General features: G+C 43.2%; 86 protein-coding genes and 4 tRNA genes (1 of these 90 only partly in view). 31 read left to right on the forward strand and 59 right to left on the reverse strand.

Annotated features, from left to right (window positions below):
• On the reverse strand, positions 1–296 hold the 5' end (the start) of the coding sequence (cysB, locus tag ACTD55_RS04620; protein WP_438863139.1) for an HTH-type transcriptional regulator CysB. The gene continues 679 nt to the left of window position 1, outside the view; only the first 296 of its 975 coding nucleotides appear in the window; its start codon is at positions 294–296; its stop codon lies off the left edge, out of view.
• Positions 297–513: 217 nt separating this feature from the next.
• Between cysB and ACTD55_RS04625 the strand changes: the two genes are divergently transcribed.
• Together ACTD55_RS04625 and ACTD55_RS04630 are read left to right on the forward strand one after the other, a co-directional pair.
• Positions 514–1,188 carry a sensor histidine kinase gene (locus ACTD55_RS04625; protein WP_438863140.1) on the forward strand — a complete coding sequence of 225 codons (675 nt, stop codon included), beginning with the start codon at positions 514–516 and terminating at the stop codon, positions 1,186–1,188.
• A gap of 71 nt (positions 1,189–1,259) precedes the next feature.
• Entirely contained in the window at positions 1,260–2,024 is a 765-nt protein-coding gene (locus tag ACTD55_RS04630; RefSeq protein WP_438863141.1) for a hypothetical protein, read from the forward strand.
• Positions 2,025–2,388: 364 nt separating this feature from the next.
• Here ACTD55_RS04630 and ACTD55_RS04635 read toward each other — a convergent pair whose 3' ends face one another.
• From ACTD55_RS04635 to ACTD55_RS04680, 10 genes are all read right to left on the reverse strand, one after another.
• Positions 2,389–3,102 carry a nucleotidyl transferase AbiEii/AbiGii toxin family protein gene (locus ACTD55_RS04635; RefSeq protein ID WP_438863142.1) on the reverse strand — a complete coding sequence of 238 codons (714 nt, stop codon included), beginning with the start codon at positions 3,100–3,102 and terminating at the stop codon, positions 2,389–2,391.
• Position 3,103: 1 nt separating this feature from the next.
• On the reverse strand, positions 3,104–3,310 hold the full coding sequence (locus ACTD55_RS04640; RefSeq protein WP_438863143.1) for a hypothetical protein: 207 nt from the start codon (positions 3,308–3,310) through the stop codon (positions 3,104–3,106).
• Positions 3,311–3,853: 543 nt separating this feature from the next.
• Positions 3,854–3,940, reverse strand: a tRNA-Leu gene (locus tag ACTD55_RS04645).
• A gap of 204 nt (positions 3,941–4,144) precedes the next feature.
• Positions 4,145–4,218: transfer RNA gene (locus tag ACTD55_RS04650), tRNA-Cys, on the reverse strand.
• 10 nt (positions 4,219–4,228) lie between these two features.
• Positions 4,229–4,303: transfer RNA gene (locus tag ACTD55_RS04655), tRNA-Gly, on the reverse strand.
• A gap of 157 nt (positions 4,304–4,460) precedes the next feature.
• Positions 4,461–5,039: a CDP-diacylglycerol--glycerol-3-phosphate 3-phosphatidyltransferase gene (pgsA, locus tag ACTD55_RS04660; RefSeq protein ID WP_438863144.1), complete on the reverse strand. Its 579-nt coding sequence runs from the start codon at positions 5,037–5,039 to the stop codon at positions 4,461–4,463.
• Between the two features lie 16 nt (positions 5,040–5,055).
• Positions 5,056–6,882, reverse strand: coding sequence for an excinuclease ABC subunit UvrC (uvrC, locus tag ACTD55_RS04665; protein ID WP_438863145.1), 1,827 nt, complete (start codon positions 6,880–6,882; stop codon positions 5,056–5,058).
• Positions 6,883–6,889: 7 nt separating this feature from the next.
• Positions 6,890–7,534, reverse strand: coding sequence for a UvrY/SirA/GacA family response regulator transcription factor (uvrY, locus tag ACTD55_RS04670; protein WP_438863225.1), 645 nt, complete (start codon positions 7,532–7,534; stop codon positions 6,890–6,892).
• A gap of 81 nt (positions 7,535–7,615) precedes the next feature.
• Positions 7,616–7,828: a hypothetical protein gene (locus tag ACTD55_RS04675; protein ID WP_438863146.1), complete on the reverse strand. Its 213-nt coding sequence runs from the start codon at positions 7,826–7,828 to the stop codon at positions 7,616–7,618.
• Positions 7,829–8,138: 310 nt separating this feature from the next.
• Positions 8,139–8,230, reverse strand: a tRNA-Ser gene (locus ACTD55_RS04680).
• A 220-nt stretch (positions 8,231–8,450) separates the two neighbouring features.
• On the opposite strand from ACTD55_RS04680, the gene ACTD55_RS04685 reads away from it, so the two are divergent.
• From ACTD55_RS04685 to ACTD55_RS04705, 5 genes are read left to right on the forward strand one after another with little or no spacing between them, the layout of a single operon-like run.
• A complete protein-coding gene (locus tag ACTD55_RS04685) occupies positions 8,451–9,119 on the forward strand; it encodes a Bax inhibitor-1/YccA family protein (RefSeq protein ID WP_438863147.1) in 669 nt (222 codons plus the stop codon).
• 44 nt (positions 9,120–9,163) lie between these two features.
• A complete protein-coding gene (tusD, locus tag ACTD55_RS04690; protein WP_438863148.1) occupies positions 9,164–9,553 on the forward strand; it encodes a sulfurtransferase complex subunit TusD in 390 nt (129 codons plus the stop codon).
• On the forward strand, positions 9,553–9,909 hold the full coding sequence (gene tusC / locus ACTD55_RS04695; protein ID WP_438863149.1) for a sulfurtransferase complex subunit TusC: 357 nt from the start codon (positions 9,553–9,555) through the stop codon (positions 9,907–9,909). The genes tusD and tusC overlap by 1 nt, the downstream gene beginning before the upstream one ends.
• Positions 9,909–10,193, forward strand: coding sequence for a sulfurtransferase complex subunit TusB (gene tusB / locus ACTD55_RS04700; RefSeq protein WP_438863150.1), 285 nt, complete (start codon positions 9,909–9,911; stop codon positions 10,191–10,193). The genes tusC and tusB overlap by 1 nt, the downstream gene beginning before the upstream one ends.
• Positions 10,194–10,197: 4 nt before the next feature.
• The gene (locus ACTD55_RS04705; RefSeq protein WP_438863151.1) at positions 10,198–10,536 is read left to right on the forward strand and encodes a TusE/DsrC/DsvC family sulfur relay protein; all 339 of its coding nucleotides are present in this window, start codon (positions 10,198–10,200) and stop codon (positions 10,534–10,536) included.
• 64 nt (positions 10,537–10,600) lie between these two features.
• Here ACTD55_RS04705 and serS read toward each other — a convergent pair whose 3' ends face one another.
• The 6 genes from serS to lrp all read right to left on the reverse strand — a co-directional run bounded on the left by serS (position 10,601) and on the right by lrp (position 17,277).
• Positions 10,601–11,890, reverse strand: coding sequence for a serine--tRNA ligase (gene serS / locus ACTD55_RS04710; protein ID WP_438863152.1), 1,290 nt, complete (start codon positions 11,888–11,890; stop codon positions 10,601–10,603).
• Positions 11,891–11,957: 67 nt separating this feature from the next.
• Complete coding sequence (gene crcB, locus ACTD55_RS04715; protein WP_438863153.1) at positions 11,958–12,341, reverse strand: fluoride efflux transporter CrcB; 384 nt, start codon at positions 12,339–12,341, stop codon at positions 11,958–11,960.
• On the reverse strand, positions 12,334–13,662 hold the full coding sequence (locus tag ACTD55_RS04720) for a replication-associated recombination protein A (RefSeq protein ID WP_438863154.1): 1,329 nt from the start codon (positions 13,660–13,662) through the stop codon (positions 12,334–12,336). The genes crcB and ACTD55_RS04720 overlap by 8 nt, the downstream gene beginning before the upstream one ends.
• Complete coding sequence (gene lolA / locus ACTD55_RS04725; RefSeq protein WP_438863155.1) at positions 13,643–14,275, reverse strand: outer membrane lipoprotein chaperone LolA; 633 nt, start codon at positions 14,273–14,275, stop codon at positions 13,643–13,645. Before lolA ends, ACTD55_RS04720 begins: the two co-directional genes overlap by 20 nt.
• A gap of 2 nt (positions 14,276–14,277) precedes the next feature.
• Positions 14,278–16,623 (reverse strand): DNA translocase FtsK 4TM domain-containing protein, encoded by a 2,346-nt coding sequence (locus ACTD55_RS04730; protein WP_438863156.1) that lies wholly within the window; start codon positions 16,621–16,623, stop codon positions 14,278–14,280.
• A gap of 171 nt (positions 16,624–16,794) precedes the next feature.
• A complete protein-coding gene (lrp, locus tag ACTD55_RS04735) occupies positions 16,795–17,277 on the reverse strand; it encodes a leucine-responsive transcriptional regulator Lrp (protein ID WP_438863157.1) in 483 nt (160 codons plus the stop codon).
• A 137-nt stretch (positions 17,278–17,414) separates the two neighbouring features.
• On the opposite strand from lrp, the gene ald reads away from it, so the two are divergent.
• Positions 17,415–18,545 carry an alanine dehydrogenase gene (gene ald, locus ACTD55_RS04740; RefSeq protein WP_438863158.1) on the forward strand — a complete coding sequence of 377 codons (1,131 nt, stop codon included), beginning with the start codon at positions 17,415–17,417 and terminating at the stop codon, positions 18,543–18,545.
• A 356-nt stretch (positions 18,546–18,901) separates the two neighbouring features.
• Here the strand turns inward: ald and ACTD55_RS04745 are convergent, their stop codons facing one another.
• On the reverse strand, positions 18,902–19,147 hold the full coding sequence (locus ACTD55_RS04745) for a hypothetical protein (protein ID WP_438863159.1): 246 nt from the start codon (positions 19,145–19,147) through the stop codon (positions 18,902–18,904).
• Between the two features lie 124 nt (positions 19,148–19,271).
• Between ACTD55_RS04745 and ACTD55_RS04750 the strand changes: the two genes are divergently transcribed.
• Positions 19,272–19,478, forward strand: a complete 207-nt coding sequence (locus ACTD55_RS04750; protein WP_438863160.1) for a helix-turn-helix domain-containing protein — start codon at positions 19,272–19,274, stop codon at positions 19,476–19,478.
• Positions 19,479–19,529: 51 nt separating this feature from the next.
• Here ACTD55_RS04750 and trhO read toward each other — a convergent pair whose 3' ends face one another.
• The 15 genes from trhO to yceD all read right to left on the reverse strand — a co-directional run bounded on the left by trhO (position 19,530) and on the right by yceD (position 31,860).
• A complete protein-coding gene (trhO, locus tag ACTD55_RS04755) occupies positions 19,530–20,525 on the reverse strand; it encodes an oxygen-dependent tRNA uridine(34) hydroxylase TrhO (protein ID WP_438863161.1) in 996 nt (331 codons plus the stop codon).
• Between the two features lie 136 nt (positions 20,526–20,661).
• Positions 20,662–21,210: a YbhB/YbcL family Raf kinase inhibitor-like protein gene (locus tag ACTD55_RS04760; RefSeq protein ID WP_438863162.1), complete on the reverse strand. Its 549-nt coding sequence runs from the start codon at positions 21,208–21,210 to the stop codon at positions 20,662–20,664.
• Positions 21,211–21,245: 35 nt separating this feature from the next.
• Positions 21,246–22,025: a TatD family hydrolase gene (locus tag ACTD55_RS04765; protein WP_438863163.1), complete on the reverse strand. Its 780-nt coding sequence runs from the start codon at positions 22,023–22,025 to the stop codon at positions 21,246–21,248.
• Between the two features lie 13 nt (positions 22,026–22,038).
• Positions 22,039–22,935, reverse strand: coding sequence for a DNA polymerase III subunit delta' (gene holB, locus ACTD55_RS04770; protein ID WP_438863164.1), 897 nt, complete (start codon positions 22,933–22,935; stop codon positions 22,039–22,041).
• The gene (gene tmk, locus ACTD55_RS04775) at positions 22,935–23,561 is read right to left on the reverse strand and encodes a dTMP kinase (RefSeq protein WP_438863165.1); all 627 of its coding nucleotides are present in this window, start codon (positions 23,559–23,561) and stop codon (positions 22,935–22,937) included. Before tmk ends, holB begins: the two co-directional genes overlap by 1 nt.
• A gap of 44 nt (positions 23,562–23,605) precedes the next feature.
• Entirely contained in the window at positions 23,606–24,598 is a 993-nt protein-coding gene (mltG, locus tag ACTD55_RS04780; RefSeq protein WP_438863166.1) for an endolytic transglycosylase MltG, read from the reverse strand.
• Positions 24,595–25,389, reverse strand: a complete 795-nt coding sequence (gene pabC, locus ACTD55_RS04785; protein ID WP_438863167.1) for an aminodeoxychorismate lyase — start codon at positions 25,387–25,389, stop codon at positions 24,595–24,597. The genes mltG and pabC overlap by 4 nt, the downstream gene beginning before the upstream one ends.
• 42 nt (positions 25,390–25,431) lie before the next feature.
• Positions 25,432–26,670 carry a beta-ketoacyl-ACP synthase II gene (fabF, locus tag ACTD55_RS04790; protein WP_438863168.1) on the reverse strand — a complete coding sequence of 413 codons (1,239 nt, stop codon included), beginning with the start codon at positions 26,668–26,670 and terminating at the stop codon, positions 25,432–25,434.
• Between the two features lie 203 nt (positions 26,671–26,873).
• A complete protein-coding gene (gene acpP / locus ACTD55_RS04795) occupies positions 26,874–27,113 on the reverse strand; it encodes an acyl carrier protein (protein WP_062479413.1) in 240 nt (79 codons plus the stop codon).
• A gap of 163 nt (positions 27,114–27,276) precedes the next feature.
• Entirely contained in the window at positions 27,277–28,011 is a 735-nt protein-coding gene (fabG, locus tag ACTD55_RS04800; RefSeq protein ID WP_438863169.1) for a 3-oxoacyl-ACP reductase FabG, read from the reverse strand.
• Between the two features lie 5 nt (positions 28,012–28,016).
• Positions 28,017–28,946: an ACP S-malonyltransferase gene (gene fabD, locus ACTD55_RS04805; RefSeq protein ID WP_438863170.1), complete on the reverse strand. Its 930-nt coding sequence runs from the start codon at positions 28,944–28,946 to the stop codon at positions 28,017–28,019.
• Positions 28,947–29,111: 165 nt separating this feature from the next.
• Complete coding sequence (locus tag ACTD55_RS04810; RefSeq protein ID WP_438863171.1) at positions 29,112–30,071, reverse strand: beta-ketoacyl-ACP synthase III; 960 nt, start codon at positions 30,069–30,071, stop codon at positions 29,112–29,114.
• A gap of 56 nt (positions 30,072–30,127) precedes the next feature.
• Positions 30,128–31,144, reverse strand: a complete 1,017-nt coding sequence (gene plsX / locus ACTD55_RS04815; RefSeq protein WP_438863226.1) for a phosphate acyltransferase PlsX — start codon at positions 31,142–31,144, stop codon at positions 30,128–30,130.
• Positions 31,145–31,156: 12 nt separating this feature from the next.
• Complete coding sequence (gene rpmF / locus ACTD55_RS04820) at positions 31,157–31,327, reverse strand: 50S ribosomal protein L32 (RefSeq protein ID WP_438863172.1); 171 nt, start codon at positions 31,325–31,327, stop codon at positions 31,157–31,159.
• Positions 31,328–31,338: 11 nt separating this feature from the next.
• The gene (gene yceD, locus ACTD55_RS04825; protein WP_438863173.1) at positions 31,339–31,860 is read right to left on the reverse strand and encodes a 23S rRNA accumulation protein YceD; all 522 of its coding nucleotides are present in this window, start codon (positions 31,858–31,860) and stop codon (positions 31,339–31,341) included.
• Between the two features lie 131 nt (positions 31,861–31,991).
• On the opposite strand from yceD, the gene ACTD55_RS04830 reads away from it, so the two are divergent.
• Entirely contained in the window at positions 31,992–32,579 is a 588-nt protein-coding gene (locus ACTD55_RS04830) for a Maf family protein (protein WP_438863174.1), read from the forward strand.
• A 24-nt stretch (positions 32,580–32,603) separates the two neighbouring features.
• On the opposite strand, the gene ACTD55_RS04835 is transcribed toward ACTD55_RS04830, so the two are convergent.
• Together ACTD55_RS04835 and rluC are read right to left on the reverse strand one after the other, a co-directional pair.
• Positions 32,604–33,263, reverse strand: coding sequence for an HAD family hydrolase (locus tag ACTD55_RS04835; RefSeq protein WP_438863175.1), 660 nt, complete (start codon positions 33,261–33,263; stop codon positions 32,604–32,606).
• 27 nt (positions 33,264–33,290) lie between these two features.
• The gene (gene rluC / locus ACTD55_RS04840) at positions 33,291–34,241 is read right to left on the reverse strand and encodes a 23S rRNA pseudouridine(955/2504/2580) synthase RluC (protein ID WP_438863176.1); all 951 of its coding nucleotides are present in this window, start codon (positions 34,239–34,241) and stop codon (positions 33,291–33,293) included.
• Positions 34,242–34,791: 550 nt separating this feature from the next.
• On the opposite strand from rluC, the gene rne reads away from it, so the two are divergent.
• Positions 34,792–37,713 carry a ribonuclease E gene (gene rne / locus ACTD55_RS04845; RefSeq protein ID WP_438863177.1) on the forward strand — a complete coding sequence of 974 codons (2,922 nt, stop codon included), beginning with the start codon at positions 34,792–34,794 and terminating at the stop codon, positions 37,711–37,713.
• 70 nt (positions 37,714–37,783) lie between these two features.
• On the opposite strand, the gene ACTD55_RS04850 is transcribed toward rne, so the two are convergent.
• On the reverse strand, positions 37,784–39,811 hold the full coding sequence (locus ACTD55_RS04850) for an FAD-dependent oxidoreductase (protein WP_438863178.1): 2,028 nt from the start codon (positions 39,809–39,811) through the stop codon (positions 37,784–37,786).
• Between the two features lie 186 nt (positions 39,812–39,997).
• Here ACTD55_RS04850 and sppA point away from each other — a divergent pair, with 186 nt between their 5' ends.
• The 3 genes from sppA to ACTD55_RS04865 all read left to right on the forward strand — a co-directional run bounded on the left by sppA (position 39,998) and on the right by ACTD55_RS04865 (position 44,287).
• On the forward strand, positions 39,998–41,857 hold the full coding sequence (gene sppA, locus ACTD55_RS04855; protein ID WP_438863179.1) for a signal peptide peptidase SppA: 1,860 nt from the start codon (positions 39,998–40,000) through the stop codon (positions 41,855–41,857).
• An 80-nt stretch (positions 41,858–41,937) separates the two neighbouring features.
• Positions 41,938–42,945: an asparaginase gene (ansA, locus tag ACTD55_RS04860; RefSeq protein WP_438863180.1), complete on the forward strand. Its 1,008-nt coding sequence runs from the start codon at positions 41,938–41,940 to the stop codon at positions 42,943–42,945.
• A gap of 115 nt (positions 42,946–43,060) precedes the next feature.
• On the forward strand, positions 43,061–44,287 hold the full coding sequence (locus tag ACTD55_RS04865; RefSeq protein WP_438863181.1) for a multidrug effflux MFS transporter: 1,227 nt from the start codon (positions 43,061–43,063) through the stop codon (positions 44,285–44,287).
• Positions 44,288–44,394: 107 nt separating this feature from the next.
• On the opposite strand, the gene ACTD55_RS04870 is transcribed toward ACTD55_RS04865, so the two are convergent.
• From ACTD55_RS04870 to ACTD55_RS04895, 6 genes are all read right to left on the reverse strand, one after another.
• Complete coding sequence (locus ACTD55_RS04870) at positions 44,395–44,826, reverse strand: DUF192 domain-containing protein (RefSeq protein WP_438863182.1); 432 nt, start codon at positions 44,824–44,826, stop codon at positions 44,395–44,397.
• Positions 44,827–44,865: 39 nt separating this feature from the next.
• Entirely contained in the window at positions 44,866–45,294 is a 429-nt protein-coding gene (locus tag ACTD55_RS04875; protein WP_438863183.1) for a group I truncated hemoglobin, read from the reverse strand.
• Positions 45,291–46,124 (reverse strand): DUF3034 family protein, encoded by an 834-nt coding sequence (locus ACTD55_RS04880; RefSeq protein ID WP_438863227.1) that lies wholly within the window; start codon positions 46,122–46,124, stop codon positions 45,291–45,293. The genes ACTD55_RS04875 and ACTD55_RS04880 overlap by 4 nt, the downstream gene beginning before the upstream one ends.
• A complete protein-coding gene (locus ACTD55_RS04885; RefSeq protein WP_438863184.1) occupies positions 46,102–48,426 on the reverse strand; it encodes a putative bifunctional diguanylate cyclase/phosphodiesterase in 2,325 nt (774 codons plus the stop codon). Before ACTD55_RS04885 ends, ACTD55_RS04880 begins: the two co-directional genes overlap by 23 nt.
• Positions 48,427–48,428: 2 nt before the next feature.
• Positions 48,429–49,088 carry a methylamine utilization protein gene (locus tag ACTD55_RS04890; RefSeq protein ID WP_438863185.1) on the reverse strand — a complete coding sequence of 220 codons (660 nt, stop codon included), beginning with the start codon at positions 49,086–49,088 and terminating at the stop codon, positions 48,429–48,431.
• A gap of 247 nt (positions 49,089–49,335) precedes the next feature.
• Positions 49,336–50,412 carry a patatin-like phospholipase family protein gene (locus ACTD55_RS04895; RefSeq protein ID WP_438863186.1) on the reverse strand — a complete coding sequence of 359 codons (1,077 nt, stop codon included), beginning with the start codon at positions 50,410–50,412 and terminating at the stop codon, positions 49,336–49,338.
• A gap of 309 nt (positions 50,413–50,721) precedes the next feature.
• On the opposite strand from ACTD55_RS04895, the gene ACTD55_RS04900 reads away from it, so the two are divergent.
• From ACTD55_RS04900 to ACTD55_RS04920, 5 genes are all read left to right on the forward strand, one after another.
• Complete coding sequence (locus tag ACTD55_RS04900) at positions 50,722–51,222, forward strand: PTS sugar transporter subunit IIA (RefSeq protein ID WP_438863187.1); 501 nt, start codon at positions 50,722–50,724, stop codon at positions 51,220–51,222.
• Positions 51,223–51,281: 59 nt separating this feature from the next.
• Positions 51,282–51,626 (forward strand): ArsC family reductase, encoded by a 345-nt coding sequence (locus ACTD55_RS04905; protein ID WP_438863188.1) that lies wholly within the window; start codon positions 51,282–51,284, stop codon positions 51,624–51,626.
• Positions 51,623–52,753: a succinyl-diaminopimelate desuccinylase gene (gene dapE / locus ACTD55_RS04910; protein ID WP_438863189.1), complete on the forward strand. Its 1,131-nt coding sequence runs from the start codon at positions 51,623–51,625 to the stop codon at positions 52,751–52,753. Before ACTD55_RS04905 ends, dapE begins: the two co-directional genes overlap by 4 nt.
• A 119-nt stretch (positions 52,754–52,872) precedes the next feature.
• Positions 52,873–53,040, forward strand: coding sequence for a DUF2897 family protein (locus ACTD55_RS04915; protein ID WP_438863190.1), 168 nt, complete (start codon positions 52,873–52,875; stop codon positions 53,038–53,040).
• Complete coding sequence (locus ACTD55_RS04920; RefSeq protein WP_438863191.1) at positions 53,027–53,611, forward strand: GNAT family N-acetyltransferase; 585 nt, start codon at positions 53,027–53,029, stop codon at positions 53,609–53,611. The genes ACTD55_RS04915 and ACTD55_RS04920 overlap by 14 nt, the downstream gene beginning before the upstream one ends.
• Here ACTD55_RS04920 and ACTD55_RS04925 read toward each other — a convergent pair.
• The 6 genes from ACTD55_RS04925 to pgm form a co-directional block, all read right to left on the reverse strand.
• On the reverse strand, positions 53,608–53,886 hold the full coding sequence (locus ACTD55_RS04925) for a hypothetical protein (protein WP_438863192.1): 279 nt from the start codon (positions 53,884–53,886) through the stop codon (positions 53,608–53,610). The two genes, ACTD55_RS04920 and ACTD55_RS04925, sit on opposite strands and share 4 nt — an antisense overlap.
• 87 nt (positions 53,887–53,973) lie before the next feature.
• Entirely contained in the window at positions 53,974–54,870 is an 897-nt protein-coding gene (locus tag ACTD55_RS04930; protein WP_438863193.1) for a LysR substrate-binding domain-containing protein, read from the reverse strand.
• 34 nt (positions 54,871–54,904) lie between these two features.
• Positions 54,905–55,228 carry a heavy metal-binding domain-containing protein gene (locus tag ACTD55_RS04935; RefSeq protein WP_438863194.1) on the reverse strand — a complete coding sequence of 108 codons (324 nt, stop codon included), beginning with the start codon at positions 55,226–55,228 and terminating at the stop codon, positions 54,905–54,907.
• A 33-nt stretch (positions 55,229–55,261) separates the two neighbouring features.
• Positions 55,262–56,296: a succinylglutamate desuccinylase gene (gene astE, locus ACTD55_RS04940; RefSeq protein ID WP_438863195.1), complete on the reverse strand. Its 1,035-nt coding sequence runs from the start codon at positions 56,294–56,296 to the stop codon at positions 55,262–55,264.
• A 79-nt stretch (positions 56,297–56,375) separates the two neighbouring features.
• On the reverse strand, positions 56,376–57,689 hold the full coding sequence (locus tag ACTD55_RS04945; RefSeq protein WP_438863196.1) for a putative bifunctional diguanylate cyclase/phosphodiesterase: 1,314 nt from the start codon (positions 57,687–57,689) through the stop codon (positions 56,376–56,378).
• A gap of 127 nt (positions 57,690–57,816) precedes the next feature.
• Positions 57,817–59,460 carry a phosphoglucomutase (alpha-D-glucose-1,6-bisphosphate-dependent) gene (gene pgm / locus ACTD55_RS04950; RefSeq protein WP_438863197.1) on the reverse strand — a complete coding sequence of 548 codons (1,644 nt, stop codon included), beginning with the start codon at positions 59,458–59,460 and terminating at the stop codon, positions 57,817–57,819.
• Between the two features lie 145 nt (positions 59,461–59,605).
• Here pgm and ACTD55_RS04955 point away from each other — a divergent pair, with 145 nt between their 5' ends.
• From ACTD55_RS04955 to ACTD55_RS04975, 5 genes are all read left to right on the forward strand, one after another.
• On the forward strand, positions 59,606–60,373 hold the full coding sequence (locus ACTD55_RS04955) for an alpha/beta fold hydrolase (RefSeq protein ID WP_438863198.1): 768 nt from the start codon (positions 59,606–59,608) through the stop codon (positions 60,371–60,373).
• A 120-nt stretch (positions 60,374–60,493) separates the two neighbouring features.
• Positions 60,494–60,703 (forward strand): DUF2788 domain-containing protein, encoded by a 210-nt coding sequence (locus ACTD55_RS04960; protein ID WP_438863199.1) that lies wholly within the window; start codon positions 60,494–60,496, stop codon positions 60,701–60,703.
• Positions 60,704–60,753: 50 nt separating this feature from the next.
• Positions 60,754–61,278, forward strand: coding sequence for a flavodoxin FldA (gene fldA, locus ACTD55_RS04965; RefSeq protein WP_438863200.1), 525 nt, complete (start codon positions 60,754–60,756; stop codon positions 61,276–61,278).
• Between the two features lie 126 nt (positions 61,279–61,404).
• Positions 61,405–62,736 (forward strand): DEAD/DEAH box helicase, encoded by a 1,332-nt coding sequence (locus ACTD55_RS04970; RefSeq protein ID WP_438863201.1) that lies wholly within the window; start codon positions 61,405–61,407, stop codon positions 62,734–62,736.
• A gap of 68 nt (positions 62,737–62,804) precedes the next feature.
• A complete protein-coding gene (locus tag ACTD55_RS04975; RefSeq protein ID WP_438863202.1) occupies positions 62,805–65,501 on the forward strand; it encodes a trypsin-like peptidase domain-containing protein in 2,697 nt (898 codons plus the stop codon).
• Between the two features lie 108 nt (positions 65,502–65,609).
• On the opposite strand, the gene ACTD55_RS04980 is transcribed toward ACTD55_RS04975, so the two are convergent.
• Both ACTD55_RS04980 and ACTD55_RS04985 read right to left on the reverse strand, forming a co-directional pair.
• Entirely contained in the window at positions 65,610–66,542 is a 933-nt protein-coding gene (locus tag ACTD55_RS04980) for an electron transfer flavoprotein subunit alpha/FixB family protein (protein ID WP_438863203.1), read from the reverse strand.
• Complete coding sequence (locus ACTD55_RS04985) at positions 66,542–67,291, reverse strand: electron transfer flavoprotein subunit beta/FixA family protein (protein ID WP_438863204.1); 750 nt, start codon at positions 67,289–67,291, stop codon at positions 66,542–66,544. Before ACTD55_RS04985 ends, ACTD55_RS04980 begins: the two co-directional genes overlap by 1 nt.
• Positions 67,292–67,486: 195 nt before the next feature.
• Between ACTD55_RS04985 and ACTD55_RS04990 the strand changes: the two genes are divergently transcribed.
• From ACTD55_RS04990 to ACTD55_RS05020, 7 genes are all read left to right on the forward strand, one after another.
• Positions 67,487–69,136: an electron transfer flavoprotein-ubiquinone oxidoreductase gene (locus ACTD55_RS04990; protein WP_438863205.1), complete on the forward strand. Its 1,650-nt coding sequence runs from the start codon at positions 67,487–67,489 to the stop codon at positions 69,134–69,136.
• A gap of 132 nt (positions 69,137–69,268) precedes the next feature.
• A complete protein-coding gene (locus ACTD55_RS04995) occupies positions 69,269–69,667 on the forward strand; it encodes an H-NS histone family protein (RefSeq protein WP_438863206.1) in 399 nt (132 codons plus the stop codon).
• A gap of 149 nt (positions 69,668–69,816) precedes the next feature.
• A complete protein-coding gene (locus tag ACTD55_RS05000) occupies positions 69,817–72,369 on the forward strand; it encodes a PAS domain S-box protein (protein ID WP_438863207.1) in 2,553 nt (850 codons plus the stop codon).
• 83 nt (positions 72,370–72,452) lie between these two features.
• Entirely contained in the window at positions 72,453–74,909 is a 2,457-nt protein-coding gene (locus ACTD55_RS05005; protein WP_438863208.1) for an EAL domain-containing protein, read from the forward strand.
• A 130-nt stretch (positions 74,910–75,039) separates the two neighbouring features.
• Entirely contained in the window at positions 75,040–75,954 is a 915-nt protein-coding gene (locus ACTD55_RS05010; RefSeq protein ID WP_438863228.1) for an AAA family ATPase, read from the forward strand.
• 2 nt (positions 75,955–75,956) lie between these two features.
• Positions 75,957–76,907, forward strand: a complete 951-nt coding sequence (locus ACTD55_RS05015) for a DUF58 domain-containing protein (protein WP_438863209.1) — start codon at positions 75,957–75,959, stop codon at positions 76,905–76,907.
• 9 nt (positions 76,908–76,916) lie between these two features.
• Entirely contained in the window at positions 76,917–78,920 is a 2,004-nt protein-coding gene (locus ACTD55_RS05020; RefSeq protein ID WP_438863210.1) for a transglutaminaseTgpA domain-containing protein, read from the forward strand.
• Here ACTD55_RS05020 and rlmM read toward each other — a convergent pair.
• The 9 genes from rlmM to ACTD55_RS05065 all read right to left on the reverse strand — a co-directional run.
• Positions 78,900–79,958 (reverse strand): 23S rRNA (cytidine(2498)-2'-O)-methyltransferase RlmM, encoded by a 1,059-nt coding sequence (gene rlmM / locus ACTD55_RS05025; RefSeq protein ID WP_438863211.1) that lies wholly within the window; start codon positions 79,956–79,958, stop codon positions 78,900–78,902. The two genes, ACTD55_RS05020 and rlmM, sit on opposite strands and share 21 nt — an antisense overlap.
• Positions 79,958–80,329, reverse strand: a complete 372-nt coding sequence (locus tag ACTD55_RS05030; protein ID WP_438863212.1) for a DUF423 domain-containing protein — start codon at positions 80,327–80,329, stop codon at positions 79,958–79,960. Before ACTD55_RS05030 ends, rlmM begins: the two co-directional genes overlap by 1 nt.
• On the reverse strand, positions 80,314–80,931 hold the full coding sequence (locus ACTD55_RS05035; protein ID WP_438863213.1) for an alpha/beta family hydrolase: 618 nt from the start codon (positions 80,929–80,931) through the stop codon (positions 80,314–80,316). Before ACTD55_RS05035 ends, ACTD55_RS05030 begins: the two co-directional genes overlap by 16 nt.
• Positions 80,918–81,826: a transcriptional regulator GcvA gene (locus tag ACTD55_RS05040; protein WP_438863214.1), complete on the reverse strand. Its 909-nt coding sequence runs from the start codon at positions 81,824–81,826 to the stop codon at positions 80,918–80,920. The genes ACTD55_RS05035 and ACTD55_RS05040 overlap by 14 nt, the downstream gene beginning before the upstream one ends.
• Positions 81,827–82,678 carry a 3-deoxy-8-phosphooctulonate synthase gene (kdsA, locus tag ACTD55_RS05045; RefSeq protein WP_438863215.1) on the reverse strand — a complete coding sequence of 284 codons (852 nt, stop codon included), beginning with the start codon at positions 82,676–82,678 and terminating at the stop codon, positions 81,827–81,829.
• 107 nt (positions 82,679–82,785) lie between these two features.
• Positions 82,786–83,586 (reverse strand): SirB1 family protein, encoded by an 801-nt coding sequence (locus ACTD55_RS05050; protein ID WP_438863216.1) that lies wholly within the window; start codon positions 83,584–83,586, stop codon positions 82,786–82,788.
• Between the two features lie 12 nt (positions 83,587–83,598).
• Entirely contained in the window at positions 83,599–83,973 is a 375-nt protein-coding gene (locus ACTD55_RS05055) for a SirB2 family protein (RefSeq protein ID WP_438863217.1), read from the reverse strand.
• 184 nt (positions 83,974–84,157) lie between these two features.
• Positions 84,158–85,717 (reverse strand): DUF3369 domain-containing protein, encoded by a 1,560-nt coding sequence (locus tag ACTD55_RS05060; RefSeq protein ID WP_438863218.1) that lies wholly within the window; start codon positions 85,715–85,717, stop codon positions 84,158–84,160.
• A 59-nt stretch (positions 85,718–85,776) separates the two neighbouring features.
• The coding region (locus tag ACTD55_RS05065) for a HemK family protein methyltransferase (RefSeq protein WP_438863219.1) at positions 85,777–86,199 on the reverse strand (423 nt) is incomplete at its 5' end.

Genomic DNA, 86,199 nt, shown 5'->3' on the forward strand with positions numbered 1-86,199 from the left:
GTGGCAATATTCAATTTACCTTGATCAGGCAAAGTATGCTCGCGGGAGACCGCTTTGATACTTTCAACCTTGGCCAGAATTTCTTGGGCAATATTAATCACGTCCTGACCGGCACCGGTCACATGAGTTAAGTGTTTGCCGCTTCTGCCAAAGATCTGTACGCCTAATTCATCTTCCAGCATACGAACCTGCTTACTGATCCCCGGTTGGGATGTATACAGACTTTCGGCCGTAGCGGAAACATTGAGATTATTATTAAGGACTTCGACTATATAGCGCAGTTGTTGTAATTTCATTGGTTGGGATGACCTGCCTGTTCCAGATTTAAATACGTAACTGTTCAGCTACTTAAACATGACTTCATGTATTCGTTTGTTCTTATTCTAAATATATATACCTATGCGAAAATTAATTCCATATAATTTTAGCTAAACCTGCATTTTTTATTCTTTCAGATGTTATTAATAGGTTTAAATTCGCCTAAACATATTTAGTTCAAATGAGAGTCCAGCAATGACCGACTTTTCTACCGTACTGGCTTGTGCCGTACATGATATGAAAAATTCCCTCTGCCTACTATTGCAGTCCATCGAAACACTAGGCAATGAAATTGGTGACTCAGACCACAGTGTATCCGATCAACTTGCCAGTATCCATTACGAAGCATCAAGGTTGAACACCAGTTTAATGCATATTTTGTCATTGTACCGCGCGGACCGTGAACAATTACCGATAAATATTGATCAACATTACCTTGAAGATATCATCGATGAAGTCGTTGCAACAAATCAACGCTATCTGGATAACAAAGCCATCAGCCTCAATGTGAATCAGCAACAAGAATTGTTTTGGTATTTTGACAATGAACTTATTTGCTTACTACTCAACGATATTTTGATTAACGCCATTCGCTACAGCAAGGAACGGGTTCAATTAAGCACCTATATACAAGACGGTTACTTATGTATTCGTCTGGAAGATGATGGAGATGGATACCCACAAAATATGCTCAATACCCAACATGAACAGATGCAAGACTTTGATATAAGTACCGGCAGGACTGGCTTAGGGCTATACTTTGCCCGTATGATTGCTACCGCTCATGAACGGAATGGTAAACACGGCGAGATCCTAATGGAAAACGGTGGCATATACGGAGGGAGTGTATTTACATTAAAATTACCCTAGTATACGTCGATAATAGATAAACCCACTGAGTTCGTAGCTTACGGATTTGTCACTCAGGAAAATAAAAACATATGTTTGCAACCGTTATTATTCTTATCGCTGTGCTGATTGTGACTGCCATTATTATTAATGCCATCCAACAACATAAAGAAAAAGCAGAAGCCGAAAAACGTGCCGATTTAACCAAATTAAAAACCATTATTGATGAGGCTGAAGACACCTTACTTGCCGCTGAGTATTTGCCGGTATCTAGTCAAATGAGGTTAATTTTACTTGATCGTATGATTACTGCGTTACAGCAATCATTACAATTAAACCCCAAGATGATGGACTATAAAAAGCGTATTGCAGAGCTGCAGGAAGCGAAAGAGCAACTCAACGTTGTGGAAACCAACTCGGCGAACTTTAATATCTCGTTACCGGATAATGAAAAACAAATTATTCTGCTGATCCAGGGTATTAAACGTTTACGTATTATTTTGCGCTCAGAAAATCATAAAGGCACGATTAGCTCGGATGTGTTTACTAATGAAGATAAATATCTTGACCGTTATCAACTGAAGGTCAACATGGAAACCTTATCCCGCCGGATTCAAAGCTCGTTGCAAAACAAAATGCTGGGTTCGGCACGGCAATACCTTGAAAAAGCCATCGCTGCGCTAAAAAATCAGGCCAATCAAGATGACTATGTAGTCGCCAAAAAAGCCGAATTCGAGAATCAGCTCAATAATATTCACAGCATGATGCGTAATGCCAATGCTGAAGATACCGCACGAAGAGTAGAAGAAGGCAAAGATGAACTAGACGAGTTATTTGCCCCTAAGAAGAAATGGTAAAAGGGGCTCTGCCCCTACTCTATTGGCACTCCCCCGTCATTGGTCGGAAAATAACGCAAACACTTCTTTCCCCGGTTATATTGTTGGTCTGATTGGACAAGTGATAATGCTTGGGCTTTTAAGCGGTAAAACAATTGAGTACCGCATTTGACACAAAATCCCCGTTCAGCCCAGTCCGACGACTCATAGACAGATATATATTCGTGACCGCCAAGTTGCACATCGCCTTTACGTTCGAGCTGGCAAAGGGTCTTGTAAGCCCCTAATAACGAGCATTCCAAAAGTAACGTTTACTGCTCACAGGCACCTCTCTTTTAGTCATTTTATCTAACTAAGAGGTGTCTAGGAAATTAGTAGCGATTCATTAACTGTTTGCAGTACTTATTAAGGCTTTATTCCAAATGTCAGCACCGCTACTAAACAATAAACTGCTTTGTGCTTTGTTCATCCCTACCCTTTGTGCCGCATCTAAAAAAAGGTTTGGAGAAGATTGAAAGGTTGCTAATGCATTGAGCAAATCTTGTTTAGGCCTATCACCATAATGTCGCTCTACTTCAGTCCAAACGTGTTCACCAGCTGCGCCCCAGTGATGCCCCATTACCATCAAATCAATGAAGTCTTTCTTGTCCGCACTTTGACCACGATCAGATTGGGCTAATAATTTAGTAATAAAGCAGCTGTCATGATCCAAACATGGCACCGGAAACAATGAGTTATCCATTTTTGAAAGTTTATAATCATCAAAACTCACAAACTCCAACTTAATGTTGATGCCTTGTTCTTGTACGACTGTGCGCACACCGTAGCGGTCAGAGCGAATTTCTCTGGCCAGAGTTAATGGAGCGGTTGTAGCGTCACCTAAGCTAGCAGTGGTAACTTGCGAGCGGATAGCACGATAGCTAGCGGTATTAGGACAAATAAAGTCAATATCTATCGATTCACGGTATTCGTTAAGCTCTAGTGCTATACGAGTACCGCCACCAAACATAATGTTGTTGTCTTCAAAAAATGCTGGATTTAGCTTTTCAAGAACGGCTTGTATTGCGTTGTGGTGATCAGACAGAAACTTGTTAGTCATGTCAGGCACTCATAAATATACCGTGGCCATACTTTTCTGTTAAACGGGCAATTAGCTGCTTTTCTTTCTTGGTGATATTAGTGTCGTCAACATAACGCCAGCGAGTTTCGTAATACTCGAACACCATTGCCTCATCCAACACTTCCACATGAACATCCCAAAGGATGCTCTTTAGTTGTGGATATTGCTCAATGTGTATCTGATTCACGCCGAATTCGCCTTATGTTGATAGGTACCAATGTATGTTAAATACCCAAGAGAAACAATAGTTAAGCTACCTAACTCAACAATGCAAATCTTAAATAGGTGATGAATCACACTATGAATCAACTAGTCAACTATCTAGCATTTATATTTTAACATTTTCTACAAATTAAGCTGGAAAGTCCACATAGGTGACTATGCACAAACTAATGGGCTTACTTAGTTTTAGAACCAAGCAACGAAAATGCTCAAAAGATAAAGGTTATTAGATAACTATCATAAATGGCTAACCTGACAGTTTAAGAAGACTTTATGTATACATAAATGGATGAATTGTTAACTTGGAATTTTAAGGGTGGCGTTGACCCTGATAGTATTATACTAGCTTTTAAAGATTGCCTACCCAAACCGTAAAATAAGATTCAAAAAAACAGCTCACTTTCGAATGCAAATCAAGTAAATAAATTAGCATACTGACAAGTCTAAAATACAACTACATTAATTTTTTTAGGTTCTAAATGATAGTGGATACTATTGCTTTGAATATTGGTGCCCGGGGCCGGACTTGAACCGGCACGACCTTACGATCGAGGGATTTTAAATCCCTTGTGTCTACCAATTTCACCACCCGGGCATCGGATGTAAGCCATTGAGACTTATAAAGTGAGGTTGTTCTGTTTACGCTTCGCGTAAATCCTTGTGGTCGCCCTTTCGACATCCTGTCTCGGTCGACACTGGCGCTGTCCTGCGCTGCGTCTACCAATTTCACCACCCGGGCATCGGATGTGAGCTGTGAAGCTCAAAATGTGAAGTCTTTTCCATTTAGCACCCGCTAAAATGGAGGCGGGTCCCGGAGTCGAACCGAGGTCCACGGATTTGCAATCCGCTGCATAGCCACTCTGCCAACCCGCCGTAGAAAGTTTGGAGCGGGAAACGAGACTTGAACTCGCGACCCCAACCTTGGCAAGGTTGTGCTCTACCACTGAGCTATTCCCGCATCTTTCTTTCTAATACATTCGGCCTCCGCTAAATGTGGGGTGCATTCTACATTTAACCATTTTAGTGTCAACCACAAAAAACAACATTTTTGTTTGTTTGCTGCTTTTTTGATTCAAACGCTCATTTTCCCTGCAAGTTGAATAAAATTTGACGGCTCACTCGTTGTCTTGTGGTGCTTTGATTAAATGTGGCCATGCGGCTTTTAAATAAATAACCATAGACCAAACGGATAAGACTGTGGCAATAAACAATAAAATATACCCTAGTGTGACCCAGTAAATGGGAAATCCCATAAATACTTCCAGTTCAGACAATAAACCAATTAACGCTAACATCTGCGCCATGGTTTTGGCTTTACCAATAAATGAGACTTGTACGCTGTCTTCAAATCCTGAACCGGCCATCCACTCTCTTAATGCAGAAACAAACACTTCTCTGGCAGTTAATAAAATGGCAGGAATCGTGATCCAGGGATCCTGATAAGAATGTGCAATCATCAATAATGCGGCGGCAACAATGAGTTTATCCGCAACCGGATCTAAAAATGCGCCAAAAGGTGTTGATTGCTGCAGCCGGCGCGCTAAATAGCCATCTAGCCAATCGGTAATGGCTGCAAACCAGAAAACAAATGCTGACGCCTGGTGCGCCCATTTCCAATCCAGAAAATAAACAACAACAAAGACCGGGATCAACAACACCCGAATCATGGTTAAAATATTAGGTATGGTCCACATGATTATTCTTTTAGTTTTATTGGTTAAGGTGTTGATGAATCTGTTCTGCTAATTCTGGGCTAATCCCTGGAACGTTAGCTAATTCATCAATACTGGCTTTGAGAACTTCTTGTAGTCCTCCCATATATTTCAGCAAGTTTTGTCGGCGTTTAGCACCAATTCCGGGAATCGATTCCAGCTTGGAGGTTTTCTTAACCTTTTGGCGTCGATTTCGATGCCCGGCAATAGCGAATCGGTGTGATTCATCTCGAATATGCTGAATCAAATGCAGTGCAACTGAATCTGAGCTCATGGGGATGGTAGCATGATTTCCGGCTAAAATAAGCGTTTCCAACCCGGCCTTCCGACTTGTTCCCTTTGCCACCCCGATAAGCATTGGTTTTTTATCGGCTTGCCAGTCTTCAAAAAAACTTTCAGCCTGGGCTAATTGGCCTTTACCACCGTCGATAAACAAGATATCCGGTACTTTTTCTGCATCAGTACAATTTTTATAACGACGACGTAATGCTTGTGCCATCGCGGCATAATCATCACCGGGTGTTATCCCTTCGATATTATATAATCGGTAGTCATTTTTGTATGGGCCTTCACGATTAAAAACCACACATGAGGCAACCGTTTGTTGTCCTGACGTATGGCTAATATCAAAACATTCCATGCGCTGTATGGGTTGCTCAAACTCCAATATTTTTTCTAGCGCCTGATAACGGGCAATAATCGACTTTTGATGTGTCTGACGTGATTCCAACGCATTTTCCGCATTGGTATTAGCCAGTCGCAGGTAGCGGCTTTTTTCGTTTCTAGCCCCTTTATACAGACGAATTTTACGATGCGCGTTTTCCGACAACAACGCTTCAATACTATCTTTATCTTCAATATCAACCGGGATCACGATTTGAGCCGGTATCGATTTATCGCCAGTTAAATAAAACTGCAATAAAAACGACTGAAATATTTCTTTTTCGTCAGATAGTTTGGGGACTTTTGGGAAAAAGCTTTTGCTGCCCAGCAACTTGTTATCGCGAATAAACATGCCTTGTACACTGGCAATACCATTACGATAGGCAAAACCAAACACATCCATTTCCTGCTCGTTACCACTAACATGCTGCTGCTCTTGTACCTTTTTTAATGACGAGATTTGATCACGGTACCGGGCGGCAGCTTCAAAATTAAGTTGCTCACTCGCCACTTCCATTTTATTCACCAAAGTACCGATAACCTGGGCGTTCTTGCCGCGTAAAAACAAACGGGCCAGCTCAACTTGTTGTTGATATTCCTCATCACTCACCAAGCCTTCTACACAAGGCCCCGCGCAGCGCTGTAATTGATATTGTAAACAAGGTCGACTGCGGGATTTATAATAATTATCTTCACACTGGCGTATTGGAAACAGCTTTTGCATCACGCTTAGGCTTTCTCGCACTGCCCACGCGCTGGGATATGGCCCAAAATATTCGCCTTTCTTTTTACGCGGGCCACGATGGTTAGTTAAACGAGGATGTTGATGATCCGACAAAAAAATAAACGGATAGGATTTGTCATCACGCAGCAACACATTATACCGGGGGCGATATTGCTTGATATAGTTGTTTTCAAGAATGAACGCTTCGGTTTCGGAATGGGTGACTGTCACATCCATACTGGCAATATGACTCACCAATGACTGGGTTTTTACGCTATCCAAATTTTTACGAAAATAGCTACTTACCCGCTTTTTAAGGTTTTTTGCTTTACCGACATAAATGACCTCAGCCGCAGCATTATACATCCGATAGACGCCGGGCTGGGGTGTTAAATTTTTTATAAAATGCTGTGGATCAAACTGTTTTGAATCACTCATCTACAAACTACATATTTTCTGAACTAATTAATTTATGTCGTAAAGCCAAATGAGTCAGCTCAACATCCCCACCCACATTAAGCTTTTCAAACATGCGATATTTATAGGTATTAACCGTTTTAGCACTTAAATTGAGTTGGCTGGCGATTTCCGGAACGCGTATGCCGCGAGTGATCATGAGTAATATCTGCATTTCTCGCTCAGACAATTGTTTAAAGGGATCATCATCACTCAAACTTAACTGCCCTAGCGCGATCTGCTGTGCCATGTCTTGCGAGATATACTTTTGGCCGCTGTTCACCTGGTGAATAGCTTTAATCATTTCTTCCGGTAAGGCATTTTTTGTTAAATAGCCATGAGCGCCCATTTGCATGACTTTAGCTGGATAAGGATTGTCATGCACCACTGATAGCACAATGACTTTAATATCCAGATCCATCCGAATAATTTTACGAGATGCTTCTAGTCCCCCCATCCCCGGCATATTCATATCCATCAACACAATATCGGGGTTTTCATTCCGACAAAACTTAACAGCGTCTTCACCGTTGGAGGCTTCACCGACGACTTTAAAGCCTCTAACATCACTCAGTATTTTACGTACGCCGGTTCTAACCAAATCATGATCATCAACCAATAAAATTGTTATCAAGGACATTTACTCCGAACTGCCGTCTCAATGACGACCAACACTATGTGAAATATTATAAAATAAAGACTATCAACAGCGTAATCAACGATAAAACGAACTACTTAATCTATTCCAGCCTTCAATGACCGCGGCTCGGCTCTGGCCAATATTTTTGGCATAGCAACGCTCAACCTGACACTGGATTATCCACCGGTCTTTACAATTAGGGACTTTTTGGGGTTCGGTTGGCATTCCCCCACAACGACATTGAATAGGTCCAAGTGACTCAGTTTGGCTCATAAATTCATCACTCATTCTCTTATTGCAACGGAGTATTGTAGGTCATCATACTGACGTCATTGCATTTTTTACAGTCGAGCGTAAATAAAAACACGGCGGTAGAATATATATGCTTCCGCCATTTTACGCTATGAGTTCTGTGAGAGACTGGCCGCTTGCGATTAGCGCAAGAAAAAAGCGAAATGATTTTGGGCTGGATTATTCCAGGCATCCAGCCCCCTTCTGGCGTTAAAACTTGTTCCAGACGGTTTGGTCGACCCCTCGCGGGTCCTTGTTCGTGAAACACAAAAAAGCCCGCTAAACTGTAGCGGGCTTTTTATGTATTTGGCGGAGAGGGAGGGATTCGAACCCCCGGTAGGTTTAACCCTACGTCTGATTTCAAGTCAGGTGCATTAAGCCAAGCTCTGCCACCTCTCCAAATTGTGGGGCGAATATTAATGAGCTTTATCAGGCTTGTAAAGTATAAATTGGTTTAAATAGTGCGTTTGCTTTAAGAATGAGCAATTCGTTTAAATAATCAGCCACTCATCATTTGTTACAACCATAAAGTACGGTATTGCTTGAATTTTTGAACTAAAACCCATACAACTAGCCTTAGATATAGTTATATTAAAATTGTTTTATCCTGGAGGAAACAATGAACGAAAGAACAATATATTCCGCGTCATCTGGTACGTCGGTATTACAAACTAATAAAGTATTGCGCAGTACCTATATGCTGTTAGCCATGACCTTGGCTTTCAGTGCAATTGTGGCCGGTGTGGCCATGACGTTAAACTTACCTCACCCAGGATTAATTATTACCTTGGTAGGATTTTACGGATTACTCTTTTTAGTGCACAAAACCGCTAATAGTGGTGCCGGTGTGTTAAGTGTATTCGCTTTTACCGGTTTCCTTGGTTACACCTTGGGCCCCATCTTGAATATGGTCATCGGTGCCGGTGGTGGTGAGTTAGTTACCACAGCACTGGGTGGTACTGCGCTGATTTTCTTTGCATTATCCGCTTATGTATTGATGACCAAGAAAGATATGTCCTTTTTGAATGGTATGTTGTTTGCTGGTTTCTGGGTAATTTTGGTGGGTATGATCGCCAATATTTTCCTCAATATTCCAGCATTAAGTTTAGGCATGAGTGCGTTATTTATTCTGTTCTCCTCTGGCGTAATTCTGGTTCAAACCAGTGATATTATTAAAGGTGGTGAACGTAATTATATTTTAGCCACTGTGACCTTATATGTGTCTTTATATAATATTTTCCTGAGCTTGCTGAACTTGCTAATGGCGTTTGGCGGTAGCGACGATTAAACTGATCAACCCCGGCTTTGCCGGGGTTACTTTTTTGGCTATTCATGTATTCATTCTGTCTGCTAGTTAATTCATCCCCTATTGATTCAAGTTCTGCATATAGTGCCTATCGGTTTGCCGAGTCCGTGCTACAGCTTAACCACACACTAAATGGCATTTTCTTTTATCAGGCCGGTATTCATAACACCAATAAATTAGCCAATATGGCTTCTGATGAATTAAATTTGTACCAGAAGTGGCTTGGGCTCAGTCAACAACATCAAATTCCCATGCAAGTGTGTATTACCGCAGCAAATCGTCGCGGTATTATTTCCGAACAGGACGCTGAGGATATTGATAGTGTGCATTTCAATTTATCTGCCCCATTTGAATCCGCAGGCTTGGGTGAACTGATTCAAATGATGGCGAAATCTGATCGGGTGGTGCAATTTTAATGGCTTCTATCGCGATTATTAATACCTCAACGCCCTACTCCTCTACCAGTGCGCAGGAATCCTTAGATTTAGCGATGGTGGCTGGCACTTTTGGACAAACGGTTAGCCTGTTTTTTATTGATGACGGAGTCTTTCAGCTGGTTAATCGGCAAGATGCTCAATTAGTCGGGCGCAAGGATTTTTATAAATCCTTTGCTGCATTAGAATTCTATGATGTCGAACAGCTGTATGTCTGTGAGCAAAGCCTAATCGAGCGTAATATGAGTGTGGATGAGTTAAACACCGATGTCGTCCCTCTCAACTCAGCAGCGCTAGCCCATACTATAGGCCTGCACGATCACATATTGAGATTCTGATGCTGCATATTGTTAAATCCAGTCCCTTTACCCACCTGTCTCTGCAAAATTGTCTTAACCGGTTGCAGCCTAACGATGGCTTGCTATTACTTGAGGACGGAGTGTACGCGCTGTTACAAAGGGAATCATGGCAATCAAAACTGGATGCCAATATTAAACTGTATGTACTACAAGATGACGCCATTAGCCGGGGCGTGCCCCATACTGCCGCAAGTGTTAACTGGATCGATTATCCCCAGTTTGTACAACTCACCCTTGATTATCCCCAAAGTATGAGCTGGTAACAGCATGGATTATTTTATTGATTTTAATCAGCAACGCATTGAAACCGATAAGTTTGGTTACCTGACCAATATTACAGACTGGAGCCCGGAACTGGCGGTTGAAATTGCCCGGCTCGAAGCCATTGAGCTGACCGAAGAACGCTGGGAAGTCGTCAACTTTGTGCGAGAATTTTATCTGGAATTTAATACCAGCCCCGCCATTCGTGCATTAGTTAAAGCCATGGCTAAAAAGTTTGGCCCCGATAAAGGTAATAGCCGCTATTTGCATCGTCAGTTTCCCAAAGGCCCTGCCAAACAAGCAACTAAAATTGCCGGCTTACCCAAACCGGCTAAATGTTTGTGAATTGCACATAAAAAACAAAACCCCGGAGAACCGGGGTTTTTATTGGCTGTTAATAAAACCTGGCTTAAGCTATTTTTTCCAAACCACCCATATAAGGTTTTAACGCTTCAGGCACTATCACCGAACCATCGGCTTGCTGATAGTTTTCCAGTATCGCCACCAACGTTCGTCCCACAGCCAAGCCAGAGCCATTTAAGGTATGTAACAATTCGGGCTTGTTGGTTTCGGGGTTACGGTAACGAGCCTGCATTCTACGCGCTTGAAAATCGCCCATATTGGAACAAGATGAAATCTCACGGTAGGTATCTTGCGCGGGCAACCACACTTCCAAATCGTATGTTTTACACGCACCAAATCCCATATCACCGGTGCACAACAACACTTTACGATAGGGCAATTCCAGTACTTGTAGCACTTTTTCGGCATGGCTAGTCAGTTCTTCCAAGGCCTGATCAGAATCTTGTGGTTTGACTAGTTGTACCATTTCAACTTTATCAAATTGGTGTTGACGAATTAAACCACGAGTATCGCGCCCGTACGAACCGGCTTCACTGCGGAAACAGGGAGTATGGGCAGTCATTTTCAGTGGTAAATCATCTGCAGACAGAATCTCATCGCGAGCAATATTGGTTAACGGTACTTCCGCAGTGGGAATGAGTGACAACCCCTGACCTTCTTCGGTGGCCGGTTGAGTATGAAATAAGTCTTCACCAAATTTGGGCATTTGGCCAGTACCATACAAACTATCAACGTTAACCAAATAGGGAACATACATTTCCTGATAGCCGTGCTCATTTGTATGCAGATCCAGCATCATTTGGCTTAAGGCACGGTGCATTTTGGCAATACCACCACGCATCACCACAAAACGTGAGCCAGTTAATTTAGTCGCGGTTTCAAAATCCAGTCCATTACCGATAGCGGCACCAAGATCAACATGATCTTTAATCTCAAAATCAAACTGTCGAGGGGTTCCCCAACGAGAAATTTCAAGGTTTTCACTCTCGTCCTTACCAGTCGGAACACTGTCATCGGGTAAATTAGGAATTGCCATTGAGAATTGATTGATCTGTTCAAGCAATAAACCCAGTTCAGCTTTAGCAGCATCCAGTTCACTGCCTAATTTGCCAACTTCTGCCATTAACGGGGCTATATCTTCACCCGCCGCTTTGGCTTTACCTATGGATTTGGAACGCACATTACGTTCATTTTGTAGTTCTTGAGTACGAACTTGCAACGTTTTACGCTTTTCTTCCAATTGGTTGAATGTAGCCACATCCAAATTAAAACCGCGTAAAGCTAAACGTTGGGCAGTGCCTTCAATGTCATTACGTAAGTGCTTAGGATCTAACATGTTTGTCTATATTAACCTTATAAAAATAATATCTGATTTGTCGATACGATAACCGACGGGTAAATTATTATTGCTTGCCTATCAACTGCAAACCTAACCAAGCTGCGGTAAAACAACAGACTAAATTAAACAGAATATTCAATAGTCCTTTTAGCCACGAGCCTTGTTGCATCAGCAACATGGTATCAACCGAGAATGTGGAAAAAGTGGTTAATGCGCCCAAAAAGCCAATGGCCACTAAGGAACGCCAAGGTGCAACGCTCACTTGCCCTTGTTCCAATAAGCTGTACAGCAAGCCTAACGAAAAGGAGCCAACAATATTGACCAGCAGTGTACCAAAAGGAAAGCCTTTGCCAAGCAGCTGTAGCATCATTTGATTAATAAAATGACGCAAACAAGCCCCACTGGCACCCCCCACAGCGATATAAAGATAAATTGTGAAGTTATTCATAACGTTTCTGCTTACTTTGCTGATTTAATTGCTGCAAATAATCCAATTTGGCCTTGATTTGCTTTTCCATGCCACGCTCATTGGGCTGATAATAAACTTTGTCTTGCAGTTCTACTGGCAGATATTTTTCTCCAGCGGCAAACGCACCGGGTTCATTGTGTGCATAACGATATTCCGCACCGTGTCCCATTTCTTTCATTAATTTGGTAGGCGCATTGCGCAAGTGCAACGGCACGTCGTAATCGGGCAGATTTTTGGCATCGTCTTTGGCCTGATTAAACGCCATATATACCGCGTTACTCTTAGCAGCACTGGCACAATAAATTAACGCTTGAGCAATCGCCCTTTCCCCTTCCGCCGGCCCCACCCGTTGGAATATATCCCAGGCGTTGAGGGTAATTTGCAGGGCTCGAGGATCAGCATTACCAATGTCTTCGGAGGCAATAGCCAATAACCGTCTGGCAACGATAAATGGGTCGCCTCCTCCCTGTAAAATCCGCGCATACCAATATAATGCGCCATCAGGTGATGAGCCACGCACCGACTTATGTAGAGCCGATAGCATGTCGTAATATTGATCACCGCCTTTATCAAACAAACTGATCTTGTCACCGACCGCCTGTTTAACCGTCGTTAAATCAATATGACTGTGTTCGGCAAAATCGGCCGACAATTCCAGGTAATTAAGCAAGCGACGCGCATCCCCACCACTTAATTCACACAACAATGCTTTGGCATCGTCACTGATCGTCATGTGTTGCTGGCCTAATCCGCGCTCCGGGTCAGATAAGGCTCGCTGCAGAATATCAACCAAATCTGCTTCAAGTAGATTTTTAAGCAAATAAACACGAGTACGGGATAATAACGCGTTGTTCAGTTCAAAAGATGGGTTCTCAGTGGTGGCACCAATAAAGGTGACAGTGCCGTCTTCAATAAAGGGTAAAAATGCATCCTGCTGGGATTTGTTGAATCTATGCACCTCATCGACAAATAAAATGGTATTTTTACCGCGACTGGACGCATGGTATTTAGCCGCTTCAATGGCGCTACGAATATCTTTGACCCCGGAAGTCACCGCGGAGATACGTTCTAAATGTGCGTTAGAATGATGGGCGACAATTTCAGCCAACGTGGTTTTACCGGTACCCGGTGGCCCCCACAGAATCATCGAATGGGCTCGACCTAATTGAATCGCTTGATACAAGGGTTTTCCTTGCCCGACAATATGCGACTGACCAAAATATTCATCAATATTTTGTGGCCGCATCCGCGCGGCCAGAGGGGCAAAGTTGTTGGTTTGCTTAAAGTCCTGCTGGGTCATTACGTTGGTCGTCCAGACTATATCCTGCTGGCAGATTAAATTTAAACAAACTACTGTCGATATCCTGACCTTGCTGGATATGACTGAAAATCAGCTTACTCAATTGTTCCTGACGATCAACAATATGCAGTTCGGTTAATTTATCCTGTTCAAAGACAAACACCAACTTGGCAATTTGGCTGGTTTCAGCATTGGTTTCGACCGAAAATGAATTTCCCTGTTGAGTAATGGTATAGCTTTGCCATACATCACTTTGCGGCTCGGCCAGCAAAACAATAGGATTATTTTTAACGGCTTCCGATTGATCCAGTGCAATAACTTGTTCAACAAACGGATCGATATGCCATAACGTACTACCATCAGCAATCAATACGTTTTCATTGGGCTCGTTTACTTGCCAATGCAATTTATTTGGTTGCAATAAGGCGATATGACCGCTGGATTCTTGCAACACTGTATGTTGAGCATCTGTCACTGTTTGGCTGAAATCAGCCGAATAACTCTGTAACTGGGTTAACTTTTGTTGCAATGCACTTTTGGCACTTTGCGCAAAAGTGACGGTACTTAGCATTAATGGCACAACCAGTAATGACAGGCTAAATAATTTTTTCACAATTAATCTCTTATGGGTGGTGGCGCCAATACTTCACGGGTGCCATTGTGACCGGATGCCGTTACGACACCACTTTGTTCCATTTGTTCGACAATGCGTGCTGCGCGATTGTAACCAATTCTGAATTGACGCTGCACTAACGACACCGACACCTTGCGGTTAGTGGTAACAAAGGCAACAGCTTCATCGTATAACACATCACCTTCCTGATCAGCGCCTTCAGGCTGTTCTCCAGGCAGTAAGGCATCTGCAGATTGATCGCCACTGAGTATTTCATCAATATAATTGGGTTTACCCCGTTTTTTCCAATCCGACACCACGGCGTGTACTTCATGATCATCCACAAAAGCACCATGTACCCGGGTAGGAACGCCGGTTCCTGAGGGCAGATATAACATATCCCCCATTCCTAACAAGGCTTCAGCACCCTGCTGATCGAGTATGGTACGGGAATCAATTTTGGATGAGACCTGAAACGCAATACGAGTGGGAATATTGGCTTTAATCAATCCGGTAATCACATCTACCGAAGGACGCTGGGTAGCCAGAATAAGATGAATACCGGCCGCCCGTGCTTTTTGTGCAATACGAGCAATGAGTTCTTCAACTTTTTTACCGACAATCATCATCATGTCGGCGAACTCGTCAACGATCACCACAATGCTAGGCAATTTTTCCAAATCGGGGGCGACCTCTTCCATACTTTCTTCAGATTTCCACAGAGGATCTTTAATCGGTTCGCCATCGGCAATCGCCTGCGTTACTTTGGCATTAAAACCTTTCAGGTTTCGCACCCCCAGCGCTGACATAAGGCGATAACGACGTTCCATTTCCGCTACACACCAACGTAATGCGTTGGATGCATCTTTCATATCGGTAACCACTTCGGCCAGCAAATGGGGAATGCCTTCATATACTGAAAGTTCCAACATTTTCGGGTCGATCATGATAACCCGCACATCTTCCGGGGTGGATTTATACAATAAGCTCAGGATCATCACATTGACCCCGACTGACTTACCTGAGCCGGTTGTACCGGCCACCAGCAAGTGAGGCATTTTAGCTAAATCGACAATCACCGGTTTACCGGAAATATCTTTACCCAGCACCATAGTCAGGTTGGAATCGGATGACTCGAACGACGGGCAACTTAAGACTTCAGACAAACGCACCATTTCACGATTTTTATTGGGTAATTCCAAACCAATTACTGATTTGCCGGGGATGACTTCCACTACCCGCACCGAAATGGCCGATAAAGCACGCGCTAAATCTTTGGATAGGCCGGATATACGGCTCACTTTTACTCCGGGCGCTAGATCCAGTTCAAAACGGGTTATCACCGGCCCCGGATAGACACCCACTACGCGAGCTTCAATATTAAAATCGGCCAGTTTTTCTTCCACCAGCCGCGATACTTGTTCCAGTTCTTCCTGCGAAATAGGGTTTTCGATTTTGTCAGCCCGATCAAGTAGGTCGATAGTCGGCATCGGCGTACTTTCGCGTGGCTCCGAGGCTTGTTCGGGTTCCGGTTGTACTTCGGGCTCTTTACGTTTGAAAATCTTTTTCTTCTTTCTGGACGCTGCAGGCGCATCCAAATCAACATCATTATTGGCCGTAAATGGTTGACTGAAATCCTCATCCATTTCAGGTTCAATGCGCATGGAAGTAATTTCAATGTTGCTGGATGATTGTTGGCTTTTATCTTCAATGGACTTATTTTTGGTTAAATCCATCAATTTAGGTGGGCTGATATGAGTTAGTTGCCCGGACATTTTAGCCGTTCCCCGCGCGCCTTTAATCACCCATTCGCCAATCCAGTCAACAATACTTAGCCACGATATGCCGGTGACCAAGGTAAAACCGGCGCATAACAAACAGAGTAAAAATAAAATGCTACCGGCTACGTTAAATACCGGTAATAAGGTGGTACTTAATACATCACCAACAAAACCACCAGCAGGAAAATAAAAAGGATCATCAAAATTGAGACTGGCCAAACCGCACGCACCGAGGATAGCAACCACCCCACCAATAAAACGCAACGAAATGGTGAGATAGTCCATCTCCAGAATATCTTTAGCTTGCTGAAACAGAAACCAGCCTAACAAGGCAGAAATAAACGGAAAGAGATACGCCACAAAACCAAAGGTAAACAGCAATATATCGGCAAACCATGCCCCAGCTGCCCCAGCTGCATTACTGACCGCACCTTGATGTCCGGCCTGACTCCAACTGGGATCAGCCGGATCAAAAGAGCCCAAAGACAACAATAAAAACAAAGCAAAAGCACAACTTAAAATCATGCCTACTTCCAAAATCCGCTGGATACCAGAAAGACGCGCCATATATGATAAATTCGTTATAGTTTTAATCGATAATTTGGCTGATAAGATACCAGCCAACGCCACAAATGCCCAGTAAAGCATCCCTTGTTTTAACAGATTTTATTCGTTTAATTAATCATCAAAAATACCATAACCTCTTGTATATCTGATACTTACATTAGCATTGCTATTTTATTTCAAATTAATTTTTATCTGGCTGGTTTGTTTTACTTCTTCCATGACAACATAAGAGCGCGACTCACTCACTCCCGGTAGTTTAAGTAAAGTATCCCCTAATAACTTGCGATACGCTGACATATCCGACACCCGCGCTCTTAATAAAAAATCAAAATTACCCGATACCAGGTGGCACTCCTGAATATCATCCAACGCTTTGACTGCGGTGGAGAATTTCTCAAAGATGTCCGGTGATTTGGTTAAGTTAATTTCCACAAATATCAACATAGCCGCACCGAGTTTTTCTGGAGCCACTTGGGCCTGATAACCGGTTATATAACCTTGCTGTTCCAGACGCCGTACTCTTTCCAAACATGGCGTGGGACTCAGTCCAACTCGTTTGGATAGCTCAACATTCGATAACCGACCGTCCTTTTGTAATTCGATCAATATGTTACGATCAATACGGTCAAGATGTTTGGGGGTTTTAATCAGCATAAAAATTCAATTAAATTATATTTTAAAGAATATTATATCGTAAAAAGAATAATTAAAGAACAACCCTCTGGAAAACATACAATATACTTCGCACTTTCGTTATTAGACCAAAATCACTCAGAAGGTAAGGTTGTTTTATGTTAATCGGTGTACCCAAAGAAATAAAAAATCATGAATATCGCGTAGGTCTAACTCCTGCCGCAGTTAAAGAATTTGTTACCCACGGTCATTCGGTGATAGTCGAAACCAACGCCGGCAGTGCCATTGGTTTTACCAATGAACAATACATTACCGCGGGTGCCGATATTATTGAAACTCCAGAAGAAATATTTGCTCGCGCGGACATGATCGTTAAAGTAAAAGAACCGCAACCTAACGAATGTAAAATGTTGCGCAAAGGTCAAACCCTGTACACCTATTTACACCTTGCCCCCGATCCTAAACAAACAGAATTGTTAGTCGCCTCAGGCGCTACCTGTATTGCCTATGAAACCGTAACGGACAACCGTAATGCATTGCCATTATTGGCTCCAATGAGCGAAGTGGCTGGCCGTATGTCAGTTCAGGCTGGCGCTCATTATCTGGAAAAAGCCCACGGTGGCAGCGGCACGTTATTAGGCGGTGTACCCGGTGTTTCTCCCGGTAAAGTCTTAATTTTAGGTGGCGGTGTTGTTGGTATTAATGCCGCTAAAATGGCAGTCGGCATGGGGGCTGATGTCACCATTTTGGATCGTTCGTTACCTCGCTTACGTGAGTTAGACGATATTTTCCTGGGCCGGGTCAAAACCGTATTTTCTACCGTTGATGCCATAGACTACTACTCTGCCAGTGCAGATTTGATTGTCGGTGCTGTATTAATTCCGGGCGCAGCTGCCCCGAAATTGTTGACTGCCGAGCATATCAAAAATATGAAAGAAGGCTCTGTCATCGTTGACGTGGCGATTGACCAAGGTGGCTGTTTTGAAACCGCTCACGCCACTACTCACCAAGACCCGGTTTATACCATCGACGGTGTTGTACATTACTGCGTAGCCAATATGCCAGGTGGTGTGGCACGTACCTCTACCATGGCATTGAATAATGCTACCCTACCCTTTGGTTTGGCATTAGCCAACAAAGGACCTAAGCAAGCTATGCTAGATGACCCGCATTTGCTAAACGGCCTCAACGTACATGAAGGTAAAGTGACTTATAAAGCCGTTGTTGATGCCTTAGGTGATAAATTAAACCTGACCTATGTAGATGCGAAGACAGCGTTAGGCGCATAATTTCCATTCATGAAAGTAGCAATACTGCCAAGGCCTTCAATAGAAGGCCTTTTTTTATATTCAATTTTTATTAGTTTTGGCTAATATTTCCATTAAAGCGCGGTGACAAACCCAATATGGATCCGCTGATAATCACTGAGACTCTTAGGTGATCAAAAGAACGGTTCGATAAGCTGCAAGATCGCCTGTCACAATTGAAAACTTTGATGGCAGTATTAGGCCGCGATCAGAATCATATTAATGCGATGATTGAGACGCTGCCGGAAAAGTAAAATCTACGATGGGGTTATTTTTAAGGTTAACTTTAAAAATCCCTAACCGTAATAAAATTAAGTAGTTTGGTTATTTTATTTTCATCAAACAATCGCAGCATCATCCTTCAACAGCAATACAATAATATAAATGATCGCCAATGGTGGGAAAAAGGATGTCACCAATCCAATGATAGCCGCCATACGCGGATTGTCCGTTTTAGTCTTGCCTAACTTATAACTGATCACAGTTATAATTGTCGCAAATAACAGAAATGCCAAAAGAAGTAATAGTGCAAACATCGGATTAACCTCAAAGTTTAATGATATTTCGACTTTAAATATAATCATCAACTTATCTTTTATCAACCATTATTTATTGTTTATCGATAAATTTTAATCTATTATAAATAAACTTTTGGCAACATTGCTAAAAGGAGAATTGATTTTTAGCGAGTTAGAGGTCGATGCAATTATGGGTAAACAGCTTAAAGTCAATCTTGACTTACTATTGGTCCAGCGAAAAATGACGTTGTCTGAGTTATCTCAGCAGGTAGATATTACTCTGGCAAATTTATCCAAACTCAAGTGCGGCAGAGCTAAGGCGATTCGTTTTTCAACCTTAATGGCAATTTGTAATACGTTGGATTGCAAGCCCGGTGACTTGCTTGATATAGAATAACAGATAAGCTTATGCAGCGATTTCTACACAAGCCTACCTGACAGGATCGAATTAAACGTTAGTTTTACCCGCAGCAGTGCGTTGGGCACGTCGCGCGGCGGCTTTTTGCTGGCGTCGCAGTTTAATTGCCTTACGGGCTTCGGCGCCCACATGCTCTTCATCCCGCAAACGAGCCAGATTAACCTGTTTTTCACGTTCACGGAAACGGGCAATTTGCTCTTCGGAATGGGTACCAAAACACTTAGGACAGCTTACACCACTTTCATACTGTTCAGAGGCTTTGTCTTCATCAGTAATCGGTAAACGACAGGCGTAACATTGGTCGTAATGACTTTTTTCCAGATCATGATTAACGGCAACACGGTTATCAAATACGAAACAATCACCTTCCCACAGAGTCTGTTCCTTAGGTACATCTTCCAGATATTGCAAAATACCGCCTTCCAGATGATACACCTCGTCAAAGCCCTGCTCTTTCATATAAGCGGTAGATTTTTCACAACGAATACCACCGGTACAGAACATGGCCACTTTTTTATGCTTGGCCGGGTCAAGGTTTTCTTTGACGTATTGGGGAAATTCGCGAAAAGAGTCGGTTTTAGGATTAACCGCATTTTTGAACGTACCGATTTCAATTTCATAATCATTACGGGTATCGATCAATAACACTTCCGGATCGGAGATTAATGCATTCCAGTCGGCTGGCTTCACATAGGTTCCCACCGTTTTACGGGGATCGATCCCTTCAACACCCAAGGTAACAATTTCTTTTTTCAGTTTAACTTTAGTGCGATGAAAGGGTTGTATTTCATCGAAAGATTCTTTAATGGATATAGGATTAATTCGTTCATCGGCATTCAACCACGCCAGCAGTACATCCATATTTTCACGGCTGCCCGATACGGTACCGTTAATCCCTTCATGGGCCAGTAATAAGGTGCCTTTAATATTGAGCTTTTCCATCAGTTCCTGAAGCGGTTGACGGATATCCTGAAAGTTTTCTAAGGTGACAAATTTGTATAAAGCACAAACTACGTACTTTGACATAGTATTTCCTCCGCGAGCCGGAACGTAAATCCGGAGCTTATTTATATTGTGGGTCTTCAAACCCGAGACAATTTTGCGGCGCGCATTCTAGCTAAAATTAACCAGAATGGCTACCGCGTAACGCGTTAAATTAACGTTACCGTTGGTAATAGGCAATAATTGACGCTTTTGCCAATGCGTTAGCATTTAACATATAGCCCACTAACGATGGTTGGCTACTGGCATTCAATTCCAATGATTCAACCCCCAATGCATACACTGTAAAAATATAATGGTGTGGTCCATGACCTTCGGGAGGACAGGCTCCGCCAAAACCATTTTGACCAAAGCTGGTGATAGTTTGAAGACTGCCTTTAGGGGCCAGTTGTTTCGCCGGATTACCTGCATCCGTTACTAATGAATGAGTAGAAGCAGGAATATTCACCATCAACCAATGCCACCAGCCTGCACCGGTTGGGGCATCGGGGTCATATACCGTAACAGCAAAGCTTTTGGTGCCTTCTGGTGCATCCTGCCAGTTTAATGCGGGAGATGTATTTTCACCGCTACAACCAAAGCCGTTAAAAACCTGTTTACTGGTAAGTTGTCCGCCTATTTCATCACTGCTCAAGGTGAAATTAGCGGCCCATATGGGGGTAGCCAGTAAAATACTGGCCAATGCAGATATAACACGACAAGTTTTCATTCAACGTTCCTTTTAGTGACTATAGCCGATAATAATCAGGCCGTTTTACGTGGTATTAAATCGAATAATGTATAGAAATTGTTGGTCGTCACCTGTGCCAATTCGTCCACACTAATCCCTTTAAGGTTAGCAATAAATTCCCCGACTTCTTTCACATATGCCGGCTGATTGGGTTTACCACGATAAGGTACCGGTGCCAGCCAAGGCGAATCGGTTTCAATAAGTAATCGGTCGAGCGGGATTTTTTTGACCACGTCTTGTAATTCTTTGGCACTATGAAAGGTTACAATACCGGAAATAGAAATATAAAACCCCAAGGCGATAGCCGCTTCGGCCATTTCCCACGATTCAGTAAAACAATGCAATACGCCTTTGGTATGCTTTGCCTTGTGCTCGGTTAATAAATCAAGCGTATCCTGGCGCGCATCACGGGTGTGAATTATCAACGGTTTATTGAGTTCATTGGCGACATTAATATGATCGATAAAAGACTGAATTTGCACCGGTTTAGTCTCAGCGCTGTAAAAATAATCCAATCCGGTTTCGCCTATCGCTACCACACTATCGTCTGACGCAGCTTGCAATAACTCCTCATAACTACAGGCTTCCTCCTGATGTAATGGATGCACTCCACAAGAGGCTGACACATTATCAAACGACGCGATAGTCTTGAGCATCATAGGAAATTCACGCACCGAAACCGCTACACATAAAAAATGCTCGACACCTTTAGCTTCGGCATCAGCGACAATTTGTGCCAACTCCTGTGGTGATTTATCTAACCGATCTAAATGACAATGTGAATCTACAAACAAATCCTAACCCTTACTATTTTAATGTTTTACTCAATTCCAATAATCCATACAGCAACATGGCTTTATTAATACCGCTATTCTGCAGTTGCTGCATCACCCGGACGCAGCGCTGATTCAACTGCCAACCGGTTTCGTGCTGCTCCTCAGTTAATTGAGGCATCTTTTGTTTTAACCAAAACTGTAGCCAACTGACCACCATGGCTATATCTTGCTGCCATGCATTAGCCAGTTGCCAACTATTCACCTGCTGTTGCTGTAGCGCCTGTAACTGCTGATTAAATTCGCTGTAGCTTAAGCCTTCGTCCTGCTGTAACAGATTGAGGGCCCGCAATGGTGCGCCACCACACAACTGCAGCATCGCTAACACATCACCTTGCGCGCCCTGTTCGGCTAACCAATTAAGCGCTATGGATTGCTCTGGCGCACATAATTTAATTTTTTCACAACGACTGATAATTGTGGGCAAAAAACGTTGTGGCTGACTGGTAACAAGCAAAATAGTGGTTCGCGAGGTCGGTTCTTCCAAGGTTTTTAACAATGCATTGGCACTGGCCTGATTAAGATCTTCAGCCTGATAAATAATCAATACTTTCTCACCGGACAATTGAGCCGTTTTGCTCAAGGCTTGAATTGCCTCTCGAATTTGATCAACCCCAATCTGAGTTTTTTCTTTACGTACCTGAATAAGATCCGGGTGATTGTCCGCCTTGCGCAATAAGCAGGCCTGGCATTCTCCACAAGGCTTATCGGAAAGTTTATTATTGCACAGCAGGTAGGCCGCCAATTCTTGCGCAAACTGTGCTTTACCTATCCCTTCCACACCTTGCAAGATCAAACCATGGTGCAAGCTTTGCTTAGCCACTCGCTGACAAAGTTGCTGATAAACTTGGGTTAACCAGGGATATAACACTAGTATTTTTCCAAAAAGTGGTTAATGGTCGCTGCAATAGCCTGATGTACCTGCTCCATCGGCTGCATGGTATCGATTACCACCGCATTGGGATCATCAGCACATAACTGTAAATAACGCTCGCGGGTGCGTTCAAAAAAACTAATATCTTCTTGCTCGATACGATCCAGTTCCCCCCGGCCTCGCGCTCTGGCTAATCCAGTCGTTGGTTCGACATCCAGATAAAGAGTTAAGTTTGGTTTAAATCCTTTTAACGTAATACCTCTAAGGGGTTCAATCATGGAATCTGGAATTTGACGACCACCGCCCTGATAAGCGCGGGAAGACATATCATGTCGGTCGGCCAATACCCATTGCCCTGCATCAAGTGCCGGTTTAATTACGTTATGGATCAACTGGGCGCGAGCTGCGTACATTAATAATAACTCGGCCTCGACAGTAACGGTTTCATCTTGCCAATCCTGTTTAACACATGAACGGATTGCTTCTGCCATCGGTGTACCGCCAGGTTCACGGGTACAAACCAAGGTTTTCCCCGCTCGTTCGATGGCATTTTTTATAATTGCCACTGCGCTGCTTTTACCCGCGCCTTCCAGCCCTTCAATAACAATAAATTGACCCGACATTGAGTTCCCTGATTATGTAATTAGTTTTATTTGTATACTGAAACTTATTTTTTCAATTGATAGCGCCGCACTGCTAAATTGTGTTGTTCAAGCGTTTCGGAGAACTGATGACTACCATCTCCACGCGCCACAAAGTACAACTCTTCCGTCGCATCGGGATGCAACGCTGCATCGATAGCCAGTTTGCCAGGCATTGCAATAGGCGTTGGCGGTAGCCCTTTAATTTTGTATGTATTGTACGGGGTTAGCTGACGTAAGTCAGCCCGTTTGATGTTACCGTCAAAGTTATCACCCATACCATAGATTACCGTTGGATCAGTTTGTAACCGCATATTCTGTTCCAGTCGATTAACAAATACCGCCGCTATCCGCGGTCTTTCTTCAGCAATGGCGGTTTCCTTCTCGATAATCGACGCCATAATCAGCGCCTCATAGGGAGACTGATAAGGTAGATTGCCTTGTCGTTGCGGCCAGACTTGTTGTAAATAATTTCGCATAGCCAGATAGGCTTGCTGAATAAGTTGCTGACGGGAATAGCCATCCGTAAACCAATACGTATCCGGCATTAACCAACCTTCCAGAGAGTCAGTTTGCAGATCCCATTGTTGAATAAGCTCAGGCTGAGACGGGATATCACCACTTAAACGCGGTTCATCCTGTATTTGCCGTAGCCAGTCTTGCCAGCGCAATCCTTCAACCAAAGTAATAGAGAATTGCATTTCTTTGCCTTGGCGCATCATTTCCAATAAGGCTAACAAGGGCATATTGGCAGATACTTGATAAGTTCCGGATTTTATCGCCGCTAATTCCGGCTCCAGTTTAAATAATACTTTTGACCATATCTGCTTTTTTAGTAATTGTTGATTAACTAACTGATTGATCAAGCCATGAGCGGTTTGACCTTTTTTAACGTTAATAATCATTGGTTGAGGGTTGGCCAGAGCGGAATATTTATAATTTCGATATTCAATACTAAGCAATTGTGCGCCAATCAACACCAGTACCATCAACAACAATAACAGTTTATTGCGACTCATTGATTAAACCACTGCTGTAACTGTCGGCTATGTTCAATCCTGAGGTCACGCTGTTGAAATCGTTTTACGGGCACGATTTTCATCAAAGTATTGCAGATAAACACCTCCGTCGCTTGAGATAATAATTGATAACTAGCGCAAATTTGCTGAACGGGTATACCTTGTTGCTGCATTCTTTCCATGATGCGATTTCGCATAATTCCCTCCACACCAGCGTTATCAAGCTGTGGGGTAAACCAGATCCCCTGTTGTCGCCAAAACAGGTTTGACGCGCTGGTTTCAATCATATTACCGTCAATATCACACACTAATACATCATCAATATCAGTGGCGAAGGACTGTTTAATCAAGACCTGTTCCAGACGATTTAGATGCTTAATACCGGCTAATTGAGGTTGTTTGGCTAATCTGGTCTCGGATAATCCCAGCACAATGCCATTTTGCTGCCACTGAGCATAATGTGCCGGTTTGGCGTGTACCGATAACATATAACGAGGGTGTTGTGGCTCAGGACAGCTATAACCTCGTCCACCACTACCGCGGCTGAGGATTATTTTAATCACCGCATCAGGATGTTGCAGCGCAAGTTGCTGAACCTGCTGGTCTAGCGGCTGCCACTGATTGAAATCAATTTGCAGGGCAATACAACTGTCTTTTAGGCGTTGTAAATGTTGTGACCAGAATTCGACCAGACCTTTACTGACAGCCATCGTAGTAAAACAGCCATCTCCGTATTGAACTGCTCGGTCATCGATAGGTAGAAGTGCACTGGCGGTTCCATTAACAATCATATAAATAAAAGCCCGTGTTAAAACGGGCTTTATTAAATCAGGTTAAATCTTTTTAAACAACAATGAACCGTTGGTTCCACCAAAACCAAACGAATTACATAACGCATATTCGAGTTTTACGTCACGAGCGGTATGAGCAACATAATCCAGATCACAGCCTTCACCGGGATTATCCAAATTAATAGTCGGTGGTGCCACCTGATCTTGTAAGGCTAGCGCGGTGAAAATGGCTTCAATCGCACCTGCGGCTCCAAGCAAATGCCCGGTCATGGATTTAGTTGAACTTACCAATACAGAACTGGCAGCCGCCCCAAATACTGACTTAACCGCTTGTGTCTCGGCAATATCACCTGCCGGAGTTGAGGTACCGTGAGCATTGATATAACCAATTTTATCAACAGAAACCTTGGCATCATTTAGCGTGTTAATCATCGCATCAGCAGCGCCAGCACCATTTTCCGGTGGTGAAGTCATATGATACGCATCACCACTCATTCCAAATCCGACTAGCTCTGCATATATTTTGGCACCACGAGCTTTGGCATGTTCATACTCTTCAAGCATGACCACCCCAGCCCCTTCACCCATAACAAATCCATCGCGATCTTTATCCCAGGGACGACTGGCCGCTTGAGGATCATCATTACGGGCCGACAGTGCTCTTGCGGCGGCAAATCCACCTAAGCCCAATGGCGTAATGGATGCTTCAGCGCCACCGGCTAACATCATATCGGCATCACCATAGGCGATCGTTCTGGCCCCAATCCCGATATTATGCACACCAGTTGTACAAGCGGTTACAATATTCAAATTTGGGCCTTTTAGGCCTTCCATTATCGACAAAAAACCGGAAATCATATTGGTGATAGTCGACGGCACAAAAAAGGGTGATATTTTGCGAGGACCGCTTTGTTTAAGTTTATCGTGATTGGCTTCAATCAAACCTAACCCGCCAATACCGGATCCGATGGCCACCCCTATACGTTTGGCATTTTGTTCTGTTACTTCAATACCCGAATCAGCCAGCGCCTGTTTACCCGCCGCGATACCGTACTGAATAAACAAATCCATTTTCTTGGTTTCTTTCTTGGGGATGTAATCTTCTACATTAAAGTCTTTTAATGAACCGGCAAAGTGAGTGGAAAACTCGCTGGTATCAAAATAACGAATTTCATCAATTCCGCTTTGACCATTGAGAACCGCTCGCCACGTTGATTGGGTATCGTTACCTAAAGGTGAAAGCATGCCAAGACCAGTTAAAACAACACGTCGTTTAGACACGTTAGCCTCCGTTATACGCAAATATTGGGTGAGTGTAATTCATAATTTACCGACGCGTTCCGCTAGTACAACAATAAATGTGTCCATTGAACTTCTTCAACCTCGCGATATTTTTGTAACAACAAATAACCGCAATGGAAAACATGACCGGATTAAACTGAGTGGAAATAAAACGGCTCAGATTTGAGCCGTTTTTAGGGTAATTAAGCGTCTTTGTGAGCGTTAATATAGTCAATCGCTGACTGAACGGTAGTGATTTTCTCAGCTTCTTCGTCAGGAATTTCAGTATCAAACTCTTCTTCCAAAGCCATTACTAATTCTACTGTATCTAAGGAGTCAGCTCCCAAATCATCAACAAAAGAGGCTTCTGATTTTACTTCTTCTTCTTTAACACCCAATTGTTCAACTATGATCTTGATTACGCGTTCTTCGATATTGCTCATAATAATTCTCGTTATACCTCAAAAATAAGGCTACTTGTTAAAGTGGCGGGTAGTGTATTCACCCTAACCAATCCTTGCAAGTCAGTGACTCGATTTTTTGGCTGGTCGAACCACAAATTAACATATTTTGTTAAATATGCACTCAATTTTATAACCGTTTAGGTTAATTCATGTACATGCCACCATTCACATGCAAGGTTTCACCGGTAATATAACCAGCCATATCCGATGCAAGGAATGTGACAGCAGCTGCAATTTCTTTAGGATCACCTAACCGATTGGCAGGAATATCTTTAAAAATCGCATCTTTTTGTTCATCTGTTAGCGACTGAGTCATATCGGTATCGATAAATCCCGGTGCGACAACATTAACCGTAATACCGCGCGAAGCAACTTCGCGAGCCATGGATTTACTAAAACCAATGACTCCGGCTTTGGCTGCAGCATAATTTGCCTGTCCAGCATTACCAGCGGACCCTACTACTGAACCAATATTAATAATGCGGCCATAACGTTTTTTCATCATGCCTCGTAATACTGCCTTGGATAATTTAAAAATGGAAGTAAGGTTAGTCTGAATAATATCCATCCACTCCTCATCTTTCATTCGCATCAATAGGTTATCACGAGTTATTCCAGCATTATTAACCAGAATATCGATTTCTCCATATTGAGCTTTTATATCATCCAATACTTGTTGGATTGAATCCGCATCGGTGACATTTAATGCCATACCGGTACCCTTATCGCCTATATAGTCAGCGATAACCTTCGCGCCATTCTCAGTCGTGGCAGTACCGATGACCGTTGCACCTTGTGCAACGAGTGACTCAGCAATGGCTTTACCTATTCCCCGGCTAGCACCGGTTACTAAAGCAACCTTATCTGTAAAATTCATCTTAATTAGTTTCCTTGTTTTAAAACGGCTTCTAAGGTTTCAACGGTGTTTACCGCATTGCATTGTACTGATGAATCAATACGTTTACCCAAACCACTTAATACTTTACCCGGCCCCATTTCAAAATGTTCAGTAACGCCCATGCTGGCTAAAGACTGAACGGTTTCGGTCCAACGAACCGGACTGTATAACTGTCTTACTAATGCGTTTTTGATTTTTTCCGGAGACACTTCTTGCGACACGTCAACGTTATTTATCACTGGGACGTGTGGTGAACTGAACTCAATATTTGCCAGAACTTTTTCAAGTTGTTCCGCTGCCGGTATCATCAAAGCGCAGTGAGAAGGAACACTGACAGGCAATGGCAAAGCCCGCTTGGCTCCGGCTTCTTTACATAATGCTCCTGCCCGCTCCACGGCTTCAGCGTGACCGGCAATGACCACCTGTCCCGGTGAATTAAAGTTTACCGCAGAAACCACCTGTTGCTCGGCGGCCTGTTCACAGCATTCAATTACTTTAGCATCATCCAAACCAATAATAGCAAACATGCCTCCCACACCAGCAGGAACAGCTTGTTGCATAAATTGCCCACGTTGCTCAACTAATTTAATCGCATCAGCAAAATTGATCACTCCAGCGCAAACCAATGCGGAATATTCACCTAAACTGTGACCCGCTAAATATTCAGGTTTACGACCATTTAAAGTATTCCATACTCGCCAGATCGCCACGCTAGATGCCAATAACGCTGGCTGGGTAATATGAGTTGCATTCAACTCTTCTGCCGGCCCCTGCTCAACCCGTTGCCATAAATCATAACCAAGTACGTCGCTGGCCTCGGCAAAACACTGTTTTATTTCACCATATTGACTGGCAAGGTCGGCTAACATACCGACGGACTGCGACCCCTGACCGGGAAACACAAATGCTTGCATAAAAAATCTCCTGATTACGCTATTTTTATACCCTTTACCCTTGAAACCGCACATTTATTGGCTGCACGCAAAGAACGCCAATCGCTTAGTAAACTAAGCTCACGGGATCTGATTCGTGTGCAGCCGTGGTGCAACTTCAATGATTTTGAGTAAATAATAATAAAATTAGTAACGAACTAGTGCCGATGCCCAGGTAAAACCACCACCAAAGGCTTCAAGTAAAAGGTTTTGTCCTCGCTTGATGCGACCATCACGAATTGCAGTATCCAGCGCAGTAGGAACCGTCGCAGCAGAAGTATTGCCATATTGTTCCAAGGTCATGACGACTTGCTCCATCGGCAGTTCAAGCTTTTTGGCGGTCGCTTTAATAATACGGAAATTTGCCTGGTGGGGAACCAGCCAATCTAAATCGGATTTTTGCATATTATTGGCAGCCAATGTTTGCTCAACCACTTCACTAAGTTTGGTAACAGCGACTTTGAACACTTCATTGCCCTTCATCACTCCCCAGTTTTCATGTACAGACTGTTCTTTACCTCGTGTCGGATTTCCCACATAGAGTAAATCACCGTAGGAACCTGCAGCATGAATATGAGTCGATAAAATGCCGGGTTCTTCACTGGCTTCAATCAACGTAGCGCCCGCGCCATCACCAAACAAAATCACCATGGTGCGATCATAGGGATCGATTAAACGGGACAAACAGTCACTGCCGACCACCAAAATACGCTTGCACATACCTGATTTAATAAACTGATCAGCAACACTTAATGCATAGCAATAACCTGCACAGGCAGCAGCAATGTCGAAGGCAGGAATACCATCGAGTTGCATAATTTTTTGAATATCACAAGCGGCACTAGGCAATGATTTACCGTGACTGGTCGTTGCACACAGGATCATATCGATACTTTTAGGATCAATATCCGCAGCTTCAATCGCTTTTTGCGCCGCTTCTGCACCCATACTCGCTACGGTTTCATGCTCTCCAATAATGCGGCGCTGTTTGATACCGGTTCGATCTGTAATCCACTGATCACTGGTATCGACCATTTTTTCCAGATCTTCGTTAGTACGGATCTGACTAGGATAATAACTACCCGTGCCGATAATTTTTGAATACATACTGGGGGATTTTCCTTATTGTCGACTGGCTTGGCTGTCCAATAATGAAAACAAACTTAGCCTAGTGCAATTTCTATTTTATCTTTTATTTTAGTTGGAACTTGTCTGGATATTTCCTGGGTCGCTTCGCGAATGGCGTATAAATAAGCTTCGCTGGAGGCATTTCCATGGCTCTTGACCACAATTCCGCGCAATCCTATCAGACTCGCACCGTTATACTGGTCGGGGTTCACTCGTGAGTAGATTTTTTTTAGAAAAGGCAGGGTTAATTTGGCCATAATTTTACTTAACCAGTTTTTACCAGAGACTCTTTTTACTTCACTGATAACTAGCTTGCCTAAGCCTTCACAGGCTTTTAAGGCAATGTTGCCAACAAATCCGTCAGTCACGACAACATCAGCTCGATTACTGAAAATATCATTACCTTCCAGATAACCAATATAATTAATACTTGGGGCTTCAGATAACAATTGAGCGGCATGTTTAACTCTGTCATTACCTTTAATTTGCTCCTCACCCACATTTAATAGTGCGACACGAGGCTGGCTGATGCCCTCGACCTCTTCTGCCATCACCGCTCCCATTACCGCATATTGGAACAGAATCTCTGAGTTACACTCAACATTTGCTCCCAAATCTAGCAAATAGACTTTTTTATCGGTGATGGTCGGTAACGCCGTAACCAAAGCAGGACGATCAATACCTGGCAAGGTTTTTAATACATAGTACGCATTCATCATTAGCGCACCGGTATTTCCGGCACTGACACAAGCACCCGCTTTACCTTGCTCAACTAATTCTAGCGCCCTGCGCATAGATGAATCGGTTTTATTACGTATTGTCGCTGTAGGACGTTCATCCATTTCAACGATTTGAGTGCAATTTAGAAAGCTAATTTGATCTGAATAGGTAAAATGATGCTCGGCTAAAATTTTCTCAATTTCAACCTGATTACCACATAGAATAACATGTAGAGAGGGATTTTCTTTCACTGCTGCAATTGCGGCAGGAACAGTAACAGGGGGGCCAAAATCCCCCCCCATTACATCTAACGCTATCGTTAGCGTAGTCAACATTGAGTTCGCTTAATCAGCGATAACCTTGTTGCCTTTATAGAAACCATCTGCTGTAACATGATGACGACGATGAGTCTCACCAGAGGTTGCATCAACAGACAAGGTTGCACCTGTCAAAGCATCATGCGAACGACGCATGCCACGCTTTGAACGAGTCTTACGATTCTTTTGTACCGCCATTTACCTTACTCCTAATCTCGCTTAAGTTCTTTCAAAACCGCAAATGGGTTTGGTCGTTCATCGGCCGGTTCGATTTTTCCGAAACTCATCTTGTCTTTATCAGCATTGCAGCTCTGTTCATCATGCAGGGCAACAATAGGTAAAGCCAAGATTAATTCGTCTTCAAAAACTTGAAGCAAATCGATCTCTCCATGGTCATTGACCTCTACCGGTTCGTAAACTTCCGGTAACTCTTCCAGATCATCTTTTGGCTTCACTGCACAGTAGCTAAAAGATATATCTAACGGTTGAGTTAAAAATCCGTTACATCTCTGACAGATAAGCTTAACTGAAGTGCTAAGTGTGCCACTAAAAAAATTAAGTCCTTGCGCGTCTTTACCGAACTTAACCTTTATATCGACATACTCTGCGGTATCAGCGACTACCTGCTGCAACCTAACCATATTTGAACACAACATAACGCCCTCATATTCGGAACGTTGCGTGGCACTTTTAATAGGATCAAGCCGTAAAGGCAGTTTCACTTTCTGCATAGGGCGCGCATGATATAGGCTGACGAGGGTTGAGTCAAAGAAAAAATAGCGGCCATTTATGCATAATCAATGGTTTTAACCCCGGGTCGATGTTTGTAGAATAGTGGAAATTCAATTTAAAGTTGTTTTACATGAACCTTGTTTTAGCTTCCACCTCACCTTTTCGCAAACAGTTATTAGAAAAGCTGCGAGTTCCCTTTAGTACTAGCAAACCACAAGTTGATGAAACACCATTGCCAGGTGAAACCGCATCAGCCTTGGTTGAACGTCTTGCCATTGCCAAAGCCAAAGCCGTGGCAGAAGGACTGAAAGAAGGCTGGATAATTGGTTCGGATCAGGTGGCCACTGTCGATAATGTAATTTTAGGCAAACCTCATCACCATGCCAATGCAGTCAAACAGCTGCAGTTATGCAGCGGTAAGACGGTACGTTTTCTGACCGGGTTGTGTTTATATAATGCAGAAACAAAAACCCATCGTGCGCTAGTCGAAGCTTTTGATGTCAAATTTCGCCGTCTGAGCGAGCAACAAATTGAACTGTACCTGCAAGCAGAGCAACCTTATAACTGTGCAGGAAGTTTTAAAAGCGAAGGCCTGGGAATTTGTTTATTTGATGCATTAGAAGGTAAAGATCCCAATACCCTAATCGGGCTTCCCTTGATTAGTCTCATAACCCTGTTTGCCGAACAACAAATCGAGTTATTGGAATATGCCAGATAAATCATCTGGCATCAGACACCGCGATTAAAGCCAGTTAATCAGTTCATCAACGCGGTTAACAATAGTCAACGGTTGATGCTTAGCTAATTTCTCGCGCGGCTGGGCACCATAGCTTACCCCGATACGCGGCATGTCAATGGCCTCAGCCATTTTCATATCATGTTCGGTATCGCCAATCATCACTGCCTCATGCTTATTTACATTCAGTTCATCTAATAACTGGATAAGCATATCCGGACTCGGCTTAGACTCGGCTTCATCGGCACAACGGGAACTGGCAAAATAATGTGCGGCATCGGTGCTTTGCCACACCTCATCCAATCCTCTGCGCAACTTACCTGTTGCTACAGCCATCATTTGCTTACGCTGCTTTAGTATATCCAGCAAAGCCAGACTTCCATCAAACATGGGAGAAGGCGTCTGATTAGTAAACAAATATTCATCACGGTATAAATCCACCAATTGATCCATCAGTGGAGAATCGCCCAATCCAAAGATTCGATCCAAACCAATACGCAGACTTAATCCGATAATATTATTGGCCTGTTCATCACTGGGCTTATTTAAGCCAGCTCTCAATGCGGCATTTTGTAAACTGGATACAATTTTAGGCGTGGAATTCATCAAGGTTCCATCCCAATCAAAAATCACCAGCTTATATTTACCTGTTCCAACTTGTTGCATATTTCTACTACTCAATATCAATACGGATTAACTAATGGTCAGTTTATCTAACGCCTGCTGTAAACTGCTTTCAAGGGGGGCAATAAAACGGACAGGTGTGCCTTCTTTGGGGTGTACAAAGGCAATCCGATAGGCATGCAAGAAAAGGCGTTTTAAACCTTGCTGTTGCATTAATTGATCAAATTCTTTATCACCATATTTATCATCGCAAGCTATGGAATGGCCAGCATGTTGGCAATGTACTCTGATTTGGTGGGTTCTTCCGGTTATCGGAGACGCTTCTACCAATGTCGCCTGTTCGAATTGTTGCAAGATACGAAAACGTGTTTCAGAAGGCTTACCATCCGGATGAACCGAGACCATTCGCTCACCTGATTGCAATACGTTTTTTTGTAGCGGTGCTTTGACCTTAAAACGATTCTCCGGCCAATGACCATTTACCAGTGCCTGATAGCGCTTATCAACCGTTTTGTCGCGGAGTTGTTCATGCAAGCTTTTCAGCGCAGAACGCTTTTTCGCCACCAACAATATTCCCGACGTATCACGGTCGAGGCGATGTACGAGTTCCAAAAAGCGCTGGTCGGGACGCAGTGCTCTTAACGCTTCAATTAATCCAAAGCTTAAGCCGCTCCCACCATGCACAGCCATGCCCGAAGGTTTGTTCACTACAATCAACACATCATCTTCATAGATAATCTGTGATTCAAGTTCCGCCACTTTAGTCAATTTGGTTGACGGGGGTTCATTTTCTTGTGCCACCCGGACTGGTGGAATTCGGACCACATCATCGATTTGTAGTTTATATTCGGGTTTAATCCGTTTTTTGTTCACTCTGACTTCACCTTTGCGCACAATACGGTAAAGCATACTTTTGGGTACGCCTTTAAGCTGGGTGCGCAAAAAGTTATCGATACGCTGACCGACCATTTCGCTGTCAATAGTGACAAATTGAACTTGTTGATTGATTTCTTGTTTCATAGCCAACAATTTTACCGCTTTTTAGAATACAAAGCTTTGATTTTTAATATCTTGCTTAAAATTGCTATTTAGTGAGATAATGTCATGGCTTACCGAGCAACTACAAAACAATGCCGGTAATAACGATGATGTAGAACGAGGTGTAGAATTTATTTTTGCCGTTGCACTTGTCCAGACTCGCGAAAAACGCAAGTAAAAAACAGGACAGTATAGAAAGCAACCATAGAGACACCCGACATCCAAAAACAAAAAACTATTTAATTTTGTAATGCCTCAATGACCACCTGCAACATAAGATCAGGTTTTAACGTTGAGTCGTTACGTTAATTGATTACTGATTCAGTTAACAATAAGACTAATTTGGAAATATCCGGTCTGCTGTCAATTACAGCGTAGTAAGCGGATATAACGTTTAAAAACATGAAATGTAGTACTCAACGGCTAATGATGATTAGCCGGATACAGCCGTGAGGCTGCATACCTGAATGCCTCCAAATTCGCCACTGTCTGTCACTGTATCGGTATCGATTTTAATTTATCGAGCCACAATATGAAAAGAATGTTAATTAATGCTACTCAGCAAGAAGAGCTACGTGTTGCTCTTGTTGACGGGCAAACCCTGTTTGACTTGGACATTGAAAGTCCTGGCCACGAACAAAAAAAAGCCAATATATACAAAGGCAAAATCACCCGCGTTGAACCCAGTCTTGAAGCCGCATTTGTCGATTACGGTGCAGAACGCCACGGGTTCCTGCCACTAAAAGAAATCGCCCGCAACTACTTCCCTAAAGGCTATACCTTTGAAGGTCGTCCTAACATCAAGGATGTCATCAAAGAAGGTCAGGAAGTCATTGTTCAAATAGATAAAGAAGAACGTGGCCAAAAAGGCGCTGCGTTAACCACCTTTATCAGTCTAGCCGGCAGCTATTTAGTGCTAATGCCCAATAATCCCAGAGCGGGTGGTATCTCCCGTCGTATCGAAGGTGATGAACGTACCGATCTGAAACAATCGTTAAGCAAATTAGAACTGCCCAGCGGAATGGGCTTAATTGTACGTACTGCCGGGGTGGGTAAATCCTATGAAGAACTAGCATGGGATTTGAATGTATTAATCAATCATTGGGCCGCCATTGATGAAGCGGCTAATAGCCGCCCTGCTCCGTTTTTAATTCATCAGGAAAGTAACGTCATTGTCCGTGCTATTCGTGATTATTTACGTCGTGATATTGGTGAAATTCTGATTGATAAACAAAGCGTGTTCGAACAAGCCAAACAACATATTGAACTGGTTCGTCCCGATTTTGTTAATCGCCTTAAAATGTATACCGGGGATGTGCCGCTATTTAGTCATTACCAGATTGAAAGCCAAATCGAATCAGCCTTCCAGCGTGAAGTGCGTCTGCCTTCCGGTGGTTCAATCGTTATTGACCCTACAGAAGCTTTAACCTCAATTGATATTAACTCGGCTCGCGCCACCAAAGGCGGCGATATTGAAGAAACCGCGTTAAATACCAATTTAGAAGCCGCTGATGAGATTGGACGTCAATTACGTTTGCGTGATTTAGGCGGCTTAATTGTTATCGACTTTATCGATATGACGCCAGTACGTCATCAACGTGAAGTAGAAAATCGCATGAAAGACGCGGTAGCTCATGATCGTGCCCGTGTTCAATTAGGTCGTATTTCACGATTCGGCTTACTGGAAATGTCGCGTCAGCGTTTACGTCCGTCTTTAGGTGAATCTTCTCACCATGTCTGCCCACGTTGTGATGGTCATGGCACGGTACGTGGAACCGAATCATTAGCTCTGTCGATTTTACGTTTGTTAGAAGAAGAATCTCTCAAAGGCAACACCCGTCAAATTGAAGCGCAATTACCGGTGGATGTAGCGACCTATTTATTAAATGAAAAACGTCGTTCTGTGCAAGCCATCGAAAAGAGTCAGGATGTGCAGCTAATCATTATTCCTAATCCGAATATGGAAACGCCACATTACAGCGTTACTCGATTAAAAGCCGATGATTCCAGTGATGAGCTAAGCTATCACCGTAATTTAATTGACACCCCAAGTCAGGAAAGTTATCGCCCAAGCGGTGAACCGGTCAAGCGTGAACAACCTGCTTTACAAGGCATCGTCGCGCCGAGCAAAGCCGCTCCTGTTGCTCAGGCTCCCAAAACCGCGATAGCGAAAACCTCTATTTGGGGTAAATTAGTTAACGCAGTGAAAGCCGCCTTTGCTGCTGAACCTGAGCAGGAACAGGAAAAACAAACTCAACCTCGACGTCCAAATCGTAATAATCAGGATCGTTCGGGCAACCGTAAGCCACGCAATGAGCGTAACGGCAATCGTAATCAGCGTAATAAAGGAGATAGACCTCCCAGAGATCGTCAGGCGTCGGCTAAAAATCAAGATGACAAAGTCTCAGCGAATAAAGCTAAAGATGAACAAAAGCCACGTCAATCTAGTAAAAAGGTTAACGATGCGCCCAAACCGGCTAAAGAAGAAAAAGTAGCAGAAAGACGTAAACGCCGTGATTCACGTCGTAACGTCCGGGTTGACAATAATCCTGTTGAATCGTCAGAAAATATGACGGCGACTGCAGCTGAGAAAGGCTCAACAACGGTTGCTGAAAAAGCCCCGACTGCGAAAGTTGATAAGGCTTCGAATAACGCTGCTGAACAAACCGCGGCAACGGAAGTCACAAAGACGGAAAGCAAAGCCTCGGCACAAACACAAGCCCAAGGCCATGAGCAGGAAAATGAAAACCGCAGCCGTTCACGCCGTTCACCTCGCCATATGCGAGCTGCAGGTCAACGCCGTAAAAAGGAAAGCCAGGATAACGCTGACGAAAGTAACGTAACTGACAACGCCGTTGAACCGGTTAATACTGACAATAATGTTCAGGCAAATGTCATCGAGCAAGCATCAACACAAGCCGCTCAAGCACCATTACAAGAGCAGTTGCAATACGATATGTTGCACAGCGATAAAGAGACCTCGGAAAGTCAGGATTCGTCAGTGGATAAGGCCGACGAGTCAACAGACAAAACTGTAGAAACCTCATCATCCGTCTCTACCTCATCAGATAATGAACAACCTAAACAAGTTGAGATTTCATTAGACGATGAAGTTCAGGCTAGCGAGGAAGTTGCGGTTGTTGAACCGGAAAAGCCTAAAGCAAAAGCGAAAACCAAGCCCAAAGCTGAAAGCAAAAAAACGGCCAGCAAGAAAGTAACGGCTAACAGCAAAAAAGCAGAATCGACTGACATTTATGTCAAGGTACCGGTTTCGAGTATTTCACATCCAATGGCCAAGCCAGCTGAAATCTCCGCCGAGTTTGCAGAAATTAACATCACAGCAATTGATGATACATTGCGACCTGCGATTGCGATTTCTGGTAAAGCGGCTGCCGTGTTGAGCTTATCAACCAAAGCTGATGCGCCAATGACCAAGCCTGGTTCAATTGGCTGATAGTTGTATTGCTAGCTACAAAAAAGGCTGCCTATGCAGCCTTTTTGCTTTTTATCATCCGCTTTTAAGCCTAGATAATCGCAGCTAACTCCGCTCCCTGACGAATAGCTCGTTTAGCATCAAGTTCCGCTGCCACATCAGCTCCACCAATTAAATGGGTGGTAATTCCTTTGTCTAACAATCCTTGTTGTAAATCTCGTAAAGGCTGCTGACCAGCACAAATAATAATATGATCTACTGCTAGACATTGAGCCTGTTGATCCACTTCAATATGCAATCCCTGATCATCTATTTTCTTATAGGTGACTCCCGGTAACATCTTAACTTTTTTGGCTTTGAGTGAACTGCGGTGTGTCCAACCGGTGGTTTTACCCAAACCTTTTCCGACTCGGCTCGTCTTACGTTGCAATAGGAAAATTTCACGTTCTGGCTCTGCTACTTCTGGAGCAGTCAATGCGCCACGCTGTTGGTAATCTTTATCAATCCCCCAGCTTTTTAACCATTTTTCCGGGTCAAGTGTGAGAGAATGAGATTCCACCAAGTATTCTGCCACATCAAAACCGATACCACCGGCACCAATAATGGCCACTTTTTTACCCACCGGTTTTTCGTCCCGCAGTACATCCAGATAACTTAATACTTTTTCATGCTCGATACCTGGAATGTCGAGCTGACGAGGGGCAATTCCGGTCGCTAATATGACTTGGTCAAAACCGCCTTGAGCCAACGACTCAACAGTTTGAGCACTATTTAAATGTACATTAACCCCAACTTCCTGCAGCTGGTTGTGGAAATAGCGCAACGTTTCGTAAAACTCTTCTTTACCGGGAATTTTTTTCGCGTAGTTAAACTGACCGCCAATGTTATCGGCTTTATCAAACAGGTGAACTTCGTGACCTCGCTGCGCGGCATAACAACTAAATGCTAAACCGGCTGGACCTGAACCAACCACTGCAAGCTTTTGCTTGTGATTAGTTAGGGTGAAATTAAGTTCAGTTTCATAACCGGCACGCGGGTTTACCAAACAACTGGCGCGTTTTTTCTCAAAAACATGATCCAGACAAGCCTGATTACAAGCAATACAAGTATTGATTAAATGAGCTTTACCCTCTTTGGCTTTATTAACAAATTCAGCATCGGCTAAAAATGGACGTGCCATGGACACCATATCAGCGTGACCTTTGGCTAACACCTCTTCTGCAACCTGGGGATCATTAATGCGGTTAGTGGTGATCAGTGGCACCGTGACTTCACCTTTCATTTTCTCGGTGATCCAGGTAAACGCTGCACGAGGCACTAATGTACTGATGGTTGGCACTCGTGCTTCATGCCAACCAATTCCGGTATTAATAATCGTGGCTCCGGCTTGTTCAATCATTTTCCCCAGAGCAACCACCTCGTCCCATTCACTGCCACCTTCCACCAAATCCAACATGGACAAGCGGAAAATAATAATAAACTTCTCCCCCACTTTTTGTCTGACCGCTTTAACCACCTCGACCGCCAAACGAGCACGGTTTTCAAAGCGTCCTCCCCACTCATCATCACGCATATTGGTGCGTGGGCATAAAAACTGATTAATGAAATATCCTTCCGACCCCATAATCTCGACGCCATCATATCCCGCCAACTGCGCCATCGCTGCGCTATTAGCGTAATCCTTAATCGTGCTATAAATACCTCTTACGGATAACTCTCTGGGTTTAAATGGGTTGATCGGGGCTTGAATTGCCGATGGCGCAACATTTAACGGATGATACCCATAGCGACCGGTATGCAGAATTTGCATACAGATTTTGCCATTATGTTGGTGCACGGCATCGGTAATAACCTGATGTTGCATAGCGTGTTTCTTTTTTGCCATGCGCGACGCAAAAGGAAACACCCAACCTTGCCGGTTAGGGCTAACGCCACCGGTTACAATTAATCCCGCACCACCTGCGGCGCGTTCAGCATAAAAGGCAGCCAACTTTTCATGACCATGTTTTTCTTCTTCCAGGCCAATATGCATAGAGCCCATCAGGGTTCGGTTAGCTAACTGGGTGAAGCCCAAATCTAATGGACTAAATAAATGTGGGTATAATGCGTGGCTATTCATATTTATATATCTTCTGGTCGTACCTGTTAACAAATAGTTTACCGAAAACCACTACAATTGAAAGCGTTGAATCCATACTTAATCGCACAAATAGCTGTTATCGAGTCATATTTAATTACATTTGTGACTTCGCTATCACAGTTCATTTAAGTAGAATGACCGAATCGAACTATATAGGTGGTATTTATGGCAACAGGAACAAGCTGGACTAAATCATTTTTTACAGGTATTTGGTCGCTTCTTAATTTTTTACGCCGAGCGTTTTTCAATATTATTTTCCTTATCATTGTTATCGCGTTAATCAGCGTTTTCATGTCCGGTGAAGAAAAAGTGCTGGTACCGGCTGAATCTGCATTGGTTCTCGACCTGCGAGGCGATATTGTCATTCAGAAAAGAGCCGTTGATCCTTTTCAGGAATTTGTCCAAGAAGCATTTGAACAACGTGAAGATAAACCGGAAGTTTTATTATCGGATGTGATATTCACCATCAATAATGCCAAGGAAGATAAACGTATCAAAGCCTTGGTACTGGATTTACAAGGTATGGGTGGTGCCGGCTTAAATAAACTGGAACAAATTAGCGTTGCCATTGATGATTTTAAACAAAGCGGTAAGCCGGTTTATGCCATCGGGGATCACTACACCCAAAATCAATATTATCTAGCCGCTCATGCCGACCATTTATATCTGAATCCAATGGGCTCATTATTATTTGAAGGCTATGGCCGCTATGGTCTTTATTTTAAAAGTGCCTTAGATAAACTCAAAGCAACCACACATATCTTCCGGGTGGGAACCTATAAGTCTTATGTTGAACCTTATATCCGCGATGATATGTCCGATGCGGCAAAAGAAGCCAATCAAGCATGGTTAAACTCCATGTGGGATCAATATAAAACCAGTGTCGCCATGGCGCGTGGTGTCGCGGTAAATAATTTTGATGAAAAATTGGATGCTTTTAGCGAAAAATTTGAGCAGGCTAACGGCAATTTTGCCCAGTATGCATTACAGAACAACTGGGTGGATGCCCTTAAAACCCGTCAAGATATTGTCTCGGAGCTTACAGATATAGTAGGTAGCAGCGACAGTAAACGGGGCTATTCAAATATTACCTTTAAAGATTATCTGGATGTTATCACCTCACCGTTCCCGCATAACGGGAATGGCAATAATGTTGCGATTGTAGTCGCTAAAGGTGAAATATTAGATGGTATGCAAAAACCCGGTACTATCGGTGGGGATAGCACCGCGCAATTGTTACGCAAAGCCAGACTGGACAATAGCGTTAAAGCAGTGGTGCTTTATGTCGACTCGCCTGGTGGTAGTGCCTTTGCTTCCGAAATTATTCGTCAGGAAATTGAGAATCTTAAAGCCGCTGGTAAACCTGTTGTCGCCCAAATGAGCAGTGTTGCGGCCTCGGGTGGTTATTGGATTTCCGCGAGTGCAGACCAAATTTGGGCGGCTCCTTCAACAATCACCGGCTCCATCGGTATTTTTGGCATGTTTATGACCTTTGAAAATACTCTGGATTATTTAGGTGTTCACACCGATGGCGTCGCGACCACAGAGTTTGCCGGATTATCTACCACTCGTGCATTAGATCCCCGAGTTGGAGCCATTTTCCAGCGTAGTATTGAAAATGGTTATGATCAGTTTATTTCCATGGTGGCTAAAGAACGTAACATGAGCAAAGAACAAGTGGATAGTATTGCTCAGGGGCGTGTCTGGATTGGTAAAAAGGCTCAAGAAATTGGCCTGGTTGATCATTTGGGTTATCTATCTGACTCAATCGCTGCTGCAGCTGAGTTGGCAGGATTGGAAAAGTATGACACCAAAGATATTCTGCCCGATATATCACCAAAGGAAAAATTCTGGCGTGAATTATTTGGTAAGGCGTCAACTATCATGGGGGGCGCTCATATCGCCTCAAATGATAACCCGCAGTTTATGACCATGATTAAGCAACTGTTTGGTGAATTTGATTCAATGACTAAACTCAATGATCCAAAGGGTATTTATGCCTTCTGCATTGCCTGTGAGCTGTAGTTAATTTCACCATTAGAAAAGCTCACCTAATGGTGAGCTTTTTACTTTTTGCCCAACAATAATGTGACGGGAACCTGCCAATGAAAAAACATATTTATATCGCATACACTGGCGGAACAATTGGAATGCATCCCTCCAGTAAAGGCTATGTTCCGGTAGCCGGTTTCTTAGCCAATACCCTTGCAACCATGCCGGAGTTCCATCGCTCTGAAATGCCTGAGTTTACGCTGCATGAATATCCTTGCCTGATCGACTCCTCCGATATGAGCCCGCTAGATTGGCAACAAATTGCCGACGATATTCAAGCGAATTATCAGCAATATGATGGATTTATCATCTTACATGGTACCGACACCATGGCGTATACGGCCTCTGCTCTGTCTTTTATGCTAGATGGATTGGGCAAACCGGTTATTGTTACCGGCTCACAAATCCCGCTGGCTGAATTGCGCTCGGATGGTCAGGTTAATCTGCTTAACTCACTTTACTTGGCAGCTAACTACCCCGTGCACGAAGTGTGTTTGTTTTTTAACAACAAATTATTCAGAGGCAATCGCAGTAAAAAAATTCATGCCGATGGCTTTGGTGCGTTTGATTCACCCAATTTCCCCCCGCTGCTTGAAGCCGGTATAAATATTGAAGTGAACAGCGGTAGTATTAAACCTATAAATAATAATCCAATCACCGTCAGTCCTGTTACTTCACAACCCATTGGCGTGGTGACCTTGTACCCGGGGATCAGTTCCGATGTTTTGCGCAACGCCATTCAACAACCGGTTAATGCGTTGATTTTACTCAGTTACGGGGTGGGTAACGCACCGCAAAACGAAGCATTACTGGACCAACTCCGTCAGGCTGATCAACAAGGTATTGTGGTGGTTAATTGTACCCAATGCTTAAAAGGTAAAGTCAATATGGCCGGCTACGCAAACGGCAATGCTTTACAACAAGTAGGAGTCATATCTGGAGGGGATATGACATTAGAAGCCTGCCTGACAAAATTACATGTGTTGTTATCTAAAAACTTAAGCGTAGAACAGATCAAACAAGCCATAGCCCAAGATTTAAAAGGTGAGCGATCTCGTTAATACACAGCATGTCTTTAGCAACGCAGTTTTAGCCTAATGTAACTTATAGAGGCAATACGCCACTGACCTGCATACCGATTAAATATATAATACCGAATTTACAACCTGGGATAATATGACTACGCCAGCTTCGTCACCTAAGATTAACTGCAAACCCGCATTAGCTTTACCCGAATTTGTTGCCTTAATGGCATTTATGACCTCTCTGGTCGCGTTAAGTATCGACGCCATGTTGCCTGCCTTAAATCAAATCGGTCAGGCATTAGGTACAGACGATCCTCATCAAACTCATTTGATTGTGTCATTATTCTTTTTTGGTATGGCAATTGGTCAGCTGTTTTACGGCCCTTTCTCAGACAGCAAAGGCCGCCGCGCTGCAGTGCTGTCTGGCATCATCATTTTTGCTATCGGTTCGGTTATCTGTTTATTTGCTACCAGCTTAACCATGTTATTGGTTGGGCGAGTCATTCAGGCTTTCGGTGTATCAGGTCCCAGAGTGGCAACATTGGCCCTGATCCGCGATCAATATCAAGGCGATGCGATGGCTCGGGTAATGTCTTTTATCATGATGGTGTTCATTCTGGTGCCGATGATTGCCCCCATTATCGGCCAAACAGTGCTGGAGTTTTTTCACTGGCGACACATTTTCAGCCTGTTTCTGCTTATTGCTCTGGTGATTGGCGTGTGGTTTTTTAAACGCCAGCCGGAAACGCTGCCAATTCAACGACGTCAACCATTTAGCTGGAACCAACTGGCAATATCGAGCAAATTTATTCTGACCCATGTTCAGGTAATGAGTTACACCTTAGCGATGGGAATGATATTTGGGGCTTTTCTGGCCTATTTAAGTACCTCGCAAACGATTTTCCAGACCATTTATCATACCGGTCACTTGTTCCCTGCCTATTTTGCTCTGTTAGCTTTCTCGGTCGGCTTTGCGTCTTTCGCTAACGGGGTTTTAGTGATACGCCATGGCATGAAAAAGTTATCCGGGCTGGCACTAATCGGCCTACTCGTTGTTGCTGGCATCCTGCTTTATTTAACCTTGAGTCAGAACGGTATCCCTCCCCTATGGCAATTGGTATCCACCCTGTTTCCAATGTTTTTCTGTATCGGGATCCTGTTTGGCAATCTTAATTCACTTGCCATGCAGCCGTTGGGAGAAATGGCCGGACTGGGCGCGGCTATTATTGGTTCCTTAAGTAGCCTGATTTCGGTGCCTATCGCTATTTTAATCGGCGATTACGTCAGCCACGACATTACCCCAATAGTGTTCGGCTTTATTGTATTTGGGAGTTTGTCACTGTTATTTGTCACTATTGCTAACCGTCAGGCTGATTAATAATCAATCAGCTGTTAGATAATTAGTCATTGTTTTGATGGGATTTGCTGGTGATAGATGGAGAACATATCGATCACAAATTAGTGATCGATTGTCCGCTTTATAGATTACTTATCGCTAAGATCAAACTCCACTTTGTCGCCAACCTTAATCTGGTGTTTGGCATACCAGCCTAATTCCATTTCCAGCGCACCGATGACTTCACCGGGGGAAGGATGGGTGGTTTCATCGAGTGCCTGCATCTGAATAATCGATACAATCACACCCTCCTCATTGATATATGCCAGATCCAGCGGGATAAGTGTATTCGCCATCCAAAATGCGGTTTCTTGGGGACGACGATAGACAAATAACATGCCCGGCTCGGCGGTTTTCCTGTCCATCAGTCCTTTGGAGCGTTTCTTCGGTGTATCGGCAAGCTCCACTGTTAATTGTAATTGGTTAATTTTAATATCGATGTACTGGGTGGCATCTTGCGCCACCGCAGCATGACACCATCCGCACAGCAACAACAACGCAGCTAAAAATTTTACTTTCACATCAACCTCTATTCAGTAGAACTGAAACACAATCCAGTATTACAAATAAATCACGTCTGACCGCAACGGCGCCAATCTCGCTAATACTTCGTTCTGAGTCGTTAGCGGAATATGATTTTGTTCCATTGCCTTAACTAATAAGTCCACCACATGATTAAAATCCCGCTCATTCACATTCATCCCGGTATGAATATCAACCATGCTATCGCCGGTATATTCGCAAGGTCCATCTGTAATCGCGCACAAATGAGAAATAAACCCTTCGCGAAAATGACGGATATTGGCCTTCTCAAAATAATGAAAAATTTGTTCGTCCTGACCAATTTGCTGAATAAAACTCTCTACCAGCTTTTCAATGCCGGCTTGCTCGCCAAGCTGTTGATACAAGGTCTGTTGCGGTGTGCTTTGACAGCCAGTAAGCAAAGTGAAGCCAATCAATAAATGAACAAGGAATATAAATTTTTTCATAATGAACCCGTGATTGAAAGATACCAGCCAGATTGATCTTTAGCCCCGGCAATTTCACCAAGTTGCAGCCACGCTGCCGTCACACTGACATGTTTATTCGGAAACCAGGCGACGAACAGATCACCCCAATCATCTTCTTTTAAACCCAAATTGTTCGGCTTTTGACGATATTCCACACCCACCGCCCATTCTGGACTAAGAAAAACCGCCGTAGAGCCTTCGAACTGAATACTACGGCCTTTATCAGCACTGCCAAAACCTAATAAACCGAGCTGATTGGCTTCGGTATACCGAGTAGTTAAATTCCAAAATAAGTTATACCCCGCCACTGCCCCCAAATGTAATTTACTGGCCGCCAGATAAAAATCATCTCCCGAGGTATCAGCAGCCCCAACTAATTTTGCTACCGTGCCATCTTTCAGTGATTTATGTTGCCATCCAGCACTTATTTGTGGCCAAACTGAATAAACCAAATCACCGTATAAACGAACTTTAATACCGCTAATATCTTGCTCAATTTGAGTGGATAATGCGGGGACATCAAATTTTTGCCGGGCATAAGACAATTCAACCCGATCATATAAATTCAACTGAGCGCCACATACATCCAATCGGTAATCCGATAAATTAGCTCGACTACAAAAGCCATTTACCGCGACTTCATCACGGGATGCATAACCGGCCAATTGTGCCCAAGGCACTAATCCACCACCACCGGATCCTTCAGCTTGAGAAACACCGGGAGTGGCTAATAGTTTTCCATTACCAGCATAGCAATGTAAACAAAACAGGCTGAGTAGCCCTGCACTACATACTTTTTTGAGTAACATCATATTGTTCCAACCATAAGGTTAAATCATTGGCGGCCAAAGGACGACTAATATGGTAACCCTGAATATGGTCACAGCCCATATCGATCAATAAATCCAGTGAGGCTTGATTCTCTACTCCTTCAGCGACCATCGAAAAGCCTAAGTTATGCCCTAACATAATCGTTGAACGGACAATAATTTGATCGCCTGGCGAATTGTCTAATTCAAGAATAAAACTCTTATCAATTTTTAATTCATCAAGCGGCAACTGCTTCAATTTAGATAATGACGACTGCCCCACCCCATAATCATCCACCGAGATGGTAAAACCAGCCTGTTTTAGTGCCTTGATGGCAGCCAACGCCTTTCTCTCATCTTGCATCATATCCCTTTCTGTTAGCTCTATCGTAATGTATTTGGGGCTAACATCATGGGTAAAAATTGTTTTTTGCAAGTAGCCAAGAAATTTGTCGTCCGTCAAATCTTGGGCCGAAACATTAATCGAAGCTTTGATATATAAGTTTTGTTTTTGCCACGCTTTAACCTGCTTAACCACTTCATTGATCACCCAATGGGTTAACTCAATAATCAATCCGGCCTGTTCAGCTAAGTCTATAAATAAATCCGGCGGAATAAATTTACCTTCACGATTGATCCAGCGGATCAAGGCTTCAACTTTTTCTACCTGTCCGGTTTGGGCGCTCATTTTAGGTTGATAGTGCATAAATAACTCACCATCATCAGCGCGCAAGGCTTGCTTCAAGTCCTCGACAATAGCGATACGCTCCAGATGCGCTTCATCTTCACCGGTCTGATAAAAACGCAATGCTTCGTTAGCAGTGGAAGCCGCATCAGAGGCAATAGTCGCGCGGCGTACCAGTGATTTAGAGTCTGAAGCATCGTCTGGATACATCGCCACCCCACAACTAAATTGCAGATTTAACGATAAATCTCTCACTTTATAGGGGTGATTAAGCTGACTGAGCAAATCATTTACCTGTTGTACCGGCATCAAGTCTTTATCACGAGGCAATATAGTTAAAAATTCATCCCCGCCAATACGGCCATTATTCTCATTGCCATCAGGGGCATAATTGACCAACCGTTTAGCCACCACCTGAATACAATCATCACCAATTTGTGGACCTAACTTATCGTTAATCTGTTTTAGACCTTTAATATCAATCACCAAAATCAGAAATTCTTTACCCGACTTGAGGATCTCATCAATCTGAATGCCCATAATATGGCGATTGTACAAACCGGTTAAGCTGTCATGTTGGGACTGATAAGTAATCTGTTTCTCACGCTGCTGGATTTCATTCCCCATATCGGTGAAGGCATTAAACAATTGCTTAATTTCAGTGCTGTCACGAGTATTCTTTAACTCACTTAAATAGTCTCCTTGCGCAAAACGTCTGGCTGTCACCACTAAGCGGGATAAGGGCACGGTCAATCTTTTGGCTAAAAAACCACTTAAAATCAGGCACACCAGCATGGTGGCCGCGGCCAAAATTAAAAAGGTGAACAGTAAACGATCAAATTCTTCATAGGTTTGCGCCAAACTGGCACTGAGTAAAATGCTTACCGAAGAATCAGACAGGCCATTTAACGGAATAATACGATTAATATAGGCAAGCCGACTGCCGAACATCCAGTGCAAACGATGTTCAGCCACGTAACGACGAATATCGGTAGATAACTGCTCATTTATCGACGAACTCATCACCTTATTTTGATCTTGAATAAAAGTGACTTCTAGCCCGGTTAACTTTTTCAGATCGTTAGCAACCTGATCACTGATCCTAAAACCGATCAAGGTATAGGCAATCGCGCGCGGCGCTTTAACCGGCAGCAATATGACCTGGTACAGGGTGTCATCAAAAATAATAAATCGGGCATGTAACGGACTGTTCAATAATTCCGTTACGACGGTTGACATATCTTGTGAGGGTTTAAAATTTGCAGAACTGGAAGAGATTAATTGACCAGCCAGGTTGGTCAGTATCATCAGATCGGCGCTAATACGTTGACCATGATTGTCCAGCACGCTGGCGATTGTTGCGGCGTCGTTGGTGGCTACTGCACGCTTAAAACCAAAATCTGCGGTTAATACCTGTGCGGCGGTAATCAGTAAGTTTTCCTTGGCGGCTAAGTACTGCTCATAGACATTTTTGGCGCTATCAATATCACTTAAGATACGTTTTTCATTGTATTGACTAGTGGACCACCAAAAACCAGCCAAACTGGTTACTGAAGTGATTAACACCAAGATGGCGCAAAATAAAACGATTTGGTTTTTGAGACTATTTTTCCACATTATCAATGCTTAAAATGTGCACCGAAGGTATCTCTAACTTCCGGCTTAGCGGTCGTCAGACTCATTTGATATTGACCATTAACTTTTTCAACTTGTTCCAGAGGTATAATTTTTCGTTGTTCCGCTCCCTGTGCATTCTGATTATGCCAAACACTCAATGAAATATTATTCTCCGTTGGCAAACTGATCTGAACATTGCCTTGTTCATCGGTCAATTGCGCATCGTCACTATTAGCAATATAGATGTAGCCCACCATGGAATCGTGGATGTTGCAGCCTAGTACCGCTACACCATGTTGATCAAATTTTATCGGATCTTTAGGTTTGCCTGCATATAGCTTTAATTCAAAAGGCTTGGCGGGAGAAAAGGAATAGACATGATGACGTATATCGTCACTATTGGGGAAAAGCACCGATTGGCCTTTTTCAATCAGTAATACCGTGGGGGCGAACTGCTTATTCACCTGATCCATTATCGCAATATCATTAAGGTGAGTTTTGGGCTGTTTGTCACCGTCAGGCAGAATGACCTCAACCACCGCATTTTGCAGCGGTTTATTATTTTGATCCTGTACATGCACGGTTATTTGTTGGGCAGAAAATGCCTGACTGCTCAACCCAATAAAAGACAACAAGGTGATAAGAATTGGCGACTTTGTCATTTGTTACCTCAATAATATGATTAACCATCAGCGATCATTAATCATCGATTATTTACCAATGAATTGTCTTTTCACACAGTGCTTGGATCACTCATGGCTGTCCAACAATTTCTATCGAAATTAACAATTCTTAATTGGAAACGTCTGCAAATTGCAACACTCAATCAGACAATAGTTATAAGCTATCGGTTTTATGCCTTAATTAACAGCCATTTTTTCTCCATCTGCGATTTCCGTTAAAACAAAATTACATTACAAATTCAATTGGCTTTATCGTATCCAGCATATTCTCTTGCTGAGCCAATCGCATAAATGCCTCGCCCAATCGATCCGACTCGGATAGCACAGTTTGCCAATACGGTATCCGTTGCTCTGCCGACATTTTTTCAAAATCTTTGCGATCCGGAATTTTGGCATAGGGTAAACTTGCAACAAATTCTGCTGACGGCACAACCATCACCACATTATCGTAACTTTTAGCATGAGGTTTACGAGCATTATTTTTATCAAACCAGCCCGGCACGGGGTTAGCAAAAAAGTGCGGATACAGCACCAACCCATCGTTTTTGTTACTGGAGGCTATTTGCAAATCAAAATGGTAGTCAATAATGCCACCATCCCGGTAAATACCAGGAGGAGCATCCGCTATATCGGTCACGCCCTTTAACACAATAGGAATAGAACCTGAGGCCATCAGTGCCGATTGTAAGTTGCCTTCGGTTAGTTCAACCTGTTCAATGGGCATGTGATATGGGTCTTGAATCGTCAGGGCGCTACGTGGGCTGGAAAAAACAACCCGTTGATAAAAACGCTGTAAACTGGCGCGTTTCACTTTATTCGCCAATGCACTGCTCAATAATCCTGTTAACTGCAATCCTTTGGATTCAAAACGGGTTAAACCTAGACAGCGGGCAACAACAAAATGGGCTTTCACTATTGGATTAGCCAATATTTGTTCCACACCATTGTTTTCCAGTACCCGATCCAATAACTGCCAGCCTTTATCGGTAATTTCTTTATTATCCGGTTTGGCTGAATACACAGTATGGGAGTAATAATGGGCCAAACGGTTAATGGCGGCCAACGGATCCTGTTGAGCATAACACGCGAAACGGAATGAGCCAGCCGACGATCCTAATAACTCCAACGGTGTCGATCTACCGGCAAAAAAATCTGGCATGATGACCCGATCAAGCCCAGCCAGAACAAACCACTTGGGTCCTCCCGATGCCCCCAACATAAAATCAAATAAATCAGCATTAAACCCCTGTTGCTGGATAGTCTTTAATGCCGTTTTCCCTGCATATACATCTAACACTCGCACTATAACTTTTTTCCCTTATTTAGGTGATGTACCAATCGGTTCTCGGAGTTCAAAACTTACTCACTGTGATGGTTTAAAATACATTAATTGGATAATAAAGTCGCAGTGAAAAATCATTGTTTAAAATCCAAACGCATAAAATTATATAATAATTTCAAATAGATATAATTTAATACCCTAGTGGTCAACAAGGTTATCCACAGATTTGGTGGATAACCACAGAACCGATAAATATTGATACGTTGACAGTCATACAATGTGTTAATCTACACCTCGCTGCAACGAATTTTTTAGTTTTTGGATTAGCTTATGTTCAACAATTTGGTCAGTATTGATCAACTTCCGGTTCACTCCAAAAGTATTCCTGTCATCAGTCCATTAACCGGTAGAGCGTTGCCTCTTGATCAGGTTAACAGCAAGATTTTTCAACAACGCTTATTAGGTGAAGGTCTGGCTATCGATATGACCGGCTCTAAAGTGATCGCGCCTTTTAATGGCGTTATGCTGCAGCTACCAGCGACCGCGCATCAACTGAGATTAAAAGCCCACAATGGTCTTATCATGCTAATTCAAATTGGCATTGGGTCAGAGCAATTGATGGGGGATGGGTTTGTTGTGCATGTTCAGCAGGGACAGTCTTTCCAAACAGGCGACTTATTGCTCAGTATCAACGTGCAAAAGTTAAAAAAGCGCCTGGACCGAATAATATCGCCGGTAACTATCTTGAACAGCACCAAATTGGCTGGTATTTTGCCGCACCATCAGCAAGTAATAGCGGGTCAGGATCAACTGATGACGTTATACCTTTAATCCCGACACCAACGACAAGTTGGTTAAGTGTCTCAACACAAAATAAATAACGGTAGCTCATGACAATTTTATACGGTATAAAAAACTGCGACACCATCAAAAAAGCCCGAAAGTGGCTAGATCAACACAATATAACCTATCAATTTCATGACTATCGGGTAGATGGGCTAGATCATGAATGGCTCAGCTCAGTAGCAAAAAAGCTAGACTGGCAACAATTGTTAAATACTCGCGGCACCACCTATCGACAGTTATCGGATGAGCAGAAAGCCGATATGACCGAGCAAAAAGCCATTCAGTTAATGTGCGATTATCCGGCAATGATTAAACGCCCCTTATTAATTCATCAGCAAACTTATCACCTCGGTTTTAAAGCCGACCAATATCAGGCCTTATTCGCATGACACAGGACGTTATTCAACTCACCAAAGACTTAATTAATCAGCGCTCCGTTACCCCGGATGACGCACAATGCCAAGCGATGATGGCTAATATTCTTAGCCCTTTAGGTTTTAACATTGAAACCATGGTGTTTGCTGACACCACCAATATGTGGGCCCGAAAAGGTCACCAAAAACCGCTTTTTTGTTTTGCCGGACATACCGATGTCGTGCCGTCGGGGCCAGAGTCAAGCTGGAATACGCCACCATTTGAAGCCACCGAAATAGACGGTGTGTTATATGGCCGCGGGGCGGCAGATATGAAAGGCAGTTTAGCGGCTTTTCTGGTTGCTACCGAAAAATTTGTGGCTGACTATCCAAACCATCAAGGTTCCATCGCGTACTTAATCACCAGTGATGAAGAAGGCCCGTTTATTAACGGTACCACCAAAGTGATTGATACATTAGAAGCCCGTAACGAGAAGATTGACTGGTGTATTGTCGGCGAGCCATCCAGTACCAATAGCGTAGGCGATGTGGTTAAAAATGGTCGCCGTGGTTCACTGACTGGCGATTTAACGGTAAAAGGCATTCAGGGACATGTAGCTTATCCTCATTTAGCAAAAAACCCGATCCATTTAGCCGCGCCAGCTATTGATGAACTGGCATCGACTCATTGGGATAACGGTAATGACTTTTTCCCACCCACCAGTTTTCAGGTGTCCAATATTCATTCCGGCACCGGAGCAGGCAATGTTATCCCCGGTGAGATGCAAGTGTGCTTTAATTTCCGTTTTTCCACCGAAACCACTGATCAACAACTAATTAAACGAGTTGAAGCAATACTCGACAAGCATCAACTGGATTACCAGATAAAATGGACTTTCAATGGCCAGCCCTTTTTAACCGATAGTGGTGATCTGGTCGAAGCCACTTGTGCGGCAATAAAACAGGTAACGGGCATGGATACCGAACTATCTACCGCTGGCGGCACTTCCGATGGACGTTTTATCGCTCCCACCGGTGCTCAGGTAATCGAACTGGGTCCGCAAAATGCGAGCATTCACAAAATTAACGAAAATGTTGGAGTGGATGACTTACGCCAACTGGTAGATATTTATTACCAGATCATGGTGAAATTACTGGCCTAAACCGATTATTGCTGTGGAGATAAATCCACAGCAACACCGGTTATTCGCTATACTAGGTCTCCCGACTACAATAGGACAACTCCCCACATGTCTTACTATTTGATTAAGTTGTATTGTTGATGAGTGGCTGGTTAATCGCATTTATCTTTATAATTGTCTTTGCTGTGCTCGTCGGTAACCTATTGTTACTCAAAGATTCAGCCAGTACCAAACTCCCAAGCCTTAAAGATAAAGAATCAAATAATGCCAAATGGGAAGCTGAAGATAAAAAAGATGATGACTGGTAACCCGGACAGCAAACCTTTACCGTCGCTCAGCACCGCGCATCTGCAAATCTGGGTTTTAGCCCCACAAGACTATGTGTTATTGATGGAATACGAACACGCTAACAGACAACATCTGGCTAAATGGGAACCCCTTCGTCCTAATAGTTACTTTAATGCCGAACAGACCCGCATAAGAGTAAAACAACACTTTGACGACGCACTTAATGGGCGCGCTCTGCATTTAGTCGCAAAAGAACACGAAAACCAGTCAATCATGGCCGTATGTCACTTTTCAAATATTGTGTATGGCCCTTTTCAGGCCTGCAATATGGGGTATTCAATTGATTATCGGTATCAGGGCCAGGGATTAATGTATGAAATGGTATCCAGATCGATAGACTATGTATTTACCCACTTAAATTTGCACCGGATTATGGCTAGCTATATGACGGACAACATAAGAAGCGAGCATCTTTTACAACGCCTGGGCTTTGTCAAAGAAGGGTTTGCCCAATCCTATTTACACATTGCCGGACAATGGCAGGACCATATACTCACTGCCAAAATCAATCCTAATCATCAACCGACTTAACCACATCTTTTCCAGTGATTAGCCGTTTTTTCCTGATTAGAACGGGAGAAATAATGATCCAGGTGATGGATTTCAGCGATGCCCTCACTCTCGTTATCCAATTTAAAACCGCTATATGCAAACAGACTGACTGCAAGTAGTAACAATAACGGATTGAATATCAACATTTGGCTAAAGGATAATTCAAGCCAAAATCCACTGAATAAGATCAGCACAACGCTCGTCGCACTAAGCCAGCGTAAGCCATGCATGCCGATTCTAATAACGGTGTTCATTGGTATATCCCCTGTTCAAACTGGAGATAACTATAGATGGGACAGGATTAGCCTACAAACGTAAAATACGCACCCTATAGATGAATATTATTCACCTATAATGACGTGAATTTGTTGTTTAAACCAATCCATAAAAGCACGTATATCAGCTCGCTCTGCATCGTGAGGACGGCAAACTGCATAGCAGGATAATTCAAAATCCACTTTTTCAGCGAATGGACTTACCAATTGAGCTTGTTGGAGTAACGGCTGCTCAATGGGTAAAATGGCTAATGCTAATCCTAAACCCTGCTGTGCTGCATAAATGGCCGCATCGTAAGAACCCAAACTCAGGCTGGAATTAGGTTCAACTGCCGATACGCCAACCGCTTTGCCCCAACGCGGCCAGCCGTCGAGCATATAAGAAATATGTAATAACGGTACGTTAAGAATTTGCTCAACTCGACTTAGTTGGTGCTTATGAGCAAATTCAGGTGAACAAACAGGAGTAATTTGAATATCAAACAGCTTCTCGCTGCTCACCCCGGGCCATTTGCCCTGCCCGACTCGGATCGCCAAATCGATTTCTTCATATCGAAGGTCAACCAGATTCATTCCGGTTTCAATTCGTAATTCAATGTCCGGGAAAGCCGCTTGGAACAAACTCAGTTTAGGAATAATGATATTACTGGCCAAACTGGGAAAGGTTGATATACGCAAAGTTTGACCGACAAACTGCTGCTTAAGATGTGACGTGCCTTTATCTAACTGCTGAAAAACATCCTGTACCACCGTGAGATACATACTGCCGGCAGCAGTTAATTTAACCCCACGAGTCATACGTTTAAACAAGGGAACATTAAGCTGCGCTTCCAGCGCTTTAATTTGATGGCTAATCGCTGATGGCGTTAAATGTAGCTCCTCGCCAGCCTGTTTAAAACTAAGCTTACGACCCGCGGCCTCAAATATATGCAACAAATGCAGTGGTGGTAACTTTCTCGCCATTTAGTTGCCACTCAGCCACTGTCGATAAGCGTCATTAATCATCTATTTTGACCGCAGTACCATTGATGCTGACCATCAACATGCTACCGTGCTTGCCTACAACCTCGTAGTCTATATCGATTCCCACTACGGCATTAGCACCAATACTGCGGGCTTCATTTTCCAATTCCTGAAAAGCGATTTTACGCGCCCGGGTAAACACATTTTCGTAAGCCCCGGATCGACCACCAACAATATCGCTGATCGAAGCAAAAATATCGCGAAACATATTGGCGCCCATAACGGCCTCACCGACTACCACGCCCATATACTGTTTAATCGGTTTACCCTGAATTTCCGGTGTGGTTGTAATAATCATATCTGCCCCTTGCTGGTTATAGAAAAGACTACTTTATTGCCAATTGTGATTAATCTCCACTGGAATTACGGTTAATAAAGCGCGTTGTCCAATGGCGACATTAGCATTAGGAAAAACAATGGCTTCTCCTGGGGTATCTGTTTTATATTGCCGCCCTGTTTCCTCAGCTAATAGATAGCCGACCGGAAAATCGGTAAAATTAGGTGCATCATCCGCAAAATTAAGCCTGAAGTCGTCGTGACTTTTATTAATGATTTGATGAATTTTAAATACCTCAACCTGCTGCGGGTCAAAGTTGTGATATTCCATGCTATCACTGGTAATCAAACGTCTTAGGGTCTGGTCGGTGGCGTCAAAACGCGCCATATCATTTTGACCAAATGGCATTACCTTACCTAATTCAACTGTAAATGCATCCGCATCAAATTGATTGGATGAAAAATAACTGAACGTGGTCGTAGGCGCTTCTGATAACAAGAAGGTATTCACCCCACAGGCAGACAAGAACTGTAATTGTTCAGTTTTCCAGGGACGCCCATGGCGAAAGGGATACACTGCAAACTTTTCATTTTTTGAGCCACGAATAGCGGTATGTAAATCATAATGACAACGCTGATCATCTCGTAAGCTGTAAAAGCTACTGACTGCCTGCTCAAGCTCTAAGGCCCGCTTACGTTCATCGTTGACCAATCCGGGTGGCTGCGAATGGGCACCGCTAAATAATCGATTCATATTTTCTTCGACAAAACGTTCAGCGATATCCATTGCAGCTAAATTACCAAATAAAAATAACACCCGCTGTTGAATGACTAATTTACCAGTCAAAATATCCTTAACCATGCCATCACAAAGCTCAATGGGGGCAGTTTCGTTACCATGGACACCACTGGATAATACGATACTTTTATTTGATTTCTGCGCGGGGGCAAAGCTAATAATTCCCGGCGCACTTATCCATACGTGAGTGCCATTGGTTAAACTAAAATCAATAGGCTTGGAAAATAAGTCGGGTTGCTGACGAGATAATTGTAAAAAGTGACCCTGTTCGGTCAATGGTAAAACTGGCATAAGGACTGATTGGATTGTTAACAATGACCTTATTGTAACGGAATTTGTATCTTATGTACGCTTCAGCTGATGGGGAAAATCAAGCCATTCTGGATTGGTAGGACAATGAAGCTCCGACCACAATTTCACTCTGACTTAATTGAATAAAATCCGTTAGTGGCACCGCTTTAGAAAACAAAAAGCCTTGCCCGGTTTTAATACCCATTTCACGCAATGAATGCAGGTGTGCCAATGATTCGATTCCTTCTGCCACCACGTCACAACCAAGTGATTCGGCAATAATCTGTGTGGCTTGCACTATCGCTTTATTTACCGGGTTTTCATCCAGTTGCATAATAAAGGTTTTATCAATTTTGATGGTGTCAATTTGCATATCGCGCATATAAGCCAAGTTGGAATAACCTTTGCCAAAGTCATCTATGGCGATCAAAAAACCCATATTGCGTAACTGACTTAACTGCTTATGCACCATTAATGAGTTGGACAAGGCAATATCTTCAGTCAATTCCAGTTCTAATTCATCCGCTGTTGCGCCATAAGTACTCAGCAGATTTTGCATATTGCCGACAAATTTACTGTCATACAGTTGAGTGGGCGACATGTTTACCGACAATTTCATCTTGACCCCTTTTGATTTAAGGATCATCAGACTTTTTACCGCATGCTCCAGCACCCAGTAGCCCATTTCGTTCATCATATTGTATGATTCGGCCGCCTCTAATAACGGTCCTGGAAATATCACCCCATCAAGAGGATGATGCCAACGCAACAAACATTCGGCTCCGACAATATTTAAGCTGTTGATATCGACTTTAGGCTGAAAATATAACTCTAATTCCTGGCGCTCAAAAGCACGTTTCAGATCGGCTTTTAGGGTCAACTGACGGCTGGATTCAACCCGATCTTGCATTTGTACCGCATGGAAATTTTCGTACTTATTCTGTTTAGCTTGCTTTAAAGCCGCTTCAGCACGGGAAAAAAGTTCATGGGTATTATGGTTGTTAGCCGAGTTAGCCACCGCCCCTACATTAAAATCAGCAATAAAAGAATGAGCATCTAGTGTGATGGGGGCTTTAAAATGTTCAATCAGATGGTTGTAATAGTCTTGCAATTGTTGCGCCGTATGGCGCCCTTGTATGACGACGCCAAAAATGTCACCACTTACGCGTCCCATCAAGGTCATATCACTGAGTAACAGCTGAATACGCTTGGCAATTTCAGACAAGATAAAATCTCCGGCCTTATAACCAAGGCTGGAACTGACATCAGAAAACCGTACTACATCGATTAACAGCAAAGATAAATCGGGAGTTTGGATAACCGATTCTTCGATGCGATCAAGGAAAGCATAGCGATTAGGGATAGATGCTAATGACTGATAAACCAAATTCATTGAGTACTACATTACCTCATCTCAACGGAATATCCGATTTTACCTGTTCTGGCCAAAAATAACAGCCTTAAATATGTATGCAAATTCATACACACCCCTTATATTATCGTGGCTCGCAGTGATTCATTCAAACTCCGGCTGCCCTAAAAACGTCACTGACCAGCGTTTGAGCTTCGTTCACCAATTGCGCAAGATGATCTTCACCCAAAAAACTCTCGGCATAAATTTTATAGACATTCTCTGTACCTGAGGGTCTGGCGGCAAACCAACCATTCCGGGCGCATACTTTTACACCACCAATACTGGCATCATTGCCGGGTGCATGAGTTAACACTTGCACAATCTCCTCTCCTGCAAGGGTTTTGGCGGTGATATCAGTGGCGTTTAAAGCGGTTAATGCCTGCTTTTGTTCCAAACTGGTGGCCACATCAATTCGGGTATAACTGGGGCGACCGTATTTTTCTACCAACTGTTCATAATATTGTCCCGGCGTTTTACCGGTAACGGCCAATATTTCAGCGGCTAGCAGACACAAAATAATTCCGTCTTTATCGGTTGCCCAAGTGGTACCGTCGCGACGTAAGAAAATACCGCCAGCACTTTCTTCACCGGCAAAGCCTATTTCACCGCTAAGCATGCCATCCACAAACCATTTAAACCCCACTGGCATTTCTGCCAATGGACGCTCCAAGCCATTCACAACCCGATCAATTAAGCTGCTGGAAACCAGTGTTTTACCGACTTTCAATGATGATTGCCACTGTGGGCGATGGCGATACAAATAATCTATGGCAACTGCCAGATAATGATTAGGGTTCATCAATCCATAATGGGGATCGACAATACCATGACGATCAAAATCCGGATCATTACCAAAAGCCAAGTCATATCCGTCTTTCATATCGATTAAGCCCGCCATCGCATAAGGTGATGAGCAATCCATCCTGATTTTGCCATCTTTATCCAGACGCATAAACGCAAAGGTGGGATCGACGCGACGATTAACGACGTCAATATTAAGGTCAAAACGTTTAGCGATTTTATCCCAATAAGCTAAGCCCGCCCCACCTAAAGGGTCTGTTGCCAGTTTCAAGCCCGCCTTGGCGATAGCGTCCATATCAATAACTTGGTCCAGTTCATCAATATATGCTTGTGCAAAGTCTTGTTGCTCAACCTGTTCCAGCGCCTCCGCAAAAGGAATTCTGCGTACCCCTTGCATATCATGCTCAATTAATCGATTGGCTTGCTGTTGAATGATACTGGTAATGTCGGTTCCTGCTGGACCGCCGTGCACTGCATTATATTTAAATCCACCATCTTCCGGTGGATTATGCGAGGGTGTAATGACTATTCCATCAGCCTGTTCAGTATGCTGGCGGTTATAGGATAAAATGCGATGAGAAATAACAGGCGTTGGGGTGTATTCGCTATTTTGCTGAATCACCACTTTCACCTTGTTGGCAACTAATACCTCAATCGCCGTACTAAATGCCGCTTCAGATAAGGCATGAGTATCAATCCCAATAAATAATGGTCCGGTAATTTTCTGTTGCTGGCGAAAATCGGCAAGGGCCTGACAAATTGCAGCGATATGCATATCGTTAAAGCTACATAGTAAAGAGCTGCCGCGGTGACCAGAGGTACCAAAGGAAACTTGTTGAGCGGGATTATTTTTTTCGGGAGTTAAGGTAAAATAACGACTAATTAAACGCGGTACATTAACCAGTTGTTCAATAGGAGCCGCTTTTCCGGCTAGGGGGTGAATGCTCATCGAATCCTCTTTAGCTCACTGACAATCAATTTGTTTACCCATATCAATAACATATTGAATCTATCGGGTATAGATAGATAACGTAACGAGAAATATATCGTAGGCTGGTTATCTGTTTTAATAATCTACATTAAAGGTCAAGCAATTGAAATTATTGAATTTTCAACAACAAGGACAAGGACAGCCAATAGTATTATTACATGGGCTATTTGGCAGCCTGGAAAATCTGGGGATGGTGGCACGAGGCTTGGAATCATCCATGCAAGTCATCTCAATTGATCTACCTGATCATGGTCAATCTTATTTTTCTGATCAATTTAGCTATGCCAATTACGCTGAAGCCGTGATTCAGTTATTAGATCATCTTGAAATCGAACAGTGCCACATGCTTGGTCATTCAATGGGGGGTAAAGTATCGATGCAACTAGCGCTGCAACATCCTCAACGTGTCCAGAAACTTATCGTCGCTGATATTGCCCCGGTCGCTTACCCACCACATCACAACCGGATATTTGCCGGTTTAAATAATGTGGACTTAACCACAATCACCAGTCGAAGTGATGCCGATAAAGCGTTATCGATGCATATTGAAGAGGCCGGTGTCAGACAGTTCTTATTAAAAAGCTTACAGCAAACCGAACAGGGATGGAGCTGGAAATTTAACTTACCCCTTTTACAGCGAGACTATGAGCAAATAGCCGCAGGAATTGACTCAGAGCAATCATTCAAGCAGCCCACCTTATTTATTAAAGGTACCGAATCGGATTACATCACCACTGAACATCGGCCCCAGATACAACGCTTGTTTCCTCACGCCAAAGCGCAATTGATGCAAGGATGTGGGCATTGGTTACATGCTGAAAAACCTCAGGTATTTAATCGACTGGCGTTAAATTTCATCAATGCTGGATAGTTTGATAAGTCATCCACTGGCATAGAAAACAAGGTGCAATAAACCTTAACCATCAAGTGCAACAATTGAGGCTTTGTGCTATAGTCCGCGCCGTTTTCTTCCTTGGTGAGAGTTAAATCAGTGCTAAGTGAGTATTATGAGCAAATAGAAGGCATTGCGCTTGACCTAAGCCTGTTAGTGTTATTTATATTAATGGGAATGGCTATTCACGATGTACTCAAAAAAAATAACGTCCCTCCTTTAGGTCGTTATGTTACCTACGGAGTCTTATTACTTGGTTGTGTAGGTTTTGTAGCAAAAGGTATCATTGAGATTGTTTTGACCAACTAGCCAGATTTAACGCTAGTAATGTCATCTATATTCAGAAGGTTTAATAACATATGGCAAGTGTTGGACTATTTTTTGGTAGTGACACAGGTAACACAGAGCATGTTGCCAAGATGATCCAGAAAGAGCTGGGCAAAAACCTGATCGAAGTTCGGGATATAGCCAAAAGCAGTAAAGAACAGATCGCAGAGTTCGATCTATTAATGTTCGGGATCCCGACATGGTATTACGGTGAAGCTCAGTGTGATTGGGATGATTTCTTCCCTGAATTAGAAGAGATTGATTTCACTGATAAACTCGTCGCCATTTTTGGCTGTGGTGACCAAGAAGACTATGCCGAGTATTTCCTCGATGCAATGGGCATGGTGCGTGACATTGTTGAAGCGCGCGGTGCGATTGTTATTGGTCATTGGCCTACCGAAAGTTATGACTTTGAAGCCTCCAAAGGCATGGCTGATAGCGACCACTTTGTTGGTCTGGGTATTGATGAAGATCGTCAGCCAGAGTTAACCGAGTCGCGGGTAAAACAGTGGTGCAAACAAATACACGAAGAAATGTGCCTGGCTGAACTAGGCTAATATCCTCCCCTATTTTTCAGCATCCGTTGCGGGTGCTGATGAATTTATCTTCTCCATTAAAATTGTATGCTTATTTAATCACATGGTTTGTTATACTCAGGCAAATTTTTTATTGGAAACGCCCTTTTGCAATTTAGTGACCTGCCCCTTGATCATCGGATCCTTAATTTTTTAACCCGCAAAGGCTTTGCCGAAGCGACCGAGATACAAAGTCAAGCCATCCCCCATGCGCTGCTAGGTAAAGATCTAATTGCATCGTCCAAAACCGGCTCAGGTAAAACCCTCGCCTTTTTGATTCCAGCATTGCAACGGGTGTTAAAAACCAAACCATTAAGCCAACGGGATCCAAGAGTACTTATTTTGGCGCCGACCCGTGAATTGGCTAAACAGGTATTTTTGCAATTACGCAGCATGATCGAAGGGACATCGGTTAAAGCAGCGTTGATCCTCGGTGGCGAGAATTTTAATGATCAAGTCAAAACCCTGCGGCGTTACCCCCAATTTGTAGTGGGAACAGCCGGACGTATTGCCGATCATGTTAAAGATCGTTCATTGTTCTTAAATGGTCTTGAATTGTTAATTATGGATGAAGCTGACCGCATGCTCGATTTAGGCTTTGCTGAAGAACTCAAAACCATAAACCGCATGGCCGATCACCGCAAACGTCAGTCACTCATGTTTTCCGCCACCATGGATAACACCGAATTACATTATTTGACTAAAACGTTGCTCAAGGCGCCGCAGCGAATCAGTATTGGTGAAGCTAATGCCGAGCATCAGGATATTGAGCAACGTTTTTATCTATCGGATCATATTGAACATAAAGAACAGCTACTCAAAGCCTTATTGGAGCAGGAAACCTTTCAGCAGGTCATTTTATTTACTGCGACTCGAGCCGATAGCGACAGAATTGCAACACTATTGCAACAATGGGGTAAAAATAGTGTCGGCCTAAGTGGTGAACTTAGCCAATCTCAACGCAGTAATATCATGAATGCCTTTAGTCGCGGACAACATCAGATACTAGTCACTACCGATGTCGCCTCACGGGGACTGGATTTACTCAATGTGTCACTGGTAATTAACTTTGATCTGCCCAAGTTAGCCGATGAATATGTACATCGAGTCGGCAGAACTGGGCGAGCAGGCAAACAGGGGTTAGCCATCTCATTGGTGGGTCCAAAGGATTGGCACAGTTTTACGGCGATTAAAGGTTTCTTGCAGCAACAGATTGAATTTAGTCAATTAGATGGCTTAGTTGCTAAATTTAAAGGCTTAAAACCGGCTAAAAAGTTGCTCCCTAAAAACAAGACTAATCACGGCTCATCTAAACAGCCGACTCGAACAAAAAACAAACCGATTAAACGCATTAAATCGACTCAAGGAATCGACGTTGGTGATGCGCCAATGTTGAAAAAGAAAAACAAGCTGATCGAGTCTGATGAAACAGATCAGTAAGCAGTGAATCTTTTCTATATTCCCCAGTCCTATGGATGTTAACTTTTATTATGGAAGCCTTATCTGGTATGCAGTCAATTAAACACGCTATTTTAGTCCGTATCATTGCCCTAATCCCGCTTATTATTTTTCATCCTCTGGCCTTGGGGCAGCAACGGGACACTAAAGTCATCGATGCCGTGGTTAATATTCATGTCAATCAGGTACGAGCTTGGGATGACAGCTATAACAATGCCAGTCAGGGCACGGGTTTTGTTATCGATAGCGAGCAAGGTTTGATTCTGACCAACAAGCATATTGTGGAAACTGGCCCTGTCATCGCCTACGCCGAATTTTCCAATAAGAAACAAATTGAACTCATTCCAATATACCGTGATCCGGTGCATGATTTTGGACTGTTTAAATATGATCCCAAGCAGCTCGACGGCCTGAAGATTTCAGCAATACAGTTGAGCAGCCAAGCCAGTGTAGGCACTCCAATTCGGTTATATGGTAATGATGGTGGCGAAGATTTATCCATTATTGAAGGGGTGTTATCCAGAATAGACCGCCCTGCTCCTGATTACCGCAATACCAATACCGATTTTAATACCTTCTATTTTCAAGCTGCGTTAGGCAGTAGTGGTGGCTCTTCAGGATCACCTATTCTAAATAGTGATAATCAGGCAATTGCAATTAATGCCGGTGCCAGAAGAGATGCCGATACGGCCTTCTTTTTGCCCATGGAAATGATCATTCCCACCGTTGAAAAGTTACGTCATCAGCAAAAGGTCAGTCGCGGTACCTTGCAAACCGAATTCACTCACACTCCTTTTAATCGCCTCAGAACTCTGGGTCTGACCGATGAAATAATTACCAAAGAACGACAACATTCTCCCACCGCTACCGGCAAACTGGTTGTGACTCATGTATTACCCAAAGGACCAGGTGATGGCGTGTTTGAGCCTGGCGATATATTGCTCAGTATCAATAATCAGCCAATCAATAACTTTTTTGAGCTGGAAACCTTATTTAATCAACAGGTTGGTAAACAAGTCACCTTATTGTTTTACCGTAACGGCAAAGAAATTAGCAAAAACATGGTCGTCGATGATCTGTTTGCCCTCACTCCCGATGAATACATTGAATACGGTAAAGCCAATATTATTCCTGTGGGTATTAATCTCGCACGTTTATTCAATATCCCTGTACATGGTTTAACGTTAGTGGATGCCGGTCCATTATTTGGTAGTCAAAATATTAAGCGTTTCGCCCTGATTGAAGAAATTAACAATCAACCCATTAGCACCTTGGATGATCTGGAAAAAGAACTCAACAATATAGGTGTAGGAGCACGGTTTAGCGTGCGTTATCGCTATCCTTTTGATATTGCCCAACAACAATATAAACAACTGACTGACTATACCGACTGGTTTGACAATAGCCGCTGTAAAAATATTGCCGGACAACGTCACTGGCAATGTAAACCACTATTAAAAAAGAATAACGCCAACGGTAAGCACAATTTTAGCTCGGATAAAGTCGTCACTTCGCCTATTGTCGATATTAGCGTCTTTCGACCTGTTTTGGTCAACAGCCAGAATGATGTTAATCGTCGCGGTCAAGGTGCCATAATTGATAAAAAAGCCGGTCTGGTATTAACCGATAAATCGATTATCGACAGTACCTTAGCGGTGGTAAATTTAACCTTTAATAATGGGGTCAGTACTTCAGGTAAAGTATTGGCTATTCATCCGTATTTAAATTTGGCGATTATCCAAACGGATTTATCGGTAGTTAAATTCAGGCCTCCCATATTACCCGAACTATCTGCTATTGAGCCTAATACCAGCGAGCCTTATCACTTTATTGGTAAGTCATCGATGCTCGATTTTAAAGTACATGCCTCAGCACTATGGCCCACGGTTATCGGTAATGAAAGCTTCCATGACAGTTTTGAGTTTGCTCCTTTGCCGGATGTATTCGGTCTTTACTTAAACAGTAAAAATCAAATTTCGGCCATCAATACCAACTACCAATATGATAAATCCAGTTATAACGATATTATCCCTGCCCGTTTGGTACTCGATTTTGTTAACAGTGTAAAAGCCAATAAGAAAGGCATGTACCTGTTAGAGAGTGACTTTAACTATATCAGCTATGCGGAAGCACTTGAGCTGGGCATTGAAGGGATCAATGTAAATAACACCGATCGGGTGCTCAATGTATACAGTGTGGAATCACTCGGTAACAGTGAACTCTTGCCCGGTGATATTATTTTAAAAGTCGCCAATCAATCGGTATCGGGCATTAACCAGCTCTATCAAGCGGTTAAACAACCTGAATTTAAAATGGATATATTGCGCAATGGCAAACAACAATCAATCCAGGCACACGCTCGATTCAAAGATTTCAATCCCTTTCATGATGTGATTTTTTGGGGTGGTGCAATCATTCATAAAATGAACGATAAAGTGTATTTGCCTGAAGGACCTGCGGAAGGCTGTTTACGGATCAGCGTATTTTATTTTGGTAGTCCCATCCATAGCTCAGGTATTACCAATGGCAGCTGCATATACGCCATCGATGGACAAAAAGTGCAAACTATCGACGACATCAAAGCCTTAACTGAAAATAAACAGTCCGGTGACTACACTCGGGTACAAACGGTTGAATTAAACAATAATTTCCGAATCGCGGAATTTCGTTTACGGGAAGATCCCTACTACTGGCCAATTAAACATTGGAATCTGACTGAAAATGGTTGGCAACGAATTAACGATTAACTGTATTTTTCTCGTTATTCGACGACTGTCACTCCCGATTGAATTTCTTCGAGTCATACAAAAACGCCGCTACAATAGCGGCGTTTGCGTTTCAACCAAATCAATTGATTACAGACTGGCTTCCAGTTCAGGCAACACACTAAACAGATCAGCGACTAATCCATAGTCTGCCACTTGGAAAATGGGCGCATCTTCATCCTTGTTGATGGCAACAATCACTTTGGCGTCTTTCATCCCGGCTAAATGTTGAATAGCACCGGAAATTCCCACCGCGATATACAAATCTGGAGCAACAATTTTACCCGTTTGTCCTACCTGCATATCGTTCGGTACAAATCCGGCATCCACGGCAGCGCGCGAAGCACCAATTGCGGCGCCCAGCTTATCAGCAATCCCTTCCAGTAATTTGAAGTTTTCGCCATTTTGCATTCCACGGCCACCAGAAATCACCACCCGTGCTGCGGTTAATTCAGGACGCTCGGATTGTGTTAATTCAGCCGACACAAATTCACTTAGGGTATTGGCTTTAACCACTGATACGGTTTCAACAGCCACTGCATCATTACCCATTTCAGCTGAATCAAACGCTGCAGTACGCACAGTTAATACTTTAATGCTGTCGCTGCTTTGTACCGTGGCAATGGCATTACCGGCATAAATCGGACGCACAAAAGTGTCACTAGATTCAATCCGGATTACATCGGATATTTGTTCAACATCTAATAATGCTGCTACTCTGGGTAACAGGTTTTTACCCCCAGTGGTCGCGGCTGCCAACACATGAGAGTAATTGGAGCCAACCAGTTCAACAATCAATTCAGCAATATTTTCCGGCAATTGATGCTGATAATCAGCATGATCCGCCAACCAGACTTTATCAACACCTTGAATAGTTGCGGCCTGTTCTGCCACCCCACCACAATTGCCACCGACCACTAATAAATGACAGGTGTCCGCCAATCCACTGGCGGCATGAACCAGTTTTAGCGTATCGGGTTTCAGTTGTTGATTATCGTGCTCTGCTATCACTAATACGCTCATCAGATCACCTTTGCTTCATTTTTTAATTTACTGACTAATTCGGCCACATCTGCCACTTTAATACCTCCAGCTCGTTGGGCTGGCGGCTCTACTTTTAACAGGCTTACACGTGATTGAAGATCCAATCCCAAATCGGCAGCCACAATACTATCCAGTGGCTTACGCTTGGCCTTCATAATATTAGGTAGGGTTGCATAACGAGGTTCATTTAAACGTAAATCAGTCGTCACGACTGCAGGTAAACTCAGTTTTACCTTTTGTAATCCCCCGTCTATTTCGCGGGTGACCGAGACAAAGTCCCCTTCCAGCTCAACCTTGGAAGCAAAGGTACCTTGTGGCATACCCGTTAATGCCGCCAGCATCTGTCCGGTTTGATTATTATCAGAATCTATCGATTGTTTACCCAGAATAATCAGTTTGGGTTGTTCCTGTTCAACGACTTTTTGCAATACTTTAGCCACTTGTAATGAACCTAAAGCAAATTCTGTCTCTACATGAATCCCGCGATCAGCGCCTAAAGCTAACGCTGTGCGGATCTGTTCCTGACAGCTTTTATCGCCAATAGAAACCACCACGACTTCTTCAGCAAAACCTTGTTCTTTCAATCGAATCGCTTCTTCCACGGCAATTTCACAAAAAGGATTCATTGCCATTTTGGTATTAGCTAAATCAACATTGGAATGATCCGCTTTAACCCTGACTTTAACGTTGTAATCTATTACGCGCTTAATCGGCACCAGAATTTTCATATCTTCCTCAACAGAATAACTGTCAACTCTGCTATCCAGAGTTAGTTGTGATGAACATCAGCATGCAATGTACTTCCTGTTGACGTAAACGTCAACCAACACTACCCTTAGCCACAATCATTTATTAACTTGAATTTAACAGTATTCTTTACAATTAGCCTTTGGGTTGGCGTAAATAAAACTTAGGAGTCACTGATGGAAAGAGAATCAATGGAGTTTGATGTTGTTATAGTCGGTGCTGGCCCTGCCGGCCTGAGTAGCGCAATAAAATTGATGCAATCGGCTCAAACACAGCAACGGGAACTGACGGTTTGTGTGGTTGAAAAAGGGTCTGAAGTAGGCGCTCATATCTTATCTGGGGCAGTATTAGAAACCAAAGCTCTGGATGAATTACTACCGGATTGGCCATCACGTAATGCGCCTATAACGGTAAAAGTGACCGAAGATCAGATCCATTTACTCAAAGATCAGCAAAAATCCACCCAACTACCGACCTTTGCCACCCCTAAGTCAATGCACAATACAGGTAATTATATTGTCAGTATGGGCAATGTGTGCCGTTGGTTGGCTGATCAGGCAGAACAATTAGGTGTAGAAATATTTCCCGGTTTCGCGGCGGCAGAAATCTTGTATAACGATGATGGCAGTATTGGCGGCGTGATCACTGGCGATATGGGGCTTGATGCACAAGGCCAACCCAAAAACGGTTTTATGCCCGGTATGGCGTTGCGCGCCAAATATACTATTTTTGCCGAAGGTTGTCGTGGTCATCTAGGAAAGCAACTGATTGAAAAGTTTAATTTAAATGAGCAATCCAGTTCACCACAACATTACGCCATCGGCTTTAAAGAAGTGTGGGATATTGAGCCGGAAAAACATCAGCCCGGATTGGTTATTCATACCGGTGGGTGGCCACTCAGTAACGCCAGTGGTGGTAGTTATTTATATCATGGTGAAGATAATCAAGTGCTTGTCGGCCTGATTGTGGATTTGAACTACAACAATCCCCATCTTAGCCCCTTTGATGAATTTCAACGACTGAAACATCATCCGTTATTTGCCCAGTATCTGACCGGAGGAAAACGGGTCAGTTATGGTGCGCGGGCGATTGCCAAAGGCGGCTTAAATTCATTACCCAAAATGACAATGCCGGGCGGGATTTTGGTCGGTTGTGAAGCTGGCACGCTAAACTTCGCCAAAATAAAAGGTAACCACACCGCGATGAAGTCCGGCATGCTTGCCGCCGACACGATTTTTGACGCCATCCAAAATGACCAGATACATCAAGACTTAAACGACTATCAAACTCGTTTTAATCAATCGTGGTTATATGATGAGCTATATCGATCACGTAACTTTGGCCCTGCCATGCACAAATTCGGTAATTTTTGGGGTGGTGCATTTAATACACTCGATCAAAATTGGTTTAATGGTAAATTACCGATTCATTTAAAAGATCAAAGTCAGGATTATCAACAGTTACAATTCGCCAAAGATTGTCCGAAAATTAATTATCCTAAACCCGATGGTAAATTAAGTTTTGACAAATTATCTTCAGTCTTTATATCAAATACCAATCATGAAGAAAATCAGCCTTGTCACTTGCAGCTGAAAGATTCGAGCATCCCGATTAATCAAAACTTGCCACAATATGATGAACCCGCGCAGCGATATTGCCCCGCTGGCGTTTATGAAGTGATTGACAATGATGACGGTGAAAAACAATTACAAATTAATGCACAAAACTGTATTCACTGTAAAAGTTGTGACATCAAAGATCCGGCCCAAAATATTAATTGGGTAACCCCTGAAGGGGGTGGCGGACCGAATTATCCTAATATGTAAGATTGCAATTAGCGTGATAATTAAATGAATAAAAACGGGATTAATTCCCGTTTTTTATTGCAAGTAATCTATTTTAATTATATTTTTTGAGCTGCAATACATGTCAATAATTTAATTTCATAGGAATAATTAATGAGTGATTTTATCAGCGTTTTAACCCATGGAAGAAAATTACAGGGAGCCGTAAAACAATTAACTATCGAAGAGTTACAAGAGGTAGCCAATAAACTAGCTAAAATCATTGAAACTCGCGAGAAAAAAGAAGCTGAAGCCCGTATTCAACAACAGGCGAAACAAGCCAAAATTGAACAACTTCGTCAACAAATAGAAGAAGCGGGTCTCGAACTTTCCGATTTTGAACAATTAACTGAGAAAAAAACAGTTAATAAAACCGGCAAAAAGCGCCCAGTCAAATACAGCATAAAAGATAAAGACGGCAATGTAGTCAACTGGACCGGTATCGGGCGCATGCCGCTGGTTTTTGCTGATGCTGTTAAAAAAGGCAAAAAACTGGATAGTTTCAAAATATAAAACTTGCCCGGTTTTAGTTTCACCCGTTAATTCTTTGCCGCAGAACGGCATTATCTCTGCGGCAGAAACATTTCTTTATATTAATCAATAACCTTCTATACTCAATTGCATTCGTATAACAATATACTGTGTAATTGGTTTTTATCTCTATGTGGCATGGAAAAGGGAATTATTCACAAGGATTTGTACGCAATTTTTTGTCCTTTATGGTGCCGTCATTATTGCTAGTCGGCCTGGTTCTTAGTCTGCTTTATCGCAACGAAATCATCGCCATTAAAGATATTGTCCAGCATGAAGAACAATTCAACATTCAATTAGCACAACAAACGATCGAGCTGGAACTCAAAACCCTTCGCAGTGATCTGGGCTTTCTGGCGGCACAGTCTAATTTAAGCAACTTTATCCACCACCCCTCCGTTGAAACACGCCGCCAGTTACAACATGACTGGCAAATATTTGCCACACACCGGGCCCAATACCATCAAATCCGCTTTATTGATAAACAGGGTTTAGAAGTGGTCAGAATCAACTGGAATAATGGTGAGCCTATTGTTGTGCCGGTTTCCCAATTACAAGACAAGTCAAAACGAGACTATGTTAAACAAACACTATCAATGCATAAAAATGATGTCTATGTATCTGATTTGACCCTAAATATCGAGAATAAAAAAGTTGAGGAACCCATCGTGCCTGTTATACGGGTCGCCAGCCCTATCATGGATCAGCAAGGACAATTAAAGGGACTGTTGATCCTCAATTATCTCGGCCAGGACCTGCTGGATAAATTACGACAAATTCCAGGCAATCATAATTCTGCCCTTTGGCTAGTAAACAGACACGGTTACTGGATGCTGGGATCATCAGTTGGGCAGGAATGGGGGTTTATATTGACTGGCAGAGAACAACATAATTTCGCCAGACAACAACCCGGTTTATGGCAAACGATTGTTAACGGCCAACGTGAAGATCAACTCGAATATCAATCAAGTACTTATACCTACGCCAGAATTGACGGTAAAAATTCGCCTTTAGGCGCAAATGCGAAAACCTGGTTTATTATCTCAGCCCTGCCCGACCAAAGGATTTACACCTTACTCGAAGATAAAGTTAAACATAATATTCTCAATTTTATCGTATTCATTGTTTTACTGTGTCTGGTTGCGGTGGTGTGGGCCAACAGGAATTTGACCAAACAGCGAGCCAACATGGAAATACGCCGCAGTGAATCAAAATTCAGGGGGTTATTAGATTCTGCCCCTGACGCCATTATCATTGTCGATAACAAGGGCAAGATAGTCATGACCAATGCTCACACAAAAAACTGCCTAGGTTACTCAAAACAAGAATTGGCAGGCCAGACTATTGAATATTTATTGCCTGAGCGTTTTCGTCACCACCATGTACAACACAGAAACCAGTATTCACTCAACCCTGTAGTGCGGGAAATGGGAGCGGGACTGGAGTTATTTGCACTACATAAAAATGGTAAGGAGATTCCGGTAGAAATTAGTTTGAGCCCGGTCAAAACCGGCAATGAAACATTGATTATCAGTATTGTTCGGGATGTGTCCGGCCGCAAAAAAATCGAATCAGCCAAATTGCTGGCCGAAAAGCGCTATCATAACCTAGTCGATAATTTACCCATTGGCGTATTTCGTTGCGAGGCAGATACCACGGGAACGTTTACTGAAGCCAACCCGAGTCTGGCTAAGATTCTGGAAGCCGATAATAGTCAGACCTTATTTGAACATTGTTTGTCATCATTTTTTGTTCACCCACTCGATTGGCAAAATTTGCAACAAAACATGCAACAAAACCGGCCTGTCAACACCACTGAATACGCCATGGTCAGCCTGACAGGAAAATTTTTTACTGCCAATATTAATGCAGTGATTAAACAGGATGAAAGTGGTCATTTGTACTATGAGGGTATACTGGAAGATATCAGCGTTCGTACCGCTAAAGATAAACATATAAAAGAGCTCAACCGTCACCTAAAACAACATAGTCTGCAACTTGAGGCGACCAATAAAGAGCTCGAAGCGTTTAGCTACTCGGTTTCCCATGATTTACGCGCCCCCCTTCGCGCCATAGACGGATTTAGTCAAACCCTGCTTAATCAATATCAGGATAAACTGGACGAGAAAGGCAATGACAGGCTCAAACGAATCAGTTCCGCCGCACAACGCATGGGCCAATTAATTGATGCATTATTGGGATTAGCGAAAGTCACCCGTACAGAGGTGGATAGACAACAGGTTGATTTGTCACAAATGGCTCACGATGTATGTAACGAACTGGAAAGCCACATGGCCAATAAACCGGCTGTTCTTATCCAGCCAGATATTAAAGCCAATACAGATCCTCATTTAATCCGCATTGTCCTCAACAATCTACTAGGTAATGCCTGGAAATTTTCTGCCACCCAAGCCGTTGCCAGAATCGAATTTGGACAAACAATAGACGATTCCAACAAGCCGATATACTTTGTAAAAGACAATGGTATCGGTTTTGATATGGCATATAACGCCAAATTGTTTACCGCCTTTCAACGTTTACACCCTGATGAGACATTTTCTGGTACCGGTATTGGATTAGCCACAGTTCAGCGTATTATCCACAAACACGGGGGCGAAATTTGGGCAGAAAGTGAGGTTGGACATGGATGTGTATTCTATTTTACCATCGATGAGTCAGCATAGGGTCTACTAAATTTTAGTATGTGTTGATTTTCTGTGTAGCAAAATATCAGCACAGCAAAGGATCATTAAAGGAGTAATGGCAGATGGATAAACAGACCACACCAAGCGGAAAACTACAAATTCTGGTCGTCGAGGATGTGGCCGACGATGCTATCATCATGATCGATTATCTTGAAGATAGTGGTTATCAAATCCACTGGCAAAGAGTCTGCTCAGCCGCCGAACTCAATCAGGCACTCAATCATCCTTGGCAAATTGTTTTATCTGATTTTACCATGCCCGGCTTTGGCGGATTACAAGCCCTCAACATCATCCGCAAACATGACCCAGATATTCCTTTTATTTTTGTGTCCGGTTCAATGGGCGAAGATCATGCGGTTGAGGCCATCAAGTCAGGGGCCCAAGACTTTATCATCAAGGGACAATTACGACGCTTATTACCCGCCATAGAACGGGAACTGCGTGAAGTGGAATTCAAACGAGCCCAGCGTCACACGCAACAACTGGTAAAACAACTCCATATGGCTGTAGAGCAAACCGCTGACAGTGTGATGATTATTAATGCCGAGAAAAAAATCGAATATGTCAATCCGGCCTGTGAACAACAAAGCGGTTACTCCCAATATGAATTATTAGGTCAGCCTGATACCGTCGTCTTTACTGACAACCAGCATCGGCAATTCCACCAGCAAATATGGAGTACCGTTGAACAAGGTGAGACCTACATTGGTACTCTGTTACATCCTCGCAAAGACGGTAGTCATTTTTATCAGGAAAGAATCATTACCCCACTTAAAAACGATGACGGGATCATCACTCATTATATCGCCACCGGCAGAGATATTACTCAGCGGTTGAAAGCTGAAGAGGCGCGTAATCAACTAGCGACGATACTGGAGGCCTCACCCGACTTTGTCACCATGATGTCCCCCCAAGGCAGGTTAACCTATCTAAACAGCTCAGGACGCGAGCTGATTGGTATTGGATTAAAAGACGAACTGAAAGATAAACATATTACCGACTTATTCCCCCGCCCTATTGCCCAAACACTGATTTCCAAAACTCTAACCATCGTCAACAAATATGGTGCCTGGACGGGTGAAACCACAATGATGAACAGTAACGGCAGTAATACTCCGGTATCTATTGTTATGTTGTCGCACCAGGATAAAAATGGAGATGTGCAGTATATGTCGATGATTGCCCGCGACATTTCAGAGCGTAAACATTTTGAAGAAGAAATCCACTATCACAATACACATGATTCGTTAACCGGTTTACCGAATCGCATTCTATTGTTAAATCAGGCTCCCGCAATTTTTAATAAATCGCAGAATTTAGGCAAATCTGTGGCGGTATTTTCACTCAATTTAAACAACTTCAAGCGCGTTAATGACAACTTAGGACATGCAAATGGTGATGATTTACTGCAACAAATCGCCAACAAATTGAGCCATTGTTTATGGCCTAACGACATTGTTGCCCGCCAAAGTGGTGATGAATTCACTATTTTGGCCAGCGAATTAAAAGAAGCTGAAGATGCCTTGAAAATATTAAAGAAAATCCAACTCACATTTAAACATCCAATGCGTATTGACGCCCATGAGTTTTATATTACCTTTAGCACTGGTATTGCCCTGTACCCTAATGATGGTGACAAAATTGAGGGTTTATTGCGTGACGCAGATACGGCAATGCATCAGGCCAAAAAAGCAGGGAATAGCCAATATCGTTTTTACGAAGCACAAATGAATGCCCGTAGCCATGAAATTCTTAAATTGGAAGCCGACTTACAACGAGCGTTGGATAACGGTGAATTCTTAATTCATTACCAGCCGCAAGTTGACATTAAAAACAACAACGTTATCGGTGTTGAAGCCCTACTTCGTTGGCAACATCCTCAACGAGGACTCGTCTCGCCCGCTGAGTTTATTGAATGGTTAGAGACATCCAGACTGATTATCCCAGTCGGAGAATGGGTGATTCAGCAAGCCTGTGTGCTACATCAACAATTATGTAAGCTTGGGTTTAGCGATCTACGGATTTCCGTTAATGTCTCTGCATTACAGTTTGCCGAGAATGAGTTTTTACAACGGGTACAAAACGCACTTAAGTCATTCAACATGCCCACCAACGTGCTAGAGCTGGAAATTACCGAAAATATTGTGATGCAGGATCCAAATAGCACGACAGAACTACTAATTGCCTTAAAGGAATTAGGCGTTCGCATCGCCATTGATGATTTCGGAACCGGTTATTCATCGATGACCTATCTAAAAAAATTCCCGGTGGATATTCTTAAAATTGATCAAACCTTTATTCGCGATCTGGATAAAATATCCAATGACGCAGCGATTGTTGAAGCCAGTATTTATTTGGCTGAAAAGATAGGCCTGGAAACCATTGCTGAAGGTGTTGAAACCCTTGGCCAATTAGCATTTTTACAAAAAACCGGCTGTCATATTATTCAAGGCTATTATTTCAGCAAGCCACTACCGGAAAAAGATTTACTGGCCTTTATTACAAAGGGAGTTAACTAGCTCCAATCCAGTCATCACATTGTCAAATACATACCTGTGGTTGATGCGCCATATCAATCACAGGTTTACCTCATAGCATATCAAAGGCTACCCTTAGGCTATTATCCGTAACAGGAAATACATATTGACTATCCAATCTGCCATTCAACAATCCATTCAAGCTATTGATACTCTTATCATCGGCAAACAAACTCAAGTTAAGTTGGCCTTATCTTGCCTATTGGCCGGTGGACATTTATTAATAGAGGACTTACCCGGCATGGGGAAAACGACCCTGTCCCACGGTTTAGCCAATGTATTAGGTTTAGATTTTTCGCGGGTTCAGTTTACCTCAGATTTACTTCCCGCCGATGTGTTGGGAGTCAGTATTTTTGATGCGCAAAAACAGCAGTTCAAGTTTCACCATGGTCCGATATTCAATAATGTGGTGTTAACCGATGAAATTAACCGAGCCAGCCCGAAAACCCAGAGCGCCCTGCTTGAAGCGATGGAAGAGAACCAAGTCAGTATTGATGGTACCACTTATCCTTTACCTCAACCTTTCTTTGTTATCGCTACGCAAAACCCGCTCCATCAAGCTGGCACCTACCCGTTACCAGAGTCTCAACTAGACCGTTTTTTAATGCGCATCCAATTGGGTTACCCCAATACAGCCTCAGAAAAAGCCATGTTGCTGGAACAGCAAAATGGTGATGCATTGGCTTTGCAGGCAATTTTGAATCAACATCAGTTAATCGACATTCAAAAGCAAGTGATCGCGGTGCAGGTTTCTGATGCCATTGTGGATTACATATTACGGCTGGTGACTCTTAGCCGTGAATCAGAGTCCTACCCCAATCCGTTATCCCCCAGAGCATCAAAAGCAATTATGCGCAGTGCGAAAAGTTGGGCTTTTATCGAAGGACGACAATTTGTTATTCCCGAGGATGTGCAAGCCATTTTCCCGGCGGTAACAGAGCATCGATTACGCAGCGCGCAAACCGATATAAGCACCCGTCAAAATTTAAGTGAAAAATTACTTAGCGCAGTGGATCCACTCAACTAATCATGAACGTTATTAAAAACTGGTATCAACAACGCCTTTATCATTGGTTAAACCGGCGTATTCCAGCCAGTCGCGAATTTACCTTGCAACAACGTAATATTTTTATTCTGCCTTCCCGATTTGGCTTAATATATTTGCTGCTGTGCGCGGGATTATTTGTACTCGGTAGCAATTATCAAAATAACCTGATGATTATATTGTGTTATTTCCTACTGTCTTTGTTGCTGATCCATCTGCTTAGTTGTTATCTGAATTTTTCTGGTATGAAGATTCAAATCGGTCGGGTAATGCCGGTATTTTGCGGTGAGACTGCCCAGTTGCCTCTATGGTTGGAATCTGGCCAGCGGCACGGCAATCTATTTTTTGCTTATATGCACCAATCACAGCAGCAATGTGTTGATTTAGATCGGTTAACGAATCCGATACAAGTCAATCTCAATACCCACAAAAGAGGGATACTCACGCCTCCAAGAATAACCATCAGCAGCTTTTATCCGCTGGGTTTGTTTCGTTGCTGGACACATTTGGCCATCGACTGCCAACTAGTGGTTTATCCTGCCCCCATTAGCTGTGCAATGCGTTTATATTCCAGTAGTGACGAAAATGACGAGCAATCGTCGACAAGTCCGCAGCAAGGTCAAAATGACTTTGAACAACTGCGCCCCTATCAACGCGGCGAACCGCTCAACCATATTGCCTGGAAACAAGTGGCACAAGGCCGGGGCACGTACAGCAAACAGTTCAACAGCGAGAGCTCGCAACAACAATGGTTAAAACTGTTACCGCACTCACAAATAGAACAAGAAACTCAACTTGGCCAGCTGACTCATATGGTGATCGAACTCACCCAGCAAGGACAGGCTTTTGGGTTACAATTAGGTGCTATACAAATCGCTCCCAATAGTGGCAAGCACCATCAACATGCCTGTTTAGAAGCCCTGGCTCGTTACTGACTGTTTATTATGCCGATCCCCACACTGAACAGAATCAACCACGCCCATTTATGCTTAACAATTGCCTTTGCTTGTAGTGCCTTATCATTATTTGACTCCCTACTAAGCTGGATTATCGGCTTGGTGGCCATTGCCAGTTTAATGCGCATCGCGCTTATTTTTCATTGGCAAAAACAAACCGTTTCAACCCGCACAATTAATTTGCTGGGGGTATTAACAGCACTGACGCTAGCCTGGTTTGGATTGCAGCTGGGCTTACTGCTAGCCATGATTAATTTATTGGTGTTAGCCATGACACTTAAATTAATGTTATTACGTACCCAAAAAGACTTTCTGCAACTGACCACACTGGTGCTGTTTTTAATTGGTTGCGGTTTTATATTTTATCAAAACATCGGATTTACCTTATTTTACTTCACTCTTGTCATCATCACTTTGCTGTCTCTGGCGTTCTATTTCAGCCCGAGTTTAACCATCAAGCATCAGCTGCGCATGATGCTAACGTTATCCTTTCAGGCGTTACCTATTACTCTGGCATTGTTTCTAGTGTTGCCACAAATCGGCCCTTTATGGCAAATGCCCAGCGTCAATGGGGCTAAAACCGGTTTATCCGATAACGTGAGTCCAGGTGATATTTCTCAGCTTGCCCAATCTAGCGAGTTAGCTTTCAGAGTCAGTTTTGAGCAACCTATTCCTCCTCCACAGCAACTTTACTGGCGAACCATAGTACTAGAGCAATTTGACGGGCAGCGCTGGCAAATAGCACCACAGCGACGTCAACAGAATCAGCGATTGCAGCTAACCAACCGCCATTTTAGACCTAAATTAACCGGCCCCTCATATCGTTATAGTGTGATTAGCGAACCCACTTTCCAACATTGGCTATATGCTTTGGATATGGCGCAAAGCAATGATCGTAGAATCTGGCAAAGTTACAGCTATCAGTTGATCAGCAAACAAGCCCAACAAAACTCGATCCAATACCAAGTTGAATCGTGGTATCAAATGCCGTTAAATCAGGGGTTTAACGATTTTGATCAACAATTAAATTTACAAATCCCTGCAACGGGCAATCCCCGCAGCGTCGAATGGGCCGAGCAATTACGCCAACGATACCCACAGGATCAAGACTTGATAAACGCCCTACTGGCCTACTTTAAACAGCAGCCCTTTCGCTATACGTTGCGCCCCGAGCTAATGCAAACCAATATGGTCGATCAATTCCTGTTTGACTATCAGGCCGGTTTTTGTGCCCACTACGCCAGTTCCATGGCGTATATATTGAGATTAGCCGGCATCCCGGCCCGCATGGTAACTGGCTATTTAGGCGGTGAAGTTCATCAGGGGAATTACCTCAGCGTTTATCAATACGACGCTCATGCATGGGTCGAAGCGTGGCAACCTGAACAGGGTTGGGTACGTTATGATCCCACTGCGGTAGTTTCACCGGAACGACTGTTGTACGGTTTGGAACGAGCGGTAGCTTATGAAGACAGCTTTCTAGCCGATCAGAGATTCAGTCTGGCCAAATTAAAATCTATCGCCTGGTTGAATAAAATCAGGCTGTCACTGGCCGAAATGGATTATTTATGGAGCCGTTGGGTATTGGGATTTAACCAGCAGCGTCAGCAAGATATGCTTAAGCAATTATTAGGTAACTTGCAGCCAGCTCGTGTGGCATTGATGACCTTTATCACCTTAGTCGCTATTGCTGGATTAATTGCGTTATATCATTGGCGCCGGTGGTTTCCGATTCAAGCTGAGCCTGCCGTTCACTATTATCATCTGGCATTAACATTATTGGCCGAAAAGCACATTATTCGTCAAACAGGCCAAGGCCCCAATGACTTCAAACAACAGATTGAACAAACCCAGCCTGACGATATTGCTCGGTCATTTAGCCTGATTAGTGACAATTTTATCCAGCACCAATATGCCCAGAGCCCCGGCAATATTCAGCTAAAACAACAACTCAGCAAACTCAAAAAGGCCCTAAAGCAAACGAAGATGTAGCGTGATTTCTTCTCTGTCATGGTACAAATGCTTGGCTTTTAACTGATAGGATTGTGAGCCTAACACTTGCTGTATTATCTCACGGGCCTGCAAATAGGTTTCGAAACGACGCTTCATTGGCAATTTCAAATTAAAAATAGCTTCCTTACAATCACCGTCGTTGATCCACTGTGCCATTAAGCGAGCCACTTTATCTGGCCGTTCAATCATATCGCATACCAGCCAATGTACATTTTTCTTTTTGGGTCGATATTTGAAGCCATCTTCCTGAAAGTGTTTCACCTGCCCGGTTTCCATCAACGATTCAGCCATCATGCCATTATCAATGGCTTGCACAAACAACCCGCGTTGTACCAGCTGATACGTCCAACCACCGGGACAAGCTCCTAAGTCAACGGCATGCATGCCCGCTAAAAAGCGTTGTTGTTGCTCTTGCCTGGTTAAGAACAGATGAATCGCTTCTTCGAGTTTTAAGGTTGAACGACTGGGCGCCTGACTGGGGAATTTAAGGCGTAAAATACCCAAGGGCAATGGCGAGTTATTGGCGGGAAAACTAATACCAATAAAGGCTTCTTGTCCGCTGACAAAAAACACATGTAAAACAGGTTTGCCGCTGTGAATATCCTTGGTCAGTTTATGCTGTTTTCTTAATGCCTGTCGCAAAGGAACCGTGATTTTCTTGCAAAACTTGGACAGCTCACGTCCATCGGTAGTATCGGCATATTCCACCCGTAACTCACCACATAGCGGTAATTCGTCACAAGCTTGTAATAGCGGCCCAATGCGATCCTGTAAATCGAGCTGGGCAAAATACTCATTAAATGTGAAAAACTGCCGGGCAAATACCAGCTCATCCAAGGGTAATTTTTCTACCAGCTTTTGGGCATCCTCTGCCTGATAACAGTCAAAACGGACAAAACCACAATTAGCCTTGGTTTTAACAAAACCATAGCACTCATATTCAGCAGCCTTATGCTGGATCTCATTAGCCAAGTCATTTTCGAATCCGGCACGACAATATAACAATACTCCGGCCATTAAACATGACTCCTAAGTGCACTGACCACCAATAGCAGCCAACCCATCATCAAACATATCCCGCCGATGGGCGTAACCGGACCTAACCAGCTCATACCGGTTAATAACAACATATAAATACTGCCACTAAATAACAGTACCCCAGCCAACATAAAACCGGCCGACCATCGTAATAGCTTATCGGCCTGTTGGCGGTATAAAATCACCAGCAAAATCAAGCCTAAACAATGAAAGAACTGAAAACGCACAGCCGTTTGCCAGCTGAGTAATTGGCCTTCAGTTAAGATGGATTTCAAACCGTGGGCACCAAACGCACCCGCGACAACAGCAATAAAAGCCAATAATGCAGCCGAGGCTAGGGTTTTACGCATAACTGTTCCTGTATAAATTGCTGAATAAAACGCGCCGCCGCATCCAAATGTTGAGCATGGCTATAACCACTGGATTTATTGGGTTTAAAACTATGGTCACCGCTGGCTAATATCTGACACTGGATATTATCAGGTAGCCGATAACTCGCTATTTCATCAGCACGGCCAAACGTATCTTTTTCGCCTTGAATGATCAGCAAAGGCTTGTTTAACGTATATAAATGTTCGGTACGCAATTTTTCCGGCTTACCCGGTGGATGAAAAGGATAACCTAAGCATATCCCAGCTTGCGCTTGTACTTCATTGAGGATCAAACTCGCTACCCTGCCCCCCATGGATTTACCACCAATAAAAAGTGGCAATGAGCGATTACGACTGTCTATTTGTTGAATAAATGCCTCTTGCAAATGTGGCATCCTATCTGGTGGTCGGCGTTTCCCGGTCGCTTGAATCGTTTGCATATAGGGGAAATCAAAACAACTAACCAGAATCCCCCTCTCGGTTAAACGGCCAGCCATGTCTTGAATAAAATCGCTATTACTGCCGGCTCCCGCTCCGTGTGCCAAAATCAATTCGGCTATCGGTTGATTATTCAATTCCATAGGTATCCTGCTCTTGCACCACTTGGCTAAGCAACCAATCTTTAAAGGCGACAATTTTACCTAATTCAGCCTGCGATTGGTGGCACACAAAATAGTAGGCATGACGACTGACTAACTTTTCGGCGAACGGGCAAATTAAACGTCCCGCGGCAATTTCGGGACGCGCCAGAATACTGTGCCCTAATGCCACTCCCTGCCCAATGGCAGCCGCTTGCAATACTAACATCGAGTGACTAAATATCGGCCCATGATTAACATTGACCCCTTTGACATCGAAATAGCGGATCCAGTCTTTCCAGCCTTGCCTGGAATTATCGTGTAGCAGGTTGTGGTTACGTAAATCATCCAATTGTTGCAAGGGTTTACCACTTTGGATTAATAGCGGTGAACACATTGGCGTGAGAAATTCAGTATGCAGTTTCTCACTATATAGGCCGGGCCACTTGCCGCGTCCATAATAAATCGCCACATCGACATCGTCAGTTAAAAACCCTTCATCAAAATCCACTGCTTTAATACGCACGTCAATATCAGGGTGCAATTTGCTAAAATCATGAATGCGCGGCACCAACCACTGAGCGGCAAAACTGGGCGGCAGACTGACAGTAATCGTACCTTTACTACCACGAGCCAATAAGCGCTGAGTGGCATCGTGCAGACCACTAAACACATCCTTAATATCCAGAAAATAGCCTTGTCCTTCTTCAGTTAAAAGAAGGCTGCGGTTCTTACGCAAAAACAGCTTAATACCTAAATAGTCTTCAAGCGCTTTAATTTGATGACTAACAGCCGCTTGAGTGACAAATAATTCCTCTGCCGCACGAGTAAAGCTTAAATGTCGGGCGGCAGATTCAAAGGCTCTCAGGGAGTTAAGCGATGGCAGGCGTTGTGACATTTAGTTGGCACTGGTATCCAATGGAGGAAAGCTTTTAACTAATTGGTCAATCGCTTGCATCTGTTGTAAATAAGGTTCAAGTTTATCCAATTGCAATGCGCACGGGCCATCACATTTGGCCTGATTTGGATCGGGATGGGCCTCAATAAATAATCCGGCAATACCTAATGCCATGCCGCTACGGGCTAATTGAGTAGCCTGGGCTCGACGACCATCGGCGGAATCTTCCCGTCCACCCGGACGCTGCAAAGCATGTGTGGCGTCAAAAATAACCGGTGCCATTTGTGTCATTTCATCCATGGCGAGCATATCTACCACCAGATTGTTATAACCCATACAAGACCCACGCTCACATAGAATAATTTTATCGTTACCCGCTTCCATAAATTTATTAATAATATGGCGCATCTCATGAGCGGCCAAAAACTGTGGCTTTTTAACGTTGATCACCGCACCGGTTTTGGCCATAGCGACGACTAAATCGGTTTGACGAGCGAGAAAAGCCGGTAATTGGATCACATCCACCACTTCAGCCACTGGCGCGGCTTGCCAAGGTTCGTGCACATCGGTAATTAACGGCACATCAAACGCCGCCTTAATTTCAGCAAAAATTTTCAGCCCTTCTTCCATTCCGGGCCCACGATAAGAATTGACTGACGAACGGTTGGCTTTATCAAAAGAGGCTTTAAACACATAAGGAATGCCCAATCTGTCGGTGACGGTTTTATAATGCTCCACAATCCGCATGGCTAGATCTCTGGATTCCAGTACATTCATTCCCCCAAACAGTACAAAAGGTTGATCATTGGCAACTTTACGGCCAGCAACATCAATCATCTGTAGATTTTTCATCGCTTACATCCTCATAAGATAAAATAAGGGCTAATCATACCTGATTAAACCCAATTCTGAATAATAGCGTTATGCCAATAGAATAGAAAACGTTAGATAATAACGACTTAATGCAATACTACCGGAAGCGGCTCAAGATGACGCAATTGCAATTTTAGCAATTGAGCAGCCGGATCACTGGGACATTGGCGGATAAAGTATTGATAATCAGCCAGTGCTACCTTAAAACATTGTAACTGGTGTAATAAAAACCCACGATCACGACGTTCATAGGGATCATCAGGACAAAGTTCGATTAATAAATCTACACATTGTAATGCTTGAGCAAAACGCTGTTCATCCATAAAAGCCGCTTTAAGATTAGTCAGTAACCGTACGATAGTCGTGTGCGTATCGGCTGTATCCAACTGCTCTGGCTCCATTTCCTCTTCACCGGTGATCAGGGTATATAACGCGCAAACCTGTTGATAATTGAGAAAACGTCCATTCAGGGGATCGATAAAATAACGTCGCTGTTGCCCCAATTGCAAACACAGTAAATAATGGCCCGGGAAGTTAATCCCCTTAACATTAAAGCCAAGCTGGTTAGCAATATTTTCAAAAATAATCGCAATGCTAACGGATAACCCACTACGATAATCCAGCACTTTGTCGACTAAACATAAATCTGAATTCAAACTGGCCGCATTGCCTGATGTAAACAGCTGTTCGGCGTAAAAACACCGTACCAGTTGCTTAAAATCCTGGAGTGTATGCTTATCCTGATTGACTTGGCAGTCACTCACTAAGTCAGCAACTAACTGATGGTATCCGCTCAGCTCAATGGTTGGATTAAATAACTTAGCCAGATATAAAGCCGCATCCAGCGTATTATCCAGCTCGATAAACTGTTTTAAAGTGCTTGTCATGACAAATATAATTTAGGAAAGCAGGTATGGTTGTTTAAATACAGCCAACTTGAGAATTAATACGATACAGCCCATCGCCAGAATAAAATATCCCCAACGAGCCGCTCCTGCCTGAGATTTTAGGGTTAATACCCCAAATAGAATATACCCCACTAACAATATCACTTTTTCGGTGAGCCAATTATCCATTCCTGGATATTGCGAGATTAATACACACAATACAGCGGCACTTAACAATAGAAAAGTATCAATAATATGAGGAGCTATTTTCACCCATTTTTTAGTGAGCATGGCAGAACCGGCATTCAACCAGATAAAACGGATGATAAAAAATAAAATACTAATGACGGCCAGCGTCATATGCAGATGTTTAAACATTAAATACATGCAGATCCCCGAAGATAAATCTATTTTAATGGCATATTGTTATTATTAGCCGCTACTCTAATAGCTGCTGGATATAAAATCGAGTGTTGTATTAACCTTTAAGACTAAGCAACTGAAAGTTAACTTAATTTAACCAACGGGCTGACCCGGCCGCCCACAAGTCGCATTGCTAACCCAGGATGAGCTAATCATTGAAGTCACGATGTTGTTCAATAATACTTTCAATTTTATCAATATGTTGCATAAACAAATCGACTAAATCAGGATCAAACTGCTTGCCCTTTTGTTGCTTTATTGTGGCTTGCGCCTTTTCAGCTGACCAGGGTTGTTTATAACAGCGGGTACTGCGCAACACGTCATACACGTCAGCTAAAGCGGTTATACGACTAAAAATATTAATTTGCTCACCCTGTAAGCCACTAGGATAACCTTGACCATCCCAATGTTCATGATGATCTCGTGCAATCAACGCCGCGGTTTGAATGACCGGACGTTGCGAGTTTTTCAACAATTCATAGCCAATAAGGGCGTGTGTGTGCATCACTTCCCGCTCATCCTCGTCCAACTCGGCTGGTTTACGCATAATATGTTCGGGCATGCCTAATTTACCCACATCATGCAATGGCACTGCGACACGCAAGGTTTTTAAATCTTCTTCGTTTAGGCCGTATTCAATTCCCAGCAACTGGGTTATCTCAATCACCCGCTTAACATGATTGCTTTTATGCACGGCATGTTCGTCGATAGCCTGACCAAGACGTTCAATCACCTCTTGCTGAGTGTCTTCAATATCTTTGGCCAGCAGGACATTATCAAATGCAATTTGCACATTCTGGGCAAACAGTTCGATCATATTCTTGTCCAGTTCACTCAATTTACGCGGTAAACCAGACATATATAACAATGCACCACGCTGAAACTTACTATTACAAAAAGCCACTATATGATCTTCACCATATACAATGTCCTTTTTTAACAGCGCATTCCGGCAACTTTCCAATCTGGCGCCTGACATCACATCATTTAAACGCTTACCCTCAAAGCGGCTATATTCACCGCAACCGGAAAACACAAAATATTCAATCGAATCGACATCTTCAATTGGAATTGGTCCCGCCACAGCAGAGGTGAGATAGACTGCATCTTCAGTGCCGCCCAGTAAAGAGGAAAGCTGTTGCACAATACCTTCGATGAATTGCTCAAGGGAACGCAAACTAAATAAATCCGCCGAAGCACGAATGATTTTTTCCAGCCCTTGGCGGTTTTCATCAATAACCACAATATCCCGATAAGAACGCAAGGTCGAAATAATTACGGTAAACAATTTTTGGGCGGTTAATTCGGTTTTGGATTTGTAATCGTTAATATCGTAATTGATTATTACGTCACGCTCCGGAGCTTGGCCTGGTTGGCCTGTTCGCAAGATAATACGAGTGTAGTTATTGTGTAGTTCTTCACGGATGTACTTGGCAACTTCCAATCCGGCGTGATCAGATTCCATGACGACGTCAAGTAACACAATGGCGATATCATTATGATCACGGAAGGCTTGTTTAGCTTCTTCACCGCTATAAGCGCTGACAAAATCCAGTCCTTTTTCCTGAAAATGAAAGTCACTTAACGCTAGTTTTGTTACTGTATGGATCTCTGGTTCATCGTCAACGATCAAAATTTTCCAATTACTACGATCGGCCAATTCCGGTTCATCTTCTGTTTCATCAGCAAACAAAAAATCGTCTGACATCCTTGAATCCTCCACAAATTAAAAGAGCTTAAACTGACATAACAGGGCTAAACACTGTATTAATCACGCTGTGCAATAGTAATCCTGTCTAAATTTGCCAGATCTTTAACGCAATGTATAGATGAGAATCCTTTATTTTCCAATATCTTATGTATGGCTTGTTGTTGTTGGTAACCGTGTTCAAACATGATAAAGCCTTTGTCATGCAGATAAGTACGGGCCAAATCACTAATATGCCGGATGTCATTTAAGCCATCTTCTCCAGAGGTTAACGCTGTGCGAGGTTCGAAACGCACATCTCCTTGAGTCAACCATTTGCTATGTTCTTCCACATAAGGTGGATTAGAGATAATCAAATTGTACTGTCGGCCAGCTAAGGCAGAAAACCAGTCACTCTGTAAAATTTCGACCTGTTCCAATTTGTGAAAGCGGGCATTTTCACGGGCTAGCTCAACCACTTCGGCTTTAAAATCTACCGCGGT

Origin of the sequence: Neptunicella sp. (assembly GCF_048268085.1) — a bacterium.
GTDB lineage: Bacteria > Pseudomonadota > Gammaproteobacteria > Enterobacterales > Alteromonadaceae > Neptunicella.

Excerpts from the sequence above, each read along its gene's own strand:
- ACTD55_RS04625 (WP_438863140.1), top strand. The coding sequence starts at position 514 with ATGACCGACTTTTCTACCGTACTGGCTTGTGCCGTACATGATATGAAA.
- ACTD55_RS04630 (WP_438863141.1), top strand. The coding sequence starts at position 1,260 with ATGTTTGCAACCGTTATTATTCTTATCGCTGTGCTGATTGTGACTGCC.
- ACTD55_RS04635 (WP_438863142.1), bottom strand. The coding sequence starts at position 3,102 with ATGACTAACAAGTTTCTGTCTGATCACCACAACGCAATACAAGCCGTT.
- pgsA (WP_438863144.1), bottom strand. The coding sequence starts at position 5,039 with ATGTGGACCATACCTAATATTTTAACCATGATTCGGGTGTTGTTGATC.
- uvrC (WP_438863145.1), bottom strand. The coding sequence starts at position 6,882 with ATGAGTGATTCAAAACAGTTTGATCCACAGCATTTTATAAAAAATTTA.
- ACTD55_RS04675 (WP_438863146.1), bottom strand. The coding sequence starts at position 7,828 with ATGAGTGATGAATTTATGAGCCAAACTGAGTCACTTGGACCTATTCAA.
- ACTD55_RS04685 (WP_438863147.1), top strand. The coding sequence starts at position 8,451 with ATGAACGAAAGAACAATATATTCCGCGTCATCTGGTACGTCGGTATTA.
- tusD (WP_438863148.1), top strand. The coding sequence starts at position 9,164 with ATGTATTCATTCTGTCTGCTAGTTAATTCATCCCCTATTGATTCAAGT.
- tusC (WP_438863149.1), top strand. The coding sequence starts at position 9,553 with ATGGCTTCTATCGCGATTATTAATACCTCAACGCCCTACTCCTCTACC.
- tusB (WP_438863150.1), top strand. The coding sequence starts at position 9,909 with ATGCTGCATATTGTTAAATCCAGTCCCTTTACCCACCTGTCTCTGCAA.
- ACTD55_RS04705 (WP_438863151.1), top strand. The coding sequence starts at position 10,198 with ATGGATTATTTTATTGATTTTAATCAGCAACGCATTGAAACCGATAAG.
- serS (WP_438863152.1), bottom strand. The coding sequence starts at position 11,890 with ATGTTAGATCCTAAGCACTTACGTAATGACATTGAAGGCACTGCCCAA.
- crcB (WP_438863153.1), bottom strand. The coding sequence starts at position 12,341 with ATGAATAACTTCACAATTTATCTTTATATCGCTGTGGGGGGTGCCAGT.
- ACTD55_RS04720 (WP_438863154.1), bottom strand. The coding sequence starts at position 13,662 with ATGACCCAGCAGGACTTTAAGCAAACCAACAACTTTGCCCCTCTGGCC.
- ACTD55_RS04730 (WP_438863156.1), bottom strand. The coding sequence starts at position 16,623 with ATGGCGCGTCTTTCTGGTATCCAGCGGATTTTGGAAGTAGGCATGATT.
- lrp (WP_438863157.1), bottom strand. The coding sequence starts at position 17,277 with ATGCTGATTAAAACCCCCAAACATCTTGACCGTATTGATCGTAACATA.
- ald (WP_438863158.1), top strand. The coding sequence starts at position 17,415 with ATGTTAATCGGTGTACCCAAAGAAATAAAAAATCATGAATATCGCGTA.
- ACTD55_RS04745 (WP_438863159.1), bottom strand. The coding sequence starts at position 19,147 with ATGATTATATTTAAAGTCGAAATATCATTAAACTTTGAGGTTAATCCG.
- ACTD55_RS04750 (WP_438863160.1), top strand. The coding sequence starts at position 19,272 with ATGGGTAAACAGCTTAAAGTCAATCTTGACTTACTATTGGTCCAGCGA.
- trhO (WP_438863161.1), bottom strand. The coding sequence starts at position 20,525 with ATGTCAAAGTACGTAGTTTGTGCTTTATACAAATTTGTCACCTTAGAA.
- ACTD55_RS04760 (WP_438863162.1), bottom strand. The coding sequence starts at position 21,210 with ATGAAAACTTGTCGTGTTATATCTGCATTGGCCAGTATTTTACTGGCT.
- tmk (WP_438863165.1), bottom strand. The coding sequence starts at position 23,561 with ATGTCGGGTCAATTTATTGTTATTGAAGGGCTGGAAGGCGCGGGTAAA.
- mltG (WP_438863166.1), bottom strand. The coding sequence starts at position 24,598 with ATGAGTCGCAATAAACTGTTATTGTTGTTGATGGTACTGGTGTTGATT.
- pabC (WP_438863167.1), bottom strand. The coding sequence starts at position 25,389 with ATGATTGTTAATGGAACCGCCAGTGCACTTCTACCTATCGATGACCGA.
- acpP (WP_062479413.1), bottom strand. The coding sequence starts at position 27,113 with ATGAGCAATATCGAAGAACGCGTAATCAAGATCATAGTTGAACAATTG.
- fabG (WP_438863169.1), bottom strand. The coding sequence starts at position 28,011 with ATGAATTTTACAGATAAGGTTGCTTTAGTAACCGGTGCTAGCCGGGGA.
- fabD (WP_438863170.1), bottom strand. The coding sequence starts at position 28,946 with ATGCAAGCATTTGTGTTTCCCGGTCAGGGGTCGCAGTCCGTCGGTATG.
- ACTD55_RS04810 (WP_438863171.1), bottom strand. The coding sequence starts at position 30,071 with ATGTATTCAAAAATTATCGGCACGGGTAGTTATTATCCTAGTCAGATC.
- rpmF (WP_438863172.1), bottom strand. The coding sequence starts at position 31,327 with ATGGCGGTACAAAAGAATCGTAAGACTCGTTCAAAGCGTGGCATGCGT.
- yceD (WP_438863173.1), bottom strand. The coding sequence starts at position 31,860 with ATGCAGAAAGTGAAACTGCCTTTACGGCTTGATCCTATTAAAAGTGCC.
- ACTD55_RS04830 (WP_438863174.1), top strand. The coding sequence starts at position 31,992 with ATGAACCTTGTTTTAGCTTCCACCTCACCTTTTCGCAAACAGTTATTA.
- ACTD55_RS04835 (WP_438863175.1), bottom strand. The coding sequence starts at position 33,263 with ATGCAACAAGTTGGAACAGGTAAATATAAGCTGGTGATTTTTGATTGG.
- rluC (WP_438863176.1), bottom strand. The coding sequence starts at position 34,241 with ATGAAACAAGAAATCAATCAACAAGTTCAATTTGTCACTATTGACAGC.
- rne (WP_438863177.1), top strand. The coding sequence starts at position 34,792 with ATGAAAAGAATGTTAATTAATGCTACTCAGCAAGAAGAGCTACGTGTT.
- ACTD55_RS04850 (WP_438863178.1), bottom strand. The coding sequence starts at position 39,811 with ATGAATAGCCACGCATTATACCCACATTTATTTAGTCCATTAGATTTG.
- sppA (WP_438863179.1), top strand. The coding sequence starts at position 39,998 with ATGGCAACAGGAACAAGCTGGACTAAATCATTTTTTACAGGTATTTGG.
- ansA (WP_438863180.1), top strand. The coding sequence starts at position 41,938 with ATGAAAAAACATATTTATATCGCATACACTGGCGGAACAATTGGAATG.
- ACTD55_RS04865 (WP_438863181.1), top strand. The coding sequence starts at position 43,061 with ATGACTACGCCAGCTTCGTCACCTAAGATTAACTGCAAACCCGCATTA.
- ACTD55_RS04875 (WP_438863183.1), bottom strand. The coding sequence starts at position 45,294 with ATGAAAAAATTTATATTCCTTGTTCATTTATTGATTGGCTTCACTTTG.
- ACTD55_RS04880 (WP_438863227.1), bottom strand. The coding sequence starts at position 46,124 with ATGTTACTCAAAAAAGTATGTAGTGCAGGGCTACTCAGCCTGTTTTGT.
- ACTD55_RS04885 (WP_438863184.1), bottom strand. The coding sequence starts at position 48,426 with ATGTGGAAAAATAGTCTCAAAAACCAAATCGTTTTATTTTGCGCCATC.
- ACTD55_RS04890 (WP_438863185.1), bottom strand. The coding sequence starts at position 49,088 with ATGACAAAGTCGCCAATTCTTATCACCTTGTTGTCTTTTATTGGGTTG.
- ACTD55_RS04900 (WP_438863187.1), top strand. The coding sequence starts at position 50,722 with ATGTTCAACAATTTGGTCAGTATTGATCAACTTCCGGTTCACTCCAAA.
- ACTD55_RS04905 (WP_438863188.1), top strand. The coding sequence starts at position 51,282 with ATGACAATTTTATACGGTATAAAAAACTGCGACACCATCAAAAAAGCC.
- dapE (WP_438863189.1), top strand. The coding sequence starts at position 51,623 with ATGACACAGGACGTTATTCAACTCACCAAAGACTTAATTAATCAGCGC.
- ACTD55_RS04915 (WP_438863190.1), top strand. The coding sequence starts at position 52,873 with ATGAGTGGCTGGTTAATCGCATTTATCTTTATAATTGTCTTTGCTGTG.
- ACTD55_RS04920 (WP_438863191.1), top strand. The coding sequence starts at position 53,027 with ATGATGACTGGTAACCCGGACAGCAAACCTTTACCGTCGCTCAGCACC.
- ACTD55_RS04925 (WP_438863192.1), bottom strand. The coding sequence starts at position 53,886 with ATGAACACCGTTATTAGAATCGGCATGCATGGCTTACGCTGGCTTAGT.
- ACTD55_RS04930 (WP_438863193.1), bottom strand. The coding sequence starts at position 54,870 with ATGGCGAGAAAGTTACCACCACTGCATTTGTTGCATATATTTGAGGCC.
- ACTD55_RS04935 (WP_438863194.1), bottom strand. The coding sequence starts at position 55,228 with ATGATTATTACAACCACACCGGAAATTCAGGGTAAACCGATTAAACAG.
- astE (WP_438863195.1), bottom strand. The coding sequence starts at position 56,296 with ATGCCAGTTTTACCATTGACCGAACAGGGTCACTTTTTACAATTATCT.
- ACTD55_RS04945 (WP_438863196.1), bottom strand. The coding sequence starts at position 57,689 with ATGAATTTGGTTTATCAGTCATTAGCATCTATCCCTAATCGCTATGCT.
- pgm (WP_438863197.1), bottom strand. The coding sequence starts at position 59,460 with ATGAGCATTCACCCCCTAGCCGGAAAAGCGGCTCCTATTGAACAACTG.
- fldA (WP_438863200.1), top strand. The coding sequence starts at position 60,754 with ATGGCAAGTGTTGGACTATTTTTTGGTAGTGACACAGGTAACACAGAG.
- ACTD55_RS04975 (WP_438863202.1), top strand. The coding sequence starts at position 62,805 with ATGCAGTCAATTAAACACGCTATTTTAGTCCGTATCATTGCCCTAATC.
- ACTD55_RS04980 (WP_438863203.1), bottom strand. The coding sequence starts at position 66,542 with ATGAGCGTATTAGTGATAGCAGAGCACGATAATCAACAACTGAAACCC.
- ACTD55_RS04985 (WP_438863204.1), bottom strand. The coding sequence starts at position 67,291 with ATGAAAATTCTGGTGCCGATTAAGCGCGTAATAGATTACAACGTTAAA.
- ACTD55_RS04990 (WP_438863205.1), top strand. The coding sequence starts at position 67,487 with ATGGAAAGAGAATCAATGGAGTTTGATGTTGTTATAGTCGGTGCTGGC.
- ACTD55_RS04995 (WP_438863206.1), top strand. The coding sequence starts at position 69,269 with ATGAGTGATTTTATCAGCGTTTTAACCCATGGAAGAAAATTACAGGGA.
- ACTD55_RS05000 (WP_438863207.1), top strand. The coding sequence starts at position 69,817 with ATGTGGCATGGAAAAGGGAATTATTCACAAGGATTTGTACGCAATTTT.
- ACTD55_RS05005 (WP_438863208.1), top strand. The coding sequence starts at position 72,453 with ATGGATAAACAGACCACACCAAGCGGAAAACTACAAATTCTGGTCGTC.
- ACTD55_RS05015 (WP_438863209.1), top strand. The coding sequence starts at position 75,957 with ATGAACGTTATTAAAAACTGGTATCAACAACGCCTTTATCATTGGTTA.
- ACTD55_RS05020 (WP_438863210.1), top strand. The coding sequence starts at position 76,917 with ATGCCGATCCCCACACTGAACAGAATCAACCACGCCCATTTATGCTTA.
- rlmM (WP_438863211.1), bottom strand. The coding sequence starts at position 79,958 with ATGGCCGGAGTATTGTTATATTGTCGTGCCGGATTCGAAAATGACTTG.
- ACTD55_RS05030 (WP_438863212.1), bottom strand. The coding sequence starts at position 80,329 with ATGCGTAAAACCCTAGCCTCGGCTGCATTATTGGCTTTTATTGCTGTT.
- ACTD55_RS05035 (WP_438863213.1), bottom strand. The coding sequence starts at position 80,931 with ATGGAATTGAATAATCAACCGATAGCCGAATTGATTTTGGCACACGGA.
- ACTD55_RS05040 (WP_438863214.1), bottom strand. The coding sequence starts at position 81,826 with ATGTCACAACGCCTGCCATCGCTTAACTCCCTGAGAGCCTTTGAATCT.
- kdsA (WP_438863215.1), bottom strand. The coding sequence starts at position 82,678 with ATGAAAAATCTACAGATGATTGATGTTGCTGGCCGTAAAGTTGCCAAT.
- ACTD55_RS05050 (WP_438863216.1), bottom strand. The coding sequence starts at position 83,586 with ATGACAAGCACTTTAAAACAGTTTATCGAGCTGGATAATACGCTGGAT.
- ACTD55_RS05055 (WP_438863217.1), bottom strand. The coding sequence starts at position 83,973 with ATGTATTTAATGTTTAAACATCTGCATATGACGCTGGCCGTCATTAGT.
- ACTD55_RS05060 (WP_438863218.1), bottom strand. The coding sequence starts at position 85,717 with ATGTCAGACGATTTTTTGTTTGCTGATGAAACAGAAGATGAACCGGAA.